103 protein-coding genes, 4 tRNA genes and 2 pseudogenes (1 of these 109 cut by a window edge) are annotated in these 112,387 nt (G+C 69.6%); 63 read left to right on the top strand and 46 right to left on the bottom strand.

The window, feature by feature from the left end:
- Positions 1–589 carry the 3' end of a lipid A export permease/ATP-binding protein MsbA gene (msbA, locus tag SLW56_RS17280; protein ID WP_026143406.1) on the top strand. Its footprint begins 1,184 nt before the window's first position, so only the last 589 of its 1,773 coding nucleotides appear in the window; its start codon lies beyond the left edge, outside the window; the stop codon is at positions 587–589.
- A complete protein-coding gene (lpxK, locus tag SLW56_RS17275; protein ID WP_267106219.1) occupies positions 586–1,620 on the top strand; it encodes a tetraacyldisaccharide 4'-kinase in 1,035 nt (344 codons plus the stop codon). Before msbA ends, lpxK begins: the two co-directional genes overlap by 4 nt.
- Before the next feature lie 241 nt (positions 1,621–1,861).
- Here lpxK and SLW56_RS17270 read toward each other — a convergent pair whose 3' ends face one another.
- Entirely contained in the window at positions 1,862–4,063 is a 2,202-nt protein-coding gene (locus SLW56_RS17270) for a TonB-dependent siderophore receptor (RefSeq protein ID WP_320695226.1), read from the bottom strand.
- 218 nt (positions 4,064–4,281) lie between these two features.
- Here SLW56_RS17270 and kdsB point away from each other — a divergent pair, with 218 nt between their 5' ends.
- The 17 genes from kdsB to SLW56_RS17185 all read left to right on the top strand — a co-directional run bounded on the left by kdsB (position 4,282) and on the right by SLW56_RS17185 (position 21,882).
- Positions 4,282–5,061 carry a 3-deoxy-manno-octulosonate cytidylyltransferase gene (gene kdsB / locus SLW56_RS17265; RefSeq protein ID WP_320695225.1) on the top strand — a complete coding sequence of 260 codons (780 nt, stop codon included), beginning with the start codon at positions 4,282–4,284 and terminating at the stop codon, positions 5,059–5,061.
- A complete protein-coding gene (locus SLW56_RS17260; protein WP_043095836.1) occupies positions 5,058–5,546 on the top strand; it encodes a low molecular weight protein-tyrosine-phosphatase in 489 nt (162 codons plus the stop codon). The genes kdsB and SLW56_RS17260 overlap by 4 nt, the downstream gene beginning before the upstream one ends.
- On the top strand, positions 5,543–6,964 hold the full coding sequence (locus tag SLW56_RS17255; RefSeq protein WP_320695224.1) for a hypothetical protein: 1,422 nt from the start codon (positions 5,543–5,545) through the stop codon (positions 6,962–6,964). Before SLW56_RS17260 ends, SLW56_RS17255 begins: the two co-directional genes overlap by 4 nt.
- A complete protein-coding gene (uvrC, locus tag SLW56_RS17250) occupies positions 6,961–8,820 on the top strand; it encodes an excinuclease ABC subunit UvrC (protein WP_043095834.1) in 1,860 nt (619 codons plus the stop codon). The genes SLW56_RS17255 and uvrC overlap by 4 nt, the downstream gene beginning before the upstream one ends.
- 9 nt (positions 8,821–8,829) lie before the next feature.
- Positions 8,830–9,465, top strand: coding sequence for a CDP-diacylglycerol--glycerol-3-phosphate 3-phosphatidyltransferase (gene pgsA / locus SLW56_RS17245; protein ID WP_153750816.1), 636 nt, complete (start codon positions 8,830–8,832; stop codon positions 9,463–9,465).
- A 36-nt stretch (positions 9,466–9,501) separates the two neighbouring features.
- Positions 9,502–9,577, top strand: a tRNA-Gly gene (locus SLW56_RS17240).
- 524 nt (positions 9,578–10,101) lie between these two features.
- Positions 10,102–11,109: a UDP-glucuronic acid decarboxylase family protein gene (locus tag SLW56_RS17235; protein WP_051067897.1), complete on the top strand. Its 1,008-nt coding sequence runs from the start codon at positions 10,102–10,104 to the stop codon at positions 11,107–11,109.
- Positions 11,096–12,253 carry an NAD-dependent epimerase/dehydratase family protein gene (locus SLW56_RS17230; protein WP_267103570.1) on the top strand — a complete coding sequence of 386 codons (1,158 nt, stop codon included), beginning with the start codon at positions 11,096–11,098 and terminating at the stop codon, positions 12,251–12,253. The genes SLW56_RS17235 and SLW56_RS17230 overlap by 14 nt, the downstream gene beginning before the upstream one ends.
- Positions 12,250–14,370: an NAD-dependent epimerase/dehydratase family protein gene (locus SLW56_RS17225; RefSeq protein WP_150408918.1), complete on the top strand. Its 2,121-nt coding sequence runs from the start codon at positions 12,250–12,252 to the stop codon at positions 14,368–14,370. The genes SLW56_RS17230 and SLW56_RS17225 overlap by 4 nt, the downstream gene beginning before the upstream one ends.
- Positions 14,367–15,329: a zinc-binding dehydrogenase gene (locus SLW56_RS17220; RefSeq protein ID WP_150408919.1), complete on the top strand. Its 963-nt coding sequence runs from the start codon at positions 14,367–14,369 to the stop codon at positions 15,327–15,329. Before SLW56_RS17225 ends, SLW56_RS17220 begins: the two co-directional genes overlap by 4 nt.
- Positions 15,326–16,339, top strand: a complete 1,014-nt coding sequence (locus tag SLW56_RS17215) for a Gfo/Idh/MocA family oxidoreductase (RefSeq protein WP_267103999.1) — start codon at positions 15,326–15,328, stop codon at positions 16,337–16,339. Before SLW56_RS17220 ends, SLW56_RS17215 begins: the two co-directional genes overlap by 4 nt.
- Before the next feature lie 19 nt (positions 16,340–16,358).
- Complete coding sequence (locus SLW56_RS17210) at positions 16,359–17,492, top strand: glycosyltransferase family 4 protein (protein ID WP_320695223.1); 1,134 nt, start codon at positions 16,359–16,361, stop codon at positions 17,490–17,492.
- Complete coding sequence (locus SLW56_RS17205) at positions 17,489–18,613, top strand: glycosyltransferase (protein WP_295909420.1); 1,125 nt, start codon at positions 17,489–17,491, stop codon at positions 18,611–18,613. Before SLW56_RS17210 ends, SLW56_RS17205 begins: the two co-directional genes overlap by 4 nt.
- Positions 18,606–19,697, top strand: coding sequence for a glycosyltransferase (locus tag SLW56_RS17200; RefSeq protein ID WP_295909421.1), 1,092 nt, complete (start codon positions 18,606–18,608; stop codon positions 19,695–19,697). The genes SLW56_RS17205 and SLW56_RS17200 overlap by 8 nt, the downstream gene beginning before the upstream one ends.
- The gene (locus SLW56_RS17195) at positions 19,697–20,812 is read left to right on the top strand and encodes a glycosyltransferase (RefSeq protein WP_148828421.1); all 1,116 of its coding nucleotides are present in this window, start codon (positions 19,697–19,699) and stop codon (positions 20,810–20,812) included. The genes SLW56_RS17200 and SLW56_RS17195 overlap by 1 nt, the downstream gene beginning before the upstream one ends.
- Complete coding sequence (locus SLW56_RS17190; protein ID WP_017917327.1) at positions 20,799–21,071, top strand: hypothetical protein; 273 nt, start codon at positions 20,799–20,801, stop codon at positions 21,069–21,071. Before SLW56_RS17195 ends, SLW56_RS17190 begins: the two co-directional genes overlap by 14 nt.
- Positions 21,072–21,102: 31 nt before the next feature.
- Positions 21,103–21,882 (top strand): TIGR04290 family methyltransferase, encoded by a 780-nt coding sequence (locus SLW56_RS17185; RefSeq protein WP_017912651.1) that lies wholly within the window; start codon positions 21,103–21,105, stop codon positions 21,880–21,882.
- Between the two features lie 77 nt (positions 21,883–21,959).
- Here the strand turns inward: SLW56_RS17185 and SLW56_RS17180 are convergent, their stop codons facing one another.
- The 4 genes from SLW56_RS17180 to SLW56_RS17165 all read right to left on the bottom strand — a co-directional run bounded on the left by SLW56_RS17180 (position 21,960) and on the right by SLW56_RS17165 (position 25,803).
- On the bottom strand, positions 21,960–23,291 hold the full coding sequence (locus SLW56_RS17180; protein WP_295909424.1) for a sigma-54 dependent transcriptional regulator: 1,332 nt from the start codon (positions 23,289–23,291) through the stop codon (positions 21,960–21,962).
- 224 nt (positions 23,292–23,515) lie between these two features.
- A complete protein-coding gene (locus SLW56_RS17175) occupies positions 23,516–24,100 on the bottom strand; it encodes an SOS response-associated peptidase family protein (protein WP_017917329.1) in 585 nt (194 codons plus the stop codon).
- Between the two features lie 147 nt (positions 24,101–24,247).
- Positions 24,248–25,537 carry a divalent metal cation transporter gene (locus tag SLW56_RS17170; protein ID WP_051064800.1) on the bottom strand — a complete coding sequence of 430 codons (1,290 nt, stop codon included), beginning with the start codon at positions 25,535–25,537 and terminating at the stop codon, positions 24,248–24,250.
- 192 nt (positions 25,538–25,729) lie between these two features.
- A tRNA-Cys gene (locus SLW56_RS17165) sits at positions 25,730–25,803 on the bottom strand.
- Between the two features lie 388 nt (positions 25,804–26,191).
- On the opposite strand from SLW56_RS17165, the gene SLW56_RS17160 reads away from it, so the two are divergent.
- Positions 26,192–27,376, top strand: coding sequence for a hypothetical protein (locus tag SLW56_RS17160; protein WP_320695222.1), 1,185 nt, complete (start codon positions 26,192–26,194; stop codon positions 27,374–27,376).
- Positions 27,377–27,529: 153 nt separating this feature from the next.
- Here SLW56_RS17160 and SLW56_RS17155 read toward each other — a convergent pair whose 3' ends face one another.
- Entirely contained in the window at positions 27,530–27,874 is a 345-nt protein-coding gene (locus SLW56_RS17155; RefSeq protein WP_267107409.1) for a TonB-dependent receptor, read from the bottom strand.
- Positions 27,871–28,053: a hypothetical protein gene (locus tag SLW56_RS17150; protein ID WP_192578921.1), complete on the bottom strand. Its 183-nt coding sequence runs from the start codon at positions 28,051–28,053 to the stop codon at positions 27,871–27,873. Before SLW56_RS17150 ends, SLW56_RS17155 begins: the two co-directional genes overlap by 4 nt.
- 235 nt (positions 28,054–28,288) lie before the next feature.
- Here SLW56_RS17150 and SLW56_RS17145 point away from each other — a divergent pair, with 235 nt between their 5' ends.
- Positions 28,289–28,753, top strand: a complete 465-nt coding sequence (locus SLW56_RS17145; RefSeq protein WP_017917332.1) for an STY0301 family protein — start codon at positions 28,289–28,291, stop codon at positions 28,751–28,753.
- 9 nt (positions 28,754–28,762) lie between these two features.
- Complete coding sequence (locus SLW56_RS17140) at positions 28,763–29,068, top strand: hypothetical protein (protein ID WP_017917333.1); 306 nt, start codon at positions 28,763–28,765, stop codon at positions 29,066–29,068.
- Positions 29,069–29,413: 345 nt separating this feature from the next.
- Here the strand turns inward: SLW56_RS17140 and SLW56_RS17135 are convergent, their stop codons facing one another.
- From SLW56_RS17135 to SLW56_RS17120, 4 genes are all read right to left on the bottom strand, one after another.
- A complete protein-coding gene (locus SLW56_RS17135) occupies positions 29,414–31,627 on the bottom strand; it encodes a hypothetical protein (protein WP_320695221.1) in 2,214 nt (737 codons plus the stop codon).
- Positions 31,614–32,810 (bottom strand): DUF3142 domain-containing protein, encoded by a 1,197-nt coding sequence (locus SLW56_RS17130; RefSeq protein ID WP_295911411.1) that lies wholly within the window; start codon positions 32,808–32,810, stop codon positions 31,614–31,616. The genes SLW56_RS17135 and SLW56_RS17130 overlap by 14 nt, the downstream gene beginning before the upstream one ends.
- 98 nt (positions 32,811–32,908) lie before the next feature.
- The gene (locus tag SLW56_RS17125; RefSeq protein WP_295911413.1) at positions 32,909–34,579 is read right to left on the bottom strand and encodes a hypothetical protein; all 1,671 of its coding nucleotides are present in this window, start codon (positions 34,577–34,579) and stop codon (positions 32,909–32,911) included.
- A 151-nt stretch (positions 34,580–34,730) separates the two neighbouring features.
- Entirely contained in the window at positions 34,731–34,874 is a 144-nt protein-coding gene (locus tag SLW56_RS17120; RefSeq protein ID WP_267113786.1) for a hypothetical protein, read from the bottom strand.
- A 63-nt stretch (positions 34,875–34,937) separates the two neighbouring features.
- On the opposite strand from SLW56_RS17120, the gene SLW56_RS17115 reads away from it, so the two are divergent.
- Positions 34,938–35,384 carry a DUF4087 domain-containing protein gene (locus tag SLW56_RS17115; protein WP_320695220.1) on the top strand — a complete coding sequence of 149 codons (447 nt, stop codon included), beginning with the start codon at positions 34,938–34,940 and terminating at the stop codon, positions 35,382–35,384.
- Between the two features lie 153 nt (positions 35,385–35,537).
- Here SLW56_RS17115 and SLW56_RS17110 read toward each other — a convergent pair.
- The 3 genes from SLW56_RS17110 to SLW56_RS17100 form a co-directional block, all read right to left on the bottom strand.
- Positions 35,538–35,613 (bottom strand) — tRNA-Gly (locus SLW56_RS17110).
- Positions 35,614–35,748: 135 nt separating this feature from the next.
- The gene (locus tag SLW56_RS17105) at positions 35,749–36,780 is read right to left on the bottom strand and encodes a 4Fe-4S dicluster domain-containing protein (RefSeq protein ID WP_152239478.1); all 1,032 of its coding nucleotides are present in this window, start codon (positions 36,778–36,780) and stop codon (positions 35,749–35,751) included.
- 101 nt (positions 36,781–36,881) lie between these two features.
- Positions 36,882–37,187: a hypothetical protein gene (locus SLW56_RS17100; RefSeq protein WP_051067605.1), complete on the bottom strand. Its 306-nt coding sequence runs from the start codon at positions 37,185–37,187 to the stop codon at positions 36,882–36,884.
- A 142-nt stretch (positions 37,188–37,329) separates the two neighbouring features.
- On the opposite strand from SLW56_RS17100, the gene SLW56_RS17095 reads away from it, so the two are divergent.
- From SLW56_RS17095 to SLW56_RS17050, 10 genes and pseudogenes are all read left to right on the top strand, one after another.
- Positions 37,330–37,860, top strand: a complete 531-nt coding sequence (locus SLW56_RS17095; RefSeq protein ID WP_017912671.1) for a group III truncated hemoglobin — start codon at positions 37,330–37,332, stop codon at positions 37,858–37,860.
- 44 nt (positions 37,861–37,904) lie between these two features.
- Positions 37,905–39,311, top strand: a complete 1,407-nt coding sequence (gene hemN, locus SLW56_RS17090; RefSeq protein WP_295935477.1) for an oxygen-independent coproporphyrinogen III oxidase — start codon at positions 37,905–37,907, stop codon at positions 39,309–39,311.
- 188 nt (positions 39,312–39,499) lie between these two features.
- A tRNA-Leu gene (locus SLW56_RS17085) sits at positions 39,500–39,586 on the top strand.
- A 523-nt stretch (positions 39,587–40,109) separates the two neighbouring features.
- Positions 40,110–44,126 (top strand): RHS repeat-associated core domain-containing protein, encoded by a 4,017-nt coding sequence (locus SLW56_RS17080; protein ID WP_320695219.1) that lies wholly within the window; start codon positions 40,110–40,112, stop codon positions 44,124–44,126.
- Between the two features lie 235 nt (positions 44,127–44,361).
- On the top strand, positions 44,362–44,868 hold the full coding sequence (locus SLW56_RS17075) for a hypothetical protein (protein WP_320695218.1): 507 nt from the start codon (positions 44,362–44,364) through the stop codon (positions 44,866–44,868).
- 315 nt (positions 44,869–45,183) lie between these two features.
- Positions 45,184–45,648 (top strand): annotated as a pseudogene (locus SLW56_RS17070) (RHS repeat-associated core domain-containing protein); the annotation flags it as partial.
- Positions 45,649–45,975: 327 nt separating this feature from the next.
- Positions 45,976–46,266: a hypothetical protein gene (locus SLW56_RS17065; protein ID WP_320695217.1), complete on the top strand. Its 291-nt coding sequence runs from the start codon at positions 45,976–45,978 to the stop codon at positions 46,264–46,266.
- 54 nt (positions 46,267–46,320) lie between these two features.
- The gene (locus tag SLW56_RS17060) at positions 46,321–46,617 is read left to right on the top strand and encodes a hypothetical protein (protein WP_320695216.1); all 297 of its coding nucleotides are present in this window, start codon (positions 46,321–46,323) and stop codon (positions 46,615–46,617) included.
- Positions 46,618–47,082: 465 nt separating this feature from the next.
- Positions 47,083–47,409, top strand: coding sequence for a hypothetical protein (locus SLW56_RS17055; protein ID WP_320695215.1), 327 nt, complete (start codon positions 47,083–47,085; stop codon positions 47,407–47,409).
- 44 nt (positions 47,410–47,453) lie between these two features.
- A complete protein-coding gene (locus tag SLW56_RS17050) occupies positions 47,454–47,717 on the top strand; it encodes a hypothetical protein (RefSeq protein ID WP_320695214.1) in 264 nt (87 codons plus the stop codon).
- Positions 47,718–48,147: 430 nt separating this feature from the next.
- Here SLW56_RS17050 and SLW56_RS17045 read toward each other — a convergent pair.
- Positions 48,148–48,371 (bottom strand): annotated as a pseudogene (locus SLW56_RS17045) (tyrosine-type recombinase/integrase); the annotation flags it as partial.
- Between the two features lie 229 nt (positions 48,372–48,600).
- Here SLW56_RS17045 and SLW56_RS17040 point away from each other — a divergent pair.
- Both SLW56_RS17040 and SLW56_RS17035 read left to right on the top strand, forming a co-directional pair.
- Positions 48,601–49,293: an MtnX-like HAD-IB family phosphatase gene (locus SLW56_RS17040; protein WP_026143941.1), complete on the top strand. Its 693-nt coding sequence runs from the start codon at positions 48,601–48,603 to the stop codon at positions 49,291–49,293.
- 122 nt (positions 49,294–49,415) lie between these two features.
- On the top strand, positions 49,416–50,771 hold the full coding sequence (locus SLW56_RS17035) for an aminotransferase class III-fold pyridoxal phosphate-dependent enzyme (protein ID WP_198526533.1): 1,356 nt from the start codon (positions 49,416–49,418) through the stop codon (positions 50,769–50,771).
- 65 nt (positions 50,772–50,836) lie between these two features.
- Here the strand turns inward: SLW56_RS17035 and SLW56_RS17030 are convergent, their stop codons facing one another.
- Both SLW56_RS17030 and SLW56_RS17025 read right to left on the bottom strand, forming a co-directional pair.
- Positions 50,837–52,075: a beta-ketoacyl-[acyl-carrier-protein] synthase family protein gene (locus SLW56_RS17030; protein WP_295935473.1), complete on the bottom strand. Its 1,239-nt coding sequence runs from the start codon at positions 52,073–52,075 to the stop codon at positions 50,837–50,839.
- 6 nt (positions 52,076–52,081) lie between these two features.
- The gene (locus SLW56_RS17025) at positions 52,082–52,357 is read right to left on the bottom strand and encodes an acyl carrier protein (RefSeq protein ID WP_010342598.1); all 276 of its coding nucleotides are present in this window, start codon (positions 52,355–52,357) and stop codon (positions 52,082–52,084) included.
- Positions 52,358–52,469: 112 nt separating this feature from the next.
- Here SLW56_RS17025 and SLW56_RS17020 point away from each other — a divergent pair, with 112 nt between their 5' ends.
- Both SLW56_RS17020 and SLW56_RS17015 read left to right on the top strand, forming a co-directional pair.
- Positions 52,470–53,537 carry a GNAT family N-acetyltransferase gene (locus SLW56_RS17020; protein WP_320695213.1) on the top strand — a complete coding sequence of 356 codons (1,068 nt, stop codon included), beginning with the start codon at positions 52,470–52,472 and terminating at the stop codon, positions 53,535–53,537.
- A gap of 1 nt (position 53,538) precedes the next feature.
- Positions 53,539–54,417, top strand: a complete 879-nt coding sequence (locus SLW56_RS17015; RefSeq protein ID WP_320695212.1) for an arginase family protein — start codon at positions 53,539–53,541, stop codon at positions 54,415–54,417.
- Between the two features lie 146 nt (positions 54,418–54,563).
- On the opposite strand, the gene SLW56_RS17010 is transcribed toward SLW56_RS17015, so the two are convergent.
- The 14 genes from SLW56_RS17010 to ptsP all read right to left on the bottom strand — a co-directional run bounded on the left by SLW56_RS17010 (position 54,564) and on the right by ptsP (position 71,025).
- Positions 54,564–55,817 carry a DegT/DnrJ/EryC1/StrS family aminotransferase gene (locus SLW56_RS17010; protein ID WP_320695211.1) on the bottom strand — a complete coding sequence of 418 codons (1,254 nt, stop codon included), beginning with the start codon at positions 55,815–55,817 and terminating at the stop codon, positions 54,564–54,566.
- The gene (locus tag SLW56_RS17005) at positions 55,807–56,205 is read right to left on the bottom strand and encodes an EamA family transporter (protein WP_017914161.1); all 399 of its coding nucleotides are present in this window, start codon (positions 56,203–56,205) and stop codon (positions 55,807–55,809) included. Before SLW56_RS17005 ends, SLW56_RS17010 begins: the two co-directional genes overlap by 11 nt.
- The gene (locus tag SLW56_RS17000; protein ID WP_017914162.1) at positions 56,202–56,564 is read right to left on the bottom strand and encodes an EamA family transporter; all 363 of its coding nucleotides are present in this window, start codon (positions 56,562–56,564) and stop codon (positions 56,202–56,204) included. The genes SLW56_RS17005 and SLW56_RS17000 overlap by 4 nt, the downstream gene beginning before the upstream one ends.
- Entirely contained in the window at positions 56,564–57,391 is an 828-nt protein-coding gene (locus tag SLW56_RS16995) for an alpha/beta fold hydrolase (protein WP_267084262.1), read from the bottom strand. Before SLW56_RS16995 ends, SLW56_RS17000 begins: the two co-directional genes overlap by 1 nt.
- A gap of 92 nt (positions 57,392–57,483) precedes the next feature.
- On the bottom strand, positions 57,484–58,383 hold the full coding sequence (locus tag SLW56_RS16990) for an HlyD family efflux transporter periplasmic adaptor subunit (RefSeq protein ID WP_267084263.1): 900 nt from the start codon (positions 58,381–58,383) through the stop codon (positions 57,484–57,486).
- Complete coding sequence (locus tag SLW56_RS16985) at positions 58,380–59,144, bottom strand: ABC transporter ATP-binding protein (RefSeq protein WP_017910965.1); 765 nt, start codon at positions 59,142–59,144, stop codon at positions 58,380–58,382. The genes SLW56_RS16990 and SLW56_RS16985 overlap by 4 nt, the downstream gene beginning before the upstream one ends.
- Entirely contained in the window at positions 59,141–60,274 is a 1,134-nt protein-coding gene (locus SLW56_RS16980; RefSeq protein WP_267099401.1) for an ABC transporter permease, read from the bottom strand. The genes SLW56_RS16985 and SLW56_RS16980 overlap by 4 nt, the downstream gene beginning before the upstream one ends.
- Complete coding sequence (locus tag SLW56_RS16975; RefSeq protein ID WP_267084264.1) at positions 60,274–61,704, bottom strand: efflux transporter outer membrane subunit; 1,431 nt, start codon at positions 61,702–61,704, stop codon at positions 60,274–60,276. The genes SLW56_RS16980 and SLW56_RS16975 overlap by 1 nt, the downstream gene beginning before the upstream one ends.
- Complete coding sequence (locus SLW56_RS16970) at positions 61,701–63,125, bottom strand: sensor histidine kinase (RefSeq protein WP_152181110.1); 1,425 nt, start codon at positions 63,123–63,125, stop codon at positions 61,701–61,703. The genes SLW56_RS16975 and SLW56_RS16970 overlap by 4 nt, the downstream gene beginning before the upstream one ends.
- Positions 63,122–63,829 (bottom strand): response regulator transcription factor, encoded by a 708-nt coding sequence (locus tag SLW56_RS16965; RefSeq protein WP_017912289.1) that lies wholly within the window; start codon positions 63,827–63,829, stop codon positions 63,122–63,124. Before SLW56_RS16965 ends, SLW56_RS16970 begins: the two co-directional genes overlap by 4 nt.
- 594 nt (positions 63,830–64,423) lie before the next feature.
- Positions 64,424–65,692 carry a carbohydrate porin gene (locus SLW56_RS16960; protein ID WP_043095805.1) on the bottom strand — a complete coding sequence of 423 codons (1,269 nt, stop codon included), beginning with the start codon at positions 65,690–65,692 and terminating at the stop codon, positions 64,424–64,426.
- 92 nt (positions 65,693–65,784) lie between these two features.
- Complete coding sequence (locus SLW56_RS16955) at positions 65,785–67,509, bottom strand: fructose-specific PTS transporter subunit EIIC (RefSeq protein WP_267099404.1); 1,725 nt, start codon at positions 67,507–67,509, stop codon at positions 65,785–65,787.
- Between the two features lie 55 nt (positions 67,510–67,564).
- Positions 67,565–68,518 carry a 1-phosphofructokinase gene (gene pfkB, locus SLW56_RS16950; RefSeq protein ID WP_320695210.1) on the bottom strand — a complete coding sequence of 318 codons (954 nt, stop codon included), beginning with the start codon at positions 68,516–68,518 and terminating at the stop codon, positions 67,565–67,567.
- On the bottom strand, positions 68,515–71,025 hold the full coding sequence (ptsP, locus tag SLW56_RS16945; protein WP_320695209.1) for a phosphoenolpyruvate--protein phosphotransferase: 2,511 nt from the start codon (positions 71,023–71,025) through the stop codon (positions 68,515–68,517). Before ptsP ends, pfkB begins: the two co-directional genes overlap by 4 nt.
- Before the next feature lie 161 nt (positions 71,026–71,186).
- On the opposite strand from ptsP, the gene SLW56_RS16940 reads away from it, so the two are divergent.
- Positions 71,187–72,167 carry a LacI family DNA-binding transcriptional regulator gene (locus tag SLW56_RS16940; protein ID WP_320695208.1) on the top strand — a complete coding sequence of 327 codons (981 nt, stop codon included), beginning with the start codon at positions 71,187–71,189 and terminating at the stop codon, positions 72,165–72,167.
- A gap of 77 nt (positions 72,168–72,244) precedes the next feature.
- On the opposite strand, the gene SLW56_RS16935 is transcribed toward SLW56_RS16940, so the two are convergent.
- On the bottom strand, positions 72,245–72,421 hold the full coding sequence (locus SLW56_RS16935; protein ID WP_193312729.1) for a hypothetical protein: 177 nt from the start codon (positions 72,419–72,421) through the stop codon (positions 72,245–72,247).
- Between the two features lie 15 nt (positions 72,422–72,436).
- On the bottom strand, positions 72,437–72,760 hold the full coding sequence (locus SLW56_RS16930) for a transposase (RefSeq protein WP_320695207.1): 324 nt from the start codon (positions 72,758–72,760) through the stop codon (positions 72,437–72,439).
- 364 nt (positions 72,761–73,124) lie between these two features.
- On the opposite strand from SLW56_RS16930, the gene SLW56_RS16925 reads away from it, so the two are divergent.
- From SLW56_RS16925 to SLW56_RS16910, 4 genes are all read left to right on the top strand, one after another.
- Entirely contained in the window at positions 73,125–74,414 is a 1,290-nt protein-coding gene (locus SLW56_RS16925; protein WP_267113771.1) for a nucleotide sugar dehydrogenase, read from the top strand.
- A 150-nt stretch (positions 74,415–74,564) separates the two neighbouring features.
- Positions 74,565–76,187, top strand: coding sequence for an FMN-binding glutamate synthase family protein (locus SLW56_RS16920; protein WP_320695206.1), 1,623 nt, complete (start codon positions 74,565–74,567; stop codon positions 76,185–76,187).
- A gap of 57 nt (positions 76,188–76,244) precedes the next feature.
- Positions 76,245–76,409: a hypothetical protein gene (locus SLW56_RS16915; protein ID WP_295911447.1), complete on the top strand. Its 165-nt coding sequence runs from the start codon at positions 76,245–76,247 to the stop codon at positions 76,407–76,409.
- A gap of 139 nt (positions 76,410–76,548) precedes the next feature.
- On the top strand, positions 76,549–78,735 hold the full coding sequence (locus SLW56_RS16910; RefSeq protein ID WP_320695205.1) for a diguanylate cyclase: 2,187 nt from the start codon (positions 76,549–76,551) through the stop codon (positions 78,733–78,735).
- Between the two features lie 31 nt (positions 78,736–78,766).
- Here the strand turns inward: SLW56_RS16910 and SLW56_RS16905 are convergent, their stop codons facing one another.
- The 3 genes from SLW56_RS16905 to SLW56_RS16895 all read right to left on the bottom strand — a co-directional run bounded on the left by SLW56_RS16905 (position 78,767) and on the right by SLW56_RS16895 (position 82,081).
- On the bottom strand, positions 78,767–80,224 hold the full coding sequence (locus SLW56_RS16905) for a serine hydrolase domain-containing protein (RefSeq protein WP_320695204.1): 1,458 nt from the start codon (positions 80,222–80,224) through the stop codon (positions 78,767–78,769).
- A gap of 140 nt (positions 80,225–80,364) precedes the next feature.
- Complete coding sequence (locus SLW56_RS16900; RefSeq protein WP_320695230.1) at positions 80,365–81,624, bottom strand: TIGR03862 family flavoprotein; 1,260 nt, start codon at positions 81,622–81,624, stop codon at positions 80,365–80,367.
- A 13-nt stretch (positions 81,625–81,637) separates the two neighbouring features.
- On the bottom strand, positions 81,638–82,081 hold the full coding sequence (locus SLW56_RS16895; RefSeq protein WP_267086843.1) for an FKBP-type peptidyl-prolyl cis-trans isomerase: 444 nt from the start codon (positions 82,079–82,081) through the stop codon (positions 81,638–81,640).
- 67 nt (positions 82,082–82,148) lie between these two features.
- On the opposite strand from SLW56_RS16895, the gene SLW56_RS16890 reads away from it, so the two are divergent.
- Together SLW56_RS16890 and SLW56_RS16885 are read left to right on the top strand one after the other, a co-directional pair.
- Complete coding sequence (locus SLW56_RS16890; protein WP_150408955.1) at positions 82,149–82,514, top strand: DUF6164 family protein; 366 nt, start codon at positions 82,149–82,151, stop codon at positions 82,512–82,514.
- Positions 82,515–82,630: 116 nt separating this feature from the next.
- Positions 82,631–83,368, top strand: coding sequence for a sulfurtransferase (locus SLW56_RS16885; protein ID WP_267099409.1), 738 nt, complete (start codon positions 82,631–82,633; stop codon positions 83,366–83,368).
- Positions 83,369–83,501: 133 nt separating this feature from the next.
- Here SLW56_RS16885 and SLW56_RS16880 read toward each other — a convergent pair whose 3' ends face one another.
- Complete coding sequence (locus SLW56_RS16880; RefSeq protein ID WP_152181119.1) at positions 83,502–84,308, bottom strand: glucose 1-dehydrogenase; 807 nt, start codon at positions 84,306–84,308, stop codon at positions 83,502–83,504.
- A 557-nt stretch (positions 84,309–84,865) separates the two neighbouring features.
- On the opposite strand from SLW56_RS16880, the gene SLW56_RS16875 reads away from it, so the two are divergent.
- Positions 84,866–85,864: an LLM class flavin-dependent oxidoreductase gene (locus tag SLW56_RS16875; RefSeq protein ID WP_267081540.1), complete on the top strand. Its 999-nt coding sequence runs from the start codon at positions 84,866–84,868 to the stop codon at positions 85,862–85,864.
- A gap of 202 nt (positions 85,865–86,066) precedes the next feature.
- Positions 86,067–86,255 (top strand): hypothetical protein, encoded by a 189-nt coding sequence (locus SLW56_RS16870; RefSeq protein WP_148829894.1) that lies wholly within the window; start codon positions 86,067–86,069, stop codon positions 86,253–86,255.
- Positions 86,256–86,287: 32 nt separating this feature from the next.
- On the opposite strand, the gene SLW56_RS16865 is transcribed toward SLW56_RS16870, so the two are convergent.
- Together SLW56_RS16865 and SLW56_RS16860 are read right to left on the bottom strand one after the other, a co-directional pair.
- Positions 86,288–86,950 carry an exopolysaccharide biosynthesis protein gene (locus SLW56_RS16865; RefSeq protein WP_152238038.1) on the bottom strand — a complete coding sequence of 221 codons (663 nt, stop codon included), beginning with the start codon at positions 86,948–86,950 and terminating at the stop codon, positions 86,288–86,290.
- The gene (locus SLW56_RS16860; RefSeq protein ID WP_152238037.1) at positions 86,934–88,277 is read right to left on the bottom strand and encodes a hemolysin family protein; all 1,344 of its coding nucleotides are present in this window, start codon (positions 88,275–88,277) and stop codon (positions 86,934–86,936) included. The genes SLW56_RS16865 and SLW56_RS16860 overlap by 17 nt, the downstream gene beginning before the upstream one ends.
- A gap of 258 nt (positions 88,278–88,535) precedes the next feature.
- Here SLW56_RS16860 and SLW56_RS16855 point away from each other — a divergent pair, with 258 nt between their 5' ends.
- On the top strand, positions 88,536–89,162 hold the full coding sequence (locus SLW56_RS16855; protein WP_017911076.1) for a DUF47 family protein: 627 nt from the start codon (positions 88,536–88,538) through the stop codon (positions 89,160–89,162).
- A gap of 85 nt (positions 89,163–89,247) precedes the next feature.
- On the top strand, positions 89,248–90,369 hold the full coding sequence (locus SLW56_RS16850) for an inorganic phosphate transporter (RefSeq protein WP_267093980.1): 1,122 nt from the start codon (positions 89,248–89,250) through the stop codon (positions 90,367–90,369).
- A 232-nt stretch (positions 90,370–90,601) separates the two neighbouring features.
- On the opposite strand, the gene SLW56_RS16845 is transcribed toward SLW56_RS16850, so the two are convergent.
- Complete coding sequence (locus SLW56_RS16845) at positions 90,602–92,053, bottom strand: S10 family peptidase (RefSeq protein ID WP_320695229.1); 1,452 nt, start codon at positions 92,051–92,053, stop codon at positions 90,602–90,604.
- Positions 92,054–92,528: 475 nt separating this feature from the next.
- Between SLW56_RS16845 and SLW56_RS16840 the strand changes: the two genes are divergently transcribed.
- A complete protein-coding gene (locus tag SLW56_RS16840; RefSeq protein ID WP_295911460.1) occupies positions 92,529–93,347 on the top strand; it encodes a CDP-diacylglycerol diphosphatase in 819 nt (272 codons plus the stop codon).
- A 284-nt stretch (positions 93,348–93,631) separates the two neighbouring features.
- Here SLW56_RS16840 and parE read toward each other — a convergent pair whose 3' ends face one another.
- The gene (parE, locus tag SLW56_RS16835; RefSeq protein WP_017911072.1) at positions 93,632–95,521 is read right to left on the bottom strand and encodes a DNA topoisomerase IV subunit B; all 1,890 of its coding nucleotides are present in this window, start codon (positions 95,519–95,521) and stop codon (positions 93,632–93,634) included.
- A gap of 165 nt (positions 95,522–95,686) precedes the next feature.
- Between parE and SLW56_RS16830 the strand changes: the two genes are divergently transcribed.
- From SLW56_RS16830 to truD, 10 genes are all read left to right on the top strand, one after another.
- Positions 95,687–95,941: a hypothetical protein gene (locus SLW56_RS16830; protein ID WP_010343426.1), complete on the top strand. Its 255-nt coding sequence runs from the start codon at positions 95,687–95,689 to the stop codon at positions 95,939–95,941.
- A gap of 137 nt (positions 95,942–96,078) precedes the next feature.
- On the top strand, positions 96,079–97,743 hold the full coding sequence (locus SLW56_RS16825; RefSeq protein WP_017912623.1) for a CTP synthase: 1,665 nt from the start codon (positions 96,079–96,081) through the stop codon (positions 97,741–97,743).
- Complete coding sequence (locus tag SLW56_RS16820; protein WP_152236370.1) at positions 97,740–98,027, top strand: hypothetical protein; 288 nt, start codon at positions 97,740–97,742, stop codon at positions 98,025–98,027. The genes SLW56_RS16825 and SLW56_RS16820 overlap by 4 nt, the downstream gene beginning before the upstream one ends.
- Positions 98,024–98,854, top strand: a complete 831-nt coding sequence (kdsA, locus tag SLW56_RS16815) for a 3-deoxy-8-phosphooctulonate synthase (RefSeq protein ID WP_017911068.1) — start codon at positions 98,024–98,026, stop codon at positions 98,852–98,854. Before SLW56_RS16820 ends, kdsA begins: the two co-directional genes overlap by 4 nt.
- An 85-nt stretch (positions 98,855–98,939) precedes the next feature.
- A complete protein-coding gene (locus SLW56_RS16810; protein WP_026143441.1) occupies positions 98,940–99,284 on the top strand; it encodes a hypothetical protein in 345 nt (114 codons plus the stop codon).
- Between the two features lie 87 nt (positions 99,285–99,371).
- Entirely contained in the window at positions 99,372–100,664 is a 1,293-nt protein-coding gene (gene eno / locus SLW56_RS16805) for a phosphopyruvate hydratase (protein WP_267094716.1), read from the top strand.
- Between the two features lie 3 nt (positions 100,665–100,667).
- Positions 100,668–101,030, top strand: a complete 363-nt coding sequence (gene ftsB, locus SLW56_RS16800; RefSeq protein WP_043095785.1) for a cell division protein FtsB — start codon at positions 100,668–100,670, stop codon at positions 101,028–101,030.
- The gene (gene ispD, locus SLW56_RS16795; protein ID WP_193313949.1) at positions 101,027–101,731 is read left to right on the top strand and encodes a 2-C-methyl-D-erythritol 4-phosphate cytidylyltransferase; all 705 of its coding nucleotides are present in this window, start codon (positions 101,027–101,029) and stop codon (positions 101,729–101,731) included. The genes ftsB and ispD overlap by 4 nt, the downstream gene beginning before the upstream one ends.
- Positions 101,732–101,812: 81 nt before the next feature.
- A complete protein-coding gene (gene ispF, locus SLW56_RS16790; protein WP_148828199.1) occupies positions 101,813–102,304 on the top strand; it encodes a 2-C-methyl-D-erythritol 2,4-cyclodiphosphate synthase in 492 nt (163 codons plus the stop codon).
- On the top strand, positions 102,301–103,350 hold the full coding sequence (gene truD / locus SLW56_RS16785) for a tRNA pseudouridine(13) synthase TruD (RefSeq protein WP_150409696.1): 1,050 nt from the start codon (positions 102,301–102,303) through the stop codon (positions 103,348–103,350). Before ispF ends, truD begins: the two co-directional genes overlap by 4 nt.
- A 40-nt stretch (positions 103,351–103,390) precedes the next feature.
- On the opposite strand, the gene SLW56_RS16780 is transcribed toward truD, so the two are convergent.
- The 5 genes from SLW56_RS16780 to SLW56_RS16760 form a co-directional block, all read right to left on the bottom strand.
- Positions 103,391–105,703, bottom strand: a complete 2,313-nt coding sequence (locus SLW56_RS16780) for a TonB-dependent receptor (RefSeq protein ID WP_320695203.1) — start codon at positions 105,701–105,703, stop codon at positions 103,391–103,393.
- Between the two features lie 173 nt (positions 105,704–105,876).
- Positions 105,877–106,845: a FecR domain-containing protein gene (locus tag SLW56_RS16775; RefSeq protein ID WP_267103494.1), complete on the bottom strand. Its 969-nt coding sequence runs from the start codon at positions 106,843–106,845 to the stop codon at positions 105,877–105,879.
- Complete coding sequence (locus SLW56_RS16770; RefSeq protein ID WP_017911058.1) at positions 106,845–107,393, bottom strand: RNA polymerase sigma factor; 549 nt, start codon at positions 107,391–107,393, stop codon at positions 106,845–106,847. Before SLW56_RS16770 ends, SLW56_RS16775 begins: the two co-directional genes overlap by 1 nt.
- Positions 107,394–107,441: 48 nt before the next feature.
- Positions 107,442–108,503, bottom strand: a complete 1,062-nt coding sequence (locus tag SLW56_RS16765; protein ID WP_320695202.1) for a DUF535 family protein — start codon at positions 108,501–108,503, stop codon at positions 107,442–107,444.
- A 319-nt stretch (positions 108,504–108,822) separates the two neighbouring features.
- On the bottom strand, positions 108,823–109,356 hold the full coding sequence (locus SLW56_RS16760) for a Smr/MutS family protein (RefSeq protein ID WP_017911056.1): 534 nt from the start codon (positions 109,354–109,356) through the stop codon (positions 108,823–108,825).
- A 204-nt stretch (positions 109,357–109,560) separates the two neighbouring features.
- On the opposite strand from SLW56_RS16760, the gene surE reads away from it, so the two are divergent.
- From surE to SLW56_RS16740, 4 genes are all read left to right on the top strand, one after another.
- Positions 109,561–110,340 carry a 5'/3'-nucleotidase SurE gene (gene surE, locus SLW56_RS16755; protein WP_043091456.1) on the top strand — a complete coding sequence of 260 codons (780 nt, stop codon included), beginning with the start codon at positions 109,561–109,563 and terminating at the stop codon, positions 110,338–110,340.
- On the top strand, positions 110,337–111,014 hold the full coding sequence (locus SLW56_RS16750; RefSeq protein ID WP_017914224.1) for a protein-L-isoaspartate(D-aspartate) O-methyltransferase: 678 nt from the start codon (positions 110,337–110,339) through the stop codon (positions 111,012–111,014). The genes surE and SLW56_RS16750 overlap by 4 nt, the downstream gene beginning before the upstream one ends.
- 19 nt (positions 111,015–111,033) lie before the next feature.
- Positions 111,034–111,648 carry a YqaA family protein gene (locus SLW56_RS16745; RefSeq protein ID WP_295909501.1) on the top strand — a complete coding sequence of 205 codons (615 nt, stop codon included), beginning with the start codon at positions 111,034–111,036 and terminating at the stop codon, positions 111,646–111,648.
- Positions 111,645–112,387 (top strand): peptidoglycan DD-metalloendopeptidase family protein (locus tag SLW56_RS16740; protein WP_320695201.1); only part of this gene is annotated, 743 nt, incomplete at its 3' end. The genes SLW56_RS16745 and SLW56_RS16740, both read left to right, overlap by 4 nt.

Here is a 112,387-nt window from a genome sequence, read left to right as displayed (position 1 = left end):
CTTCTACGACCCGCAGTCCGGGCAGATCCTGCTCGACGGCCATCCGCTGCAGGAGTACCGCCTGGAGGATCTGCGCCGACAGATCGCCCTGGTCGGCCAGCAGGTGATGCTGTTCGACGGCAGCATCGCCGAGAACGTCGCCTACGGCGAGATGCGCGAGGCCGGCCCTGCGCAATTGCAGCAGGCGATCGCCGATGCCAACGCGATGGAGTTCGTGGAGCACCTGCCGGACGGCCTGCAGTCGCAGGTCGGGGCCAAGGGCGGGCGCCTGTCCGGCGGCCAGCGCCAGCGCCTGGCGATCGCCCGCGCCATGCTCAAGGACGCGCCGATCCTGATCCTCGACGAGGCCACCGCCGCCCTGGACAACGAATCCGAGCGGCTGGTGCAGGATGCCTTGCACCGGCTGATGCCCGACCGCACCACGCTGGTCATCGCCCACCGCCTGTCGACCATCGAACACGCCGACCAGGTGCTGGTGATGGACCACGGCCGCATCGTCGAGCGCGGCACCCACCGCGAGCTGCTGGCGCTGGGCGGGGTGTATGCGCACCTGCACAGCATGCAGTTCCGCGAAAGGCAGTTCGGATGAGCGAGCGCGGGCCGCACACCCCCGCCTATTGGTACGGCACGGGTTCGCCGCCGCTGCACGCGCGCGTGCTGACCCCGCTGTACGCGGCGGCGATCGCGTTGCGCCGCGCGCTGTACCGTCGCGGCTGGCGCAAGCGCCACAGCATCGCCGCGCCGGTGGTGGTGGTCGGCAACCTCACCGCCGGCGGCACCGGCAAGACGCCGTTGACCATCGCCCTGGTGCAGCGCCTGCGCGACGCCGGCTGGAGCCCGGGCGTGGCCAGCCGCGGTTACGGCCGCAGCCAGCCGCAGGAGCCGCGCTGGATCGAGCCGGGCACCTCGGCCGAGCAGGGCGGCGACGAGCCGGTACTGATCGCGCGCAAGACCGGCGTGCCGGTGCGGGTGGACCGCGACCGCGTGGCCGCGGCGCGCGCGCTGCTGCAGGCCGGCTGCGACATCGTGGTCTGCGACGACGGCCTGCAGCATTACCGGCTGCAGCGCGACATCGAGATCGAGGTGGTGGACGGCCAGCGCCGCTACGGCAACGGCCGCCTGCTGCCGGCCGGGCCGCTGCGCGAGCCGGTGGCGCGCGGCAACGAATGCGATTTCCGGGTCGTCAACCTGGGCCAGGCCAGCGACAGCGGCGCGCTTGAAGTCGGCTTCGGCGAATGGGCGATGCGCCTGCGCATCGACAGCGCGCAACCGTTGCGCGGCGGCCGTGCGCGGCCATTGCGCAGCTTCGCCGGCCAGCGCGTGCACGCCGTGGCCGGCATCGCCCACCCGCAGCGCTTCTTCGACATGCTGCGCGCGCAGGGCATCGGCGTGGTGCCGCATGCCTTTCCCGACCACCACCAGTACCGCGCCGCGGACCTGGCCTTCGGCAGCGAACTGCCGGTGCTGATGACCGAGAAGGACGCGGTGAAGTGCGCGGCCTTCGTCAACGATTGGTGCTTCAGCGTGCCGCTGGTCGCCGAGCTGCCGGCGGCGTTCTGGATCGGCCTGCTGGATCGGCTGGACAAGCTGCGCGGCCGCGCCGGCGAGTCCGGCGACTAGCGGCGCCGCGCATCGGCTGTTTCCGCCGCAATCGCGCCGGATCCAGCGTCTTCCGTAGGAGCGGCTTCAGCCGCGATGGGGCGTTACCGGTAAGGCCCGTCGCGGCTGAAGCCGCTCCTACAGGACGCTCAGGACGCTTCTGAGAGGTGCTTGGCGGTACGCAGGCAGCGCAGCGCCTGGGGCTGCTGCGCCGCTCGTCGCAGCCCACGCCTTGAGCGCCGCGTTGCGTCGGCGAACCGCATTAGAACCTGTAGTTCAGCGACAGCGCGGTGTTGCGCGGGGCGCCGTAGTATCCCTGCGCCCAGTACAGGCTGTTGATGTACTTGCGGTCGGTGACGTTGTAGACGTTGAGCGTGGCGCTGAACTGCGGGGTGAAGTCGTAGTGCGCCATCAGCCCGAGCAGCGCGTAGCTGTCCTGTCGGGTGAAAATCTCATTGCCGCTGGTGTCCACGGCCTGCTGGTCGCGGGAGATGTCGCTTTGCCAGGTCAGCGTCGCGCCCAGCTTCAGCGCTTCCCACTGCGGCACGGTGTAGGTGCTGGCGAGCTTGAAGGTGCGGCGTGGCACGTAGGTGCGCACGTTGTTGCCGGCGTCGTCCTTGAGGCTCAGCTGGGTGTAGCCGGCATTGAGCTGCCAGTGTTCGCCGAGCCGGCCGGCGATGTCGAACTCGAAGCCGGTAGAGGTGGCGTCCACCGGCTTGTAGGTCTGCAGCGTGCCGACGTAGGCATCGGCTTCGGCGGTGTTGTCCTGCTTGGCGCGGAAAATGGCGAACGAAGCATTGACCCGCTGCTGCAGCCACTGGCCCTTGATGCCCAGTTCGGCGTTGCTGCCGGTGATCGGGTCCAGCACCCGCAGGTTGCGGTCCAGTTCGGTCTGCGGATTGAAGATCTCCGCATAGCTGGTGTACAGCGCGTAGTTCGGATCGAAGGTGTACACCGCGCCGACGAACGGGGTGGTCTTGCTGGCGTCGTAGACGTGCTGCACGCCGTAGTTCTGGCCGCGGCTCTCGATCCTGGTGTGGTTGACGCCGGTGATTAGCTTCAGCGCATCGCTCAGGTTCCAGCGCGCGGTGGCGTAGGCGCTGCGGCGGATCATGTCGAACGCGGCGCCGGTCGGCGCGGTGGTGAACGCCGGCAGGGCGATGTCGCCGCTCCAGTTCTCCAGGCTGGGCAGGGCGAACCAGGCGCTGGTGTCGCTGGAATCGGGGTAGGTGGAGACCTGCGAGACGTCGATGCCGGCCCACTTCACCCCGGCCACCAGTTCGTGCTCGCGTCCGCCCAGCACGAACGGACCAGTGGCGTAGAGGTCGGCGTACTTCTGGGTTTCGTGGCTGACGTAGCGCGAGGGATAGGAGTACAGCCCCAGCCCGGTGGCGCGATCGGGCGTGCCGTAGGCGTAGAACAGGTTGCCGTCCGACTCCAGCTTGCGGTAGTTCAGCGCGGCCTTGAGCTGCCAGCCGCCACCCAGCGCCTGCTGCAGTTCCACGAACGCGCGCTTGTCGGTGCTGTTCCAGTACGACCAGTCGGCCGAGGTGCTGGTCGAGCGCGCATAGTGGGTGGCGCTGCCGTCGCTGTAGTGCAGGGGCAGGGCGCCCCACATGCCGCCGTGGGGTTCGTTCTTCTGGTAGCTGGCGCCCACGCTGAGCAGGGTGCTGTCGCTCAGGTCGGCCTCGACGATGCCGTAGACGCTGCGCTTCTTCAGCGAGTAGCGGTCCAGGTAGCTGTCGCCGTCCTGGCCGGCGGCGACGATGCGCCCGCGCACGCTGCCGCTGTGGTTGAGCTTGCCCGACAGGTCCGCGTCCACCCGCCGCATGTCCCAGCTGCCGGCGGTGACGCCGACGCTTCCCTGCAGGTCCTGGGTCGGGCGCTTGCGCACGAAGTTGATCGTCGCCGACGGGTTGCCGGTCGAGGACAGCAGGCCGTTGGCGCCGCGCAGCACCTCCACGCGCTCGTACATCGCCGTGTCCAGGTCGCCCTCGGCGCCGCCGTTGGTGAACGGCAGGCCCAGCCCGTCGACCTGGAAATTGATGATGTCGAAGCCGCGCGCGGTGTAGTAGGTGCGGTCGGTCTCGATCTTCTCCACGTTGACGCCGGTGGCCAGGGCCAGTACGTCGTTGGCGTTGCGCAGGCCGAAGTCGTCCATCTGCTCGCGGCCGATGCTGCTCACCGATTGCGGCGTCTCCAGCGGACTCAGCACCAGGCCGGTGCCGGTGGCGCTGGGCGGCGGGGTGTAGCCGTCCTTGCGCTGCGCGACCACATCCAGCTTCTCCAACTCGGTGGGTTGCCGGTCGCCGGTCGCCACGGCGTCGGCCGCGCTGGCGTCGGGCTCGGCGGCGCCGGCCGCGGCCGGCAGCAGCAGGGCGGCGATGGCCAGGCACAGTGCGCGGCGCGTGGTGGCGTGGGAGGGCTGCGCAGCGGATCGGACGGAACGAGCGGCAAGGTTCATCGGTGGGGTCTATAGAATGGGCAGGAGGCAACGCCGTCGTCGCGCCGGAAGCTGTCGCAGCGGCACACGTGCTGGGCAGTCCGGCCACGTCGAATGGCGAATGCGAACTATTCTCAATAATTGGCGGAGAAAGATCAATTCATGGCCGGATTCGTCCCGTTCCAGCACGCGCCTGCCGCCGCGGCCATCGCCGCTTCCGCCGCCGGCACGGTGGCGGCATGAGCGCCGCCGTCCCGCCGTTCGTCGTCGCCATCCCGGCCCGCTACGCCGCCTCGCGGCTGCCGGGCAAGCCCTTGCGTGCGCTCGGCGGCGAGCCGCTGGTCCGCCACGTGGCGCGGCGTGCCCTCGCCGCCGGTGCCACGCAGGTGTGGGTAGCCGCCGACGATTCCCGCATCGCCGCCGCCGTGGCCGACCTGGACGGCGTGCATGTGGCCAATACCTCTGCCGACCACGCCTCCGGCACCGACCGCCTGGCCGAGTGCGCCGACATCGCCGGCTGGGACGATGCGACCCTGGTGGTCAATCTGCAGGGCGACGAGCCGTTCGCACCGGTGGCCGGCATCGTCGCGGTGGCCCGGACCCTGGCCGACAGCGGCGCCGAGATGGCGACCCTGGGCACCCCGGTGGACGCGGCCGAGCACCTGTTCGATCCCAACGTGGTCAAGTTGGTGCGCAGCGCCGCCGGCGATGCGCTGTACTTCAGCCGCGCGCCGATCCCCTGGCACCGCGACGCCTTCGCCGCCTCGCAGACGCAGTTGCCGCTGCCCGGCCCGTGGCTGCGGCATATCGGCATCTACGCCTATCGCGCCGGCTTCCTGCGCCGGTTCGCGGCGATGCCGCCGGGCTCGCTGGAGCGGATCGAGTCGCTGGAGCAGTTGCGGGTGCTGGAAGCCGGGTTCCGCATCGCGGTGGCGTTGTCGCCGGCGCCGTTCCCGCCGGGCGTGGACACGCCCGAGGACCTGGCGCGCGCCGAGGCCTACCTGCAGGGGCAGGCATGAAGCTGCTGCTGGTGTGCCTGGGCAACATCTGCCGCTCGCCGATGGCCGAGGGCGCGCTGCGCCACCACCTGCAGCGCTCGCCGCTGGCGAGTGTGGTGGAGGTCGACTCGGCCGGCACCGGCGACTGGCACCGCGGCGAGCCGCCGGACCGGCGCGCGGTCGCCTGCGCCGCCGCCCATGACGTGGACATCGCCGGCCTGCGCGCCCGGCAACTGCGCGACCGCGACTTTGCCGAGTTCGACTGGATCCTGTGCGCCGACGCGGCCAACCTGCGCGACGTGCGCCAGCGCGCCCCGGCGGCGGCGCACGAGCGCGTGGCGCTGTGGCTGCCGTGGGCCGGAGTGCACGGCCACCGCGAGATTCCGGATCCGTACACCGGTGGCAGCGCCCAGTTCGAGCAGGTCTGGCAACTGGTAGACGAAGCCGCCGCCGGCAGCGTGGCGCGACTGTCCGCCGACCTCGGCTCCGGCATAATCGGCCGATGAATTCCATCGCCGCCCTGGAACTCCCCGCGTCCGGCGCCTGGCTCAACGCCGAGCCGATCCGCCTGCGCGATCTGCAGGGGCGGGCGCTGGTGCTGGCCTTCGTCAATGCCGCCTCGGTGTGGTGCGCGCAGCGTCTGGCCGAACTCGGCCAGTGGCAGGCGCGCAATCCCGGACGTCTGCAGGTGATCGTGGTGCAGGTGCCGCGCTTCGACAGCGAGCGCGAGCCGCAGCGGGCGCTGAAGCTGCTGCGCAGCCAGGGCGTGTCCGCGCCGGTCCTGCTCGATGCCGATTGGGCCGCCTGGCAGCGCTTCGACATCCAGGCCTGGCCGACCCTGGTGCTGATCGACGCCGGCGGTGTCGAACGCGAGCGCCTGGTCGGCATCGGCGGCGCCGAACTGGACAAGGCGCTGCACGCGCTCTGCGCCGGACAGCCGTTGCCGCTGGACGAGGACCTGCGCGATGCCCGCGAGACCCAGCCGGAGCCGCGCCTGCCGCTGCGCTTCCCGACCGGCCTGGCGGTGGCCGAGGATCGCCTGTACGTCGCCGACAGCGGCCATCACCGCATCCTCGAATGCAGCACCAGCGGACGCGTGCTGCGCCAGTTCGGCATCGGCACCGCCGACTTCATCGACGGCGCGATCGGCGAGGCGGCGTTCCACCGTCCGCGCGGGCTGGCACTGGAGCGCGGCGTGCTGTACGTGGCCGACACCGGCAACCATGCGCTGCGCCGGATCAACCTGCTCACCGGCCAGGTCGACACGCTGTGCGGCAACGGCCGCGCCGGCGAGCCGGTCGAAGGCCCGGTGGAGCAACCGCTGCTGGCGCCGCTGAACCATCCGCAGGACGTGGTGATCGCCGACAACCAGGTGCACCTGGCGATGGCCGGCGACAACCGCATCTGGAGCTACGACCTGGGCAGCCGCAGCCTGCGCTGGCGCGCCGGTGCCGGCGCGCTGGAGTTGCGCGACGGCAGCGGCCACCTGGCCGCGTTCGCGCAGCCGTGCAGCCTGGCCGCGGTGCAGCAGGTGCTGTACGTGTGCGATGCGCTGGGCTCGGCGGTGCGCTCGATGCAGTTGCGCGGCGACCTGGTGCAGACCCTGCTCGGCGGCCAGGGGCCGTGGGATTTCGGCAACGAGGACGGACCGCGCAGCCGTGCCCGCCTGCAGTTCCCGCAGTCGATCGCGCTGAGCCCGGACGCGCCGCTGCTGTGGATCGCCGACAGCGGCAACGGCAGTCTGCGCAGCTTGCGTCTGGGCGGCGGCGAACTGTCCACCGCGGCCTTGCCGCGGCGCCTGCATGGCCCGGGCGGGTTGGCGGTGAGCGCCGGCACGGTGTGGATCGCCGAGACCGATGCGCATGCGGTGCTGCGCTACGACATCGCCAGCGGCGAACTGCACGACGTCGCGATCGGCGAATGAGCACCCCCGCATTGCCCGCGTTCGATGGCAAGGCCTTTGCCGCCAACCTCAGTACCGCGCCCGGCGTCTACCGCATGTACGCCGCCGACGACACCTTGCTCTACGTCGGCAAGGCCGGCGCGCTGCGCAAGCGCGTGTCCAGCTATTTCAGCGGCTCGCCGAAGAATGCGCGGACCATGGCCATGCTGGCGCAGGTGGCGCGCATGGACGTCACCGTCACCCGCAGCGAGGGCGAGGCGCTGCTGCTGGAAAACCAGCTGATCAAGTCGCTGTCGCCGCGCTACAACGTGTCGCTGCGCGACGACAAGAGCTATCCCTACGTGCTGCTGACCCGCGAGGAGTGGCCGCGGATCACCCTGCACCGTGGCCCGCGCGCGGTGCCCGGCCGCTATTTCGGGCCGTATCCCGGCGTCACCGCGGTGCGCGAGACGCTGAACCTGATGCACAAGCTGTTCAAGCTGCGCAGCTGCGAGGACAGCGTGTTCCGCAATCGTTCGCGGCCGTGCCTGCAGTACCAGATCGGCCGTTGCAGCGCGCCGTGCGTGGCGTTGGTGGCGGCCGACGAGTACGCCGAGGCGGTGCGCCGCTCCACGCTGTTCCTGGAAGGGCGCAGCGACCAGCTCGGCGAGGAATTGGTGCAGGCGATGCAGGCCGCCAGCGAACGTCTGGAGTTCGAACGCGCCGCGCGCCTGCGCGATCTGCTGGGCTCGCTGCGCAGCATGCAGAGCCGGCAATACGTGGACGGCCGTGCCGCCGACCTCGACGTGCTGGCCTGCGCCACCCAGGGCGCCAACGCCTGCGTGCTGTTGCTGGCGTTCCGCGACGGCCGCAACCTCGGCACCCGCGCGTTCTTCCCCAAGACCAACGGCGAGGACAGTGCCGCCGAGGTGCTGGGCGCGTTCGTGTCGCAGTACTACGTCGAGCACGCGCCGCCGCGCGAGGTGCTGCTGGACCGCGAGATTCCCGACGCCGAGCTGATCGAGGCGGCGCTGAGCTCGGCCGCCGAGCGCAAGGTGCAGCTGAAGTGGAACGTGCGCGGCGAGCGCGCCGGCTACCTGGAACTGGCCAGCCGCAACGCCCAGGCCACCCTGGTCACCGAACTGACCAGTCGCAACGCCCAGCACGCGCGCAGCGAGGCGCTGCGCGAGATGCTCGGCCTTGCCGAGCCGGTCAAGCGGGTGGAGTGCTTCGACATCAGCCACACCATGGGCGAGGCCACGGTGGCCTCGTGCGTGGTGTTCGACGCCAGCGGCCCGGTGCGCAGCCAGTACCGGCGCTACAACATCAGCGGCATCGAGCCGGGCGACGACTACGCGGCGATGCGCCAGGCGATCGAGCGCCGCTTCCGTCGCGCCGCCGAAGGCGAGGGCAAGGGCGACGTGGTGCTGCCGGACGTGCTGCTGATCGACGGCGGCGCCGGCCAGCTGGCGCAGGCCACCGGGGCGCTGGCCGACCTGGGCGTGGACGGGGTGCTGCTGATCGGCGTGGCCAAGGGCGCCGAGCGCCGTGCCGGCCACGAGACCCTGGTGATGCCGGACGGGCGCGAACTGCGGCCGGGCGCGGCGTCGCCGGCGCTGCAGTTCATCCAGCAGGTGCGCGACGAGGCGCACCGCTTCGCCATCACCGGTCACCGCGGGCGCCGCCAGAAGGCGCGCATGACCAGCAAGCTGGAGGACATCCCCGGCATCGGCCCGCGCCGCCGCGCCAGCCTGCTCAAGCACTTCGGCGGGCTGGCCGGACTCAAGGCCGCCGGCGAGGCCGAGATCGCGCGGGTGGAAGGCATCAACGACGCACTGGCCGCACGAATCTACGCTAACCTGCACGGGCTGCCGGTGCCCGATCCGGCAGGCGAGTAGAGCAGCGCAATGAAGTTGACCATCCCCACCTGGCTCACGCTGCTGCGGATCGTGATGATCCCCGTGCTGGTGCTGGTGTTCTATCTGCCGTACACCTGGACCAACTTCGCCTCGGCGGCGATCTTCGGCCTGGCCGCGTTCACCGACTGGCTGGACGGCTGGGTGGCGCGGCGCTACCACCAGTACTCCGCGTTCGGCGCGTTCCTGGATCCGGTGGCCGACAAGCTGATGGTGGCGGTGGCGCTGTTCCTGATCGTGCAGGGCCACCCGACGCCGTGGATGGCGTTCTGGGCGGCGGTGATCGTCGGCCGCGAGATCGCGGTGTCGGCGCTGCGCGAATGGATGGCCGAGATCGGCCAGCGCGCCAAGGTGCGCGTGGCGATGATCGGCAAGATCAAGACCACCGCGCAGATGGTGGCGCTGCTGTGCCTGCTGTACTCGGTGATGCCCGACGGCTCGCCGCCGGAGAGCGTGTGGATGGGCTTGTTCATCTTCCACGTCGGCGACTGGACCCTGGCGATCGCCGCGATCCTGACCCTGTTGTCGGGTATCCAGTACCTGCATGCGGCCTGGCCGAGCCTGCGCGACGACGAGCGCGCGGCGGTGGCGGAAAAGAACGCGAAAAAAATCGAAGGCAACGGTTGACAGGCTGCGTGGTCCCGGTAGAATTCGCGGCCTCAAGCGGGAATAGCTCAGTTGGTAGAGCGCAACCTTGCCAAGGTTGAGGTCGCGAGTTCGAGTCTCGTTTCCCGCTCCACATTCAGCAGTACCGACATCCAGTGCAGATGCACAGGATGTCCGAAAAAGGGCTTCGGCCCTTTTTTCATGCCCGCATGCCGGCCGAAGCCACGGCGCTCGCCTGACCCGGGGCATGGCGCATCGCCGGTGCGGATGCGCCGTCCCGATTGTCGTGCCAGCCGCGCGGAGGCGAGAACGTCCCGCCTCCCTCACTGCGGCCCAGTTGGCCGAGCATTCGCGACCGTTGCAGCATGGGCCGCGCCGCTGGCGCAGGTTACGCGCTGACGCGGCCCCAGCCCGGCAATTTTTTCCTTCGCGCCTTGCAGGCGCGCGGCTGACTTCACGTCACGCCCACGCGCGCATGCACGCATTGCGTACGCGTCGGTCACAGAACGGGACAGGCCGTCGCCGAAACGTCCGCGGCATCGCGCGCAGCGACGCCGTCCGCCGCATTGCGCTGCGGTTTCGCCGGTACTTGGCACGCGATTTGCGCTGAGTCTCCCACGCCAGGCGATGACGCCCGGCCTCTGCGAGGAGTCGATGATGGATGGCGCAATTCCTTCCCCTACCACCCAAGCGCCACCGCGCGCGTTGGTCGCCGGCGGTGCCGGCTTCGTCGGCGCGCATCTGTGCGAGCGTCTGCTGGACGACGGTTACGACGTCACCGTGCTGGACAACCTGCTGACCGGTTCGCTGGACAACATCGCGCACCTGCTGGCGCGTCCGCGTTTCCGCTTCGTCGCCCACGACGTAGTGCAGCCGTATCAGGCCAAGGTCGACTGGGTGTTCAACCTGGCCTGCTGCGCTTCGCCGGTGCATTACCAAGCGCGTCCGCTGCATACCCTGCAGACCTGCCTGGAAGGTGCGATCAACCTGTTGGAGGTGGCGCGCAGCAATGGCGCGACCATCTTCCAGGCCTCCACCAGCGAGGTCTACGGCGAGCCGGAAGTGCATCCGCAGCGCGAGGACTATCGCGGCGCGGTCAGCCCGATCGGCCCGCGCGCCTGCTACGACGAGGGCAAGCGCTGCGCCGAAGCGGCGTTCTTTGACTATCACCGCCTGTATGCCACCGACATCAAGGTCGGGCGCATCTTCAACACCTACGGGCCGCGCATGCGCAACGACGACGGCCGGGTGGTGTCCAACCTGATCGTGCAGGCGCTGCGCGGGCAACCGCTGACCCTGTACGGCGACGGCAGCCAGACCCGCTCGTTCTGCTACGTCTCCGATCTGGTCGAGGGCATCGTGCAACTGATGCGCAGCCCGCGTGGCTGGACCGGTCCGGTCAACCTCGGCAACCCGCACGAGATCACCGTGGCCGAACTGGCGCAGCGCATCCTCGCGCTGACCGGCTCGTCCTCGCGCATCGTGCGCCGGCCCATCCCCAAGGACGATCCGACCCGGCGTTGTCCGGACATCGGCCTGGCGCGGCGCGAGCTCGGCTGGGAACCGCGGGTGGCGCTGGACGAGGGCCTGCGCAGCACCATCGCCTGGTTCCAGGCGCATCTGCACGACATCCCGGACCTGGAGGTGGAACGTGACTGTGCATGAACTCAGGAGCAGCGCCAGCCGCGCGCAGGCCGGCAAGCGCGTGCTGATCACCGGTGGCGCCGGCTTCGTCGGCTCGCATCTGGCCGACGAACTGCTTGCCCACGGCTACCGGGTGCGGGTGCTGGACAACCTGTGCGCGCAGGTGCACGGCATGCAGGCCGCGCGACCGGCGTATCTCGCGGAGGACGTGGAGCTGATGGTCGGCGACGTCTGCGATCCGGTGGCGGTACGGCTTGCGCTGCGCGATGTGGACGGGGTGTTTCACCTCGCCGCGGCAGTCGGCGTCGGCCAGAGCATGTACCAGATCGCGCACTACACCCATACCAACAATCTCGGCACCGCGGTGCTGCTGGAAGCGCTGGTGGAGCGGCCGGTGCAGCGGCTGGTGGTGGCGTCGAGCATGAGCATCTACGGCGAGGGCGCCTACGTCGATGCCGACGGCACGCCGGTGCCGGTGCGCGAGCGCCCGCTGGCGCAACTGCGCCGCGCGCAGTGGGAGCCGAGCGTGGACGGGCGCCCGCTGCAGCCGGTGCCGACCGACGAACGCAAGCCGGCCGAACCTTCCTCGGTGTACGCGCTGTCCAAGCTGGACCAGGAACGCCTGTGCCTGATCGTCGGCCAGGCGTATGCGATCCCGACCACCGCGTTGCGCTTCTTCAACATCTACGGCACGCGCCAGGCGCTGTCCAATCCCTACACCGGTGTGCTGGCGATCTTCGCGGCGCGGTTGCTCAACCGCAAACCGCCGGTGATCTTCGAGGACGGTGCGCAACGCCGCGATTTCGTCCATGTCAGCGACGTCGCGCGCGCCTGCCGCCTGGCCTACGAATGCGAAAGCGCCGCCGGCCTGGCGCTCAACGTCGGCAGCGGCCAGGCGGTCAGCATCAACGAAGTGGGGCAGCGCATCGCCGCGGCGATGGGCATCGGCGATCTGCCGCCGCAGGTCTCCGGCAACTACCGGGTCGGCGACATCCGCCACTGCTTCGCCGATATCGCGCTGGCCCGCGAACGCATCGGCTATGCGCCGCAGGTGGACCTGCAGCAGGGCCTGGAAGAACTGGTGGAGTGGCTGCGCGAGCAGACCGCCGCCGACGGCGTGGAGGCGGCCAATGCCGAGCTGGCGCGGCGGGGGTTGCAGGGATGAGCGCACAGGCACGCGAACGGCTGGCCGAGATCGGCCTGATCGAATGGTTGCGCATCGGCGACGAGGATGCGGTGCATGCGCTGTTGCGCGACATGCGCGAGCTCGGCGTGCGCCGGCTGCGCACCCAGTTCTCCTGGGCCGACTGGCACACCGCCGAAGGCGAGCGCTGGTACGCCTGGCTGATGCCGCTGCTGAGCGCCCACTGCGAGGTGCTGCCGTGCTTCTGCTACACCCCGCCATCGCTGGGGCTGGAGCCGCGCACGGCGTCGCCGCCGCGCGACAGCAAGGCCTTCGCCGATTTCATCGACCAGGTGGTGGGTCGCTTCGGCGCCGGCTTCGAGTGGATCGAACTGTGGAACGAGCCGAACAACCTCAACGACTGGGACTGGCACCTGGACCACGACTGGCAGCGCTTCGCCGAGATGATCGGCCAGGCCGCGCACTGGGCGCACCAGTTGGGCAAGAAGACCCTGCTCGGCGGCATGTGCCCGACCGATCCGAACTGGCTGGCGCTGATGGCGCAGCGTGGGGCGCTGGCGCACATCGACGCGGTCGGCGTGCACGGCTTTCCCGGCACCTGGGATTTCCGCCGCCGGCCGTGGGCGGAGGTGCTCGGCGACGTCCGCGCGGTGCTGGCCGCGCACGGTCTGCAGCCGCAGGTCTGGCTCAGCGAGACCGGGTATTCGACCTGGCGGCATGACGAGATCGAGCAGGTACGGCAGTTGCGCGAGACCCTGGATGCGCCGGTGGAGCGGCTGTACTGGTATGCCGCGCGCGACCTGCACGGCAGCATCAGCCACCAGGACGGTTTCCACGAGGACGAGCGCCACTATCACTTCGGCCTGCGCGACGAGCGCGGCCGCGCCAAGCTGCTGTACCGGCTGTGGGCCGAGCAGGGCTACGACGGCATCCAGGCGCTGGCGTCGCTGCACCACGAGCACGGCGCCAACCTGTCGCGCGCGCCGCGCCCGGACCTCGCGCCGGCGCCGACGGTCGCGCCACGCGCCGACGCGCACGCGCCGATCCACACCCTGCCGCGGTCGCGTGGGCAGGATGCGGTGCTGATCACCGGCGGCGCCGGCTTCATCGGCACCAATCTGGCCGCGCGCCTGCTCGACAGCGGACGCCGGGTCATCGTCTACGACAACCTGTCGCGCCCGGGCGTGGAGCACAACCTGCAGTGGCTGCGTCGCCACTATCCCGGCGAGCGTCTGCAGGTGGAAGTGGGCGACGTGCGCGATCGGCATCTGCTCGGCGATGCAGTGGCGCAGGCGGCGCAGGTGTTCCACCTGGCCGCGCAGGTGGCGGTGACCTCCAGCCTGGAGGATCCGTCGCACGACTTCGAGGTCAACCTGCGCGGCACCTTCAACGTGCTCGAGGCGATCCGCGGCGCGCGGCGCCCGCCGCCGCTGCTGTTCACCTCCACCAACAAGGTCTATGGCGCGCTGGACGACGTCGCTCTGGAAGCCGACGCGCAGCGCTACCAGCCGAGCGATCCGCTGCTGCGCGCGCGCGGCATCGACGAGCGCCGCGCGCTGGATTTCCACAGCCCCTACGGCTGCTCCAAGGGCGGTGCCGACCAGTACGTGCTGGACTATGCGCGCAGCTTCGGCCTGCAGGCGGTGGTGCTGCGGATGAGCTGCATCTACGGCCCGCACCAATGCGGCAACGAAGACCAGGGCTGGGTCGCGCATTTCCTGATCCGCGCGCTGCAGGGGCAGCCGATCACCGTATACGGCGATGGCCGCCAGGTCCGCGATCTGTTGTTCGTGGACGACCTGGTCGAGGCGTTCCTGCAATGCCAGGCGCAGATGCCGCGGCTGTCCGGGCGGGCGTTCAACATGGGCGGCGGCCCGGCCAATGCCGCCAGCCTGCGCGAGGTGCTGCGGCGGATCGAGGTCCTGGTCGGCCATCGCCTGGAGCTGGCGCACGCCGCGCCGCGGGTCGGCGACCAGCGCTACTACGTCTCCGACACACGCGCCTTCGCCGCGGCCACCGGCTGGTCGCCTCGCGTCGGCGCCGATGCCGGCATCGCGCGCCTGCACCGTTGGCTGCACACGCAGGCCGAGCGCGCCGTACCTGTTTCCCCACCGCAACGGAGGATCCACGCCGCATGAACAGCATGCATGCCGCCGTCTTCGAAGGCCCAGGCCGCATCGTCACCCAGCGCCAGCCACGCCCCGAACCTGCGCCGCAGCAGGTGCGGGTGCGCCTGCACGGCTGCGGCGTGTGCGCGTCCAATCTGCCGGTGTGGGCCGGCCGGCCGTGGTTCGCCTATCCGTTCGAACCAGGTGCGCCCGGCCACGAAGGCTGGGGCGAGGTCGACGCGGTCGGCGCCGAGGTCCGCGACTGGGCGCCGGGCGATCGCGTCGCGCTGCTGTCCGGCCGCGCCTATGCCGAGTACGACATCGCCGAACCCGACGCGCTGGTGCGCTTGCCACCGGCGCTGTCCGGTCTCGACCTGCCGGGCGAGCCGCTGGCCTGCGCGATGAACATCCTGCGCCGCAGCGACATCCGCCCCGGGCAGACCGTAGCGGTGGTCGGCGTCGGCTTCATCGGCGCGCTGCTGATCCAACTGGCCACCGGGCTGGGTGCGCAGATGATCGCGCTGTCGCGGCGCGAGTACGCCCTGCAGGTCGCACGCGAGTGCGGCGCTAGCGCAACCCTCGCCACAGAGGATCGGTACGCGGCGATCGGCGCGGTGCACGAACTCACCGGCGGCAGCGGCTGCCTGCGGGTGATCGAGGCCGCCGGCGAGCAGGTCACCCTCGACATCGCCAGTGCGCTGTGCAGTGAAGGCGGGCGCCTGGTCATCGCCGGCTACCACCAGGACGGCCCGCGCCAGGTCGACATGCAGCAGTGGAACTGGCGCGGCCTGGACGTGGTCAACGCGCACGAGCGCGATCCGCGGGTGGCGTTGCGCGGCCTGCAGGAGGCGGTGGAGGCGGTCGCCGACGGGCGCCTGGATCCGTTTCCGCTGTTGACCCACCGCTATGCGCTGGACCGGTTGCCGCAGGCATTCGCGGACATGGAGGCGCGCCCCGAGGGCTTCCTCAAAGGCGTGGTGCTGGCATGAACGCGTGGGCGCAACCGCGGTGGCGTGCACCGCGACTCGGCTTTCTTGGCGTCGGCTGGATCGGACGCGCGCGCATGCGCGCCCTGGCCGACAGCGGGCTCGGCGAGGTGGTGGCGATCGCCGATGCCAGCGCGACGGCGCTGCACGACGCACGCCAGGACGCACCGGCCGCGGACCTGCTGCCCGACCTGGAGGCGCTGCTAGCGCGTGAGGACCTGGACGGTGTGGTCATCGCCACGCCCAGCGGTGCGCACGCCGCGCAGGCCGCTGCGGCGTTGCAGCGCGGCCTGGCGGTGTTCTGCCAGAAGCCGTTGACCCGCACAGCGGCCGAAGCCGAGCAGCTGCTGGCGCTGGCGCAACGCCACGACCGTCTGCTCGCGGTGGATTTCAGCTATCGCTTCGCCAAGGGCATGGCGACGCTGCGCGAGCAGATCGCGCAGGGCGCACTGGGCGAGGTGTTCGCGATCGACCTGCTGTTCCACAACGCCTACGGCCCGGACAAGGACTGGTTCTACGACATCGCCCGTTCCGGCGGCGGCTGCGTGATCGACCTGGGCATCCACCTGTTGGACCTGGCGATGTGGCTCACCGGCAGCGGCGGCCACCACGACCTGCAGGCGGCGCTGTACGCGCAGGGCCGGCCGCTGACCCGGCCGGTGCGGCAGGTGGAGGACTACGCCAGCGCGCAGTGGCGCATGGACAACGGCGCCAGCGTGCGCATGGCCTGCTCGTGGCGGCTGCCGGCCGGTTGCGACGCGGTGATCCAGGCCAACGTGTACGGCACCGGTGGCGGCGCGGCGCTGCGCAATGTCGACGGCTCGTTCTTCGACTTCGCCGTGGACCGTTTCGACGGCACGCGCTGCGAGCGCCTGGCCTCGCCACCGGATGCCTGGGGCGGGCGCGCTTTGCTGGACTGGGCCGAGCGCTTGGGCGCCGACCCCGGGTTCGACCCGGCGGCGCTGCAGTTGCTCGAGGTCGCCCGCACTGTGGATGCGCTCTATGGACGCTGAGCGGCCGCTGCGGATCCTGATGACCGCCGACACCGTCGGCGGCGTGTGGCAGTACGCGCTGAGCCTGTGCCGCGTGCTGACCGCGCAGGGCGATCGCGTGGAACTGGCGACGATGGGCGCGACCCCGACGCCGGCGCAGTGGCGCGAGGCCGCGGCGATCCCGGGGCTGCGTCTGCACGCCAGTGGCTACCGGCTGTTGTGGATGGCCGATCCCTGGGCCGATGTCGCCGCCGCCGGGCGCTGGCTGCAGGCGCTGGCCGCGCAGGTGCGGCCGGACGTGGTGCATCTGAACGACTATGCGCATGGGACGCTGGCGTGGCCGGCGCCGGTGCTGATGACCGCGCATTCCTGCGTCGGTTCCTGGTGGCAGGCGGTGTGCGGCGAGGCATTGCCGCCCGAGTGGGATCACTACCGCGCCGCGGTCGCCGCGGGCCTGGCGGCGGCCGATCACGTGGTCGCGCCGACCCAGGCAATGCTTTCGGCGTTGCGTGCGCAGTATCCGCTGGACACGCCATGCAGCGTGATCGCCAACGGCGCCGTGCCGCTGTCGCGGCCGGTGCCGGCCAGCGCCAAGCGACCGCTGGTGCTGGCGGCGGGGCGGCTGTGGGACGAAGCGAAAAATCTGCGGACGCTGGCGGCGGTCGCACCGCGATTGCCGTGGGCGCTACGCATCGCCGGCGAGGCGGCGCATCCGGACGGCGGCAGCGCGGCGATCGCGCAGGCGCTGCTGCTGGGCCAGCTGCCGCCGTCGCGCCTGCGCCGCTGGATGGCACGCGCCAGCGTGTATGCGTTGCCGGCGCGCTACGAACCGTTCGGGTTGTCGGCGCTGGAAGCCGCGCAGGCCGGCTGCGCGCTGCTGCTGGGGGACATCCCCAGCCTGCGCGAGGTCTGGGGCGAGGCGGCGCTGTACGTCGCGCCGGACGACGCGCAGGCGCTGACGGCGCAGTTGCAGCGCCTGATCGGCGATCCGCTGCTGCGTCAGCGCATGGCCCGGCGCGCGGTCGCGCAGGCGCGCCGCTACACCGCCACTGCCATGGCCGCGGCCTATCGCCAGCGCTATCGGGCGCTGATCGCGCATCGCGGCACGCCGCGCGTGACCGGACGGGCCGGCCCGCCGGTCCCCATGTTCTCCTCGATCGGAGTCGGTGCATGAACTTCGTGCTGTTCTATCACTCGCTGGTGTCGGACTGGAACCACGGCAATGCGCATTTCCTGCGCGGCATCGTCGCCGAACTGCAGGCGCGCGGGCACGCGGTGGCGGTGTACGAGCCGCACGACAGCTGGAGCCGTGCGCAACTGCAGGCGGAGGAGGGCGAAGCGCCTTTGCAGGCCTTCGCCGATGCCTTTCCGCAGCTGCGCAGCACGCGCTACGACCTGGCCACGCTGGATCTGGCGCAGGTGCTGGACGGTGCCGACGTGGTGCTGGTACACGAATGGAACGCGCCGGCGCTGATCGCGCGGATCTGCCGCGAGGCGCCTGCCGGATGTCGCGTGTTGTTCCATGACACCCACCACCGCTCGGTCAGCGCCCCCGACGAGATGGCGCAGTTCGACCTGTCCGACTACGACGGCGTGCTCGCCTTTGGCGAAGCGGTGCGCCAGCAGTATCTGCGCCATGGCTGGAGCGCGCGCGTGTGGACCTGGCACGAGGCGGCGGATCTGCGCGTGTTCCAGCCGCAGCTCGGGCAGGCGCAGCAGGGCGACCTGCTGTGGATCGGCAACTGGGGCGACGACGAGCGCGCGCAGGAACTGGACACCTTCCTGATCCAGCCGGTGCGGCGCCTGCGCCTGCGCGCGCGCATCCATGGCGTGCGCTATCCGCCGCAGGCCTTGCAGGCGCTGGCCGCGGCCGGCATCGATTATGCGGGCTGGCTGCCCAACCATCGCGCGCCGCAGGCGTTCGCGCATTTCCGCGTCACCGTGCACGTGCCGCGGCGGCCCTACGTGCGCGCCTTGCCCGGCATTCCCACGATCCGCGTGTTCGAGGCGCTGGCCTGCGGCATTCCGCTGGTGTGCGCGCCGTGGGAGGACGCCGAACAGTTGTTCGCGCCCGGCCGCGACTACCTGGTGGCGCGCGACGGTGAGCAGATGCAGCGCCACCTGCACGACGTGCTGCACGACGCCGAGCTGGCCGCGGCGCTGCGCATGCAAGGTCTGCACACCATCCGCACCCGCCACAGTTGCGCGCACCGCGTCGACGAACTGCTGGCGGTCCTCGCCGAACTCGACGCGCCCGCCGCGCACCACGACCACCGGAGCCTCAGTCATGCCTAGCCCGTTGCAGATCGCCTTCTTCGGTTCCAGCCTGGTGTCCTCGTATTGGAACGGGGCGGCCACCTACTACCGGGGCCTGTTGCATGCATTGGCGCAGCGCGGCCACCGCATCCACTTCTTCGAGCCCGATGCGTTCGGGCGCCAGCAGCACCGCGACATCGACGATCCGGAGTGGGCGCAGGTCACCGTGTATCCCGGGGCCGCCGAGGCCGATGCGGCGCGCGCGCTGGAGCAGGCGCGCGGCGCCGACGTGGTGGTCAAGGCCAGCGGCGTCGGCGTGTTCGATGCGTTCCTGGAGCGCGAAGTGCTGGGCCTGCGCTCGCCGCGCACCCAGGTGCTGTTCTGGGACGTGGACGCGCCGGCGACGCTGGAGCGGGTGCAGGCCGATGCGGGCGATCCGTTCCGCGCGCAGATCCCGCGCTACGACCTGGTGCTGACCTACGGCGGCGGGCCGCGCGTGGTCTCCGCCTATCGCGCACTGGGCGCGGCCGAATGCGTGCCGATCTACAACGCGCTGGACCCCTCGAGCCACCATCCGTCGCCGGCGCAGCGGGATTTTGCCGCCGACCTGGGCTTCCTCGGCAACCGCCTGCCGGACCGCGAGGCGCGGGTGCGGCAGTTCTTCCTGGAACCGGCGCGGCGCCTGCCTGACGCGAGATTCCTGCTCGGCGGCAGCGGTTGGGACGCAGACCTGCCGGACAACGTGCGCACGCTCGGCCACGTGTCCACGCGCGACCACAACGCCTTCAACTGCAGCGTGCGCATGGTGCTCAACGTCAACCGCGACAGCATGGCGCGCTTCGGCTGGTCGCCGCCGACGCGGGTGTTCGAGGCGGCCGGCGCCGGCGCCTGCATGATCGTCGATGCCTGGGAAGGGATCGAGGCGTTCCTCGAACCGCAGCGCGAGGTGCTGGTCGCGCACGACAGCGAGCAGGTGGCGCATTACCTGCAACGCATCGACGCCGCGCAGGCGCAGGCGATTGGCGCGCGGGCACGGCAACGCCTGTTGCGCGACCACACCTACACGCACCGTGCGCGCGAGGTGGAAGCCTTGCTGGACGCGCGGCAGCGGGAGGCGGCGTGATGGCCGCGCGCGATATCGTCATCCTCGGCCTGAGCCTGCGCTCGTCCTGGGGCAACGGCCATGCCACCACCTACCGCGGACTGATCGCCGCGCTGCAGGCGCGCGGCGACCGCGTGCTGTTCCTGGAGCGCGACGTGCCTTGGTACGCCGAGCACCAGGATCCGCCGGCGCAGTTGCCGTGCGCGCCGGTGCTGTATGCCAGCCTCGAGGAACTGCAGGATCGGCACGCCGCCGCGATCGCCGCGGCGGACCTGGTGATCGTGGGTTCCTACGTGCCCAACGGCATCGCCGTGGGCACGTGGGTGCAGCAGACCGCGCGCGGCGTGGTCGCGTTCTACGACATCGACACCCCGGTGACCCTGACGGCGCTGCAGCGCGGCGACTGCGCCTACCTGTCGCCGGCGCTGATTCCGCACTATGACCTGTATCTGTCCTTCACCGGCGGCCCGACCCTGCAACGCTTGGAACGCGTCTACGGCGCGCCGCGCGCGGTGCCGCTGTACTGCGCGTTCGATCCGGAGCAATACCGGCCGCAGCCGCAGGCGCATCGTTACGACCTGGGCTACATGGGCACCTACAGCGACGACCGCCAGCCGCCGCTGGAGCGGCTGTTGCTGCAGCCGGCGCTGGCCTGGCCGCAGGGCCGCTTCGTGATCGCCGGTCCGCTGTATCCGCCGCACATCGTCTGGCCGGACAACGTGCAGCGCTGCGCGCACCTGCCGCCGGCGCAGCATATGGACTTCTACAACCAGCAGCGCTTCACCCTCAATCTGACCCGTGCCGACATGGTGCTGGCCGGCTGGTCGCCCAGCGTGCGCCTGTTCGAAGCGGCGGCCTGCGCCACGCCGATCATCTCCGATCCCTGGGAAGGCCTGGAAACGCTGTTCGCGCCTGGCAGGGAAATCCTGATCGCACGGCGTGCGGCCGACGTACTGGGCTGGCTCCGCGAGCTGCCGGAAGCGCAGCGCATGGCGATCGGCGAGGCGGGGCGCCGCCGCGTGCTCGCCGAACACACCGCCGCGCATCGCGCGCAGGCCCTGCACGATGCCCTCGACCGCGTCGCCGACGCGGCGCCATCCACCTCCGCCAGGAGATCCTCGCATGCCCTCGCATGACGCCAAGACCACCACCGATCACGACGAGATCCGCCGCTGGGCCGAGGCGCGCGGCGGCCGTCCGGCCAGCGTGCGCGGCACCGAAGCCGACGAGGATGCCGGCGTGCTGCGCATCCTGTTCCGCGACGATGCGGCGCTGGAAGAAATCAGCTGGGACGACTTCTTCGACAAGTTCGAAGAAGAAGAGCTGGCCTTCCTGTATCAGGAGAAGACCAGCGACGGCAGCCAGAGCCGCTTCTTCAAGTTCGTCAACCGCTGAGCCGCGCTCGGCGCCTTCCCGGGAGACCGCCATGCAATCCGCCGTTCCGTCCCTCGACCCGGTCGATCCGATGCAGGCGCTGGGGCCGTGGTTCCACAACCTGCACCTGCCCGATGGCCGGCAGACCCTGCCGACGCATCCGTACGGCGATTTCCCGGCCTGCAAGTGGCGGCAGATCGCGCCGCATGTCCCGGCCGATCTTCGCGGTTGGCGGGTGCTGGACATCGGCTGCAACGCCGGCTTCTACAGCTTCGAGCTGGCCAGGCGCGGCGCCGAGGTGGTGGCGATCGACATGAATCCGCACTACCTGCGGCAGGCGCAATGGGCAGCGGCGCAGTTCGGGCTGGAGCGCCACGTGCGTTTCCGGCAGATGCAGCTGTATGCGCTGGCGCGCGAAGCCGAGCAGTACGACCTGGTGTGGATGATGGGCGTGCTGTACCACCTGCGGCATCCGCTGCTGGCCCTGGACATCGTGCGTCGCCTGTGTCGCCGCATGCTGGTGTTGCAGACCATGACCATGCCCGGCGAGGAGGTCTATCCGGCGCCGCGCGACATCGGCATGCTAGAGCGCGGGCGCATGTGCGAGCCCGGCTGGCCGAAGATGGCCTTCATCGAGCATCGCCTGGCCGACGATCCCACCAACTGGTGGGCACCGAACCATGCCGGCGTGGAAGCCATGCTGCGCAGCGCGGGGTTCGCGGTGGACGCGCGCATCGCCGAGGAAACCTACCTATGCCGGCCGCAGCAGCGGCCGCCCGGCCAGGTCGCACCGATCGAAGAGGAACTGCGCGCGGCCTGCGGCCTGGACTGATCCGCCCGGCCGCGCACTGACCGCCGTGGCTGCAGATCGCCCGGCAGGGCGCGCCGCGACGGCGCGCCCTGCCGCGCTCAGTTGACGTCACGGTCGCCGCGCGACATCAGGTTGTAGATGGTACGCACGCTGATGCCCAGGCTGCGCGCCGCCGCGGACTTGTCGCCGCCGGTGATGCGCAGGGTGCGCACCAGCATCTCCTGTTCGATCTGCTTCAGCGGCGTGCCCACGCGGAACGTCACCGCGTCGCCGGTGTTGCCGCAGTGGCAAGGCACGTCTTGCGCCATGGGCACCTCGCCGTGCAGCAGCGGCTCGATGGTCACCACCTCGCCGTCGGTACGGTAATAGCCGCGCGTCACTGCGCTGGAGAGTTCGCGCACGTTGCCCGGCCAACGGTGCCGTCCCAGCACGGTCCGCGAGAACGTGTCGAACTGCTTGCTGGTCCCATAGCGACGATTGAGCGTGTCCAGCAGCGTGTCGGCGATCAGGTGCACGTCGTCGCCGCGCTCGCGCAGCGGCGGCAACTCGATGACGTACTGCGACAGCCGGTAATACAGGTCGCGGCGCAAGGTGCTGGCCTCGCCCAGCAGGTCGCGGTGGGTGGCGGCGACGATGCGCACGTCGAGGCGGACTTCCGCGTCGCTGCCGACGCGGGTGATCGCGCCGGTTTCCAGGCAACGCAGCAGGTACACCTGCAGTTCCGGCGCCATCTCGCCGATCTCGTCCAGGAACAGCGTGCCGCCCTGCGCCTGTTCGAAATAGCCGGCGTGGCGCTGGTTGGCGCCGGTGAAGCTGCCGCGCTCGTGGCCGAACAGCTGGCTGGCGAGCAGTTCCGGCGGAATCGCGCCGCAGTTCACCGCGACCAGGCGCCCGCTGCGGCCGCTGGCCTCGTGGATGGCCTTGGCCAGCAGTTCCTTGCCGGTGCCGGTTTCGCCGGCGACCAACACCGAGATGTCCAACGGCGCGACGCGGGCGATGTCGCGCTGCACGCGCGCGATCGCCGCGCATTCGCCGACCAGGCCGAAGCGTGCCATCCCGCGCCGCGGCGGCAGGCGGCACAGGATCTGATCGAGCAGACCGTCGAACTGCGTCCACGGCAGCGGCCGCTGCAGCAGCTCCACGCTGTCGCCGGCCAGCCCGCGCCATTTCGGCATCTGCGCCTCGGTGGCCAGCAGCACCACGCGCGCGTCCGAGCGGCCGGCCAGGCCGTTGATCAGGTCCATCGCCGCGCCGCGCTCGGCGTCGCCGTCGAGCAGCAGCAGGTCGGCGCGTTGTTGCTGCAGCCAGTGCCGCGCGTGTTCGAGCGAGGGCAGGCGGGTCAGCGCCAGGCCGCGGCGCTGAGAGAAGGTGGACACATGGTCCGACAACGAACTGTTGCCATCCACGATCGCAAGCAGGGGTTTGGTCATGCGGGTTGTACTCCGCGAATCAGGTCATTCCATCGTCCTCCGCATGTGTGAGCGCAAGGCGAAAACGTCCTGATTCGAGCCCTCATCATGCTGAAGCGGATTCGGGTCGCTTCAGCAATGTGTGCAACGCGCGCGTCCATGGAGCAGCTCTGCAGCACCGCCTGTGCGCGACGCCGCATCCTGCCTGCGGCATCCGGCACATTCCCGACCGCGCGCGGCTGCGCTCAATGCATGCGCTCGGGTGGCAACGGACCGCGCAGCAGGGCATCGACGCTGACGAAGCGCCGCTGCTGCGCGACATCCAGTCGCCGCAATGCGTCCTGCCCATCCAGGTACAGCCATTCGATGACGTCGTCGGCGCCGATCAGGACCGGCACTTCGTCCGGCAGTGCGGGCACTGCAGGTGCCTCGGTGAGCAGTGAGAAGCAGGAGAGATGAAAGCCCTCCTGGGTCTGCATGCTGCTGCGCAACCCGGCGGCGAACAGCGGACCCGGGTCTTCGCAGATCCAGGGGCCGCCACGCGCGGCGTCGGCGCTGCGGAAGCCGGCGATCGGCACCAGGCAGCGCTGCGTTTCCCACACCGCGGTCTGCGCGCCCTGCCAGGCGCGTTCGCGACGTTCGCTGGTGATCAGCGGATCCTGCGGCGCATCGCGGCGCCCGAACAGGGCGCGCTCGTTGCGCACTTCGCCGCCCCACAGCACCAGGATCTGCGCTTGCTGGCCGGCAGCGATCTCGCTGGTACGTCCGGCGGTGACGGGATCCTGCACCGGCCAGGCGGGCAGGCGGGATTGCAGAAAGCTGAGGATCATCGCGGTGCGGCCGAAAGCGGATGCCTTGGGAACGCAGGACGCGTGCCAGCATCTTCTTCTTCCCTCCCAGTGCGTCGTTGCGCCCTGCGCCGCGCAGCCAGCGGCGCGCGCCAGCGAAAGTTTTTCAGTCGCGCAGCTTTTGCGCGCCTACCGCAGCAGCGTGACCAGCAGGCAGGCGCCGGCGGCGAAGGTCACCGTCACGGTGATCCAGCCGAGCGCGTTGGTGAGGCGGCTGTTGACGCGGCCGCGCATCAGCGTGCGGTCGTTGCTCATCCGCATCATCAGCAACAGCAACGGCGGGACCGTCATGCCTTGCACGATGCCCGACAGCACCAGCGCCTTCATCGGGTTGACGCCGAGGAAGTTCAGCCCCACCGCGATCGCCGTGACCAGCGCGATGGTGGCGTAGAACAGCTTCGCCTCGCGCGGCTGTGCGTGCAGGCTGCCCTTGTGGCCGATGCCCTGCACCAGGTCGTAGGCAGCGCCGGTGGTCATCACCGGGACCGCCAGGAAGCCCACCCCGACCACGCCCAGCGCGAACAGCCACTTGGCCGCGGGCCCGGCCAACGGCTCCAGCGCGGCCGCGGCCTGTGCCGCCGTGGCGATCTCGGTCTGGCCGGAGCGGTGCAGGGTGGCGGCGGTGGAGAGCAGGATGAAGTACAGGATGATGTTGGAGAACAGCATGCCCACCAGGACGTCGCGACGGGTGCGGCGCAGTTCGCCGGCGCTGGCGCCCTGGCGCGCGGCCACGCTGCGCCGTCCGGCGGCGATCTGTTCTTCCACTTCCTGGTTGGACTGCCAGGTGAAGATATAGGCCGACAACGAGGTGCCGATGCAGGCGACGATCATCGACAGATACTCCCGGCTGAACTCGGCGTACGGCACGAAGGTGCCGCGCAACACCTGGCGCAGGTCGGGGCGCGCCAGCAGCGCAGCGGCCACGTAGGCGAACAGCGCCAGCGCCAGCCAGCGGAAGATCCGTTTCAGCAGGCGGTAGGACCCGAAGAATTGCAGCAGGAAGATCGCCAGCGCCGCTGCGACCACGATCGCCGGCACCGGCAGCGGGATCAGCAGGTTCAGCGCCGCGCCGATGCCGCCGAGATTGGCCGCCGCTTCGATCACGTTGCCGGCGAAGGCGAACCCGACGGCCGGGTACAGCACCCAGCGCGGATAGCGGTCGCGGATGATCGCGAACAGCCCCTTGCCGGTCACCCGCCCCAGCTTCGCCGACAGGTAGACCACCAGGTACATCATCGGCAACAGCACCGGCGCGATCCACAGGAACGCGAAGCCGTAGCGCGCGCCGGCGCTGGCGTAGGTGCCGATGGCGGACGGATCGTCGTCGGCGGCGCCGGTGACCACGCCGGACCCCAGCAGACGGAACAGCACGCGCCGCCGGGTAGGCGCGGGCTCGGCATGCGCGGCGGGTGGGGTCATCGCGATCGGCAGGTCGGGCGGAACATCGACCCTATGCAGGCCGGTCTAAATGCGGCGTCGGCGGTACTGCGTACGCGAAGTGAAGGCGGGCAGGTGCAGCGCGATCGCGGCGCCTGCGTGGGGCAGGCGATCGCACCGCAAGCCACCAACGCAAACGGGCCGCAGCAAGCGGCCCGTGGCGTCGAAACAAGATGGAGGCCTGGGTCGGAATTGAACCGGCGTACGCGGATTTGCAGTCCGCTGCATAACCACTCTGCCACCAGGCCGGTGGACTGACGTCTTGCCGCAACGCCCTGGGCGCCCGACAAAAACAAAGCCCCGCTGCCGGGGCCCTGGCGCGGGAATCGGACGCTGCCTTGCGGCTCTCGTCCAACGCGTTGATTCAAAAGATGTTTTTGAATCAGCCCGGCGCGCAACGGACTGCATTGTGTACCAAGCACCACGGCTTGGCAACCCTGCACTGCGCGGGGCGCAGGCATTGCCGAGCCGCTGGATGCAGGGCCTTGCATGCGCACGTCGCGCCGCGCCGCGACTGGAATGCCGACCACAGCGCCATGCCGGTGGCAGTAGACAAGCGCCGCCTCGCGCCGATTCGCGCACGATCGCCGTGCTGCCGCGCTCTAGCATGACGCCACACCCAACCGAGACATCGCCATGAACCGATGGACACGCTGGAGCGGCACCGTGCTTTGCCTGGCCGCGAGCGCCACCGCCGCCGCGCAGACCTGCGCGCTGCAGACGCAGACGGTGGACCTGCCGTTGGCCTCCAAGGCCACGCCCAAGTTCGCTTACCAGGTGCGGGTGCAGCTCGGCAGCGATGCCGACGGCCGCAGCAAGGGGAGTCAGGTGCTGGAGGTGGATACCGGTTCCACCGGCGTTGTGGTGCCGCTGAGCGACGCGTTGCGCAGTGCCTGGGACGCGTCCAGCACGCCCGGCCACATCTTTTACTCGAGCGACAGCAAATATCACCCCGGCAAGTACGTGGACGTGCCGATGCAACTCGGTGTCTCGCCCGACGGCAAACGCGCCGCCGCGCGGGTGGACCGCATCACCGTGCTGGCCGCGCAGTGCACCTGCGATGTCGCCAGCGTGGCCAGGCAACCCAAGCCGCTGGCACAGGTGCCCGCCACCTGCGCCGGTTACGATGGCAGCCCTGCGCTGAGCAGCAGCACGCAGGTGCTGCGCAACTGCAGCACCATCTCGCCGACCTTCGGCATGATGGGCGTGGGCTACGACCGCGGCGTCGATGCCGCGCGCAATCCGTTCCTCAACCTGGCGCAGATGCGCGCGCAGCGCATGAGCCCCGGCTACATCGTCAGTGCCAAGGGCATCACCCTGGGCGTCAGCCAGGCGGCGCTGAAAGGATTCGCACTGGTATCGCTGCAGCGCGGCGCCGCCACCGCCGATGCGCCGGGCGACTGGCAGGCGCCCAGTGCCTGCGCCAGCTTTCCCGGCAGCGGCAGCGACTACCGCGTCTGCGGCAAGCTGCTGCCCGATACCGGCGTGTCCTACATGATGCTCAACCCGGTGGTGCCGCCGGCCACGCCCGCGAGCCTGCAACAGACCGTGGAGATGTCAGGCCATCCGACGCGCGTGGTGCCGGATGCCACCCAGCTGCGGCTCGACGTCGTCGACGCGAAGGGGCAATCGGTGTTCGGTTACAGCTTTGCGGTCGGCGATGGCAAGGCGGCGACCCCGGACAGCGCGCAGTGGCGCGGTCCGCTGAAGACGCCACCTGCGCACATCAACAGCGGCCGTCACCTGCTCGCCGCGGGCGACTACGCCTACGACGCGGCCTGCGGGCATGCGGGTTTCAGGGCGACGCAACCGGGCGATTGAGGGGCTGCGTCGCGCCCGCAGTCGCCGGTTGCCGGTGGCAGACCTGTCTGCCTGGCATGCAATGCCGCCAGCGGCACCCGAGGCGCAGCCTGCGCATCGACCTGCAGCAGACGCGGGCGCGATGGCACAGGCTGCCATCGCGCCCGCGCTGCCTCACCAGCGATACGTGGCCGTGGCCATGACGCGTCGCTGCTCGCCGTAGTAACAGTTGTCGTAGGCGTCGCAGTTGCTGAGGTAGGTCTTGTCGGCGAGATTGTGCACGTTCAAGGCCAGGCTCCAGCGGTCGCGGTCGTAGCCGAGCAGCGCGTCGAACAGGGTGAACGCCGGCACTTCGGCGCGTGCGGCGTCCAGGTCGCCACGGTTGGCGCCGGTATAGCGCGCGCCCAGGCCGAGCCGGATGCCGCTGTCGAAGCGGTAGTCGGCCCACAGTGCCGCGGCGTGGCGCGACACCGCCGACAGCGGCTTGCCCAGCTCGCGCGGGTTGCTGCTGGCGGTCACTTCCACGGTCGGTGTGCAGCTAACGTGGGTGACATCAGGCGACTCCTTCGCTGCGGCGGCGGACCGATGCGCATGCAAAACGATGTGGGCGGGATCGGTTGCCAGCGGATGCCTTCGAACGGGTTCCAGCTGGTGCTGCCCTTCACCTCGTCCAGGTAGTAGGCGTAGTTGGCGGTCATGCCGACCGGCATTTGCGGGTGATGAGGCGGGGGGGGACGCAGAGAATGGCGCCAGCGCGCGCGATGACGTCGGCTGCGCGTCGTGTCGTCGCGTTGACCTTTGGCGATGTCGGAGGCACCGTATGCGCGGCCTGGCGATGTGGCCTGCAGCAGTGGTCGGCTGTGCCGCCGGGCGTGCGAGGCGAAGGCCGAGGTCTTTGCCGGTCTCGATCCTGCAGTCGACAGGGAGCGTGTGATGGTGTCGAAGGGAATGTCTGCCACGGCGCGCTGCGCGCTGCCGCTGCTCATCGCCGTGTCCGCTGCGCCCGCCGCGGCCAGGGAGATGCTGCAGTGCCCCGAACGCCTGCGCATCGCCGAGGCACAGCTGCAGAGTCCCGACGTGCCAGCCGATGTCCGCGTCGATCTCGCCGCCGCGCCGCCGATGCGGCTGTTCTCCAGCAATGTCTATTCCGGGCCGCCGCGCGAGATGGCTGCGCTGGTGCCGAGCAACGAGGACGCGCGCCGCCCCGGCGATGCGGGCGTGTCGGTCTGGCGCTTCGATGCGCCCGATCCGCATGGCCTCTATCTGGTGTGCGGATACGGGCCTGACGGCAGGGTGCAGGTCTCGCGGCGTGTCGGCGACGTCGCGCGCTGCGAAGCGAAGCCGCTGCGTCCGAGCAGTGCCGATCCGGTTGCCGGCACCTTGTTCGTCTGCGAGTGAGGCCGCGCGATGGCAGCTGCGCGCAAGGCCGTGGCGATCGCCGCGCAGGTGCTGTCCTGGAGCGGTTATGCGTTGGGCATGCTGCTGTACGCCGTGTCCGGTCGCCCGTACGCATGGGTGGACGGTGCCGATCCGCAGTTGTCCTCCGCCAATTTCCAGGACAGCGGCAACGGGCGGCTGGTCGGCCTGTGCGTGCTGGCGGTGCTGGTGCTGTTGCAGGGCGTGCACGCGCTGCTGAGCCGCCGCCGCAGCGTGCGCCTGTGCTGCCTGGTTGCGCTGGCGATCGCCTGCCTGGCTTGGTACTGCAGGAACTGAGCGCAGTCTCAAGGCCGCGTGTCTGCGCGACTGACGCAGGCACGTGAACGCCACGCGGCGCATGCCGCGAGCGGTGACGTCCTTGTCGCGCGTGCTGCGGTGCTGCATCGGGAGAACGGTCGTCCAGGACGGCAGAGCGGCCGGCGCCGCGTGCGTCGACGCGATTCCAGCGGTAAACAGGAAAGTCCTGTTGAAGAGACGAGCGGGGGCGGCGATCCCTACCTTCGGGATTGGGGAGTCGGGATTGGGAATTGGTCGGAGCGGCGCAGTGCAGGCCTGACGATTTCGCCGGTGGTGGCAAGCAGTGCGCTCGTGCGCGGAGCGCGGCCGACCCGCGCCGCAGGCTCAGTCCTGCGGCGTTTGCGCTGCGACTGTCCGCGCCTTGCGCTGCATGCGCCGGCGCACCAGCCAGCCTGCCGCGGCCAGCAGCGCCAGGCCGGCCGCGCCCAGGGCGAGCCGTTGCGTGTGCACGAACTGGCGTACGGCCTGGCCGCGCTCGATCCACAGGCGCCGCCGCGCGCCCTCGAAATCCGGCGTCTCGCAGGCGCCCACGCCGAACACATAGGCCTTGCCAGGCACCGGATTGAGTGCGCCGTGCGCGACATAGCGCTGGTAGGACCGACGCGCCTGCGCGGGGTCGAGGGTGATCAGCCAGTCGGTCGCCTGGCACAGCGCGGCGGCGTAGGCCTGGCTGCGTGCGGGCAGGTCGTCGGCGGCGCGATCGGCCAGGGCGGCGGCGATCCAGCGGTAGTGGTAGCGGCGGTAAGGCTGCGCGGCGGTGGCGTTCCAGCGCTGTGCTTCGGCCGCGGCGATCAGGCCGCCGGGGCGCAGCTGCGCATGCGCCGTGGCTTCGGCATAGTTGCCGGCGTAGACCCGGTTGTCCGGCCCAAGTTCGTAGCCCAGCAGTTCCATGCCCTGGCGGCGCGCGATCAGGGCAGCCCGGTAATTGCCCTCGGCGCGGCCGATGCCGGTCCAGGCCGATGTGCCTTGCCGCCGCGCATCGCGATAACGGCGCGCCGCCTCGCGCAATTCGGGCTGGGCGAAGTAGGGCAGCGCATCGTCGTAGCGGCCGTCGCGCATCAGCCGGCGCGCCAGCAGTTCACGCAGTTTCAGGGCCGGCGTCCGTTCCCAATACTCCGGCGCCGCGTTCGCGGCGGCCGGCGGCGTGGCGGGCACGTGGCGATCCACGTAGTCCTGCAGTTCCGGCACGGTGAGGACGCGCTCGGCGACCGCGGCGGCGTCTTCCCAGTAGAGGTCGCCGCTGCGGTACAGCTGTGCGAACGCCTCCACGTAGCTGCCGCGTTGCAGTGCCAGGATCGCCGCTTCGCCCTCGATGCGGCACTGCGGTTTGAGCGTCTCGTTGCTCCAGTCGCCATTGCGGCGCGTGCCCCAGTCCTCGTTCGGCGGAAAGCGCCGGGATGCCTGCGCGTAGGCCTGTGCGGCACGCGCGGCGTCGCCGTCGCGCAGTGCCATCTTGGCGCGCAGCCACCACGCCAGGCCGCTGTCGCCGGCATGCGCGAGCAGGCGCGCGGTGCCGGGGTAATCGCCCTGGCGATAGGCCAGCGCGGCCAGGCGGTCGGCGTCTTCCATCGGATCGCCCGCGGCGTCCTGCAACAGGCTCAGGAAGCGCGTCGAGGTCAGCACGCTGCCGGAGTCGGCATCGAAGGCGTGGCTGTCGCTGAGCAGCCGGGCGATCAACAGCCGCCGCACCGCCTGCTGTCGCAGCAGCGGCGCCAGTTCGGCATCGCTGCGGCGGGCGAGATCGGCGGCCACCTGCTTGAGCGAACTCAGGCCAGTGTCCGAGCCCTGTGCCGCCTGCACCGCGTACAGGCCGATCGCGCCGTTCCAGTCGCCGCCGGCGAGCAGCAGACGCGCCTCCTCGCCGAGGCTGGCGATGCCCAGCTCCAGCGGATCGTCGAATCCGGCCAGGCGCAACGCGCGGGTCTGCTGGAAGGCCTGCCGCGCCTGCTGCCGGTACGACTGCCGCTGCGCCACGGCATCGCCGGCCAGCGCGCCGTCGGCGGCCAGCGCCAGGCTGCGTCCCAGCGAATAGGCGGCCCACGTGCTGCGCGCCCGGCGCTGTGCCTCGGGCAGGGCCAGCACCTGGCGAAAGTAGTCCGCGGCCGACGGATAGCGGCCCTGCGCGAACGCCACCGCGCCGGCGGTGTACAGGCGCAGTTCCGGCGGCAGGTCGGCGCCGTCGCGCTCGGCCTGCTGCGCGTCGTCCAGCGCGCGCAGTTGTTCGATCCGGGCGAACCGCGCGGTGCCCACTTGCCTGCGTTCGACGTCGTCGCGCTGCTGCGGGAACTGCGCGCTGGCGTCCCAGTAGCGCGGCAGGGTCGCCGTGCCGGCGCGGCCGAGGCCGTCGATCGGTGCGCCCAGGCGCTGCACTTCGCGAGCGAAGCTGCCTTCGGGCAATTTCGCGAGCGCGCCGGCACGATCGTCGAGCAGGCGGTACGGGAACTCCGGGCCGCAGGCGCGGGCGCCGCCCAGCGGCAGCAGGAGCAGCATCAGCGCGGCGGCAGGCGTGGCCGCGGGTCGGGGATCACGGCAGGACATCGATGGCACCTGTGTGCAGGCGGCGGCAGCGGACCCAGCCGAGCGCACGGCGTTCTCCGGCGGCCAGGGGTTGGGATGCGCGAGTGCGTTCGAAGCGGGGCGACGGTGCCGGCCATTGCAGCCGGTAATCGCCGAGTGCGTCGCCGGCTTCGCAGGCGCTGCCGCGCAGAACCACGCGCTGCGGCGGCGTGGCCGCGGTCGTGCCATCGTTCGCGAGCGTCAGGTCGTAGACCGGGCCGGTGCCGCTGGCCTGCACCTGCACGGCCGCCTGCAGCGGACGTCCGTGCACCACCGCCTGCAGCGTCGCCAGCGGCCAGGCGCGGCGGTCGCCCGGCAGCGGCAGGCGGAACCAGACGATGCCGGCCAGGTGCGGCGGGCGACGGGCGCGCAGCGCATCGACGAAGGCGGCGAGCTGCTGTGGCGACACCTGCAGTTCGCGGCGTGCGCCGCTCGCCGCCAGCGGCACCTCGCTTTCGATCAGCGGTGCGGCGTCGGCGTCGGTGCCGTCGATCAGGGCCACGCCGTAGGCGGGCAGGGCCAGCCAGAACGGCGTGGCGCTGCGCTGGGCGTAACGGTCGGTCCAGCGTCGCGCCTGCGCCGGATCGAACAGCCCGGCCGCGGGTGCGTTCACTGCATGCACCTGCAGCACCGAGCTGTCGACCGTGCGCAGCAGTGGGGCCAGTGCCGGACTGTCCAGCCAGGCGGGCAGGGCGGTGATGCTCAGCGCCAGGTCCGCCGGCAGCGCGCCGCGCAGTTGCCGCAGCAGCGCCGCATAGGCGGGCAGGCGCGCGGTGGCGCAGTCGTGGTCGATCTCCACGCCGCGCAGTGCCACGCCGGCGGTGCGCCAAGTGCGCACCACGTGCAGCACCTCGGCGTCGATGCGGGTCGCGTCCAGTTGCGGCAATTGCCCGTCCAGCCGCACCACCGCGATCACCGGGCGGCCATCGGCGGCGAGCTGCCGCAGATCCACCGCGGCGGGACCCCAGCCGGCGCGCGGATGCGCCTGCAGCGCGAGTACGCGCAACGTCGAGAAGTCCGCGCGGGTCTGTGCCAGCGCCACCGCGTGCGCGCCACTCCATTGCCGCTGCCAGACGTAGACCTGGTGTTGCAGCGGCGTCGGGGCCGATGCCGCACAGCCACCAAGCAGCAGACTCAGCCCGAGCAGCGCGCAGCGCAGCGACACGACGGCCGGGTCAGGACACGCGCGGCCACACGCGGCCGCAGCGTTGCCACTGCACCTTCGCGCGAGCAGTGTGCGAAGCGTGGCTCATGCGCTGGCGATCACGAGAACAGCCCAAACAGCCGCTTCTTCGGCTTGGCGGCCAGTTGCCGGGCCAGCTCGTAGCTCTCGCGCACGTCCGCACGTTCGTGCAGCGCCAGCGAGCGCTCGAAGGCGGCGACCGACGCGGGATAGGCACCGAGGTTCATGTGGCAATTGGCTTCCATCATGTACAGCTGCGCCGCCGAGCCGGGATCCGCCTGCACCACGGCGTCGTCGAGCAGGGCGCGTGCCGCGTCGCAGGCCGGCAATGCGCTGCGGTAGTCCTTGAGCACGTAATGGCAGTTGGCCTGGTAGTAGTGCGTGTAGAAGTCGTCCATGCCGTCGCGCTGCACGGCGAGGAAGTCCTGCAGTGCGGCCTTGGCGTCGGGCAGATGGTACAGCAGCAGGTAGCCGCGTCCGTGCCGTGCGCGCGTGAGCGCCTGCAGGTCCTGCTGCTGCGTGGCCTCGGCGATCAGAGAGGCGTAGGCATCGACCGCGGCCGGGTAGTCGCGCGCCTCGCCGAGTGCACTGGCGTGCACAAACAGCGTGTCCAGGTCGTGCGGATTCGCCTCCGCTGCCGCCTGCGACAGGGCGGTATCCACATGCTCCGGCTGCAGCCGGCCCAGCGCACGCGCCGCGGTGAGACGGTGGTGCGCCTGTACCAGCGCATACATCCGCAGCAGTTCCGGATCGGCCTGGGCGTCGTCGGGCAGCGCTTCGAACTCTTCCTGCGCCGTATCGGCGATCTCCAGCACGTCGGCATGGCGGCCAACATGGTTGAGATGGCTGCATGCCGCCTGCGCGCAATCCAGGAACAGCGGCGTGTCCAGTTCGTAGTCCATCATCAGGGTCAGCGCCAGATCCGCAGCCTCGGCGCGCATGCCCTGCTGGCGATAGGCCTCGCGCAGGTTCTGGTACAGGAACTGGAACTGGCTGTGGCGCAGCCCTTCTTCGAGGATGGCCTGCGCCTGCGCGTACAGGCCCCGGTCCAGGTACAGCAGGCCGAGATTGTTGCAGCACATCGCGAAGGTATGCGTGTCGGTGTTGCAGGTGGCGGCCTCGCCCTGTTCCAGGGCTTGCCGGAACAGCGTGGTGCCGTGCTCGTAGAGGGCGAACTGCACCGCGTCGACGTAGCCGGCATCGGCCGGCTCCATCCCGGCGTGTTTCCATTTGCCGATGGAGACGCCGGCGCTGTAGTAGTGGCAGGCGTTGCCGTCGCGGAAGTCCAGCTGCAGCAGCTGCGGCGACTGCCCGGCAGGCAGCGATTCCATCTCGAACAGGCGGACCTGCAGGTCCACCTGCGGCTGCAGCGCGTGGGCGTTGCGGTAGGCGCTGATCGCCGATGCGGGTTCGTCCAGCCAGTAGTGCGCGCTGCCGAGCAGGCGGTGCGCCTCGGCGTCGTGCGGGGCCAGGCCGATCGCACGTCCGGCCCACTCGGCGACGGTGCGCAGCGCCTGCCGGCGGTCGCTGGTGAAGTGCGCGCTGCGGTCGAGGTAGATCAGGCACTTCAGCCGCCATGGCGCCGCGTCGCCCGGCACGGCCTGGATCCGGGCGTCGCAGCGCTGCATCAGCACATCGAGGTCGGCCTCCTGCAGATGGTTGAGCACGGTCGTGCCGGACCACAGCCTGTACAGGCCGTCGACGTCGTTCTGGCGAAGGGCGGCCATGCCGCGTTGGATCAGGGTCTGCATGCAGCGGATGCTCTGGAAAGACGGTGCGGGACCCGGCAGCAGCGCGCGGCAGCGTCTCCCGCAGGGCGACGTTGCGGTAGATAGACGAGCCAGTTGCGGTTTTCCCTACCGCGACCGCGGTGCGCCCGGCGCCGGCGACGCTGCGTCGCCGCTACGGCGCCGCCGCCCAGAAGCGCTGCTTGTACTGCACGAACCGCTGGCGGCCGACGGTGTCGAACCAGGACAGGTCGTAGAACGGACACACGACGGCACTGCGATCGCGCGGCGGCAGCGCATCGAACAGGAGAGGCGGCATCGGCGCTGTGCCTCGCCGCCTGCAGGGCCTCCCGGCAGCGCCGGCGGGCGCCGATTTGCGATGATGCCGGTCTCGTCCCTCGATCCTGATGTCATGAATCCATCGCGACCTGTTTTGCGTTTCGCCAGCGTGTTCGGTGCGGCCCTGGCTGCCATGACCGGCCTGTGCGCTGTCGCCGATGCCACGCCGCCTGCCGGTGCCGTCACGCGTTGCGGCTGGTTCGACAATCCCTCGCCAGGCAACGCCACGCTCGTGGACAAGGACGGCGAGTGGACGGTCGGCCAGCAGGGCGGGCACCAGGCCGAGGGCACATGGCCGACGTTCTCCCAGGCGCGCTGGGTGGCGACCGGGACGGGCAGCGCCGGCTACGGCTGCGCCTGCCTGAAGGTGCATGCGCGTGACGACACCCGCGAGGTGGCCGCGATCGAGTCGGCGACGGCCCAGCCGTTGAAGACCTGCCGGCAGGACAAGGCACTGCGGGGCAGGGAGCCGGAGAATCCGCTGAAGTAAGAGGTTCGCTGCGCGGCGGATTGGCGGATTGGCGGATCGGCGCTGATTCGGGCAGCGTCGCTGTCGAGTCCGCAGACCGCGAAAACGAAAAAAGGAGCCTGGGCTCCTTTTTTCGGTGGTTCACTTGCATCGTAGAAAGCAAGTGACGCTATTTGGAGCGGGAAACGAGACTCGAACTCGCGACCTCAACCTTGGCAAGGTTGCGCTCTACCAACTGAGCTATTCCCGCTTGGGAGCCGCGCATTCTACACGCCTGCCAGCAGGTGCGCTAGCCCTTCGTTGCAAAAAAATGTCCGTCGCTGCCCCAGGGGGCGGCAGCGGTTCCGCCGCGCCCAACGAGTCGCCACGGTCGACTCGGCCCGGCTCACGCCGCCAGCCACCACCACGCCAGCAACGCCGCCAGCAGCGTGGCGGCGCCGCCCAGCAGCCGCGGCCGGCGCCACCAGTGCCGCGGCTGGCGATCGATGGCATTGGCACCGGCAAGACGCAACAGGCCGCGGGCGAAACCGTGGCGATCCATGCTGCGGTCGCAGGCCTCGACGCACGCGCCGCAGGCGGTGCAGGCGTAATGCGCACCATTGCGCGGATCGATGCCGGCCGGGCAGGCCTGCACGCAGGCGTCGCAGGCCACGCAGTCGCCGAGTTGTTCGGCGCTGAACTTGGGCAGGGTGCCGGCATACGCGGCCAGGGCCTCGCCGCGGCTGCCGCCCTGGCCGGCGAGCTGGGCGATGCTGGCGCGCACGGCATAGTCGCGGGCGGTGACGGGGTCGAGCAGGCGCCGCCCGCGCTGGGCGATGCTGCCAGTGCCGCATGCGCGGGCGCCACGCGGTTCGCCGCGCATCGCGTCGTAGCCGACCAGCGGCGTGTCGCGGTCGCACAGCAGCGGTTGCAGGCGCGCGTACGGGCACAGGTAGCGGCAGACCTGACTGCGCAGGAAGCCGGCGTTGCCCCAGGTGGCCAGTGCATAGAACAGTACCCAGAACGTCTCCCCACCGCTCCAGGCGAACGGATGCAGGCGCGCGACCAGGTCGGCGATCGGCACGAAGTAGCCGACGAAGCTGACCCCGGTCCACAGCGCCACGGTCGCCCACAGCAGGTGCCGTGCCGCGGCCGGCCAGTCGGCGAAGCGCCGTTCGATCCAGGCGAAGGCATGGCTCCACACCGTCTGCGGACAGGCGAAACCGCACCACGGGCGCCCGGCCAGGGTGGTGAGCACCGCCAGCGAGGCCGCGGCGGCGCCCAGCGCCAGCAGCAGCCAGCCGACGTCGTGCGGCCACAGGGTCCAGCCGAACACGTCGAAGCGCCGCGCCGGCAGGTCCAGCAGCAGCGCCTGCCGGCCCTGCCAGCGCAGCCACGGCAGCAGGTAGAAGGCGGCGAACAGCAGCCACAGCACCACGCGTCGGAACTGCGTGTACCGATGTGGCGGCGCCGGTCCTGCCGTGGTTGCGGCGGAGGTGACGACATGCAAGTGGATCGGGCGAGGCATCGGCAGCCGGCTCAGGACAGCGGCGCGGCGTCGCCGTGCGGCGCCGGACGCAACAGGAAGCCGGTCAGCAGGCTCGAGGCCAGCGTCGCCAGCCAGAACATGAAGAAGCCCACCGTATAGCCCAGCTCGCGGCTCAGCTGGCGGCCGGGGAAGGTGATGTCGCGCAGCGCCAGCGGATCGACCAGGGCGAAGAACAGCACGCTCATCGCGCCGGCCACCAGGAAGCTCGGCCACAGGATCACCCCCAGCCGCTGCACCAGCGGGCGTGGCGTACCGGGATCGAGCGGGTCGAGCAGCGGATCGTCGGGAGAGGCCATGACGGTGGATTCCATCGCGAAAGGAGGATGCGGCATGCGCCAAGGGGGCAGCGCCACACACGTCGCCGCGCCTGCCAGCCGCCTGGCCGCCGATCCCCCGTCGACACCGGCGTCGGCGCATGCCGCAGCGGCAGACTAGGCAGTGCCGGCCGTGCCGACATTGATCCTGATCAAGGCCGCCGCGGTGGCGGCGTGGAGACTGTCGGCGTCGAGCGACGTGGAGCGGACCATGCAGGACCAGATCGAGGGCATGCCCTTGCCGGGGCCGGACCTGTGCAGCGAGGCCGAGGTGCAGGCGCTGGTGGAGACGTTCTACCGCCGCGTGCGCGCCGACGCCGATCTGTCGGCGGTGTTCGCCGCGCACATCGAGGACTGGGACGCGCACCAGCAGCAGCTGTGCGATTTCTGGTCGGCGATGCTGCGCGGCACCCGCCGCTTCCGCGGCGCGCCGATGCCGCGGCACATGGCCATGCGCGAACTCAGCGCACTGTTGTTCCAGCGCTGGCTGGGCCTGTTCCGCGCCACCACCGCCGAGCTGCCCAACACGCCGATGCGGCTGCTGGCCGACGACATCGCCCAGCGCATCGCCGAGACGTTCTGGCGCCGCCACCAGATGAGCTGGCGCCCGTTCGAGCCGGCATCGCCGCTGCCGCCGGCTGCGTGCGCGGATTGATCCAGGTCAAGGCGGCCGTGCCGGGCGCCGCGCATGCTCGGGGCATGGACATCCTGACCGCGCCCGATCCCTCCGCCGCCTGGACCTTCGACGCCGACCTGCTGCGCCGCTACGACCGTCCCGGCCCGCGCTACACCTCGTACCCGACCGCGCCGCATTTCCAGACCGGTTTCGGCCCGGCGCAGTTGTTCGCCGCGGTCCAGGCCAGCGATCCGCGGCGGCCGCTGTCGCTGTACGTGCACGTGCCGTTCTGCCGCAATCCCTGCTTCTATTGCGGCTGCCATCGGGTGATCACCCGCGACCCGCAGCGCGGCCGCACCTACGTGCAGCGGCTGCTGCGCGAGGCCGCGATGATGGCCGCGTGTTTCGAGGGCGAGCGCGAGGTGGTGCAACTGCACCTGGGCGGGGGTACCCCCAACTTCCTCGCTCCCGAGTTGCTGGGCGAACTGGTGCAGGGCCTGCGCGGGCTGTTCCGCTTCAGCCAGGCGCCGGACCGCGAGATGTCCATCGAACTGGACCCACGCACGGTGACGCCGCAGGACATCGCCGCATTGGCCGAACTGGGCTTCAATCGCGCCAGCCTGGGCATCCAGGATTTCGACCCGCTGGTGCAGCAGGCGATCAACCGCCGCCAGGGCGTGCACGAGACGCTGGACATCCTGCGCGCCTGCCGCCTGCACGGCATGCGCTCGGTCAACGTCGACCTGATCTACGGCCTGCCGCGGCAGACCCTGGCCGGGTTCGAACAGACCCTGGAGACGGTGATCGCGGCGCGCCCGGACCGCCTGGCGGTCTACGGCTACGCGCACATGCCGCAGCTGTTCAAGGCGCAGCGGCGCATCGCAGACGCCGATCTGCCCGATGCCGAGCAGAAGCTGGCCCTGCTCGGCCTCGCGGTCAGCAGGCTCTCTGCAGCGGGCTACCAGTACATCGGCATGGACCACTTCGCGCTGCCGCAGGAAGACCTGGCGCGCGCGCAGCGGCAGGGCAGCCTGCACCGCAACTTCATGGGCTACACCACCCACGCCGACACCGACCTGCTGGGCCTGGGGGTCAGCGCGATCAGCCGCATCGGCGCCAGCTACAGCCAGAACCAGCGCGACCTGCCGGCCTGGGAAGCGGCCGTGGACGCCGGCGACAGCCCGGTGCTGCGCGGCCTGCAGCTCAGTGCCGACGACGCCCTGCGCGCCGAACTGATCCAGCAGCTGATGTGCCAGGGGCGGGTGGACGCGGCAGCGGTGGCGCAGCGCCACGGTATCGACTTCGCCAGCTATTTCCGCGAGGAACTGCGCGCACTGGCGCCGCTGTGCGCGGACGGCCTGGCCGATTATCGCGACGGCGTGGTCCAGGCCACCCCGCGCGGCCGCCCGCTGCTGCGCCTGATCGCCATGTGCTTCGACCGCTACCTGCGCCAGCCCGACCAGCCGGCGCGCTACTCGCGCGCGATCTGAGTGCCGCGAATCACGCTTGCCGTTGGCATCCCCGGTGCCGCCGTGGCGGCGGTGCCGGGGACTTTTCGGTGGCGGTACTTAGGGCTGCCGATGCTGGCATGTGGCCTCTCGTTCTCGAGCGCATGGCGGATCGGCATGGCCCCGCGGTTCACAAGCGCCGCGCGATCAGGCACGCTACGCGCCACCAGGCCCGGATGGCGAAACTGGTAGACGCATCGGACTTAAAATCCGCCGGGGGCGACCCCATGCCGGTTCGATTCCGGCTCCGGGCACCATTGGTGCGTAAGAGTTTCAGTGCTTCATGCGGCTCCGATCGGCTTGGCCGCTGTGCAGTTTTTGTGCAGCCGACTAAATCGCTAGCGCTTCGGTGATGTGCTGTGGTGTCAACTGGCGCGAGGAAGCCGGAGCAGCTGCAGGGTCTTCAGTGGCCTGTAGCCACTTTCACCGCGTAATCGGTCACGATCAGAAAGAGGCTTTCTAGGAGTACGGAACGCTGAATGTCCGGAATTCCTGAAAGTTGAAGATACCTGCACTGCTGCATCAGGTCATGCAGGATCGGTGGACGTGGCGGAATGCGTAAGCCGAGACCGAAGATTGGCTGAGACCAAAGCGCCGCCCCCGGAATTGGGCTTGGATCTCGACTCCCACGCAATAGACCCCAGTCGTCTTAACACTTTGGAAAGAGAAGCTGGCTAGAGTCGGCGGCGCTCGCTTGCCGCTCGTGCGGCAGCGACCGACGCCGGAAGGATGCCGCGTTGCCGCATTCGACCGCCCGCAGGACGAACGGGAGACGACAGGATGAGTCGATTTGCATGGATGTGGGGGGTGCTCTGCTGCGTGGCGCTCGTGCCGGCCAGGGCTGAGGTGCCATCGGAGTGCGCGGCGTTGTATCAGGATGCCGGCGCGGTTCCAGGCACACAGAATTGCCGTAGCGACGCAGGCAATGCCGACTTCGGTCTCGGCACGTACTACTGCAATAATCCCGACATCATCGCCGAGTATTGCGGCGGTGCGGCGACGAAGCCCTGGGATGTAGGGAAGAACAACCAATGCAGCGTGACCTCCGGGTCCATCCAGGTGGGCAATCCAATCAACGCGGCGCTCGGTATCAAGCTCCAGACCGAGGTCGATGTGCGCGATGCACCCGGTCACCTGTCGCTGCAGCGCCACTACAGCAGCGTAGCCATCGATGCCAATCCGGGAAGCGTCTTGGGGCCGCGCTGGAGACACAGCTTCCAGATTGCGCTGACGTCCGCTGACGAGGGCAGCACGCCGGTGCGCCGTCTCAACCTGCCCAGCGGCGACAGCTATCGCTTCGTCAACCAGGGGCAGGACGTGTGGCAAACCGACGCGGACGTGCAGGAACGCCTGCTGCCGGTGATGCAAGGCGGGGCGCAGACCGGCTGGGACGTCGTGGGTGCCGACGAAACCCGCTACCGCTTCGATATGAATGGGAAGCTGGCGCGCATCGCTTACCTCGATGGCGACATCCTGACTCTCCGCTACACCAGCGGCGGCGCGCTACAGGACGTCACCGACGTACGTGGCCGCCGGCTGCAGTTCACTTATTCCAATGAACGATTGGCCTCAGTCAAGCGGCCGGATGGGCGGCAGGTGAAGTATGCCTATGTCCAGCAGAACCTGAGCAAAGTCCAGTACCAGACCACGGATGCCACGACGCCGGCGTTCTCCACCCTGAGCTACGTCTATGGCGACAGCAACGATCCGCTGCTGCTGACCGGCATCGTGGATGAATCCGGCCAGGCCTATGCAAACTGGGAGTACGACAGTCAGGGCCGCGCCGTGGCAAGTCGCCACGGCGGCGCGGACAGCGACATCGACCATGTGGCGATCAGCTTCGGCTCCCAGCAATCGCAGGTGACCGACGCGCTGGGCAATGTCGTCACCTATTCGTACGAGTTCGCCCTTGGCCGTGCCAAGCAGACGGCGGTTGACCAGCTGTGCAGCCAATGCGGAGCTTCGCAGGTCAGCCAGCGCAGCTACGACGCCAACGGATACCCGGATCTGCTCACCGACTTCAAGGGTGTCACGACCGATGATGACTACGACAGCCGCGGCCTGCTGACCCAGAGGATCAGCGCGGCCAACGATACGGACGGGCAGAAACGTACGGAGCAGACCGACTGGCATGCCGATTTCAGGATGCCATCCGAGCGCCGCATCTACGATGCGTCGAATGCATTGGTGTCGAGGTGGAGCTGGACCTACAACACGCGCGGTCAGGCGCTCACGGCTTCGCGTACCGACCCCGCCACTGGTACGACCCGTACCTCTACGACGACCTACTGCGAGCAGGCCGACGTCGATGCGGGCCGCTGCCCATTGGTGGGCCAGGTGACTTCGGTGGATGGCCCGCGCAGTGACGTCACCGACAAGGTGACGTACGCCTACTACGCCACAGACGACAGCACTTGCGCCACGTCCCCGACCACCTGCCCGCACCGCAAGGGCGATCTGTGGAAGGTGACCAATGCGGTCGGCCAGGTCACGGAGTACCTGGCCTACAACGGCGCCGGCCGCGTGCTGTCGGCGAGAAACACCAATGGCGTGGTCACCGACTACACCTATCACCCGCGCGGCTGGCTGACCGCCAGCAAGGTGCGTGGGGCCGACGACAGCAGCGAGAACGACGATCGCATCACCGCGATCGACTACTGGCCGACTGGCCTGGTCAAGCAGGTGACGCAGCCCGATGGCGCGTTCACCCGCTTCACCTACGACGCGGCGCACAGGCTGACCGATATCGCCGACAACGCAGGCAATACCATCCACTACACCTTGGACAATGCCGGCAACCGGCTCAAGGAAGACACCAAGGACGCGTCTGGCACGCTCAAGCGCACCTTGTCGCGCATCTACAACCAGCTTGGCCAACTGGCCACGCAGGCCACCGCGCAGGGCGATCCGACCGACTTCGGTTACGACGCCAACGGCAACACCAAGACCGTCACCGACGCGCTCGGTCACGTGACCCAGAACGATTACGACCCGCTGAACCGGCTGGCGCGCACCCTGCAGGACGTGGGCGGCATCGCCGCCGAGACCACCTTCGGCTACGACGCACTGGACAACCTGACCAAGGTCACCGATCCCAAGGGCCTGGACACCACCTACGCCTACAACGGCCTGGGCGACCTGACCAAGCTCACCAGCCCGGACACCGGCAGCACCACCTACACCTACGACAGCGCCGGCAACCGCGCCACCCAGACCGATGCGCGCAACATCAAGACCAGCTACGGCTACGACGCGCTGAACCGGCTGACCCAGGTCACCTATCCGACCACCAGCCTCAACGTCAGCTATACCTACGACGTCAGTCAGACGACCTGCGCCAGCGGCGAGACCTATGGCGTGGGCCGCCTGACCCGGATGCAGGACGGCAGCGGCAGCACCGACTACTGCTACGACCGCTTCGGCGATCTGGTGCGCAAGGTGCAGACCACCAACGGCAAGGTGTTCGTGGTCCGCTACGCCTACACCAAGGCCGGGCAGCTGAGCCGCCTGACCTACCCGGATGGGGCGGTGGTGGACTACGTGCGCAACGCCCAGGGCCAGACCACCGAGGTCGGGGTGACCCCACCCGGCGGCACCCGCCAGGTGCTGCTGAATCAGGCCACCTACTATCCGTTCGGCCCGGTGGCCGGGTGGACCTACGGCAACGGCCGTCCGATGCAGCGCGTGCTGGACCAGGACTATCGCCCGTTGGCGGTCAACGACACCCGCAGCGATGGCCTGGCGGTGGGCTTTGCCTTCGACCCGGTCGGCAACCTCAGCGCGCTGACCGCACCGGGCAACACCGCTCCGGTCATCAAGCTGGACTACGACCCGCTGGGCCGGCTGACTGCGTTCAAGGATGGTCCGACCGACACGGTGATCGACGGCTACACCTATGACGCCACCGGCAACCGCCTCAGCGCCAAGGTCAATACCAGCACGCAGACCTACAGCTATCCGACCACCAGCCATCGCTTGAGCAGCGTGGCCGGTACCGCACGCAGCTATGACGCAGCCGGCAACACCACCGCGATCGGTGGCACCGCCGTGCAGTACGTATATGGAGCAAATGGCCGACTGACCCAGGTCAAGCGCAGCGGCACCACCGTCGCGAACTATGCCTACAACGGCCGTGGCGAGCAGGTGCGGCGTGTGGGCAGTACCAACACCTATACGTTGTACGACGAGAACGGCCACTGGCTGGGCGACTACGACAACAACGGTGCTGTTGTGCAACAGGCGATCTGGCTGGATGATCTGCCGGTGGGCGTGCTCGCCAAGACCACGCTGCGGTACGTTCAGCCGGATCACCTGGGCACCCCGCGCGCGGTGATCGATCCGGCGCGCGATGTCGCCATCTGGCGCTGGGATATCAAGGGCGAAGCATTTGGCACCACCACCCCTGATCAGGACCCGGACAAGGACGGCGCAGCCTTTGTATTCAACCTGCGCTTTCTAGGCCAGCGCTACGACGCCGCGAGCGGACTCAACCAGAATTACTACCGCGACTATGAACCTGGGACGGGGCGTTACGCGCAAAGCGATCCCACGGGCCTTCCGGCGAGTATTTCCACGTTTTCTTATGTAGATTCGAATCCTATCGGTGCATCCGATATTTTTGGGTTGCAGGCATCTAGGGCGATTGGATTCAGATACGTCCCCCCAGTGTACGCAGGTGACCGAGACAGAGAGCTGGAATTCAACGAGCCAAAGGTTGAGCTTCCCTCCCCTCTTGAGGTGATGATGCCCGCGTTCAATCAGATGACCATCATCCCGGCAATGTGCCCTATGCCATAAAGATGGTCCAAGCATGCACGGACGCCCATGATGAAAGTGACTGCGACACGCAATGGCAAAATGCCTATAAGAGATGCCGCGACCTTATCTATGAACAAATGCTGCAGCGGGCCGGCAGGAAGAAGAAACGGAGTGTCACCGGGGTTACCGGCGGGTATACTGATCTGTACCGCTGCGCAGCAGGACTGGTGAGCGAGCGTTGTGGCGGAAATTCTGTGGACTATGGGAGATGAGAGTGGACATACCGAAGGAATTGAGGGAAATCAGAAGACATGTGGAGAAGCGCGATTATCAAATCGCACTTGACATGTGCGACGATATTCTTTCTTCGGATCCATTTAATGATGAGGCTTTGCGTGAGAAATCATCTGCTCTTGTAGGGTTGGGGGATTTGAAAAAGGCGACACAAATTCTGTCAGATTTATCTGACAGAACAAACGAGCCGGCAGATTACTTTGACTTGGCGGGAGTGCACATTAGGTCATCAAATTATCCCGGGGCAATTAGTTCCTTGGATGCCCTCATGGAAGTTAGTGAGCGAGAAGAATACGATTATTATGTTAGCTCTGCACTGTTCTTGAGGGCTTTTGCATTAATCGAAATTGGCGAAGTGGGGCGCGCCCGAAGCGATGTAGTTCGAATTCCTGATGGCATGAGGTTTTGGGTGCCTGGACGGGGTTTGGTAGACGTAGAAAGCCTGAGGTCTAGGTCTGATAAAAGACCAAGCTTTAAACCGTCATGATGAGCTTGAGCGGGGCTGTACCTCAGGTCCCGGCTCATCGGCCAAAACGTCTGCGTACGTAGACGTTGACTGCGATGCGAAGTGCAAGACTCCAATCATTCGACGAATCAAGCAGATCACCAACCTCGCCATCCCCTCCATCAAGAACGGCACTTAACCGACAAGGTGACGTACGCCTACTACGCCACAGACGACAGCACTTGCGCCACGTCCCCGACCACCTGCCCGCACCGCAAGGGCGATCTGTGGAAGGTGACCAATGCGGTCGGCCAGGTCACGGAGTACCTGGCCTACGACGGCGCCGGCCGCGTGCTGTCGAACACCTACACGCTGTATGACGAGAACGGCCAATGGCTGGGCGACTACGACAACAACGGTGCGGTCGTGCAGCAGGCTATCTGGCTGGACGATCTGCCGGTCGGCGTGCTAGCCAAGACCACCCTGCGCTACGTGCAGCCGGACCACCTGGGCACGCCGCGCGCGGTGATCGACCCGGTCCGCGACGTGGCGATCTGGCGCTGGGATCTGAAAGGCGAGGCCTTCGGCACTACCGCTCCGGACCAGGATCCGGACAAGGACGGCACTGTGTTCGTGTTCGATATGCGCTTCCCGGGCCAACGTTACGACGCGCTGAGTGGGCTCAATCAGAACTACTTCCGCGATTACGAGCCGAGTAAGGGACGATATGTGCAGAGTGATCCCATCGGGTTGAGCGGCGGCATTGCTTCTTACGCGTACGTGTCGAGTAGTCCACTTTCCGCTTCTGATCCGAGTGGGCTCGCTCCGATGGTGCTGCCGCGTCTCAATCCGGTATTGCCCAGGCTGATCCCGAGAACTGCGCCGCTTCCTGTGGATCCGGTGATGCCGGTTCCCTCGGAGTCTCTGCCCTACAGTGAGAGCAGGGGGTTGCCGCGCACGGATTCCTGCAAACCAGCCGAAATGGACATTTGCAGGGCTCGGTGCCCAACACGGGTCGAGGGCTGCTATGTGTCTATCAGTTGGAAGACAAAGGGAGCTCAGAACGGTAGACCGATCAAGTCGGAACAGCGCACGGTCAATTGCAATTGCGCTGACGAAGAATTCTTTGCCTGCCAATGAGGTGGCTGCATGAAAGTTGACGAAATTTATTACCGGCTTACCTACTTGGATCCGGCAATGCGCTTGCCCGTCATAAGAGCTTACGTTTGTCTGGGGGTGAATCTTTCCGATGAAGACGTGGAGGGAGACACCTGGTACTTTCAAGACGTCTTTAGTTACCATGAATCTGGTTCAGCTCTGACCGCAACAGAACCCGACATTCCAGTGGTATGCCTGACAGAGGACGAGTTGAAGGGCGACATGCTGGATGCAGATCGGCTCCATGATTTGTTGGAAGAGATCAGGGTCAAGCGCTACTAACGTGAACTCCCCTGATTCACCGTGATGTGGTTGAGTTGCGAGTGAGGCGGTTGGATGAAGAATGTCGGTTCAATTTATTACAGAGTCACATATCTTGACCCGAAGATGCGCTTCCCAGAAATAAGAGCTTATGTGTTCCTCGGAGTGAATCTTTCTGACGAAGATGTGGATGGTGATACCTGGTATTTTCAAGACGTCTATAGCTATTACGAAACTGGTTCAGCATTGACGGCGACGGAACCGGGCACTCCTGTGGAATGCCTCACTACGGAGCAGTTGAAAGGGGATATGTTTGATGTCGATCAACTCCGTGCTTCATTGATAGAGGTCAAAGCTAGGTACGGATGGTGAAATGGCCCACGTGTGGCGCTAGCTGCTGCTGGCGTCACCAGACCTTTAGAGCGGCTAACACGACCCAGCGAAGCGGTTCTGGCTATGCGCCGCATCGCAGGCAGTACGAGTGCTACGACAAGATGCGTCAACGACGCAAGAAGGGGCGTGTTAGCCGCCGCTCTAAGGAACCGACTTTGGCGAGGCGGCTTCAGGCTGGTTCCGGTCGTTCACGGTCTAACCCGGAGCTACTGCTCTCGCCGAAAGCTGTCGTACGAGCAAGAACGCTTTGGCCGGCAGCTTCAGTCCTGGAGGCAGTCGTTATAACGTGAGTGCTGAATGCGATGCAGATGAAAAGCTGCGACGAAACTGTCAAGCCTTGAAGGATAGTATACTCAACACCTGCTATCGCCTGCCTCCAAGAAAAAGAATGGCATGTTATGAGGCAGCAAATACAAGCTATCGTCAATGCATGGGATACGAATAATGGCAAGTGATCGCGGAAGCGTTGTGGCTGAAAGAGTTCTTCTTTTCTCTGAATCCAGCAACAAGGAATTGAAGGAATTTAGAGTGAGAATTTTCTCGCCAACTAAAGTTGAGCCAGGTGATTCAAATGCTCGGATTGATGATGGAGCCGCAAAATGCTTAGTGGAATTTCTGGGAATTTCCGTGCCAGGCATTTATATTTATGGCATAGATCATGTCCATGCGCTCAAACAGGCCGCGGATGTGGACTTGCTTTTAAAGGGAATAGCCAACAAGTATGGATATAATTTCTTTTGGGGCTCTGGCGAGCCTTATTTCGAAGACTGAGCACATTCGCTGCTTCAAAGACATGATTTTCGCATTTTTCCTTGATGGCGGAAGAAATGAAGGTTGAAGCATTTCTTAAGCGAGATGGAGTTTGTGAGCCTTTTTTAATTGCGATATCGGAGCCAATTAATTCGGTTGATTCTGACGATTTTTACTGTGTTGTCCATATGTCTTGCATCTTAAAGAAAGACGTCAAAATTTTAGGCGTTGATGCAGGTCAAGCAACTGAATTGGCGATCGAATTTGCCAAATCCATGGTGGGCGATGTGAAAATTGTTGATGAGGATGGAGTTGCCATTAACCTTTGATGCAAGAATTAATTGGGAAAATCCGCCAGCATTTAGCTGGCGGATTCTCGTTATCGGCGATCCAAGTGGGCCTCCTCGGTAATTATTCATCGAATGGTTTAGTGCTGACGTACTATCTCGCTTGTAATGCCGCTACGGCCTGCTCAAGATGGATTCATTAATTTCAACATGCTTATTCATAAAACCAGAGTAGTCATGAAATGAAGCGACTGATCGCATGCTTACTGAAGCCGCGGAGCAAAGGGGGACGGTCGTACGTCAAATAGATGGCATGAAGAAGTTGGGAATGTCTTGTGAATCTATGAAGGATATTTTAATTAAGCCCGGTATCAATGAGGCTGTCTTCCCTAATCATTGGCAGGTAGGCATGTACCAGGCCTTCTTCAACGCAATCAATTGATAGTGATCCAGTCGGCGCAGCTGTGCCGGGTCATGAAGGTATCTCATTCGCTTCCGAGGGGGCGCCAACGACCGACTTGCGCCGATTGGCCACCAACTCCGCGGCTTGCCGCACCGGATCGTCCTCGGTATGTACGTAGCGCATGAACATCGCCACAGTCTTGTGTGCGGTCAGTGCCATGCCGACCTTGACTGGCACCCCGAATTGGCGATGTCCGTGGCTGAACGATGGCGAATGCCGTGCGTGCCGACATTCGCCGCACTCGCGCAGGGGTGAACGCTTTTCGGGCGGAGAACGGGCTGTCACTTCGGCTGAGACCACGCTTCGCTTGCATGCACCGCATCCCAGACTTAGGCGTGTTGGGGACGAGCCGGGGCCCGGCCTACCACGCCCAATGTGAACGCTCCGCTTTCTTTCACTTCGCCGAAAGGAGTGCGAAAGACAGCGTGCCTAGGCTCTGCCCCCATCAGCCGGAGAGCCACCTTGCGCGCCCAATGGAACATCCTTTGCGATTTTGACGGTACCGTGTCCCTGCAGGACGTGACCGACAGCCTGCTCGAGCACCTCGGACGCCCCGGTTGGCAGGAACTGGAGGACGACTGGGTCGCCGGTCGGATCGGCGCCCGCGAGTGCATGAGCAAGCAGGTCGCGCTGCTCGACGGCGACGTCGATGCGCTGCACCGGGTGCTGGATGCGGTGCGGATCGACCCGGCCTTCGTGCGCTTCGTGGCGCTGGCCGAACGCCTGGGCATCCCGCTGAGCATCGTCAGCGACGGCCTGGACTACGGCATCGCCCGGATCCTGGCCCGCCACGGCCTGCACCACCTGCCGATCATCGCCAACCGCCTGCTGCGCACCGACGCGGGCGAATGGCGCATGGCCTCGCCGCATGCGCGCCCGGACTGCCCCAGCGGCACCTGCAAGTGCGCGGTCATGGCGCAGCAGCCGCCAGAGCGCGCCACCTTGCTGATCGGCGACGGCCGTTCCGATTTCTGCCTGGCCGGCAAGGCCGACCTGGTGTTCGCCAAGGACGGGCTGCTGCGCCATTGCCGCGCCAACGGGATCGCCCATTGCGCGATCACCGGTTTCGACGACGCCATCGCCCTGCTGCCCGACCTGGCGGTGCCGGCGACCACCACCGTGTCCTTCCCGCTTCCCGTCACCCAACGAGCCTGATCCCGATGAACCGGAATGTTTCGCTTTCCTCGCTCGCACCGCTGCATGGCGATGCCGCGCCCGATCCGGAGGCGCTGCTGCGCACCGGTGCCGACCACCAGCGCGCGCTGAGCGATGCGCAGATGCTGGCCGACGAGTCCCAGTACTGCTCCTACGGCGACACCGTGCACTACAGCGAGCCGCCGCGCATCTTCGGCCGCTGCGACGGCAGCTACCTGTACGACACCGAAGAGGTGCCGTACCTGGACCTGCAGATGTGGTACTCGGCGGTCAACTTCGGCTACGCCAATCCGCGCCTGAACCAGGCGCTGACCCGCCAGATCGAGACCCTGCCGCAGGTCGCCAGCCAGTACCTGCACCCGACCAAGATCGAGCTGGCCAAGACCATCGCGGTCGACGCCGAGCGCAAGTGGGGCCGCAAGGGCCGCGTGCACTTCAACGTCGGCGGCGCGCAGTCGGTGGAAGACTCGCTGAAGCTGGTGCGCAACGCCAGCGCCGGCAAGAGCCTGGTGTTCGCCTTCGAAGGCGGCTACCACGGCCGTACCCTCGGTGCCTCGGCGATCACCTCGTCGTACCGCTACCGCCGCCGCTTCGGTCATTTCGACCGCGCCCAGTTCATCGAATTCCCGTACCACTTCCGCGGCCCCAAGGGCATGTCCAAGGAAGAGTACGGCGAGCAGTGCGTGGCCAAGTTCGAGCGCCTGTTCGAGACCGAGTACAACGGCGTGTGGGATCCCAAGGCCGGGCAGTGCGAGTACGCGGCGTTCTACGTCGAGCCGATCCAGGGCACCGGCGGCTACGTGATCCCGCCGCCGAACTTCTTCACCGGCCTGAAGCGGGTGCTGGACAAGTACGGCATCCTGATGGTGGTGGACGAAATCCAGATGGGCTTCTTCCGCACCGGCAAGCTGTGGGCGATCGAGCATTTCGGCGTGACCCCGGACGTGCTGGTGTTCGGCAAGGCGCTGACCAACGGCCTGAACCCGCTGGCCGGCATCTGGGCGCGCGAGGAGCTGATCAACCCGACCGTGTTCCCGCCGGGTTCGACCCACTCCACCTTCGCTTCCAACCCGCTGGGCACCGCGGTCGGCCTGGAAACCATGCGCATGCTGGCCGAGACCGACTACGAGTCGATGGTGATGGCCAAGGGCGCGCACTTCCTGGACGGCCTGCGCGACCTGCAGAAGCGCCACCCGGAAATCGGCGACGTCGACGGCCTGGGCCTGGCCCTGCGTGCGGAAATCTGCCAGGCGGACGGCTTCACGCCGAACCGCAAGCTGCTCGACACCATGGTCGACATGGGCCTGGAAGGCGAGTTGCGCCACAACGGCAAGCGCATCGGCCTGATCCTGGACGTGGGCGGTTACTACAAGAACGTGATCACGCTGGCGCCGTCGCTGCACATCAGCCACGAAGAGATCGACCTGGGCCTGTCCTTGCTGGACCAGTTGCTGACCCGCGCCAAGCAGGTCGCATGAGCCGGGCGGGAGACGACGCGCGCGGTTCGCGTTGCCTCCCGCCGTTGTTTGCGGCGGCGGGCGCTTCAGCCCGCCGCGCGCAGCGCGATCACCGCATTGAGTCCGCCGAAGGCGAAGGAATTGCTCAGCACCGCCTGCACCTGGCGGGCGCGCGCCTGGTTGGGCACGTAGTCCAGATCGCATTCGGGATCGGCATCGAAGAAGTTGGCCGTGGGCGGCACCACCTGCTCGCGCAGCGCGCCGATCGCCGCCACCAGTTCCAGCGCGCCGGCCGCGCCGAGCGCATGGCCGTGCACCGCCTTGGTCGAGCTGACCGCCAGCGCCTCGGCGTGCGCACCGAACACCTGACGCAGTGCCTGGGTTTCGCAGCGATCGTTGGCCTGCGTGCCGGTGCCGTGGGCGTTGACGTAATCGATCTGTTCCGGCGCCAGGCCGGCGTCCTGCAGCGCCAGGCGCATCGCCGTGGCGGCGCCGTCGACGCTGGGCGCGACGATGTCGCCGGCATCGGAACTCATGCCGAACCCCGCCAGTTCCGCCAGCGGCAGCGCGCCGCGGGCGGCCGCGTGCTCGGCGCTTTCCAGCACGAACATGCCGGCGCCTTCGCCCAGCACCAGGCCGCTGCGCTGCGCGCAGAACGGCCGGCAGGTGTCGTCGCTGACCACCCGCATCGCTTCCCAGGCGCGGATCAGCGGCAGGCTCAGGCAGGCTTCGCTGCCGCCAGCGATGGCCACGTCGGCCAAGCCATGGCGGACCATCAGCGCGGCCTGGGCGAAGGCGTGATTGGCCGAGGCGCAGGCGCTGGAGACGGCGAAGGCCGGGCCGCGCAGGCCGAAGGCGATGCTGATCTGGCTGGCCGGCGCATTGGCCATGCTGCGCACGATGGTCAGCGGATGCAGGCGTTCGGCCTGGTCGCGGTACAGCCGGCGCGATTGTTCGTCGCGGCTGAGTTCGGCGCCGACGCCGGTGCCGACCACCACCGCGCAGCGCGCGCCGAGCGCGGCATCGCCGTGCGGCAGGCCGGCCTGGGCGATCGCCTCGCGGGCGGCGACCAGCGCCATCTGGGTCATGCGATCGAGTTGGCCGGGGGCAATGCCGCCGGTCTGCGTGGCATCCGGAGCGAACCCTTGCAGGGTCGCGGCCACGCGCATCTTCAACGTGCTGAGCGGATCGGGCGAGGGCAGGGCGGCGATGCCGCTGCGGCCCTCGCGCATCGCGCTCCACAGCGCCTCGGCGCCCAGGCCGAGCGCGCTGACCGCGCCCATGCCGGTGACCACGACGCGCCGCGCGTGCGGGGAGGCGCCCATGGCGCGTCAGTGCGCCGGTTGCGCCGCGCCGGCCGCCGCCTTGGCCGCCAGCGCGTCCTCGACCGCCTGCACCAGCTTGCCGAGCGAACCGTCGTCCAGGTTCGGGTCGCGCTGCGGGAAGGTGATGTCGAAGTGTTCTTCGATGTCGAACAGGATTTCGATGGCCTCGAGCGAATCCACGCCCAGGTCCTGCAGCTTGGCATCGGGGGTCAGGCGCGCCGGGTCGATCTCGCCATGCTTGGCGACGATGCTGTGGATTTGCGACTCGATGGACGGGGTCATGGCAGTGCTCCGCGAAATGAAGGGCCACCGTGCGGCGCCCGCCGCCGGTGGATCGCACGCTGCGGCCTGGGCCGCAGCATCCATTCTCCACGCTAGACGATCAATCTTGCAGATGCCTTTCGTCAACCAACTCGAGCCGCAGGCCTTGCAGCGGCAGTTCCTGCAGCACCCGCCAGCCGGTTTCCTGATCCAGCCCCTGGAGCACGGGGTGCCGGCCTTCGAGGCCGATTTCGACCTACTCACCACCGCCGAACCCGCGCTGCGCGCGAAGGTGGCGCGGCTGCCGCTACAGCGGCTGTGGCAGCGCCTGCTGCGGCCGCGCACCAGCTTCGTCGGCAGCACCGTGAGCGAGTACGCCTGGCTGCCGCGCGCGGCCGACCCGGTGCAGTTGCCGCGGCAGTGGCGTACGCAACTGGGCCGGCGCCGCGCACTGATGATCGTCAAGGACGTGCCGCAGCGCTCGCCGCTGCTGGATGAGGCCGACAACGCCTGGGCGCAGGCGTTCCTGGACGCCTGCGAGCGCAACGGCTACGTGCTGCTGCGCGGGCAGGCGCTGGCCTGGGTGCCGATCGACTTCGCCTCCACTGACGAGTACCTGGCGCGGCTCTCACGCGGGCGCCGGCGCAACATCCGCCGCAAGCTGCGCTCGCGCGCCGATCTGGAGATCGAGGTGCTGCCGACCGGCCCGGCCTTCGCCGATCCGGCGCTGCGCGCGCACTGCTATGCGCTGTACCAGGAGGTGTACGCGCAGAGCGAGATCCATTTCGACCTGCTGACCGAGCCGTTCTTCGACGCGCTGCTGACCGACGCCGACTCGGGCGGGCAGGTATTCGTGTATCGGCACCAGGGCCGCATCATCGGCTGGAACCTGTGCTACGTGCACGAGGGCCGGCTGCTCGACAAGTACATCGGCCTGCACTACCCGGATGCACGCGACCACAACCTGTACGCGCTGAGCTGGATCGAGAACCTCGACTATGCCTGCCGCCATGGCCTCATCGCCTACGTCGCCGGCTGGACCGATCCGGAGGTGAAGGCCCAGCTCGGCGCCAGCTTCACCTACACCTGGCATGCGGTGTACCTGCGCAATCCGTTGCTGCGCGCCGTGCTGCGGCGGCTGCGGCCGCTGTTCGAATCCGACGACGTCGGGTCGGCCGCCGATACCGCCGAGGAGGACTGAGATGCGCACCCCGGTCCTGCTCGATCTCGATGATTCGCTGGGCGCCGTGCCCGATGCCGTGCGCCTGCCGTTGCGCGACTGGTGCGATGGTCTGCGCTTCGCCTGCTCGATGGCGCGGCTGCGCCGCTTCGGCGCGGCGCTGGAGCAGGCGCTGCCGGCGCAGTACGGCACCGTGCTGCTGGGCAGCGGCGATTTCCATCACCTGAGCCTGCCGTTGATCGTACGCCTGGCGCAGCGCGCGCAGGCGCCGTTGCGGGTGGTGGTGTTCGACAACCATCCGGACAACATGCGCTTCCCGTTCGGCGTGCACTGCGGCTCGTGGGTGCGCCGCATCGCCGCGCTGCCGCAGGTGGCGCAGGTCGAGGTGGCCGGCATCACCTCCGGCGACGTCGGCCCTGGCCATGCCTGGGAAAACCACCTGTTGCCGCTGTACCGCGGCAAGCTGCGCTACTGGTGCAGCGGCGTGGACGTGGGCTGGGCGCGGCGGCTGGGCCTGGGCCAGGCGGTGCGCGGCTTCGACAGCGTGAGCGAACTGAGCGACGCCTTCGTCGAGCACTTGCGGCGCACGCCGATGCCGACCTATCTGTCGTTGGACAAGGACGTGCTGGATCCGCAGGACGTGCGCACCAACTGGGACCAGGGCCAACTGCGCGTGCCGCAGTTGCTGCAGGCGATCGAGGCGCTGCGCGGGCAGGTGTGCGGCAGCGACATCACCGGCGAAGTCTCGCTGGCCCATTACCCGCAATGGTGGAAGCGAAAACTGGCGGCGCTGGATGCGCAACCCGAACCGTCGCCGACGGATCTGGCGGCGTGGCAGGCGCAGCAGCACGCGTTGAACCTGCGGCTGCTCGCGGCGCTGGACGCGGCCAGCGTCGGCTAGCGCGGCCCGTTTCTGTGGGCGCGGCTTCAACCGCGAGGGCATGACCGGTATCGCTTCTCGCGGATGAAGCCGCGCCTGCAGGATTTTGTCGTCGTTACGACCGGCGCGTTGTCATCGCGACGCTGGCGAAGTCGCATGTCGCCCGATCAAGCGCTCGGCGCAGCGGCGTGCACCAGGTCGACATCCAGCGGCGCCGGCCCGACCGCGCCGGCGCAGGCCGCCTGCAGCGTGGCCACGATGGTCTCGAAGCGCGCCTCGTCCAGCCAGGGGCTGTTGCTGATGCTCAGGCAGCGTGCGGCGAAGTCGCTGGCGTTGGGCATCGGCGTGCTTTCGACGATGCCGTCCAGGTAGTCGTAGTCGGGCAGGGCATGCACGAACGGCACCGCCACGCCGAGTCCGCGCGGCCACAGCGCACCCAGCACCGATTCGCGTGCGGCCGCATCGGGCAGCAGCACCATCAGGATCGGCCAGCTGCCCTGGGCGCCGGGGGTATCGGCGATCACGCTCAGGCCGGGGATGCCGGCCAGGCGTGCGCTGCGGCGCCGGCCCTGTTCGCGGATCTGCGCAAGAAATGCCGGCCAGCGGGCGCTGGCGCGCACGCCCACGCCTTCGCGCCAGGCGCCGACCGCGTGCTGGGCGATGGCCGTGCCGAAGCGGTCGCCGGCCGCGCCGATGCGGTCGCCGCGGCGCAGCGCGCGGCGCACCGGTGCGCCGTACGCCCAGCGCAGCGGCTGCGGCCGGTACAGCGCGGCGTAGCCGAGCAGTTCCAGGCTGCGCCGCAGTTCCCAGCGCCAGTCGCGCTGGCCCAGGCGCGCGGCGGTGTCGGCCAGACTGCGCTGCAGCGGCGCATGCCGCGACATCAGCAGCCCGCCTTCGTACAGCGTGAGTCCCTTGCCGGCGGCCAGGCTGCAGAAGCCGATGTCGCCGCCGAGGCCGGCCGGGCGGCCGTCGGGATGCACGCCGCCCAGCGCCTGCGCCGCGTCCTCGATCAGCAGCGCGCCGCAGCCTTCGGCGGCGCGGCGCAGCGGTGCCAGGTCGATCAGACGCCCGCCCAGATGGGTGGCGATGATGGCCAGGGTGTCGCTGCCGCAGCGCTGCGCCAGCTGCACCGGGTCCAGTTCCAGCGAGCCGGGCAGCAGATCGCACAGCACCAGTTGCAGGCCGCAGTGCGCCACCGCCAGCGCCACCAGCGGGCAGGTATAGGCCGACACCAGCACCTGCCGGCGCCGGTTGGCCGCGGTCAGGGTGCGCAGGGCCACGATCAGCGCGGCGGTGCCCGAGCAGGTCAGCAGGGCCTGCGGCAGGCCGAGCGCGCTGGCCAGGCGTTCGCGCGGCCGGCCTGGCCACAGGTCGCCCCACTGCAGCGGCAGGCCGGCGGTCGGTGGGATTTCAGTGCGCATCGGCGGGATCCGCGCGCTCGCCGATCGCCAGGCAGACGATGCCGCCGACGATCAGCGCCGCGCCCAGCGCCTGCAACAGGCCGATGTGTTCGTTGAACCACCAGGCCGACAGCAGCATCACGCTGACCACTTCCAGGTGCGAGGCGGCGAACGCCGGGCCGATCGGCGCGTGCTCGAGCAGCTTCATCCAGGTGAAGAAGGCGCCGATGTAGCCGAGCAGCGCCGCGTACAGCCATGGGCTGCCGAGCAGGCGCAGCACCCAGGCCAGTTCGGCCTGCGGCGGGAACGCGTGCGTGCCGGCCAGCTTGAAGCCGATCTGCGCCAGGGTGTCGAAGCTCAGCAGCAGGGCGAAGCCCACCGCATAGCGATGCAGCGGCGGCCGGCTCATGAGCCCAGCCCCACCACGGCCACGCCGGCGCTGACCAGGCAGATGCCGGCCACCTGCATGCGCCCCAGGCGTTCGCCGAACAGCCAGCGCCCGGCCAGCATGATCGCCACGATGTTGATCGAGCCCAGCAGCACGCCGCGGCCCAGCGGCACCAGCGACAGGAACGCGGTCCAGGCGAGGAATTCGAGCACGTAGCAGGCCACGCCGAACCACAGCTGCGGCTGCCGCGCCATGCGCTGCCAGCGCGCCATGCCGGTGCCCTGCGGGTGGCTGGCCACGTACTTGAAGGCCAATTGGCCGGCGGTGTCGAGCGCCACCGTCGCCAGCCAGATGCCCACTACCGAGCCGGTCATCGCCATCAGGCGGCGGCCTGCTGCGGCGCGCACAGGGCGGCGAAGAATTGCGCCAGGCGCGCGCCGAGCACGCGGCGTTCGCGGTCCAGGGTGATCATGTGATAGCTGTCGTGCAGCAGCAGCAGCTCCGTCGGCCCGGACACGTTGGCGATCACCAGCCGCGCATTGCGCAGGTCGGCGATGTCGTCCTCGGTCGCGTGCGCGACCAGGCATGGCGCGACGACCTTGGGCAGGTCGCGGCGCACCTCGCGCGCGAGCAGGTACATCTCGGCCAGGGCGTGCCAGGGGTTGCCGGGCAGGCCTGCGGCGCTGCTGTCGCCGCCGAGCATCGCGCTGCTGATTTGGGCGCGGATGCGCTCGTCGCGCAGGCCGTACGGCGGCTCTTCCAGGAACATGCGGCGCTTGCCGATGCCCAGGCGCTTGAACCACGGCAGCAGGAACGCCAGCCGCGCGCGCTTGGGGATGTTCCAGCCGTCGTAGCGGAAGGTGGCGCCGAGCACGCCGACCCCGTCCACCCATTGCGGACGCTCCTGCGCCAGGCGCAGCGCCAGTACCGCGCCCATCGACAGCCCGGCCACGAACAGCCGGTCGACCTGTGGGCGCATGCGCGCGGCCGCCGCCTCGACGCTGGCGTACCAGTCGCGCCAGTTGGTGGCGAGCAGGTCGTCCTCGTCGCCGCAGTGGCCGGCCAGCTGCACGCCATGGACGCTGAAGCCTTCGCGGTTCAGGCTCTTGCCGAGCAGGCGCATTTCGCTGGGCGTGCCGGTCAGGCCATGGATCAGCAGCACGCCATTGCGGCCGCCTTCGAAGTGGAACTCGGCAGATTGGATCATGTGAATGGGCGCGGCTGCGCAGTCTCGGCAATCCGTGCAGGGTCGCCGCTGCGCGTTTCAGCAGCCTTTCGCCGCTGCGGCGGCGTGCAAGCTCAATGCTTGGCCGCGGCCTGGTTGCGGAAGCGCACCAGCACGCGCTGGCCCAGGCGCAGGGTCGAGGGCTGGGTGAAGGCCAGCACGCAGGCCACGCTGCGGTCGTTGCCGGCGGGCGTGGCGTCGTCGTGCAACTGGGTCGGGCCGTAGGCCGGCGCCAGCCAACGCACCACCGCCTGGCCGAGCACGGTCTGGCGTCCGTCGTCGCTGATGACCTCGGCGGCCATGCCCGGGGTGACGCTGCCGGCATAGCTTTCGTTCAATTCGGCGCGGACCAGGCGCGGCGCGTCCGGCAGCAGGGTCAGCAGCGGCGCGTTGGCCTCGCTGCGCGCGCCGACCGCGGCCGACAGCTGCAGGACGCGGCCGGCGACCGGCGCCTGCAGCCGGTACTGCGCGCGCTGCAGTTCGGCCGCGCGCACCTGCGCGTCGGCCAGCGCCGCGTCGCTGCGTGCGGTGTCCAGCGCGTCGGCCAGGCTCTGTACCGCGTCGCTGGCATCGTCTGCGGTCTGCCCGTCGCCGGCGCCCAGGCGCGCGGCCTCGGCCAGCCGCCGCTGCTTCTGCTGGGCGCTTTGCAGGCGCTGCTGCAGTTGTTTCAGGTGGGTCGCAGCGGCCTGCGCGCGGGTACGGGCGATGTCCAGCTCGACCGCGGCGGCGCGGTCGTCGCCGGCGACCAGCACGGCGCCTTTCTGCACCGCGTCGCCCTCGTGTACCGGTACCTCGCGCAGGGTCGCGGCGACCGGCAGGCCGAGCTTGAGCACGCCGCCTTCCACATCGATGCGGCCGCGCGCCACCGCCAGGTAGGCAGGGGGGGCGGCCGGCGCCGGGGCCGGCGTGCGGTCCGAGGGCGCGCATGCGGCCAGCAGCAGGCTCAGCAGGGGCGCGGCGGCGAACGCTTTCATGGTGCGGGATTCCGTGAGGGCAGGGGCGAGGGCGGCGCGTTGACGCGGCGGTCGTCGAGGATGCGGCCGTCCTCCATCGACAGCACGCGGTCGGCATGGCGGATCAGGCGCGGGTCGTGGCTCACGCACAGCACCATGGTGTTGTGGCGGCGCGCAATGCGGTGCAGCAGGTCGATCACGATCTGGCCGTTGCCGGCGTCCAGCGCGCTGGTGGGTTCGTCGGCGAACAGCAGCGCCGGGTGCTTGGCCAGCGCGCGGGCGATCGCCACGCGCTGCTTCTCGCCGCCGGACAGTTCGGCCGGGCGCAGGTGCTGGCGGTGGGCGATGCCGACCTCGGCCAGCGCTTCCTCTGCACGGCTGCGCACTTCGGCCGGGGCCAGGCCCATGTACTGCAGCGGCAGCCGCACCTGGTCCAGCGCGCACAGCGCCGGGAACAGGTTGAAGCCCTGGAAGATGAAGCCGGTGTGGCGCAGGCGGAACTGCTCCAGCGCGGTGGCGCCGAGCGCGCCCAGTTCCTCGCCCAGCGCCAGCACCCGGCCGGCGTCGGCGCGCTGCAGGCCGCTGAGGATCGACAGCAGGGTGCTCTTGCCGCAGCCCGACGGGCCGGAGATCAGGGTCAGCTCGCCCGGCCACACCTGCAGTTCCACGTCGCGCAGCACCGGCGTGCGCAGGCTGCCGGAGACGAAGCTCTTGCACAGTCCGCTGCCGCTGAGGGTGGCGGCGGCCGGATGCAGCGCGGCGGGGGCGACGATGCGGCTCATCTCAGCAGCAACGCCGGATCGGCGCGGCGCAGCCCGCGCAGCGCGGCGAGGGCCGAGACCACGGTCAGCAGCATCACCGCACACACGCACAGGCCCCAGCCGCTGGCGTTGAACGCCACCGGCACGTCGTGCGCGCGGGCCAGCGCGACCAGCGCCGCGCCCAGCGCGCTGGCGCCGATCAGGCCCAGCGCACCGACCCAGGCGGCCTGTTCCAGCACCACCCAGCGCAGGTTGCGCATGCTCACGCCCAGCGCGTTGAGCGTGGCGTACTCGCGCGCGGCGCCGAGCACGGTGCCGAGCAGGGTCTGACTGGTGATGGCCACGCCGACCAGCAGCACGATGCCGCCGAGGAACAGCACGCCGGAGCCGGCGCCGGTGTCGAACATCCAGAACAGGATGCTGCGCCGGGCGAAATCGTCGGCGCTCCAGGCTTCCACGCGCGGTCGCGTGACCGCGCTGTCGATCGCCTGCGCCACCGCCTGCGGGTCGGCGCCGGGGCGCAGCCTGGCCACCATGTAGGTCGGCCAGTCCGGATGCGCGGTGTCGCTGTTGAGCGCGCGCGCGGTGTCCAGCGAGGCCACCACGTTGACCCCGCCCAGCGCGCGCAGGCCGCGGCCGACTCCGATCACCCGCACGCGATGACCATTGATGCGCGCGCTGCTGCCGACGCCGACGCCGAGCTTGTCCAGTTCCGCGCGGTCCACCACCACGGTGTCCGGTTCGCGCAGCGCCGCGCGCAGGGCGGGGCTGAGCAGACGGGAGAACATCAGCCCGCCGTCGCGGGTGTCGATGCCGGAGATGTAGACCGACACCGCGCCGGTGTCGCCGGGGCCGCGCCAGTCGCCGTCGAACCAGATGAACGGCTCGACCTGCGCCACCCGCGGGTCCAGGTACAGCGGCGCGGCCGCGTCCGGATCGATGGCGCGGCCCTGGTCCACGCTCTGCGTGCCGGGATAGCCCAGCCACAGGTCGGCATCGGAGCCGGACACATAGACGCTGGCGCTGCCGAAGATGCCCAGCACCAGTGCGGTCTGCAGCAGCAGCAACAGGCTGGCGAAGCCCACCGACACCACCACCGGCAGGAAGCGGCGCCACTCGTAGCGCAGGGTCTGGCGGGCCAGCGCGACCATCAGGGCTGCGCGCCTTCGTGGTTGCTGACGGCGCCGGTGCCGGGGATCGGCGCAGTGGCGCTGCCCAGTGCGGTGTGCAGGGCGACGTAGGCCAGGTCGCGCTGGCGCTGCGCTTCCAGCAGTTCCAGGGCGGCCTGGTCGCGCGCGGCCTGTTGCGTGGCCACGTCCAGGTCGCTGCCCAGGCCCAGCCGCCGGCGCTGCTGCGCGACCTCGCTGGCCTGCTGCTGTGCCTGCAGCACCTGCTGCTGGGTCTCGACGTTGCGCCGCTGCTGTTCCAGTGCGGTCAGCGCGTCCTCGACCTCGTTGACTGCCTCCAGCACGGTCTGCCGGTAGGCCAGGGTGGCCGCTTCCAGCAGGTCGCCGCGCGCCTTGGCCTTGGCATGGCGGATGCCCCAGTCGAACAGCGGAATGTCGATCACCGGGCCGAACGAGGCGATGCCGTGGGTGGCGGTGCGGCGATGGCTCAGCAGGGTGGTCGACCAGCGGATCGAACCGCCCAGGCCGATGCTGCCGTACTGATCGGCGCGGGCCAGATCCAGCGCGCCGGCCGCGCTCAGCACCTCGGCTTCGCGCGTGGCGATGTCCGGGCGCCGGCGCAGCAGGTCGGCCGGGACGCTGTCGACCGCGGCGATCTGCAACGCCGTCGGCGCGGCGCTGGCCGCGGCCGTGCTCCATGCCGGGTCGGGCGTGTCGCGGCCCAGCAGCACCGCCAGGCGCCGCGCGGCTGCGGCGGCGGCATCGCGCGGCTCGTCCAGGGCGGTTTGCGCCTGCAGTGCGGCAGCCTGCGCCTGCGCCGCGGAAGCCGGCGTGGCCAGATGCAGGTCGACCAGCGTCGCCTGCAGGGTCGCCTGGCGCTGGCGGGCGGCGACGACATCCTGCTGCAGCCGCTCCGCCTGCTGCGCGTGGCGCAGGTCGATCCAGTTGCGGGTCACCTCGGCGATGGTCGCCGCGCGTACCTGCGCCAGGTCGGCCTGGGCATTGTCCAGATCGCCGCGGGCCATGCGCCGGGTCGCCTCGCCGCGGCCGAACAGCGGCAACTCCCATTCCGAGTCGAGCCCGACCACCAGGAACGAGGCGCTGGCGTCGGGATCGATCGGGTCGAGGGTGCGCGCACGCAGCTGCGGGCGTTGCGATGCGCCGGCCACGGTATCCAGGCGCCGCGCCGCGCGCAGCTTGGCCAGTGCCTGGCCGACGTTGAGGTCGTCGCGCAGCGCCTGCGCGACCAGCGCATCGAGCTGCGGGTCGTGGAAGTCCTGCCACCAGGCCGTGCCGGGTGGGCGCGGGACCGCGGCCTGCGGCGTCGGGCTGCTCCATCGCGCGGGCAGCGACTGTTGCGGCAGGTCCGGCAACGGCGTGCTGGCGCAGCCGGCCAGGGCCAGCGCGGCGGCCAGCGTCAGCACGCTGGCCGGGCGGATCCGGATCCGGCTCATGCCTGCGGCTCCGCGCCGGCCGGCAGGTCCAGCTCCGCACGCAGGCCACCCAGCGCCGAGCGCCGGTAGCGCAGCGTGGCGTGGTGGCGGGCGGCGATGTTGGCGACGATCGCCAGGCCCAGGCCGGTGCCGCCTTCGGGCGCGTCCGGGGCGCGGAAGAAGCGCTCGCCCAGGCGCGGCAGCAGGGCCTCGTCGATGCCGCTGCCGGCGTCGTCCACGGCCAGGCGCACGGACAGCGGATCGCGCCGCAGGCTGACCGTGACCACACGGCCGGCGGCGTGGCGGAACGCGTTGTCCAGCAGGTTGTCGAGCAGTTCGCGCAGCGCATAGGCGTCGGCGGCGACCCAGGCCGCAGCCGCGTCGTCGTCGCCGCCGTCGTAGCCCAGGTCCACGCCGGCGTGCAGGGCGTCGGGGATGCGCTCGGCCAGCGCCTGCGGCAGCCATTGCGCCAGATCCAGCGGCAGCAGCGGGCGGATGCTCTCGCGCGGGGCCTGGGTGCGGGTCAGCGCCAGCAGCTGGGTGGAGGTGCGGGTGGCGCGGTCGGTCAGCTGGCGGATGTGCTGCAGCGCCTGCGCGGTGTCTTCCGGGCGCTGGCTGGCCTGGGCGCGCTGCACGTGCATGCTCAGCCCGGCCAGCGGCGTGCGCAGTTGATGCGCGGCGTCGGCGAGGAAGCGTTCCTGCAGCGCCATCATGTGCTTGAGGCGGCCGAGCAGGCCGTCGATGGCCTGGGTCAGCGGCACGATCTCCACCGGGATGTCGGGACCGGACACCGGGCTGAGGTCGCGCTGGCTGTCGTCGAGCCGCCGCACCGCCGGCTCCAGCATGCGCAGGCCGACCCGCACGCCGTGCCAGACCAGCACCAGCAGCGAGCAGGTGAGCAGCAGTTCGGTCGGCAGCATCAATACCAGGATCTCGCGGGCGCGGCGGTGACGGTCGTCCAGGGTCTCGGCCACCGACACGGTGAGCCAGTCGCCCGGTTCCAGCGCCGAGGGCAGCAACAGGCTGGCCACACGCACCGGCACGCCGTTGTCCATGCGGTCGTCGTACAGCATCACCCGGCCGACTTCGGCCGGATCCGGATGCGCCGGAATCGGCTGGGTGCTGCCGCTGATCACCCCGTGGCGGCGGCTGTCGAGCTTGAAGAACACCCGGCCGTCGCTGCTGTACTCCAGCAGTTGCCGCGCCTGCAGGGTCAGCGGCATGCGCTCGCCGGGGTCGTTGACCGCATTGGCCAGGCCCTGCGTGTCCTCCTTCAGGTCCATGTCGTGGACGTGATTGGTGTACTTGAGCATCAGCAGGTAGAACAGCGCCGACACCACCAGCATCAGCAGCATGGTCGGAATCAGCAGGAACGCCAGCAGTCGCTGGCGCAGGCTGGGGTGGCGGTATGCCGGCGACTGCGCGGCCGCGGTCGCGCTCACTGCGGCAGCTGTGCGTGGTCGGCGGCCGGTGAGGCGGCGCGCGACTCCTCCAGCAGATAGCCCAGGCCGCGGATGGTCCGGATGCCGACGCCGGCGCCGTGCAGTTTGCGCCGCAGGCGGTGCATGGAGATGTCCAGGCCGTTGTCGGTGATTTCGTGCTGCCAGTCGCACAGCGCTTCGGTCAGCTGGCTGCGGCTGACCACGCGACCGCTGCGCAGCAGCAGGGTCTCCAGCAGCGCGAACTCGCGCGCGGTCAGGTCCAGCGGCTGGTCCTGCAGCCACACCCGGCGCCCGGCCAGGTTGATGCGCAGTTGCCCCAGCACCAGTTCCGGCACGCCGCCGCTGCTGCTGCGACGCAGGAGCGCGCGGGTGCGGGCGAGGAACTCGGACAGTTCGAAGGGCTTGATCAGGTAGTCGTCGGCGCCCTGGTCGAGCGCGTGGATGCGGTCTTCCACGGCATCGCGCGCCGTCACCACCAGCACCGGGATCTCGTCGCGGCGCGCGCGCAGGCGCTGCAGTACCTGTAGACCGTCGCGGCGCGGCAGGCCCAGGTCCAGTACCAGCAGTTGATAGCTTTCGCTACCGAGCGCGCGCTCGGCGGCGGCACCGTCGCCGACATGGTCCACTACGTGGCCGCACTCGGCGAGCGAGTCGCGCAATGCAACGGCAATGGACGTATCGTCTTCGGCGACCAGGATGCGCATGATGCGAAATGCTTGCAACGGGGATGTGGGAAAACCGTCGTAATCGGCGGCGGCGAAGTCACTACGTTCACATACGTCGATGTAGCTTCGATGGAGTGTGTATCCAGATTCTGCGATGCGGTGATGACCATTATCATCCATGACATCGCTGCGCGCTCGCCGGTCCTGACCCCGCCGGGTAGGAAAAACCCTATAGCCGGCCGCGGCATCCGCCGATCCTCACGCCCCCGGGTCCGCGGCATCATGAACGGGTCGGCAACGTCACCGCTCCCGCGCCAGGGAGACGGCTCGCACGGAATCGAACGGATCTCGATTCGCCGGCCACGTTTCGCTCCCGCAGGCGCCGACGGATCGGCGCAGCGCCACTGCGATCGGAATCGAAGGGAAGAAAACGCACGAGGCCCCGGCATGCCGGGGCCTCGTGCGTTCAACGTGCCGCTATCGAGAGTGAATCATGTCGGCATCTGCGCGGATGGGTCGGTCTGCACTGATGCTGTCAGCGTCAGACCGCGCGCCGCGTCTGCACGCAAACTTTCAGGCCGCAGTCCGCCCGCCTTTGCGAATCCCCAATCCCGACTCCCGAATCCCGGCCCCTCAGAGCGCCCAGTCCAGCCGCAACCCGGCCACCAAGGCATTGGGCAGGTCGCGGGTACGGGCCGGCTCGTTGAACTGGTCCGGGTGCACGATGTAGTGCAGGTTCGGGGCGATGCGCAGTTGCGGGGTCACCTGGATGCCGTAGCTCAGCTCCATCATGGTCTGGGACCGGTGCGGGGTGCCGCTGCCGCCGGCCGCGGCGCGGGCCAGGCGCAGGTCTTCCAGGGCGTCGTCGCTGTAGTGCTGCTGGGTGACGACGAAGGCGATGTTGTCCTGCGGGCGGCTGGCGAAGGTGCCGCGCTGGACCAGGCCCAACTCCAGGAAATGGTCTTCGATCAACTGCCCGGAGGTGCCCTTGAGCACCGAGCCGAACAGCACCAGCCCGCGATTGCTGTCCGGATCGGGGCGGGTGACCTGCTGTTCGAAGCGGAAGAACGCGCCGGAACGGCCGCTGCGGGTGGCGTAGTCCAGCCCGCTCAGCCGCGCCGGGTTGCCGTTGCGGTCGTTGAGCGGATCGCGGTAGTCCGAATTGTCCTGCCAGCCGCCGAGTTCGTACATCGCCGGCAGGCGCGCGCCGCTGGCCTGGGTGCTGTAGCCGATCGCATAGGGCACGATCACGCCGGTGCGGTCGTTGGTGCTCCAGTTGAGGCCGTGCTGGCCGCGTTCGGCCTGGATCGGGTTGACCTCGTAGGCGCCGACGTGGACGTAGACGTTCGGGGTCACCCAGGCTTTGGCATGCGCGGCCCAGCTGGACACCGGCCAGTAGGTGAAGTTGCTGGTGCGGAACACGAAGGTCGGGTTGCCGCAGGCCGAGTTGCCCTGGAAGTAGCCGCACAGCTCCGAGCCAAGGAAGTGGATGTTGGCCACGCTGCGGCCGGCCTCCAGTTCCAGGCGGTCGTTGAACAGCTTCTGGTCGATGGTGAAATTGGCCAGGCGCGTGCCCTGGCCGCCGTAGATTTCCTGCACCGAGGTGCTGTTGCCGATGTTGCCGTTGGCCAGGTTGGTGCCGTGGCGGTTGATGCCGTAGACCTTCAGCGTGGCGCCGTTCCAGCCCATCAGCCGTTGCAGGTCCACGTCGGTGCCGAACATCAGCTGCCCGGCGTAGGCGCTGCCCTCATGCTTGCCGCCGTCCAGCGACACCGCGCCTTCGCCGGTGTAGGCGAGCTTGAGCTTGAAGGCGTCGCTGGCGTCCTGGGCATGGGCCAGCGGTGCGGCGAGCGCCAGCGCCAGGGTGGCCAGGGGCAGGGACGAGACGAGGGGACGGGACATGGCAGAACTCCTCAGCAGGGAAAGGCCGGCGCGCCGCCAGCGGCGACGGGGGGAGGGGCATCGCGTGGCGACGCGCCGGCGCATGGACGGGATCAGGCGAGAACCGGCTTCTTCAGCACCCGCAGCGCCACCGCGGTGACCACGGTGCCGGCGAGCAGCGCCACCAGGTACATGCCCAGGTGGCTGACCGCGTTGGGGATCGGCAGCACGAACACACCGCCGTGCGGCACCTTCAGCTCGGCGCCGGCGGCCATCGAGATGGCGCCGGCCAGCGCCGAGCCGAGCATCAGCGCGGGGATGGTGCGCAGCGGATCGCGTGCGGCGTACGGGATCGCGCCTTCGGTGACGAAGGCCAGGCCGAGCACGCCGGTGGCGGCGCTGCTGCCGCGCTCGTCCTGGGTGAAGCGGCTGCGGAACACCCAGGTGGCCAGGGCGATGCCCAGCGGCGGGGTCATGCCGGCGACCATCGCCGCGGCCATCGGCGTGTACACCTGGCTGGCGATCAGGCCGGTGGAGAAGGCATAGGCGGCCTTGTTGACCGGCCCGCCCATGTCGAAGGCCATCATCGCGCCCAGCAGCAGGCCCAGCAGCACCGCGCTGCTGCCCTGCATGCCGCGCAGCCATTCGGTGAGCCAGGCCAGCAGCTCGGCCACCGGCTGGCCGACCACGTAGAGCATGGCCAGGCCGACCAGCAGGGTGCCCAGCACCGGCAGGATCAGCACCGGCTTCAGGCCCTCGAGCGTGCGCGGCAGCTTGATCGCCCGGTTCAGCGCGGCCACGCCGTAGCCGGCGATGAACCCGGCCAGGATGCCGCCGATGAAGCCGGCGCCGAGGTTGGCCGCGACCATGCCGCCGATCATGCCGGGTGCGATGCCGGGGCGGTCGGCGATGGAGTAGGCGATGTAGCCGGCCAGGGCGGGCACCATCAGGGTGAAGCCGGCCTTGGCGCCGATCTGGAACAGCGACCAGGCCAGGGTGCCCTTGTGCGCGTCGTCGAAGGCGTAGATGCCGCCGAGCGCGAACGCCAGCGCGATCAGCAGGCCGCCGGCGGTGACGAACGGCAGCATGAACGACACGCCGGTCATCAGGTGCTTGTACGGGCCGGCGGAGCGGCCGCCCTGGGCCTTGGCCGGGGCGCTGCCGCCATTGCCGGCGGCGTGCACGCTGGCCTCGGCCAGGGCCTTGCGGATCAGTGCCGGGCCGTCGTTGATCGCCGGCTTGGTGCCGCTCTTGAACAGGCGCTTGCCGCCGAAGCGGCCGAGGTCGACCTCGCGGTCGGCGGCGATCAGCACCAGGTCGGCGGCGGCGATCTCCTCGGCGCTGAGCGCGTCCTGCGCGCCGACCGAGCCCTGGGTTTCCACCCGGATCTGGTGGCCCAGCGCCTTGGCCGCCTGCTGCAGGCCCTCGGCGGCCATGAAGGTGTGGGCGATGCCGGTGGGGCAGGAGGTGATGGCGACAATGCGCTTGCCGGCGCCCTCGGTGCCGCCGACAGCGGCCGCGCCGGCGGTGGCGGTGGCCGCGGTCAGCAGCGGCGCCAGCACCGCGCCGGCATCGGCCAGCACCGCGTCCAGGCTGCTGCGCTGCGCGCTGCGGCCGGCGAAGCGGGCGGCATCGACGTCGCCGTCGCCGACCAGCAGCAGCGGCGCGGCGGTGGGAGCGGCGGCCAGGTCCAGCGGGGCGATCACGCCCTGCGGCGTGCGCACCTCGGCCTGCAGCGTCGCACCCCGCAGCGTGGCGGCATGGCGCAGCGCTTCGGCGGCGAGGACGGCTTCGGTACTGCGATCGCCGGCGGCGATCACCACGAGGATCGGATTCATGCGGGCTCCCGATGAGCGCAAGAGGACGCGGCGCACAGCAGCGACGCGGCGGAAGTCATGCCAGGGTCTCCACGCGGACCGCGGCGGCCAGGTCGGCCAGGCGCTCGCGCGGCAGCCGGCGGGCGACGCCGCTGCCCAGGGTGGCCACGGCGAAGGCGGTGGCCTGGCGCGCGCAGGTGGCCAGGTCGGCGTCGGCACGCAAGGCCGCGACCAGGCCGGCGACCATCGCGTCGCCGGCGCCGACGCTGCTGCCGCCGGTCAGCTGCGGCGGCTGCGCCAGCAGCGCCTGCTCGCCGCGCACGAACAGCGCGCCATCGCTGCCCAGCGACACCACGACCAGGCCGATGCCGCGCGCCAGCAGCGCGCGCGCTGCGCCGAGCAGCTCGGCGGTGCTCGCCAGCGGCGCGCCGGCCCATTCCTCCAGCTCGTGGCGGTTGGGCTTGATCGCGAACGGCAGTTGCGCGCGCGGCGCATCCAGGGCGGCGTGCAGCGGCGCACCGCTGGTGTCCAGCAGCACCCGTGCGCCGGCGGCGGCAGCCTGCGCCTGCAGTTGCCGCCAGGTGTCCTCGGCCAGGCCCGCCGGCAGGCTGCCGCTGAGCACCACCGGCAGGCCGGGACGCAGCAGCTCGGCCAGGCGCGCGCCGACGGTATCGAGCTGGGCCTGGTCCAGGGCCAGGCCGGGCAGGTTGATATCGGTGGTGGCGCCGCTGTCGTCGGCGACCAGCTTGAGATTGCTGCGGGTGTCGCCGGGCACGCGCAGGCAGCGGTCGTCGATGCCGCGCTCGGCGAACAGCGCCTCGAACACCGGCGCATTGCCGGCGCCGAGCACGCCGAGCGCGGCGCAGCGCAGGCCGGCATCGGCCAGGCAGGCGGCGACGTTGATGCCCTTGCCGCCGGCGATGGCGTGGGCGCTGCGCGCACGGTGCACCTGGCCGGGCTGCAGCCGGTCGATCGCCACGGTCAGGTCGATCGCCGGGTTCAGAGTGACGGTGACGGCATCGACGCTCATGCGTCGGCTCCGTCGAGCGCCCGCACCTCGGCCGCGCTCGCGCAGTCCAGCGCGCGCTGCGCCAGCGCCTGCAGCGCATCCAGACGGCTGCCGCGCAGGCGCGCCTTCACCGCGGGGATGTCGTTGGGCGTCATCGACAGCTCGTGCACGCCCAGGCCGGCCAGCAGGGCCGCGCCGAACGCATCGCCGGCCAGGCCGCCGCACACGCCGACCCAGCGGCCGTGGCGCGCGGCGCCCTCGACGGTGGTGCGGATCAGGCGCAGCACCGCCGGGTGCAGGCTGTCGGCCTCGGCGGCCAGGTCCGGGTTCTGCCGGTCGATGGCCAGGGTGTACTGGGTCAGGTCGTTGGTGCCGATCGAGAAGAAGTCCGCGTGTTTCGCCAGCGCATCGGCCTGGATCGCCGCGGCCGGCACTTCGATCATGATGCCCAGCGGCACCTCCGGCGCCTGCAGTTCCGCGCGCAGGCGCTCGCATTCGGCGCGCAGCGTCAGCAGTTCCGCCGCCGAGGTGATCATCGGGAACATGATCGCCAGGCGCGCGCCGTCCTTGGCCGCGCGGTACAGCGCGCGCAGCTGAGGTTGCAGCAGGTCGGCGCGGCGCAGCAGCAGGCGCGCGCCGCGCACGCCCAGGAACGGGTTGTCCTCGCGCGGCAGGTTCAGGTGCGCCACCTGCTTGTCGCCGCCGATGTCCAGGGCGCGCACGATCAGCGCGCGGCCGTCCAGCGCCTGCGCCATCGCCGTGTAGGTGGCGTACTGCTCGTCCTCGCTGGGCGTGCTGCCGCGCTCCAGGAACAGGAATTCGGTGCGCATCAGGCCCACGCTCTCGGCGCCCTGCGCCAGTGCCGCGGCGACCTGCTCGGGCAGGTTGACGTTGGCGCCGATCTCCAGGCGATGGCCGTCTTCGGTCTGTGCCGGCTGGTTGCGCTGCTCGGCCTCGCGCGCGCGCAGTTGCTGCTGTTCCTCGATGTAGGCGCGGGCCGAGGCCAGGTCGGCCTCCGACGGCGCCAGGTACAGGCGGCCGCTGCTGCCGTCGACGATGACGGTGGCGCCGTCCTCCAGGTCCAGCAGGTCGGCGCCGCCAGCGACCAGCGCCGGCAGGCCGAGGGTGCGCGAGAGGATCGCGGTGTGCGAGGTCGGTCCGCCCACCGCGGTGGCCAGGCCGAGCACGCGGCCGGTGTCGAGGTTGGCGGTGTCCGACGGCGACAGGTCGTGGGCGAGCAGGATGCACGGCGCGGCCGGCAATTGCGCCAGGCTGCCGCCGGCCAGGCTTGGATCCAGGTGCGCCAGCACCCGGCGGCCGACGTCGCGCAGGTCGCTGGCGCGTCCGGCCAGCACCGCATTGCCCAGCGCCGAAAGCTTGTTGGCCAGGCGCTCCACCGACTGCTGCCAGGACCAGGCGACGCCGTGGCCCTCGACCATCAGTTGGCAGGCCAGGGTGATCAGGTCGGTGTCGTTGAGCAGTTCGGCCTGGGCGCGGAAGATCGCCGCATCGCCGGCGCCGAGGCGGCGCCGGGTGTCCTCCTCGATGGCCTGCAGTTGCGTGCGGGTGCGCTGCAGGGCGTCGTGCAGCAGGGCGCCGCCGTCGCTCAGCGGCACGGGCGTGTCCGCCACCGCGACGTCGTGGCCGGCCAGCTTGTGCACCACGCCGATCGCCAGGCCGGGGCTGGCGCCGATGCCGACGATGGCCGGCTGCGCCTGCGGCGAGGTCCAGCCGGCGACCGGCGCGGCGCGACGTTGCGCCGCGGCGTCGGCATCGGCCTGCTCCTGCGCGGTCAGGCCGTCGATCACGCTGCGCAGCCGTGCCAGCGCCGCGGCGGCGTCCTGGCCTTCGGCGGAAATGGTCACGGTGTCGCCGGCGTGCAGGCCCAGTTGCAGCAGCGACACCAGGTTCTTGGCGTCGCCGACCTGGTCGCCGGCGCGCACCTGGATGCGGGCGGCGAAGCCGCGCGCGGTTTCCACCCAGCGCGTGGCCGGGCGCGCGTGCAGCCCGGTGGGGTAGCGCACGGTCCAGTCGAAGCGCTCGGCCAGGTCGCTGGCCGCGGCGGCGGGCGCGGGGGCGGCCGCATCCTCGCTCAGGGCGGCGACGATCGCCTGCGGGTCGTCGCTGGCGAACAGCGCCTCCAGCTTGGGCGGATCCTGGATCAGCCTGGTCAGGCGCCGCAGCACGGTGATGTGGGTGTCGGACTGGGCGGCGATGGCGACCACCAGGTGGGTGGTCTGGCCCGGGTTCCACTCCACGCCGTCGCGCAGCTGCAGCACCGCGATGCCGTCGCGGCGCACCAGGTGGCGGTCCTCGCCGGTGCAGTGCGGGATCGCCACGCCATGGCCCAGGAAGGTGTTGGCCAGCGCTTCGCGGCGCAGCATGCTGGCCTCGTAGGCCGGCGGCACGCAGCCGGCGGCGACCAGCAACTGCGCCGCCTTGGCGATTGCGTCGGCCTTGTCGCGGGCCTGGACATCGACCCGGACCAGGTCGCTGGAAACCAGGGGAGAGGCGGGCGTCTGGGACACGCGGAATCCTTGAGGGTGGGCGGCAAGTGGGCGCAGTGTGGGAACGTTCCCAGTCTATCGTCAATGTGCAGTGCACAATTCTTTCGGAAAAGCTTGGTGCTACTATCCGGTAGCGCCACACGACAGGGGGTCGACATGGAAAAGAAGCGGGAACGTTGCCAGTGAGCGTCAGCATCCACGACGTGGCGCGCGTCGCCGGCGTCTCGACCTCGACCGTGTCGCGGGCACTGGGCCACGGCCCCGTCAGCGAGGAGGTGCGCGCACGGGTGGAAGCGGCGGTGCGCGAGACCGGCTACCGCCCCAACCTGATGGCACGGCGGCTACGCTCGCAGCACTCCGGGGTGGTGGGGCTGATCGTCGCCGACATCCGCAATCCGTTCTTCACCGCGGCCATTCGCGCAGTCGAGGACGTGGCCTACCGCGCCGGGATGCGCGTGATCCTGTGCAATACCGACGAGGATCCGCAGCGCGAGGCGCTGTATCTGCAACTGATCCAGGAAGAGCGGGTCAGCGGGCTGATCTTCGCCCCCACCCGCACCACCCAGAGCCAACTGGGCAAGTTGAGCTTCGATCATCCGGTGGTGCTGCTGGACCGCGCCGGCAAGAGCGGTACGCACGACAGCGTGGTGCTGGATAACGCCGCGGCGATGGCGGCGCTGGTCGATCACCTGGTCGGCCGCGGCGTGCGCCGCATCGGCGGCCTGTTCGGCAAGACCAGCAGCACTGCCGCCGAGCGTCGCGACGGCTATCTGGAGGCGATGCGCGGGCACGGCCTGACGCCGGACTACCGCGAGGTGGCACCGAGCGCGGAGGCGGCGATCGCCGAGGTCCAGGCCTGGCTGGCGCAGACGCCGCGACCGGACGCGCTGGTGGCCAGCAACAGCCTGCTGCTGATGGGCGCGCTGAAGGCCGCGCGCGCGGCCGGCCTGGGCATTCCGCAGGATCTGGCGCTGGCCGGCTTCGACAACGAAAGCTGGACCGACCTGGTCGAGCCCGGGATCACCGTGATCGAACAGCCGGTGGAAGAGATGGGCCGCACCGCGATGTCGCTGCTGCTGGAGCGGATGAACGCGCCGACGCAGCCGACCCGCAAGGTGGTGCTCAGTGGCCGCTGCATCGTTCGCGGATCGAGCTTACGCTGACCTTCGACATTCGGTGCGGTTGGGGAGGGGTGCCGCTGCGGCGACCGTGGTGTGCCGCAGCGGGAGTCGTGGCGTCCTTACTCGCTGCCGTCCGGTCGCGGGTAGTCGTGCTCGGGATCGGCGTGGTCGCGCTTGGGGTCGGTATCGGGTTGGTCGCGATCCTTCCACTGCGCGTCTTCGTTGTGGATCTTGTCCGGCGTGTGGCTGCGTTGCTGGGAGTCGTGGGCGTTGTCGCGGTTGGCGGGCGGGGACATGACGAACCTCCTGGATCAGGTGGGGGTGGGCGCCGGATCCGGATGGCGGTCGTGCTGCTCGGAGCCGTCGAGGCGCGCCCAGCAGGCGACGACCAGGGTTTCGGCATCGCTCCAGGCGATGCGCGGCCAGGGGTGTTCGGCGTCGTAGCGCTGACGCAGGCGCTGCAATCGCACGTCGTTGGATTCGCGCGGCAACTGCAGGAACACATCGCAGGCCATCTTGATCAGGCGCGCATGTTCGCTGAACGACTGCGACCCCAGTTTGCCCGCCGCGTGCAGCGCCTTCCAGTGCGCCAATTCGGCTTCGACATCCACGAGCAGGCTCGGAGCGTGACTCACGCGAGTTCTCCTTGAGTGAGAGGAAAGAGGGAGGCGGAGGGTGCCCCCCTGGCAGCCACCGCTCCATCACCCTAGGCCGCGGCGCGTAAAGGTGAGGTGGTGCTCATGTGGTGTGCATGACAAGACGCGCACCTGCGCGGCGACAAAGCGTGATCTCGGGCGCCGACTTTCACACGCAGCGTTGTGAAGGAGGCCGACGCGGCGTGTGAATGCGAGGCGCGCATCTGCGACCCTGGCGTTCCGCCGAGCAATCTGGTCCGCGCCGCTGCAGCGGCTTACCATGCACGAGGTCCGCGTCCGCGGGCACCCCGTTTCCCCCTCACGCGCCGACGGCCGCCGCCGCTGGTGCCCGCAAAGGACTGGCATGCCCGTTGCTCCCGTGCTCGACTCCGCGCCGCCGCGCATCGCCGTCATCGGCCTCGGTTATGTGGGCCTGCCGCTGGCGGTGGCGTTCGGCGCCCGCCACGACACGCTCGGCTACGACATCGATGCGCAGCGCGTGGCGCAACTGCGCGACGGGCACGACCAGACCCTGGAACTGGAGGCCGAGGAACTGCGCGCCGGCGTGCACCTGCGCTACAGCGACGACGCGGCGGCGCTGCGCGACCGCAACGTGTACATCGTCACCGTGCCGACCCCGATCGACGCGCACGAGCAGCCCGACCTGCAGCCGCTGCGCCAGGCCAGCGAGTTGCTGGCCGGCGTGCTCAAGCGCGGCGACCTGGTGATCTACGAGTCCACCGTCTACCCGGGCACCACCGAGGAAGTCTGCGTGCCGCTGCTGGAGCAGGGCTCGGGATTGCGCTGCGACGTCGACTTCCATTGCGGCTACAGCCCGGAGCGGGTCAATCCCGGCGACCGCCAGCGGCGCCTGGCCGACATCCGCAAGATCACCTCGGGCTCGAACCCGGCCGCCGCCGATGCGGTGGACGCGCTGTATGCCGGCATCATCGCCGCCGGTACCTGGCGCGCGCCGTCGATCCGCGTGGCCGAGGCGGCCAAGGTGGTGGAGAACATCCAGCGCGACGTCAACATCGCCCTGGTCAACGAACTCGCCCTCATCTTCGACCGCCTCGGCATCGATACCCAGGACGTGCTGGACGCGGCCGGCACCAAGTGGAACTTCCTGCCGTTCCGGCCGGGCCTGGTCGGCGGCCACTGCATCGGCGTGGATCCGTACTACCTGCTGCACAAGTCCGAGAGCGTGGGCTACCACCCGGATCTGATCCACACCGCGCGCCAGGTCAACAACCGGGTCGGCGCGCACGTCGCTGCGCGGGTGCAGGCGCTGCTGGCCGGCAAGGGCGTGGCGATGGCCGATGCGTCCGTGCTGGTGCTCGGCGTCACCTTCAAGGAGAACTGCCCGGACCTGCGCAACAGCCGCGCGCTGGAGCTGGTGCAGGCGCTGGCCGCGGCCGGCGCCCGCGTCGATGCCTGCGATCCCTGGGCCGATCCGCAGGAGGCGCAGGCGCACGGCGTCGAGCTGCTGCCAGAACCGGTGCTCGGCCGCTACGACGCGGTGGTGCTGGCGGTGGCGCACGCGGCCTACCGCGACCTGGACGCAGCGCAGATCCGCGCGCTCGGCACGCCCGATCTGGTGGTCTACGACGTCAAGTCGGTGTGGCCGCGCGCGGCGGTGGACGACCGGCTGTAGCGCAGTTCTCGGGCGCGCGTACCGTCTGGTGTCACCGGCGCATTGGCATGCGCTGGCTGTACCTGCGCCAAGCGGCCCCGATGGCGGTTGCAACGCCATGACCGCGACACCCTCTACACTCGCCGGCTTACGACGCCTGCGAGGACCGCAATGCACCGCTACCTAGCCTATATCGCCAGCTGCGTGCTGCTGGCGCTGTCCATCGCCCTGTGCGCGATCTGGCCGCTGTGGGGCTGGGGCGTGGCGGCCTTCGCGGTGCTGGCGGTGCTGGGCACCGTGGACCTGCTGCAGACCCGCAGCACCCTGCGCCGCAATTATCCGATCCTGGCGCATTTCCGCTACGGCCTGGAATCGGTCGGCCCGGAGATGCGACAGTACTTCCTGCAGAGCGACATCGAGGAGGCGCCGTTCTCGCGGCAGCAGCGCGCCCTGGTCTACCAGCGCGCCAAGAACGTGATGGACGTGGTGCCGTTCGGCACCCAGCGCAGCACCTACGCGCCGGACTACGAATGGATCAACCATTCGCTGGCCACCAGCGAGATCGCCGACCACGACTTCCGCGTGACCATCGGCGCCGGCTGCGCGCAGCCGTACGCGGCCAGCGTGTTCAACATCTCGGCGATGAGCTTCGGCGCGCTGTCGGCCAACGCCATCCGCGCGCTCAACGCCGGCGCGCGCCAGGGCGGCTTCTACCACGACACCGGCGAGGGCTCGATCTCGCCCTACCACCGCGAGTGCGGCGGCGACCTGGTGTGGGAGATCGGCTCGGGCTACTTCGGCTGCCGCGACGAGGAGGGGCGCTTCGACCCGCAGCGCTTCGTCGCCAACGCCACGCTGGAGCAGGTCAAGATGATCGAGATCAAGCTCTCGCAGGGCGCCAAGCCGGGCCACGGCGGCGTGCTGCCGGCGGCCAAGGTCAGTGCCGAGATCGCCGCCACCCGCGGCGTCGCCATTGGCCAGGACTGCGTGTCGCCGTCGCGGCATTCGGCGTTCACCACGCCGCTGGAACTGCTGCAGTTCGTGGCGCGTCTGCGCGAACTGTCCGGCGGCAAGCCGACCGGTTTCAAGCTGGCCATCGGCCACCCCTGGGAGTGGTTCGCCATCGCCAAGGCGATGCAGGAAAGCGGCCTGTATCCGGATTTCATCGTCGTCGACGGTGCCGAGGGCGGTACCGGCGCGGCGCCGGCCGAGTTCATCGATCACGTCGGCGTGCCGATGCACGAAGCCCTGCTGCTGGTCCACAACACCCTGGTCGGGCTGGACATCCGCGAGCGCATCAAGCTCGGCGCCGCCGGCAAGATCACCAGCGCCTTCGACATCGCGCGCACCCTGGCGCTGGGCGCGGACTGGTGCAATGCCGGGCGCGGCTTCATGTTCGCGCTGGGCTGCATCCAGTCGCTGAGCTGCCATAGCGACCGCTGCCCGACCGGCATCGCCACCCAGGACCGGCGCCGCTGGCAGCACCTGGACCCCACCGACAAGGCCACCCGGGTCGCGCACTACCACGCCAACACGCTCAAGGCCCTGCGCGAACTGCTCAGCGCCGCCGGGCTGACGCATCCGTCGCAACTGGGGCCGGAGCACATCCTGCGCCGCATCTCGCAGGTGGAGATCCGCTCGCTGGCCTCGCTGTACCGCTACCTGGAGCCGGGCGAACTGCTGCGCACGGTCCCCGACCATGCGGTCTTCCACGATTACTGGGGCGACGCGCGCAGCGATTCGTTCCAGCCGCCGGAACGCATCCGCCGCCTGCGCGACAGCAAGTCGCAATGAGCAAGGCGCCGTCGGCGCGGTTGCGGCCGGCGCCTGCTGCAGGCGCTGGAGCAGCGCTTGGCGCCGTGTCCGCGCATCCATCTCGCCGCGGCGCTGAATGCGGTGGCGTTCTACCTTGCGCAGGGCTATGCCGTGCTGCGCGAGGGAGCCTACCCCCATCCCAGCGGGATCGCCCTCGATTGTGTGTTCATGGAGAAGCGCGCCGCGCTGGCGGTGCCGTGAGGTAGGCATCCCACAACCGGTGCGTTGTGACGGCGGCGGGGCGGGGCGTTCGCTTTTTTGCATCGCCGCATCGGTCACGCATGCTCGCCGTCGCTGCCGCCGTCCGTTATCGTGCCGTTTCCTTCTCAGCGTGCCGCGCATGAATCAGCTCTCGGTCCCCGACGTCGTTCCCGCGCCGCTGCCCGTCGACGAAGCCGAGCGCCTGCGCGCGCTGGCCGAGCTAGGGATGCTGGACACTGCACCGGAACCGGCGTTCGACGACCTGATCTGGCTGACCAGCCAGTTGTGCGAGGCGCCGATCGCGCTGATTTCGCTGATCGACGAGCGCCGGCAATGGCTCAAGGCCAGTTGCGGCCTGCCCGCCGGCACCACCGGGTATCCGCGCGAGATGGCGTTCTGCACCTATGCCTTGCTGGAGCCGCAGTTGCTGGAGGTGCCGGACGCCACGCTGGATCCGCGTTTCGCCGGCAACCCGCTGGTGTGCGGCGCGCCGCACCTGCGTTTCTATGCCGGTATGCCGCTGGTCGGCGACCAGGGCTACAGCTACGGCACCCTGTGCGTGATCGACACCCGTCCGCGGCAACTGGACGCTCGCCAGCGCGAAGCTCTGCAGCGCCTGGCCAGGCAGGTCACCGCGCATCTGGAGGCGCGCCGCGACGCACGCATCGCCCACGACCAGGCCAAGACGCTGAGCCTGCTGCTGGAAACCATGCCCGACGGTGTGGTGTCGTGCCTGGCCGATGGCACGCTGGGCGAGTTCAACCAGGTGGCGCGGCAGTGGCATGGCGCCGATCCGCGCGCCTTGCCGCCCGAACAGTGGGCGGAATATTTCGACCTGTTCGACGCCAGCGGCCGGCGCCCGCTGACCAGCGAGGAAGTGCCGCTGGTCCGTGCCTGGCGCGGCGAATCGGTGCGCGATGCGGAGATCGTGATCGCCGCCAAGGGGCAGGCGCCGCGCAGCGTGCTGTGCAATGCGGAACGGCTGGAGGGCGGCGATGGGCGCAGCCTGGGCGCGGTGTGCGTGATGCGCGACGTCAGCGTCGAACGCGCGGCGTCGCATGCGGCGCTGCTGGCGGGGCAGCGTTTCTCCGGCGCCTTCTCGGCGGCCGCGCACGGCATGGCGCTGGTGTCGCTGGAAGGGCACTGGCTGGACGTCAACGACGCCTTGTGCGCGATGCTCGGCTACAGCCGCGCGGAGCTGCTGGAACTGCGCTTCCAGGATTTGACCCATCCCGAAGATCTGGCCGAGGACATGAAACAGGTGGCCGCGTTGATCGCCGGCCGCCGCAGCGACTACCGCAGCGAAAAGCGCTACCGCCATCGCGACGGCCACACCGTGCGTGCGCGCCTTTCGGTATCGCTGGTGCGCGACGAACAGCAGCGTCCGCTGCACTTCGTCACCCATATCCAGGACATCACCGAGCAGCATCTGGCCGAACACCGCCTGCGCGACAGCGAAGCGCAGCTGCGCACCATCGCCGACAACGCGCCAGCGCTGATCGCCTACCTCGACCACGACCTGTGCTACCAGTTCGTCAACCGGCCGTATGCGGCATGGTTCGGGCTGGCGCCGGAGCGCATCATCGGCCGCCGCCTGCACGAGGTGCTGGACCCGCAGCAACTGGCCTTGCTGCAACCGCATCTGCCGGCGGCATTGCAGGGCGTGCCGGCGCAGTTCGATGCGGAGTTGTGCGATGCCGCCGATGCCCTGCGCATCATGCATTTCAGCCTCATTCCGGATGTGGCGCTGGCGCCGCAGCGGGTCGGCCTGCACCTGATGATCAGCGACATCACCGGGCAGACCCGGTTGGCGCGGCTGCTGGAAGAGCGCGCGCTGCGCGACGAATTGACCGGGCTGCCGAACCGGATGGCCTGGAACCAGACGCTGCGGCGACGCATGAGCGAGCGCCGCAGCCAGGGCCAGGTGGCGGTGATGTTCCTGGATCTGAACGACTTCAAGAGCGTCAACGACCGTTTCGGCCATCACGTCGGCGATGCGCTGCTGGTGCACTTCGCGCGGCTGCTGCAGCGTTGCCTGCGCGGGCAGGACAGCATCGCACGGTTGGGCGGCGACGAGTTCGTGGTGCTGCTGGAAGGCCTGGCCGACGCCAGGCGCGAAGTGCTGGCGGCCGCGGCGCGGATCATGGAGGCGTGCGCGGACGGCTGCGAGGTCAGTGGTCGGCACCTGCCCTTGCAGCCGAGCATCGGCATCGCCGTGCAGGCCGGGCCCGGTTTCGATCCGGTGCTGCTGACGCAGCGCGCCGACGAGGCCATGTACGTGGCCAAGCGCGATCCGCAGGCGCGGGTGCAGATCGCAACCCTCTGAGCGCGGTCCGCCGGCGCGATGCCGGCGCTGGCTACGGTGCGCTGTCCGCGGCCACGCGCCGGAACGGATAGTGACCGCCATCGGCGTCGAGCGTGCCCTGGTCGGCATCGCCGGGCGTATCGAAGCGGATGACGATGTCCTGTGCGCTCAGGAAGAACGCGTGATCCGACGCGGGAATCAGTGGGTAGGCCTGATCCTTGCGCAGTTCCACCAGCAGGCGGCTCTGCGCTTCGCGGATCCGGAACGTGCCCAGCTCGGGGATGGCGAAGCTGCCGACGAAGCGTCGTTGCGCGGCGATGTCCAGCGCGACGGCGGTGCGCCGGATCGGCTGGAAGTCCGGCCAGGCATAGGCCGCGGCGACGGCGCGCACGATCTCCAGGCCCAACTGGTAGCCCTGGTCGCCGTTGCTCAGCACCACGGCGCCATCGCATCCTTGCGGATACACCACCAGCGTGGCCTTGTAGCCGGCGTTGGAACCGTCGTGATAGGCGTACTTGCGCGCGCTGGCGCCGCCAATGTTCAGGCCCAGGCCGTAGCCGTCCCGCACCGGGGTCATCATGGCGCGGGCGCTGGCGGCGGACAGCACGCGGCCGCGGCCGGCCTGCGCAGCGCACAGTTCGATCGCATAGCGCGCCAGGTCCTGCGCGTTGGTCCACAGGCCGGCGGCGGCCAGTTCCGGGTAGGTGTGCGGGCCGCCTGCCACCGGCGCGCCATTGGCATCGTGCGGTTGCGCCGCGTGCGCCAGATCGCCTGCGGGCAACGGTTGGCGGAAACTGCTGGCGCGCATGCGCAGCGGCGCCAGCACGCGCTGCTGCAGCAGCGTTGGAAAGTCCTGCCCGCCGACGTCGATCAGCAACTGCTGCATCACCGTGTAGCCGCCGCCCGAATAGCGGTAGCGCACCCCGACCGGCGCCTCCACCCGCACCGGCGCCGAGTTCGCGGGCGCCTGGCCGTCGAGCACCTGCTGCAGGGTGGGGACGGCGGCGCCGCGGGCGTAGCCATCGAAACCGTGCACGCTGGTGCCGGCGGTGTGCGACAGCAGTTGGCGCAGGGTCACCGGATGGTCGTGGCTGTCGGCGGAATCGGGCAGGGTCCACGAGGTCAGGCGCGCATTGACCGGGGCGTCCAGCGCCACGCGTCCGTCCTGGACCAGGGACAAGGCCGCCATCGCCGCCACCGGCTTGCTCACCGAGCCGGCCTGGAACAGGGTCCTGGCATCGACCGCGGTCCCACCGGTGGCGGTGACGCCATAGCCCTTGGCCCAGGCGACGCGGCCGCGATGGATCACCGCGATCGCCACGCCCGGCACGTGCAGCGCGTCCATCTGGCCACGCAGCGACAGCTGCGCGCCTGCCTGGTCCTGGGTGACCACGGCCGGCAACAGGCCATGCTCGACCTGCCGGATCTTCGGGCTGGCGCTGGGTGCGGCGCTCGCGGCCACGACGTTGCCGGCCAGGCCAAGTGCGCAGAACAGGATCGATGGACGCATGCGTCGCTCCAGGCGGGAGGTGAGCTGGAACCGCGAGACAGCCGCGGTCGCCACGTCCGTGCAGGAATACGTCGTGCGGCCACGACGACGACAGGCCCGAAGGTCACTGGCCATTCCGGCCAGTCGCGTGCCGGCGCCGCTCAGCGCGTGGCGCGTTGCAGCCAGGCCACCGCGCCGCGCCCGGCGCGCACGCCGCTGGCGAAGCAGGCGGTGAGCAGGTAGCCGCCGGTCGGCGCTTCCCAGTCGAGCATTTCGCCGGCGCAGAAGGTGCCGGGCAGCGCCCGCAGCATCAGCTGCGCATCCAGCGCCTCCAGGCGTACGCCGCCGGCGCTGCTGATCGCCTCGGCCAGCGGGCGCGGGCGCAGCAGGGTCAGCGGCAGGCGCTTGAGCGTGGCCGCGGCCAGCGCCGGATCCTGGCCGGCCTGCTTGCCGAGGATCTCGAACAGCAGCGCCGCCTTGACCCCGTCGATGCCGGCCTGGCGGCGCAGATGCTCGCCGAAGCTGCGGCCGCTGCGCGGCTTGCCCAGTTCGGCCTGCAGCCGCGGCAGGTCGCGGCCCGGTGCCAGGTCCAGCCACAGCGTGGCCGGGCCGTGTGCGGCGATGGAATCGCGCAGATCCGCGGCCAGCGCATAGATCAGGCTGCCTTCGATGCCGTGCTCGCCGACCACGCACTCGCCCTGCAGCGACTGTGCCTGGCCCTGCGCATCGTGCCAGTGCGCGACCACCGGCTTCAGCGGGGCTCCCGCGTGGCGTTCGCGGAAATAGGCGCTCCAGTCCACGTCGAAGCCGCAGTTGGCCGGCTGCAGCGGCGCGACCTCCACACCGCGCGTGCGCAGCGTGTCCTGCCAGGCGCCGTCGGAACCGAGTTGCGGCCAGCTGCCGCCACCGAGCGCCAGCACGCAGGCATCGGCCTGCACGCGCTGCTCGCCGTCGGCACCGGCGAAACGCAGCGCGCCGTCCGCGTCCCAGCCCAGCCAGCGCTGCTGCACGTGGAAGCGCACGCCGGCGTCCTTCAACCGCCGCACCCAGCCGCGCAGCAGCGGCGCCGCCTTGCGGTCCAGCGGGAACACCCGGCCGGAGCTGCCGACGTAGGTCTCCACGCCCTGCGCCTGCGCCCAGGCGCGCAGCGCGTCGGCATCGAAGTCGGCCAGCCACTCGCCGACCGCCGTCGCGCGCTCGCGATAGCGGGCGACGAAGCGCTCGAACGGATCGGAGTGGGTCAGGTTGAGGCCGCCCTTGCCGGCGATCAGGAACTTGCGTCCCACCGAGCCCTTGGCCTCGTACAGGTCGACCTCGGCGCCGGCGGCGCGCGCGGTCTCGGCGGCGATCAGCCCCGCCGGGCCGCCGCCGACGATGGCGAGACGGCCGCGCACCGGCGCGGCGTGCTTGCTGGCGGGCATCGGCGCAGTCGGCTCAACGCGGCTGGACATCGAGCAGTTCGACCTCGAACACCAGCGAGGCGCCCGGCGGGATCACCCCGCCGGCGCCACTGGCGCCGTAGCCGTAGTCCGACGGCAGCATCAGCAGGCGCTTGCCGCCCACGCGCATGCCGGCCACGCCCTCGTCCCAGCCGCGGATCACCTGGCCGGCGCCGAGCACGAAGCTGAAGGGCTGGCCGTGGTCGGCGGAGGCGTCGAACTTCTCGCCGCGCTTGTCCTTGGCGTGCTCGTCGTACAGCCAGCCGGTGTAGTGCACGGTGACCCGGCTGCCGGGGCGGGCCTCGGCGCCGTCGCCGACGCGCTCGTCGGTGGCCTGGAACGCGGCGATGCTGCCGCCGGGCGGCGGACCCGGCGGGGTGCAGCCAATCAGCAGCCACGCCGGCAACGACAGGCTCAACAGCAGCAGGATTCGGCGCATGCGGGACGTCCACGGCGGGCAGGGCGTGCAAGGGTAGCGCATCGCCGCAGCGGCTATCATGCGGCGCATGGCCAAACTGCTGCTCAACCTGCGCCACGTGCCCGACGACGAACGCGCCGAGGTCTGCGCGCTGCTCGACGCCGCCGGCATCGGCTACTACGAAACCCGCGCCGGCACCTTCGGCATCTCCGCCGGTGGCATCTGGTTGCGCGAGGACGCCGAGCAGGCGCGGGCCAAGACGCTGCTGGCCGAGTACCAGGCCCAGCGCGGCGAACGCGCCCGCGCCGAGCGTGCCGCGGCGCTGCGCGACGGCAGCGCGGAGACCTTCGCCAGCCTGCTGCGGCGGCGCCCGCTGTTCGTGCTGGCGACGCTGCTGGGCATGCTGCTGGTCGCCTCGCTGGTGCTGCTGCCGTTCCTGTTGCTGCGCGGCTAGCGGCGACGCTGGCGCTTGGGGGCATGCCTCGACGCGCTTCGCCGAAGCGCCGGTGCGCGGGAGGCGCGGACCGTGCTGCTGCAGCGGTCGTGCGTCGCAGGCTCTAAAATGCGCCGATGATCGCCAACACCGCCGCCTACCACTTCGTCGCCATCGCCGACCCCGACGCGCTCGCCGCGCAATTGCACGCCTGGGCGCAGGACGGCGACCTGCGCGGCACGGTGCTGGTGGCGGGCGAGGGCATCAACCTGTTCCTGGCCGGCACGCCGGCGGCGATCGACGGCTTCTACGCGCAGCTGCGCGCCGACCCGCGCTTCGCCGATCTGCGCATCAAGACCAGCCCCAGTGCGCAGCAGCCGTTCGCGCGGCTGAAGGTCAAGGTCAAGCCGGAGATCATCAGCTTCCGCCGCGACGCCGCCTCGCCGCTGGAGGCGGCGCGCGCGCCGGCGGTGGCGCCGGCCACGCTGCAACGCTGGTTGCGCCAGGGCCACGACGATGCCGGCCGGCGCGTGGTGCTGCTGGATACGCGCAATGCGCAGGAAGTGGCCTACGGCACCTTCGCCGGCGCGCTGACCCTGCCGATCGTCAAGTTCACCGACCTGCCGGAAGCGCTGGCCCCGCATCGCGCGGCGCTGGCCGACGCCACCGTGGTCAGCTTCTGCACCGGTGGCATCCGCTGCGAGAAGGCCGCGCTGTGGATGCGCGCCGACGGCATGGACAACGTGCTGCAACTGGACGGCGGCATCCTCGGCTACTTCGAGGAAGTGGGGGGCGAAGGCTACGACGGCCGCTGCTTCGTCTTCGACGAGCGCGTGGCGCTGGATCCGCAGTTGCGGCCGATGGTGGGCGGCTGATTGCCGCGGGATTGGGGATTCGGAATTGGGGATTGGCAAAGGCGGGTTGCTGCCAGCTATGCACGTGGTCCGTCAGGTAAGGCAACACCCGCTTTAACGAATCCCCAATCCCGACTCCCCAATCCCCACGCCCTCAGGCGTACTGCATCTTGCGCGTCATCCCGCCATCGACCACGAATTCCTGGCCGGTGATGAAGCCCGCCTGCGCCGACAGCAGATAGACCGCCAGCGCGCCGATGTCCGGTGGCGTACCGACACGACCTACCGGATGCTGTGCATGGTCCTGTCGCGACAGCTTGGGCGTGCGTCGCGCGTTCGGCTTGCGCCAGGCGTCGGTGGCGATCCAGCCGGGGCTGATGCAGTTGACCCGCACCGCCGGCCCGGCGCTGATCGCCAGCGCATGAGTGAAGGCCACCAGTCCGCCCTTGGACGCGGCGTACGCCTCGGTGTCCGGTTCGGACTGCTGCGCGCGGGTGGAGGCGATGTTGACGATGGCGCCGCCGCCGCGGCTGTCGCGCAACGCCGGCAGGGCATGTTTGCTGCACAGGAACGCACCGCCCAGGCTCGCCCCCAGCCGCCGGTTCCATTCGCGCAGCGACAATTGCGCCAGCGGGCCGGTATGCGGATCGGCGATCCCGGCGTTGTTGACCAGTCCATCGATGCGGCCGAACCGGGTCAGCGCGGCATCGACGAAGCGGCGCACGCTCGCTTCGGCGGCCACGTCGACGCGACGGAACAGCAGGCGTTCGCCGACGTCCAGCTCGGCCACGCAGGCACGCCCGGCATCGGCATCGAGATCGCCGAACACGACATTGCCGCCAGCCCCGAGCACTGCCTGCACCACGCCGCGGCCGATGCCCTGCGCGCCGCCGGTGACCAGCACCACACGGTCGCGTAAGGGCAGGGCTGGGACGGGGGCGGGCGATGGAATCAGCGGCATGGCGGCGACCAGGAGAAAGCAGGGGGCGCCAGCGTAGCCGGCGCACCGTGCAACCGGCGTGGTAGCGCCGTAGTGCAGTTCGCCAAAGCCCCTCTCCCCTCGGGAGAGGGATTGGGGTGAGGGTACGGCGCGCAGCGCTCGCGCGGATTTGGCGACACGAGGCTTCGCCCGTACCCTCATCCGCCCCTTCGGGGCACCTTCTCCCGGCGGGAGAAGGGAGAAGCCAAAGCCCCTCTCCCACCAGGAGAGGGGGTGGGGTGAGGGTACGGAGCGCGCAGCGCCCGCCTGGATCTGACAATGCGAGGGCTTCGCCCGTACCCTCATCCGCCCCTGCGGGGCACCTTCTCCCGAGGGGAGAAGGGATAAGCCAAAGCCCCTCTCCCACCGGGAGAGGGGTTGGGGTGAGGGTACGACCGCCAGCCAAGCATCCTCCTACCCACACCCACACCCACACCCACACCCACACCCAGCGCAAATCAGCGTTCCGGTTGCGCGCCCTGCAAGCGGCGCCGCGCGCCCCCATCTCGTCGGCATCGCCTGCAGGAACCCGCCTCACCATGATGCCGATCTCCATTCTCGACCTCGCCCCGGTCTGCGAAGGCAGCGACACCAGCGCCGCCTTCGCCAACATGCTGGACTTGGCCCAGCACGCCGAACGCTGGGGCTACCACCGCTACTGGCTGGCCGAGCATCACAACATGCCCGGCATCGCCAGCGCCGCCACCGCGGTGTTGATCGGGCACGTGGCCGGCGGCACCAGGCGCATCCGTGTCGGCGCCGGCGGCATCATGCTGCCCAACCATGCGCCGCTGCAGGTGGCCGAGCAGTTCGGCACGCTGGCCTCGCTGTATCCCGGTCGCATCGACCTGGGGCTGGGGCGCGCACCCGGCACCGACCAGGCCACGGCACGCGCGTTGCGCCGTTACTTCGACAGTGCCGACCAGTTCCCGCACGACGTGGCTGAACTATTGCGCTATTTCGAGCCGGCCGTGGAAGGACAACTGGTGCGCGCCGTGCCCGGTGCCGGCATCGAGGTGCCGGTGTGGCTGCTCGGCTCCAGCCTGTTCAGCGCGCGCCTGGCTGCGGCGATGGGCCTGCCGTTCGCCTTTGCCTCGCATTTCGCCCCGGATGCGATGGACGAGGCGCTGGCGGTGTATCGCCGCGAGTTCCGCGCTTCCACGCGCCTGCAGGCGCCATATGCGGTGCTGGCCCTGAACGTGGTGGCCGCCGCGTCCACGGCCGAGGCGCGGCGTCTGTTCACCACCCAACAGCAGAGCTTCGTCAACCTGCGCCGCGGCCGTCCCGGGCTGATTCCGCCGCCGATCGACGACATCGAGGCGTTCTGGGCGCCGCACGAGAAGCTGGGTGTGGAACGCGCACTGGCCTGCACGGTGCTGGGCGATGCCGACGCGGTCGCACAGGGGCTGTCCGACTTCGTCGCGCGGCACCGCCCGGACGAGTTGCTGCTGACTGCCAACATCCACGATCACGCGGCGCGCTTGCGCTCGTTCCAACTGGCGTCGGAGGCCTGGACGCAGGTCGCCGCGGCCGCGTGATGCGCGTATCTGCGCGGGTGTCTACACGCGCAGACGCGCGCGGGCGCTCATTGCCATATTTGCGTTGATGGGCATCACACCGCGCACCGCTTTCACGATGTCTTGATTTTCCCGGGTATGTCATCGTTTCGCGTCGCGCATCAGCGTGGCGTTCGGCCTCGGGACACGGCCGTACAACTGACGCGAACAGGGGGGATCGGCAATGAACGCACAGCATCCGATGGCGCCGGTGCACGAATGTGGACTGGAGGCGGCCTTGCAACAGATGAGCAAATGCCTGGAGCGCCTGCGCGCCCAGACGCCGGAACGCCCCGCCAAGGGTGCGTCCGTGCGGCCGTCGCACATGCGCAACGTGTTCGCCAGCGAGACGGAACTGTACCTGGTGAAGTAAGCGGGCAGCGGGCGCTCCACTGCCGCGTGCGCTCAGCGCAGCTTGTGCATCCACTCCCGGCCCAGGTCGACCACCTGGTCCGAGGCCAATCCCAGGCTCAGCGCCACGGCGATGCTGCCCAGCCACGACAGCAGCATCAATCCGCCGTCCCGTTCCAGCAGCGCCAGCGCGAACAGCAACAGCATCGCGCCGAAGGCGTAGTTGGTGAACGGAATCGGCAGCGACAGCAGGATCCCCAGCACGATCAGCAGCAGCCCACTGAAGGCGCGCGCCGGCAGGGTATCGACCAGCATCGGCAGGCGCGGCTTGAGCAGTCGGTCCAGGCGCCGCAGCCACGGCGCGATGCGGCCGACGAAGCGCTGCATGGTGCGGCGGCGCGGCCCGCGCTCGCCGATGAAGCGCGGCAGCCACGGCTTGCGCAGGCCGATCAGCATCTGCAGGCCGATCAGCGTCACCAGCGGCCCGCTGATGCCGCCGGCCAGGCCCGGCACCGGCAGGAACGCCGGCAGGATCGCCACGAACAGGAACACGCCGAACGCGCTCTGCTGCAGGTCGGCGAGGATCAGCCGTAGCCGCAGGTGTTCGTCCGGGTCGCCGAGGACGAAGGTGTCGAGCAGGGTGCGGATGCCCTCGGCGCTGTAGCCGTGGTCGCCCTCGTGCGGCGCACCGCCGGGTGCGTCACCCGGTGATGTCATCGCTGTTCTCGTCCTGCAGCCTGCGCAGCAGCAGCTTGTCCACGCGCGCGCCGTCCAGGTCCACGATCTCGATGCGCCAGCCGGCCCAGTCGAAGAACTCGCCGGCGTGCGGGATGCGGCCGAAGTAGTAGATGCACAGGCCGGCCAGGGTGTTGTAGTCGCCTTCCTCGGCGCTGGGCAGCTCGGCGCCGCCCAGCAGTTCGCGCAGGTCCTCGATCGCCAGCGAGCCGTCGATCAGCAGCGAGCCGTCGGCGCGGGTCACCACCAGCGCGTCCTCGTCGGCGTTGTCGGCCGACTGCAGGCGCCCGACCACCGCGCCCATCAAGTCGCTGATCGTCACCAGGCCCTGGATCTCGCCGTACTCGTCCACCACCAGCGCCATCGATTGCTGCTCTTCGCGGAAGATCTCCAGCAGCTTCATCGCGTGGGTGGACTCGGACACGAACAAGGTGTCGCGCAGGCTCTGGAACAACTGGGTGGCGTCGCCGTCCATGCGCGTGACCAGCGATTTCACCTCCAGCACGCCGGCGATGTCCTGGTCGCTGCCGCGGTACACCGGGTAGCGCGAGAACTCGTGTTCGCGCATCACCTGCAGGTTGCGCTGCGGCTCGGCGTTGGCATCGAGCCAGGCGATGCGGTTGCGCGGGGTCATCAGGCTGTCGGCGGTGCGGTCGCCCAGGCGCATGACCCGGTTCATCATGTCGCGCTCGTGCGCGTCGATCACGCCGGCCTCGTGGCTCTCGGCCACCAGCATGCGGATTTCCTCTTCGGTCACCGAGGCCGACTCCTCTTTGCCCAGGCCGAGCAGGCGCAGCACCAGCCGGGTCGAGCGCGACAGCACCCAGACGAACGGCGCGGCGGCCTTGGCCAGCCAGCCCATGGGGATGGCGACGACGCCGGCGATGACCTCCGAACGGGTCAGGGCCAGGCGCTTGGGCACCAGTTCGCCGAAGATCAGCGTCAGGAAGGTGATCAGCACGATCGCCAGGGTCTTGCCGATCAGCGCCGACCACGGCTGCGGATCGCCGAACAGGGTGAAGTTGGCCGCCAGCGCCGGGAACAGCGCCTGCAGCTTGGCCGCGATCGCCACGCCCATGGCCTCGCCGCCGAAGGTACCGGTGAGGATGCCGATGGCGGTGATGCCGATCTGCACGGTGGACAGGAAGTGCTCGGGGTTCTCGGCCAGCGCCAGCGCCTTGGCCGCGCGCGTGCTGGACTGGGCCATCTGCTTCAGCCGGCTCTTGCGCGAGGTCATCAGCGACATCTCGGACATCGCGAAGAAACCGTTGAGCAGGATGAGGGCTGCAACGATCAACAGTTCAAGCATGCGCGCGCTCCTTGGCGCCAAGGAAAGCGGGGACATGGGCGCCATTGCGGCGCGGGGGAGGGGGTGTGGGGTGGTCGTCCATAGGGTGCGCCCGCGAAGGGCGCGGCGGCGATGGTAACAAACCCGGGCGGGGGCCGCGTCCACGCCGCGCCGACGTCGCCAGGGCCGGCCCGGGGCCGCGACTACCCGCAGGTGTCAGCAAACAGTCATAATTCCGCCCCAGTGCCGTCCTCCCCGCGACGGCGGGAAGCGCGTTGCATGTTTTCGTTGCAGACCATCTTCGGTTCCGGCAAGCAGTTCTACACCCTGCTCGACGAGGCGGCACAGGCCGCCTACGACAGCACCAAGGCCCTGCACGCGATGATGCGCGAGTCCGACCGGCAGCCGGCGCTGGACGGCTTCAAGCTGGCGCGCCTGCGCGAGCGCGCCGCGTCCGACAAGATCGGCCAGGCGCTGGTGGACAGCTTCATGACCCCGATCGAGCGCGAGGACATCGAGGCCCTGGGCTCGGCCCTGTACAAGATCCCCAAGCAGGTGGAGAAGTTCGCCGATCGCTATTCGCTGGCGATCCAGCACCTGGAGCACATCGATTTCGCGCCGCGCTCGGCGATGCTGGAGCAGGCCGCGGCGGTGGTCGTGGAGATGGTCCACGACCTGCGCCACATGAACCTGGACCGGATGAGCGCGCTCAACGACAAGCTGCGCTCGCTGGAGAACGAGGCCGACCGGCTGATGCTGGAGCTGTACCGCGACATCTACTCCGGGCGCCTGGACAACCTGCAGATGTTCCTGCTCAAGGAGTTCTTCGAAATCCTGGAGAAGGCCATCGACCGTTGCCGCGAGGCCGGCGTGGTGGTCTACCAGATCGTGCTGAAGAACTCCTGATGGACGCGCTGCGGAGTTGCTGCCTGCGCGGCCGTGGCGCCCTGCGCGCGCCGGCCGCCGCCGCCGCGTGCGTGGAGGCGCGCCGATGCTGACCCTGGTCCTGATCGTGATCCTGGCGGCGCTGGTGTTCGAGTTCATCAACGGCTTCCACGACACCGCCAATTCGATCGCCACGGTGGTCGCCACCAAGGTGCTCAGCCCCGGCTGGGCGGTGATGCTGGCCGCGGCGATGAACCTGGTCGGCGCGCTGACCGGCACCGCCGTGGCGATGACCATCGCCTCCGGCCTGCTCAACACCGACGTGATCGCGGTGACCCCGCAGGTGGTGCTGTGCGCGCTGCTCGGCGGCATCGTCTGGAACCTGATCACCTGGTGGAAGGGCCTGCCGTCCTCGTCCTCGCATGCGTTGATCGGCGGCCTGTGCGGCGCCGGCCTGGCCGCCGCGCACAACAACTGGGGCGCGCTGATCTGGTCGCAGAACCTCGGCGACTGGGCCAAGAACAAGGGCCTGCTGTGGAAGGTGTTCGTGCCGATGGTCACCTCGCCGATCGCCGGCTTCCTGCTCGGCATCGCGGTGATGCTGCTGCTGTGGGCGGCGATCGCCGGCCTGGCCAGGCTGGGCGGTCCGCTCGGGCGGCTGGCGCGGCCGCGCTGGGTCAATGCCTTCTTCGGCAAGGCGCAGATCGCCTCGGCCGCGTACATGGGCTATGCGCACGGCCACAACGACGCGCAGAAGACCATGGGCATCATCGCCATGACCCTGATCGGCGCGCAGAGCACCGGCGCCCTGGACGACCTGCCGTCGTGGCTGGCGTTCCTGCATCCCGACGCCAGCCAGGGGCAGGGCATCGCCACCTGGATCGTGCTGACCTGCGCGGTGGTGATGGCTGCCGGCACCGCCTCGGGCGGCTGGAAGATCATCAAGACCCTGGGCCACAAGATGGTCAAGCTGCATCCGATCCACGGCTTCGCCGCGGAGACCAGCTCGGCCACGATCCTGACCCTGGCCGCGCACTTCGGCATGCCGGTGTCCACCACCCACAGCATCTCCACCGCGATCATGGGAGTGGGCTTCGCCAAGAATCCGCGCTCGCTGCGCTTCGGCGTCATCGAACGCATCGTCTGGGCCTGGATCCTGACGATCCCGGCCGCTGCCGGCGTGGCGTATCTGATTTTCCGCGGATTCGCCTTGGCTGGGTGGGTGTGAGGAAGAGCCGGGAATCGGGAATAGGGAAACGGGAATCGTAAAAGCGTGGACGCCCCGCGCTTGGTGACGATGTTGCCGTCTTGATGCGCCCATGTTCCTCCTGCTGCAACGAGTGCCGCAGGCAATTGCATAGGTCTATCGCGAAACACCCCCGAACCGCGCAGATCGAGGAACTGTCTCGACTAATGGGGAACCGCTTTTGCGATTCCCCATTCCCAATTCCCCATTCCCATCAATTCGCCCGATACATCGCCATCACGTCCTGACGCAACGCGCGCTGGCTGTCGGCGCGGTTGTAGAACATGTGGCCGCCGGGGTAGTTCTTGACCTGCACGCGGGTCGGGTCGTTGCCCATCACCGGCATCTGGTCCACGGTCAGCACCGAGCCCATGAACGGGCACGACAGGTCGTTCCAGCCGTGCACGATCAGCACGCGCAGCTTCGGGTCGATCGCCACCGACTGGCGCAGTTGCGTCACCGAACCCTTGCGCAGTTCGTCGTCCCAGTCCCACAGCCGGTTCACGTCGTAGTTCAGCGCCTCGTAGCGGGCGTCGACCTTCCAGCCGACCACGCGGGTCACGAAATCGACCATCGCGGTGGTGGTGGGGGCGATGATGCTGTCCAGCAGCGGGTCGTTGGCGCGCTGCTCGGGGGCGTTGGGGAATGGGTCGAAGGCGGTGACGTTGGAGTCGTAGCGGCTGCCCAGTTCGCCCTTGTCGCGGAACACCTCGCGCAGGTAGGCCTGGGTCTCCAGGCGGCCGCCGGCGCGGCGCACGAAGGCCGGGTCCAGGCCGGTCATCGCGGTCACCTGCTGGATCATGCGGGTGGTGCCGGCCGGGTCGGAGCGGCCGCGCAGCAGCGCGGTGACGTAGTCGCCGCGGGTGTAGTCGATCACCTGGCGCATCGCTTCCGGGGTCAGCTTGCCCTCGCGTTCCAGGCGTGCGGCGGCGATCGACGGCAGGGTCAGCATCCACGGCAGCGGCGAGACGTCGCCGTTGTCGTCCAGGGTCGGGTTCAGATACGGCGAGACCAGGACCACGCCGTTCATCGCCACGCCGAGCTTGGTCTGCAGGTAGTGGGTGATGCGCGGGCCGCGGAAGCCGCCGTAGCTCTCGCCGACCAGGTACTTGCGCGACTGCAGGCGCTGGTTCTTCAGCAGCCAGTCGTAGATGGTGCGCGAGAGGTACTCGATGTCGGCCTGCGGGTTGTAGAACTGCTTCTTGGCCTGCTCGTCGGGGATACGCGAGCGGCTGAAGCCGGTACCGACCGGGTCGATGAACACCAGGTCGGTGAAGTCCAGCCAGGTGCCGGGGTTGTCGCGCAGCTGCGCCGGCGCCGAGGCGCTGTCGCCCTCGCTGCCGAACGCCACCACCTTCGGCCCGATCGCGCCCAGGTTGAGGTACACCGAGGCCGCGCCGGGGCCGCCGTTGAGCGCGAAGGTGACCGGACGGTCCTTGCCGTCCATGGTGTAGGCGGTATAGACCACGTCGGCGACGACCTTGCCCTGCTTGTCCTTCACCGGCAGCGTGCCGACCTTGACCGTGTAGCGCAGGGTGCGGCCGTCGAGCTGGGTGGATTGGCTGGTCTGCGCGTCGGCCGGCAGCGGCGCCGGTTCGGCGGCGGCGGGCTTGTCGCCCTTGTCGGCATTGCCCGCATCGGCATCGGCGGCCAGCGCCGCGGTCATCGGCATCGCCGCCAGCAGCACGGCCAGCAGCACGGAAGGGAAGGTCGGCACGGACGGTCGCTCGCAGGAAGGGAGCCGGCATGCTAGGCCGCGGCGTCGGCGCGGCGGATGTGCACAAAGCCATGGTCGGTGGCGGCGCGGCCTAGGGCGTGTCACCCATCCCCGAGTATGCCGCGTTGGGTCTGGCAGGCGCGTTGCCGGCGTTGCGTGGCGCAGCGCCTGACTGGCCGTCAGGTCAAGCCGCGCGGCGCCGGCAGCGCGCCTGCCAGGCCCAACCCGAAGGGCCGCGGTTGCGCGCGCCCGTGGCCGCGTCATCGCTCGGGCGTGGACGGACGTCCACTTCCTCGCTCTTCCTTGCCACAGGCACGCGCAATCGCGGCGCGGCATGCTCGGGGATGGGTGACACGCCCTAGTCATGCCGGTTCATCGGCGCTGGCTACAATCGCCGGTCCGTCCCGTGTCCGGTCCGTTGCGCATGCCCGTCCTTCGTTTTCGCCTGCCGCTAAGCCTGTTCCTGGCGGTGTTGCTGGCCGGCTGCGCCAGCGTGCCAGCGCCGCCGTCCGTGGCCGAGTCGCCGGCGGCGCACGATCCGCATGCCCACGATCGCCAGCGCCTGTGGCGGCTGTTGAGCACGCGCTGCCTGCCGCAGGCGCGCGCCGGCGCCGATCCGGCCCCTTGCAGCGAAGTGCATGCCGAGCCAGGCCAACGCTATGCCTTGATGAAGGACCTGCGCGGCGACTACCAGTACCTGCTGATTCCGACGGTGCCGGTGAGCGGGATCGAAGATCCGCGCGCGCGTGCCGCCGGCGCGCCGAACTGGCTGGGCCTGGCCTGGCAGGCGCGCACCCGGGTCGAGCGGCTGTTGAACCGGCCGCTGCCGCGCGAACTGACCAGCCTGACAATCAACCCGCCCTCGGCGCGTTCGCAGGACCAGTTGCATGTCCATATCGATTGCCTGGCGCCGCAGGTGCGCGACCAGTTGCAGGCGATGCAGGCGTCGATCGGCCCTACCTGGGCGCCGTTGCCGCAGCCGCTGCACGGTCACGCCTATCGGGCGATGCGCGTGGAGGGCGAAGAACTGGATGCGAATCCGCTGACGCTGCTGGCGCGCAGCCTGCCGCCGCAGCAGAGCATGGTGCACCAGACCCTGGCGGTGGTCGGCGCGGAGTTCGATGGCCGTCCCGGCTTCGTGGTGCTGGCCGCCACCGCGCTTCCCGGCGATGGGGTCGGTGCGGAGGAACTGCAGGATCACGACTGTACCGGCGTGGTGCCGGCGGCGCCTGCGCGTGGCTGAGGGCCCAGGCGGCGTCAATGTCGCGCAGGCAACTGACGGCATCCGCCGGTCGTGCGGCGCGCAGGCAGGGATGTTGTGGGAGGGACTTCAGTCCCGACGGCATGATGCCCCGGCATCTGCCTGCTTCGCGCGTCGCGACTGAGGTCGCTCCCGCACGATGCTTTCGGGAGCAGTCACAACCCGCTAGTGCAAACCCGACACGGCTCTCGCCGAGCCGGCCAGGGAAGCGGCATCTGCACCACCGCGCACGCGCTGACTGGAAGCGCCAGCGCGCGCACCCGGCCTCAGACCTCCAGCGACGCCAGGTCGCCCTTGGTCTCCAGCCACTGCTTGCGATCGCCGGCGCGCTTCTTGGCCAGCAGCATGTCCATCAGCGAGCGGGTCTGGTCGCCGTCGTCCACGGTCAGTTGCACCAGGCGCCGGGTGTCCGGGTGGATGGTGGATTCGCGCAGCTGCTGCGGATTCATCTCGCCCAGGCCCTTGAAGCGGGTGACGCTGACCTGGCCCTTGATCTTCTCGCGTTCGATCTTGTCCAGCAGCGAGCGCTTCTCTTCCTCGTCCAGCGCGTAGAACACCTGCTTGCCCACGTCCACGCGGAACAGCGGCGGCATCGCCACGAACACGTGGCCGGCGCGCACCAGGGCGGGGAAGTGGCGCAGGAACAGCGCGGTCAGCAGGGTCGCGATGTGCAGGCCGTCGGAGTCGGCGTCGGCCAGGATCACCACCTTGCCGTAGCGCAGGCCGTCGATCTCCTCCTTGCCGGGATCGCAGCCGATCGCGATCGCCAGGTTGTGCACTTCCTCCGAGGCCAGCACGCTGCCGGAGGCCACTTCCCAGGTGTTGAGGATCTTGCCGCGCAGCGGCAGGATCGCCTGGAAATCCTTGTCGCGGGCCTGCTTGGCGCTGCCGCCCGCCGAGTCGCCCTCGACCAGGAACAGTTCGGTGCGCGAGAGGTCCTGGCTGATGCAGTCGGCCAGCTTGCCCGGCAGCGCCGGACCCTGGGTGACCTTCTTGCGCACGATCTGCTTCTCGGTCTTCAGCCGCGCGCTGGCGCGGTCGATGGCGATCTGCGCGATGCGCGTGCCGGTCTCCACGTTCTGGTTCAGCCACAGGCTGAAGGCATCGTGCGCGGCGCCTTCGATGAAGCCGGCGGCCTGGCGCGAGGACAGGCGTTCCTTGGTCTGGCCGCTGAACTGCGGGTCGGTCATCTTCAGCGAGAGCACGAACGCCACGCGGTCCCACACGTCTTCCGGCGCCAGCTTCACGCCGCGCGGCAGCAGGTTGCGGAAATCGCAGAACTCGCGCAGCGCGTCGGTGAGGCCGCTGCGCAGGCCGTTGACGTGGGTGCCGTGCTGCGCGGTGGGGATCAGGTTGACGTAGCTTTCCTGCACCAGCTCGCCTTCCACCACCCAGGCCACCGCCCAGTCGACGATCTCGCGGTCCTTCTTCAGGCTGCCGACGAACAGCTCCGCCGGCAGCAGCTCGCGCTCGGCCAGCTCGCCGCGCAGGTAGTCGCGCAGGCCGTCCTCGAAGTACCAGGTGTCCTGCTCGCCGGTGGCCTCGTCGTGCAGCTTGACGGTCAGGCCGGGGCACAGCACCGCCTTGGCGCGCAGCAGGTGGCGCAGTGCGCGCACCGCGAACTTCGGCGTGTCGAAGTACTTCGGATCCGGCCAGAAGCGAAGCCGCGTGCCGGTGTTCTTCTTGCCGACGCTGCCGACGATCTCCAGCTTGGAGGCGGCGTGGCCGTCGGCGAAGGCCATGCGGTACTCGTTGCCTTCGCGCTTGATGAACAGTTCCACCCGATTGGACAGCGCATTGACCACGCTGACGCCGACGCCGTGCAGGCCGCCGCTGAAGGTGTAGTTGCGGTCGCTGAACTTGCCGCCGGCATGCAGCCGGGTGAGGATCAGTTCGACGCCGGAGATCTTCTCTTCCGGATGGATGTCCACCGGCATGCCGCGGCCGTCGTCGGACACCTCGCAACTGCCGTCCTTGTACAGCGTCACCTCGATGTGCCGGGCGTGGCCGGCCAGCGCCTCGTCGACGGCGTTGTCGATCACTTCCTGGGCCAGGTGGTTGGGGCGTGCGGTGTCGGTGTACATGCCGGGCCGGCGCTTGACCGGGTCCAGGCCAGAGAGAACTTCGATGTCGGCGGCGTTGTAGCGGGTATTCATGCGTCTCAGCAGGTGGCGCGAAGCAGATCCGGAAGTGTGCGGTCTGCGGCGGTTTTTTGCACGTCGCCGGTGTTCAGGGCGGGTGCGGGGGCTCCACGCTACGCTGGCCCTGGAAAAACCGCGACGTCGCCCACATCTTCGTCGCACGTCCCAAAGGAGTCCGCCATGAACGTTCGCAAGCTGTTGACCCTGGCCGCCCTGGTCGCCGCCGCGGTGGCCGTGCCGGTCGCGATGGCCCAGGCGCAGAGCGCCGATCCGGCCGCCTCCGGTGCCGCCGCCTATGAGGCGCAGGTCGCCAAGGAAAAGGCCGAGGCCGATGCCAAGGCCAAGCGCCGCGCCGCCGCGGCCGCCGAGCACAAGGCCGGCAAGGATGCGGCCGCGCCGAAGAAGGAAGAGGAAGAGGAAGCGCGCAAGCCCTGAGCCTGCGCACGGTTTCCTGCACACGACGCCCCGGTCGCCCGGGGCGTCGCTTTTTTGTGGGGCGGCTGTTGCGCAAAAGCGCTTGGGCAAATCCGCTTCACCCGTTAAACTATGGCTTTCCGGGAGGCCTTTGAGCCATGACCCCCCTGATCTTCGTTACCGGCGGCGTAGTGTCCTCGCTTGGCAAGGGCATCGCGGCCGCTTCGCTTGCGTCCATTCTCGAAGCACGTGGCCTGTCGGTCACGATGATGAAGCTGGACCCCTACATCAACGTCGACCCGGGCACGATGAGCCCGTTCCAGCACGGCGAGGTGTACGTCACCGACGACGGCGCCGAGACCGACCTGGACCTGGGGCACTACGAGCGCTTCGTGCGCACGCGCCTGTCGCGCAAGAATTCGGTCACCACCGGGCGCATCTACGAGAACGTGATCCGCAAGGAGCGCCGCGGCGACTACCTCGGCGCCACCGTGCAGGTGATTCCGCACATCACCGACGAGATCCGTCGCTGCGTGGATGAAGCCACCGCCGGCTACGACGTGGCCCTGGTCGAGATCGGCGGCACCGTCGGCGACATCGAGTCGCTGCCGTTCCTGGAGGCGATCCGTCAGGTGCGCACCGAGCGCGGCGCCGAGAAGGCCATGTTCATGCACCTCACCCTGGTGCCGTACATCGCCGCGGCCGGCGAACTGAAGACCAAGCCGACCCAGCATTCGGTCAAGGAACTGCGCTCGATCGGCATCCAGCCGGACGTGCTGCTGTGCCGCTCGGAGCAGGCGATCCCGGATTCGGAGCGGCGCAAGATCGCGCTGTTCACCAACGTCTCCGAGCGCGCGGTGATCAGCGCCGCCGACATCGACGTGCTCTATGGCATGCCGCTGGAGTTGCACCGGCAGGGCCTGGACGAGATCGTCATCGACCAGTTCAAGCTGCGCGACAAGGTCGGCGCGGCCAACCTGTCGGAGTGGGAAGCCGTGGTCGACGCGATCAAGCATCCGCTCGACGAGGTCACCATCGCCGTGGTCGGCAAGTACGTCGACCATCAGGACGCGTACAAGTCGGTCGGCGAGGCGCTCAAGCACGGCGGCCTGCGCCAGCGCACCAAGGTCAACCTGAAGTGGCTGGAAGCGCAGGACCTGGAAGGCAGCGACATGGCGGCCCTGGCCGACGTGGACGGCATCCTGGTGCCGGGCGGCTTCGGCGACCGCGGTTTCGAAGGCAAGGTGCTGACCTCGCGCTACGCCCGCCAACACGGCGTGCCGTACTTCGGCATCTGCTACGGCATGCAGGCTGCGGTGGTCGACTATGCGCGGCATGTCGCCGGGCTGGACGCGGCCAACAGCACCGAGAACGACCGGCAGTCGCCGTACCCGGTGATCGGCCTGATCACCGAATGGCGCACCGCCACTGGCGATGTCGAGAAGCGCGACGAGAAGTCCGATCTCGGCGGCACCATGCGCCTGGGCCTGCAGGAGCAGCGGCTCAAGCCGGGCACGCTGGCGCGCGAGCTGTACGGCAAGGACGTGGTGGCCGAGCGCCATCGCCACCGTTACGAGTTCAACAACCGCTATCGCACCCAGCTCGAGGACGCCGGCCTGGTGATTGCCGCCAAGTCGATGGACGACACCCTGGTGGAGATGGTGGAGTTGCCGCGCGAGACGCATCCGTGGTTCCTGGCCTGCCAGGCGCACCCGGAATTCCTGTCCACGCCGCGCGACGGCCACCCGTTGTTCATCGGCTTCGTGCGCGCCGCGCGCGAGCGCAAGGCCGGCGGCAAGCTGCTCAAGGAAGCCAGGGCGTGACTGCGACCGGGCGCAGCAGCGAGAGCAGGGTCGCGCGCTGGTTCTTTGCGGCGGCTGTGCTGGTGTTTCCTGCGGCCTTGCTGGTCTATTTCTCCTGGCGCAGCAGCACCGGCTTGGCCGATAGCTATGGGATGGGGCTGATGTATTGCCTGATCGCGGCGGTGGGGCTATCTGCGCCGCTGGCGCTGATCGGCGCACTCATCTGGGCTGCCGGCAGGTTCGGCGGCGGCTCCGTCCCTGCGCCCCTCCCGCGCCCCTCTGAACCTCCGGAAGGTAATCAATGAAGCTCTGTGGATTCGACGTCGGCCTGGACCGGCCGCTGTTCCTGATCGCCGGCCCGTGCGTGATCGAGTCGATGCAACTGCAGCTCGACGTGGCCGGCAGGCTCAAGGAGATCACCGGCCGGCTGGGCATCAACTTCATCTTCAAGTCCAGCTTCGACAAGGCCAACCGCACCTCCGGCACCAGCTTCCGCGGCCCCGGCCTGGAAGAAGGGCTGAAGGTGCTGGAGGCGGTGAAGACCCAGATCGGTGTGCCGGTGCTGACCGACGTGCACGAATACACGCCGATGCATGAGGTGGCTGCGGTGGTGGACGTACTGCAGACCCCGGCGTTCCTGGTGCGGCAGACCGATTTCATCAAGAACGTGTGCGCCGCCGGCAAGCCGGTCAACATCAAGAAGGGCCAGTTCCTGTCGCCGTGGGACATGAAGCCGGTGGTGGAGAAGGCCAAGTCCACCGGCAACGAGCAGATCATGGTCTGCGAGCGCGGCGCCAGCTTCGGCTACAACAACCTGGTCAGCGACATGCGCTCGCTGAGCGTGATGCGCGAGACCGGCTGCCCGGTGGTGTTCGACGCCACCCACTCGGTGCAGTTGCCGGGCGGGCAGGGCGGCAGTTCCGGCGGCCAGCGCGAGTTCGTGCCGGTGCTGGCGCGCGCGGCGGTGGCCGTGGGCGTGGCCGGCGTGTTCGCCGAGACCCATCCGGACCCGTCCAAGGCACTGTCCGACGGCCCCAATGCGTGGCCGCTGGATCAGATGGAAGCGTTGCTGGAAACGCTGATGGAACTGGACGCGGTGACCAAGAAACACGGGTTCTCGCGCTTCGCGTGAGGCGCGCGCCGCCGCCGCTGCGGCTGTGCCGATCCTGGCCGGGTGCGGGCTGCAGGGTGTTCGTCGCCTTCTCGGAGCCGCGGCGATGACCGCACCCGAGCGGGCCGGCGCCTGGCCTTGGGGGCTGTGTGCCTTGTTGTTGTCGTTGCTGGCGTGGGCGGCGCTGGTCGTGGCGCTGTTCGCCTTCTCCAGTGGGATTGGCACGCCCAGCCACGGCGATCATTTCCTGGCCATGCTGTTCTGGATGGTGATCGCCCTGCTGGTAGTGGCAGTGGCTGCGGTGGGCGCGACGATCGCCGCCGCGCTGAGTTGGACGCAGCGCCGCGGCCGCCTCCTGGCCGGCATCGCCGGCGGCCTGCTGCTGGCGATGCTGGTCTTGATCCTGCTCTTCCTCAGCGGAATCCCGCTGGGCCTGATGGGCGCCGGCTGAGGCGGCATTTGGCAAGGAACCGGCGGCCGGGGATAATCAGCCGGCATTCGTTTCCGCCCCCTCTTCCTACAGGTAACCGGCCCGCCCATGAGTACGATCCGCAGCATCCACGCCCGTGAAATCCTCGACAGCCGCGGCAATCCCACGCTGGAAGCCGATGTCATCCTGGAGGACGGTTCGTTCGGTCGTGCCGCGGTGCCTTCGGGCGCGTCCACCGGCACCAAGGAAGCGGTCGAGCTGCGCGACGGCGACAAGACCCGCTACCTGGGCAAGGGCGTGCGCAAGGCGGTGGAGAACGTCAACACCACCATCGCCGGCGCGCTGAAGGGCTTCGACGCCGCCGACCAGCAGGGCCTGGACCGCCGCCTGATCGACCTGGACGGCACCGAGAACAAGGGCCGCCTGGGCGCCAACGCGCTGCTCGGCGTCTCGCTGGCCAACGCGCATGCCATTGCCGCCTCGCGCAAGCAGCCGCTGTGGCAGTCGCTGGCCGCGGGCAACACCGCCAACCTGGCGCTGCCGGTGCCGATGATGAACATCATCAACGGCGGCGCGCATGCCGACAACAACGTCGATTTCCAGGAATTCATGGTGCTCCCGGTCGGCGCCGCCTCGTTCTCCGAGGCGCTGCGCGCCGGCACCGAGATCTTCCACGCGCTGAAGTCGGTGTTGAAGGGCCACGGCCTGTCCACCGCGGTCGGCGACGAGGGCGGCTTCGCCCCGGACTTCCGCAGCAACGTGGAAGCGCTGGACACCATCCTGGAAGCGATCGGCAAGGCCGGCTACACCGCTGGCGAGGACGTGCTGCTGGGCCTGGACGTGGCCTCCAGCGAGTTCTACGACAACGGCAAGTACCACCTGGTGGGCGAGGGCAAGCGCCTGACCAGCGAGCAGTTCGTCGACTTCCTCGCCGACTGGGCCGCGCAGTATCCGATCGTCAGCATCGAGGACGGCCTGGCCGAGGACGACTGGGCCGGCTGGAAGCTGCTCACCGACCGCATCGGCAGCAAGGTGCAACTGGTCGGCGACGACCTGTTCGTGACCAACCCGAAGATCTTCAAGCAGGGCATCGAGTCCGGCACCGCCAACGCGATCCTGATCAAGGTCAACCAGATCGGCACCCTGACCGAGACCCTGGAAGCCATTGCCATGGCCGACAAGGCCGGCTATGCGGCGATCGTCTCGCACCGTTCCGGCGAGACCGAGGACACCACCATCGCCGACATCGCCGTGGCCACCACCGCCACCCAGATCAAGACCGGCTCGCTGTGCCGCAGCGATCGCGTGGCCAAGTACAACCAGCTGCTGCGCATCGAGGAAGCGCTCGGCAGCGCCGCGCGCTACGCCGGGCGCGACGCGTTCGTCTCGCTCAAGCGATAAGCCGTGCGCAACTGGCGCTGGCTGCTGCTGGTGCTGGCGGGACTGCTGGCGTGGCTGCAGTACCGTTTCTGGCTCGGCCCGGGCAATTCCGGCGAAGTGCTGGTGCTCGAAAGTCAGGTCGAGCACCAGAAGCGCGACAACGAAGGACTGCAGCAACGCAACGCCGCGCTCGCCGCCGAGGTCAAGGACCTCAAGGACGGCGAGGCGGCGATCGAGGAGCGCGCGCGTAGCGAACTGGGCATGATCAAACCGGGCGAAAAGTTCTACCGCGTGGTCGAGAACGCGCCGGTGTCGACCGCGCCGGCCGGTACGGCAGCCGGCGCGCAGCCGGCGCCTGTGACGCCGGCGCCGGGCGAGCAGCCCTGATGGCCACCGTCTGGGCCGTGGTCCCGGCGGCTGGCCGCGGCACCCGTTTCGGCGGCGCCACGCCCAAGCAGTACCTGCAGGCGGGCGGGCGCCCGTTGCTGGCGCATGCCTTGGAAGCGCTGCTGGCGCATCCGGCGGTGGCCGGGGCGATGGTGGCGCTTGGCGTGGACGATGCACAGTGGCCGGGTTGGACCGAACTGGCTGGCAAGCCGGTCCTGACCTGCCTGGGCGCCGGCAGCCGTGCCGGCTCGGTGCTGGCCGCGTTGCATGCCTTGCCGGAGTCGGTGAAGGCGGACGACTTCGTGCTGGTGCACGATGCGGCGCGGCCGAACCTGGCGCTGGCCGACCTGGACCGGCTGCTGGAGGCGGGGCGCGGCGATCCGGTCGGCGCGATCCTGGCCGCGCCGGTGCGCGACACGCTCAAGCGCGCTGGCGACGACGGCGGCATCGATGGCACCGAACCGCGCGAGCGCCTGTGGCGCGCGCTGACCCCGCAACTGTTCCGGCGCATGCAACTGAGCCGGGCCCTGGAACAGGCCGCCGCGGCCGGCGTCGAGGTCACCGACGACGCGATGGCGATGGAGTTGCTGGGGCTGCGGCCGCTGTTGGTCGAGGGCGCCGAAGACAATTTCAAGGTCACCACACCGGCCGACCTGGCGCGTTTCGAGTTCGAACTGTTCCAGCGCGCGCGGCAGTCGTGATGCGCCTGGCGTCGGATGCGGCCGCCGTGGCGCGGCGCGTGCTCCGTCCTTTTTCATTTTTCGTGGGATGTCTCCATGCCAATGTCTGAACTTCCCCGCATCCGCATCGGCCAGGGCTACGACGTCCACGCCTTCGGCGAGGGCGACCACATCATGCTCGGCGGCGTGCGCGTGGCGCATGAGCGCGGCGTACTCGCCCACAGCGACGGCGACGTGGCGATCCACGCCCTGTGCGACGCCTTGCTCGGCGCGCTGGCGCTGGGCGACATCGGCCAGCATTTCCCCCCGTCCGATCCGCGCTGGAAGGGCGCCGACAGTGCGCAGTTTCTCGATCACTGCGTCGGCCTGCTGCACGCGCGCGGCTGGCGCCTGGGCAATGCCGACATCACCGTGATCTGCGAACGGCCCAAGGTCGGCCCGCATGCGCAGGCGATGCGCGAGCGCCTTGCGGCACTGTTGCAGGTCGAACTGGACTGCGTGAGCGTCAAGGCCACCACCAGCGAGAAGCTCGGCTTCACCGGCCGTGGCGAAGGCATCGCGGCGCAGGCCGTGGCCCTGCTGGTGGCGCTGTGAGCGAGTTGCCGCGTGCGTTCGGCGCCGCGCCGTTGCAGGCGCGCATGCGCAGCACCGCCGAGGATTTCCAGGTCGACGAGCTGCCCGCGTTCGCGCCCAGCGGCGAGGGCGAGCACCTGCTGCTGACCGTGCGCAAGCGCGGCATGAACACCGCCTTCGCCGCGCGCCGCCTGGCGCAGTGGGCCGGGGTGGCGGAACTGGCGATCGGCTACGCCGGCATGAAGGACCGCCATGCGGTCACCACCCAGCGCTTCTCGGTGCATCTGCCCAAGCGTGTGGCGCCGGCGCTGGACAGCCTGCAGGACGCCGATCTGCAAGTGCTGGAAGCGCACTGGCACAACCGCAAGCTGCCGCGTGGCGCGCTGGCCGGCAACGGCTTCGTGCTGGTGTTGCGCGAGGTGCGCGGCGAGCGCGGCGCGATCGAGGCGCGGCTGGCGCAGATCGCCGCGCGCGGCATTCCCAACTGGTTCGGCGAACAGCGCTTCGGCCGCGATGGCGGCAACGTCGGCGCCGCGCTGGCGATGTTCGGCGGCCGCCGCGTGCGCCGCGAGCAGCGCTCGCTGCTGCTGTCGGCGGCCCGTTCGGAGCTGTTCAACCGGGTGCTGGCCGCCCGCGTGGCTGCCGGCAACTGGGACAGCGCGCTGGACGGCGAAGTGTGGATGCTCGACGGCAGCCGCAGCGTGTTCGGTCCGGAGCCGTGGTCGGAGGCGCTGGCCGAGCGCTTGCAGCGCTTCGACATCCATCCGTCCGCGCCGCTGTGGGGCGCCGGCGAGCTGCGCAGCGCCGAGGCGGCGCGTGCGCTGGAACTGGCGGTGCTGGACGAGGCGGTCGCGCAGCGTCTGCGCGACGGCCTGGAGCGCGAGGGCCTGAAGCAGGAGCGGCGGGCGACCCGCCTGCGCGTGGCCGACCTGCAATGGCGCTGGCTGGACGGGCAGGACGACGCGCTGGAACTGCGCTTCGCATTGCCGCCGGGCAGCTACGCCACGGCACTGCTGCACGAACTCGGCCAGGTCGAAGAGGCGCCGCAGGCCTCCACCGAGGCCTGAGCGCGGCCGACGCCTGCCGCGTCGGTCGCGACGACGCGCGCTAGAACCGATAGGTGCCGGTCAGCAGCAGGCTGCGGCCGTCCGGCAGCGGCACGAAGGTTTCGTCGAACTCGTCGGCGTACAGTCGCCGATCGAAGACGTTGCGCATACCCACGGTCACGCCCCAGGTTTCGGTGCGATAGGACACGTTCGCGTCCACGCTGGCCTGCCCGGGAATCCTGAAATAGCCGCCGGCCAGGCGGCGGCCGAGGGTGTGATCGCGCGCCAGGATGCCGCCGGCCACGCCCCAGCCGCTCCAGCGGCTATCCTGGAACTGGTAGCTGCTCCACAGGGTGAAACGGGTGCGCGGCACGCCGAGGGTCGGCGTACCGTCGCGCCGGCCGATGCGGGCCAGCGCCAGGCTGCTGCTCAGTTCCAGGCCGGGGGCGAGGGCGCCGACGAAGTCGAGATCCAGCCCGTGGTTGCTCTGGCTGTCGATCGGTCTGGCGAAGTACGACGGATGCGCCAGCACCAGGTCGAAGCTGCGGTCGACGGTGATCTGGTAGTAGGCGGCGCTGAGCCGCGCCCGGTGCTCGAACAGATCGATCTTCGCCCCCACCTCCACTTGCCGCGACAACGCGGGCGGCAATGGCCGGCCGTTCTTGCCGAGCACGGCGCTCGGCGCAAAGCCGTTCATGGTGCTGGCGTACAGCGACGCCTCCGGGGTCAGCTTGTAGACCACGCCGACGTTGGGCACCCAGCGGCGCCGGCGCAACTGGCGCAGTTTGCCCTTGGCGTCGTAGCTGGAAATCTCGTACGCCGAGCGGCGCAGCGCCAGCAGCACGTCCCAGCGTTCGCCCATGCTGATCTGGTCCTGCAGCAGGATGCCGCTCCGGCTCGACCATGGGCTGCCGGGGTAATGCAGAATCCCGCGCCGCGAATGCGGCCAGTGCACCGGACCCAGCCGCTCGTCGCCGAACACGTCGTAGCGGTTGCGGTGCATGCGGATGAAGTAATCGCTGCTGCCCAGCCGCGCGCGCGTGTAATCCAGGCCCAGGGTCACGGTCTGCCGCAGCGGCCCGGCGCCGAAGCTGCCGACCAGGTCGTTCTGGATGGTGTAGTACGCCGTCGTATTGCGGTACGCCTCGGCATAGGCGCGCACGGCGCCCTTCGGCGAAGGCGACAGCATGCCCCAGTTGCGCGCGTCGATCGCCTGGGTCACGTACTGGCCGCGGCTGCGCAGTTGCCAGCGGTCGCTGAGCCGCTGATCGAACAGGTAATAGGCGCGCTGGGTGCGGTAGGCGGTGTGGTCCTGTGCGTTGCCCAGCCGCAAGCTCCTGGGCGTCATCGCCGACACGCGGTTGCGCAGCAGCAGGGCATGGTCGGCGGCCGGCTGCCGATCGGTCACGCGCTGCACGCCGAGCACCAGGCGGTTGTCGTCTCCCTGCCAGGCGATGGACGGCGCCAGGTAGGCGGCATTGCGCGGGCCGTAGCCTTGCGCTGTGGAATCGGCATGCTGGCCGGAGACGACGAGCCGATAGCTCAGCGGCGTGGCGCCGATCGGTCCGGTCGCATCGAGCCCGGCCTGCACGTCGCCGCGCTCGCCGAGGACGTAGCTCAGTTCGCGCTTCGGTGTGCGCGGCGGTTGCTTGGTGACGACGTTGATCAGTCCGCTCATGTCGCCGCCGTTGCTGTCGCCGAGGATCGATTCCGGGCCCTTGAGCACTTCGACCCGCTCCACGCCGATCATCGGCGGGTAGCTGCCGAGGCCGACGAAGCTGTTCGGCATCCCGTCGGTCATGCCGTTGCCGGTGTAGATGCCGCGGATCTTGAACAGCGGCGCGCGCAACGGATTTTCGATCTGCTGCACGCTGGCCACGTTGCGCAGGGCGTCGGCGACGGTGCGCACCTGTTGCGAGGCCAGCAGATGCGGGGCGACCACATTCACCGACTGCGGCACGGCGATGGAATCGGCGGCGTAACGCAGCGCGTCGCTGGCATAGGCTGGCACGTCGCCCATGGCGTGATCGGTCAGCGCCGCGGCGTCGACCTGTTCCAGCAGCTTGGCTGGCGCGCCGGCGCGGTGCGCATCGGCGGCATCCGCAGGATCGACCGGCGCCGTGGCGGCGGGGGTGACCGCCACCGTGTTCGCATCGAGCATGCGGTACGCGAGCCCACTCGATTGCAGCAGGCGCTGCAGCGCCGCGTCCGGGGTGAACATGCCTTGCAGCCCGTCGCTGCGCATCCCGGCCAGGGTCGGGCTGGCGGTCAGCACCTGCACGTTGGCCTGCTTGCCGTACGCGATCAGCGCCGTGGACAGCGCCTGCGGGGGGATCGAGAACCCGATCTGCCGTGCGTCGGGTGCGAGTGGCACGGCGAGGGCAGTGGGGCAGGGTGCGAGCTGCAATGCCAGGCTGCCGCAAATGATCAGTCGCCTCAGCCCACGCACTGCCCGTCGCCCCCCAGCGGAAGCGCGAATTATGCCACGCGCGGTGATGCCGACGCGGGCCGCCGCCGCCCCTAAGCCCGGGCGGCGCGCGGTATCGCCTAACGGCGGCTCAGCACGATCTCGTCCTTGCCTTGGCGCACCCGCAGCGGGAACACCTGCGGCAAGGCCTCGATCCACTGCGCGGTCGCCTGGGTGTCGACGGTTCCGGTGAAGCTCAGTCGTCCAAGCTCCGGGTCGTCCAGGCGCAGTGGCCGGTCGCTGTAGCGGTTGACCCGCGCGATCACCGTGTCCAGTGGCGTATCGACGAACTCCAGCCGGTGATCGCGCCAGGCGGTGGCCTGCGCCACGTCGATCTGGCTGACCTGCAGCGCGGGCTTGGCCGGATCGTAGGACACGCGCTGTCCGGCCACCGCTTCCAGCCCGCCGCTGCCGTCGGCCGGCACCTGGCCGGCGCCGTAGATGCGGACCCGGCCTTCGGTGACCGCGACTTCGACGCGTTCGCCGTCGCGGCTGACGTCGAAGGCGGTGCCCAAGTCCAGGATCGACACGCCGCCGGCGTCGACCACGAACGGGCGCCCGGCGTGATGCGCCACGTCGAAGAAGGCCTCGCCGGCGATCAGCTCCACGTGGCGCTGCGCGGCGCTGAAGCTGGTGCTCAACTTCGATGCACCGCCGAGCGCGATTTTCGAGCCGTCCGCCAGCACGATGTCCTGGTGGCGGCTGGTCGCGCTGCTGTAGACCTGGGTGAGCGGCGGCGGGTGCAGCTGCCGCCAGGCCAGGGCGCCGCCGAGCGCCAGCACGCCCACGCAGGCCGCTACCTGCAGCGGCCGCCAGCGCGAACGCGGCGGCGCGAACCTGCGCACCACCTCGTCCCGCGCTGCCGCATCGAGCGTCGCCAGGTCGCCGCCGAGCGCATTGATGCGTTCGAACGCCTGCAGGTGCCGCGGGTCGGCCTCCGTCCAGTCCAGCCAGCGCGCCACGGTGTCCTCGTTGCTGTCGGGTTCGCGCAGCAGGGCCCACCAGCGCGCGGCGTCGTCGAGGATGTGTTGGTCGATGCCGCTGTCCATTACGGGATCTCCGCTTCGTCGAAGCGTTTGCGGCAATGCGCGAGCGCGTTGGCCACATGGTAGCGGACCATCCGTTCGCTCACGTTCATCGCCTTGGCGATCATGCCGAAGTCCTTGCCTTCGATCACGTGCAGCACGAAGGCGCGGCTGGTCTTTGCGGGAAGTTCCTTCAACGCCCGGGTCAACGCGCGCAGCTGCTCGCTGGCCGTGGCGTGCCGCTCCGGAACCGGCGGGAGCGGCAGATCGTGTTCCGGCAGCTCCACTGCGGCGTTTTCGCGGACCTTGCGCATGCGCAGCCGGTCCACCGCCAGGTTCGAGGCGACATGGAACAGGTAGGCGCGCGGCGATGCCAGCGCGTCGGGACGCTCAAGCGTCACGATGCGCATGTACGCCTCCTGCGCCACGTCCTGCGCGTCCGCCATCGAGCCGAGCTTGCAGTGCAGGAACGCGAGCAGGGCGCGGTGATGTTCCTTGAACAGCGCGTCGACCTGGTGCGCAGGCGCCTGCTCCGGCGACGGCGCGCCCTCGGTGTGCTCGGCCCGGCTCACGACTGCTGATGCTCCTGGAGGGAAGCGGCCGCGGCAGTATAGCCAGGCTCACTGGCCGCCACGCGACGCAGCACCGCAAGCGGCCGGCAGCGCCGCGGCCAGCAAGCCTTCCGCATGCGTCCGCAACGCCTCGCGGCGGCGAAACGCCGCGCGGTGCTGGCTGGGTACGTCGGCTGCGGTCTTGCGTGCCGGGGTCAGCGGCAGCGCGAACCAGCCATCGACGATGGGCGTACCGCCCTGCTCGATCCAGAACGCGTCGTAGTCGGACAGGAACACGTCTCGCTTGCGCTGCAGCGGATGCGCGCCATTGCAGACGGCGCGGATCGCGTGCGCGCCGAGGCGCTCGGCGAAGGTGCAGGCCAGGGACAGCATCAGTTGCTTGGGCCGCAGCCCGTGCATCTGCTTGGTCAGCGCGCGCACCACGTCGCGGGCGTCGGCACCCTTGGGGCCCTGCAGGCAACCGATCAGTACCGTCGGATGGGCGTCGTCGCCGGTCACGGTCAGCACCAGGCGATACAGTTCGCGTCCCGCCGCGTCGCTGAGCTGCAACCAGAGCTCGCCTTCGCAGCTCATCGGCGCCGGCGGCAGCAGCGACAGCGTCAGCAGGCTGCCATCGTGCAGCGGCAGCGTCCCCAGGTCCGCCTGGCCTTGCCGGTAGATGGCGTCGAACAACGCGGCCGGCAGGCGCTCGAGCATCAGGCGATAGTGCTGCCGGAGGTGACGCAGCCGCGCCTTGCTACTCCAGCGGGTGTTCACGAAACGATGCAGGTGGCGCTCGAGCAGGCGCGGATCGCGCTCGGCGTAGCCACGCATGCGCGGATCGCGGCGCACTGCGTCGAGGAACCGCCCGTGCTCGGTCGGCATGCTCAACGCGCGCAGCAGGTACTTGGCCGCCTTGATCCCGCGCTGCAGGCGGTTGCCGTGCCAGTCGGTACGCCCCTGGAACGAGCTCAGGAACAGCGGCCACCAGCGAACCGGGGCGGCGCTGCCGCTCGGCCGGGGCGGCGGCGCCGGCCGGGCCGGGCGCGCCGACTCGAACGCTGCGGCGCTCGCGGAAACGTCCACCAGATCAGTGGGTTGCAGGAAGAATTCGGTGGTCGCTTCGGTCACGTTCGGCTCGCAGAGGGACGGTGCTCTCTGACAAGACGTTTCAAGAAGCGAAAATTGAAATGGGTCCGCACGCGCGGTGCTCGGCCGCATCCGCGGCGTCCCGGCCTGGCCGGATCTGCGTCGGGCAGGCGACGGGGGGCGTGCGACGGGCGTTCCCGTTCACGCCGGTCGCGGTGAAGCCGCTCTTGCACGCGAATGACAGATCAGTGGACGAATGCCGGATTCGGCGGCGCCACGATCCGGCACCCTCCACCTCGGCCATGCACAGGTTCCCGATGGGGCCCGCGAGCCGCGGTGCCCGCAGCAGTTGCGGCGCCGCTCAGCGCCGCGCCAGCAGCACCAGCATCGCGCCGGTGCCGCCTTGCGCGGTCGGCGCCGAATGGAAGGCCAGCACGTCGTTGCGCTGGCGCAGCAGGCGGTCCACCAGGTTCTTCAGCAGCGGCACGCCGCCCGATTGCAGGCCCTTGCCGTGCACGATCCGAACGCAGCCGAACTCGTGCGCGTGCGCCTCGGCCAGGAACTGGCGCAGCAGCGTCTCGGCCTGCGCCGCGGTGGCACCGTGCAGGTCCAGTTCGTCCTGGGCCGAGAACTGCCCCTTGCGCAGGCGCTGGAACACCCGCGCCGGCAGATGCTCGCGGCGGTAGCTGGCCACGTCGCCGGCTTCCAGTGGCGTGCTCTGGCGCAGCAATTGCTGGAACTCTCCCTGCGCCTCGGCGTCGTCGCGTTCGGCCATGCGCGCGCGCGGCTTGGGGCGCGGCTTGGCATTGGCCGGCGGCGTCGCGTTGAGCGGGGCCACCTTGCCGATGGCCGCGCGGAACAGCGCGGCGGGATCTTCGTCGTCGGAATGCGCCATGCGCACAGCTTAGAGCGTGCGGCGCGGTTTGAGGTGAGCGCGGCGTTGCCGGCAGCGTCTGGCGTGCGGACCACTGCGCTGCGGTCGCACGGCGCGAGGCCACTCCAGTGCGCGGCGCGATGGCCGTCACCGCGGTCGTCGTCGCGCTGTCAGCGACCTGGCAGGGCGCATCCGGTATCATGCCCCCGGTTTTCGAGGAGCACCATGCGCGTATTAGTGAGCAACGACGACGGCGTCGACGCCCCCGGCATCCGCATGCTGGCCGAGCAGTTGCGCGGCGCCGGCCACGAGGTGACGGTGGTCGCGCCCGACCGCGACCGGTCCGGCGCCAGCAATTCGCTGACCCTGGATCTGCCGATCCGGCTCAAGCGCATCGACCACTACACCTGCAGCGTCGCCGGCACGCCCACCGACTGCGTGCATCTGGCGCTCACCGGCATGCTGGAGTTCGACCCGGACATCGTGGTCTCCGGCATCAACAATTCCGCCAATCTCGGCGACGACGTGATCTATTCCGGTACCGTCTCGGCGGCGATGGAAGGCCGCTTCCTCGGCCTGCCCGCGGTGGCGGTGTCGCTGGTCAGCCACAACCACGACCCCAGGCATTTCCAGACCGCCGCACGCGCCGCAGTGGAGATCGTGGCCCAGCTCAAGGCCGATCCGCTGCCGGCCGACACCATCCTCAACGTCAACGTGCCCGACCTGCCGTGGCAGGAGATCAAGGGCTTCGAGGTCACCCGGCTCGGCAACCGCCACCGCTCCGAACCATGCCTGCCGCAGACCGACCCGCGCGGCGGCACCGTGTACTGGATCGGCCCGGCCGGGCGCGAGCAGGACGCCGGTCCCGGTACCGACTTCCACGCGGTACGCACCGGCTTCATCTCGATCACCCCGATCCAGGTCGATCTGACCCGCTACCAGGCACTGGAAAAAGTCGCCAGCTGGGTCGGCGGCCTGACCGCTGCGCTGGGCCGCCCGGCATGACCCCGCGGTTGCGCCTGCAGCCGGAAGCGATCGGCATCGGCATGACCTCGCAGCGCGTGCGCGACCGCCTGGTCGAGCGCCTGCGCGAGGCCGGCATCCGCGACGAGAGCGTGCTCAACGCGGTGCGCACCGTGCCGCGGCATCTGTTCATCGACGAGGCGCTGGCCTCGCGCGCCTACGAGGACACCGCGCTGCCGATCGGCCACGGCCAGACCATCTCGCAACCGTGGGTGGTGGCACGCATGACCGAGACGGTGCTGGAAGCGGCGCCGAAGAGGGTGCTGGAAGTCGGTACCGGCTCCGGCTACCAGGCGGCCATCCTGGCCGCGCTGGGCCTGGAAGTGCATACCGTCGAGCGCATCGGCGATCTGCTGCGGCAGGCGCGCAAGCGCTTCCGCCAGCTCGGCATGAACGTGCGCAGCAAGCACGACGACGGCCGCATCGGCTGGCCCGAGCATGGCCCGTTCGATGCGATCGTGGTCACGGCGGCGGCGCCGGCGCTGGTCGACGCACTGATCGAACAACTGGCCCCGGGCGGCTGCCTGGTGGCGCCGGTCGGTGGTCCGTCCGCGCAATCGCTGATCCGCCTGCGCCGCGCCGCCGACGGCCAGATCGAACAAGACGTCCTGGCGCCGGTGACCTTCGTCCCGTTGCTGTCGGGCATGCTGGATTGACTTCCCGGAGCCGCACTGGATGAAGATTTTCGGGCCGTTGTACGAACGCGCCATCGGCTGGTCGCGGCATCGCCGCGCGCCGGCCCTGCTGACCGGTCTCAGTTTCGCCGAGGCCATCGTGTTCCCGGTGCCGCCGGAGGTGATGCTGGCGCCGATGTCGCTGGCACAGCCGCGGCGCGCGCTGTGGTTCGCCACGTTGAGCCTGCTCGGCTCCCTGGCTGGCGCGGTGATCGGTTACCTGCTCGGCCATTTCGCCTTCGCCGCGGTGCAGCCGCTGATCGAATGGCTGGGCTGGACGCAGAAGATCGACGCCCAGGTCAGCCATCTGCGCGAGGTCATCGCCGAGTCGCCGTGGCGCGCGTTCTGGCTGTTGGTGCTGGCCGGTTTCACCCCGATCCCGCTGAAGATATTCACCTGGGCCTCAGGCATCGTCGGGGTGCCGCTGCTACCGTTCCTGGCGAGCATGCTGGTGGGGCGCGGCAAGCGCGTGTACCTGGTGGCCGGGGCGATCCGCCTCGGCGGGCCGCGTGCGGAAGCCGCGTTGCGCCGCTGGATCGAGCCGCTCGGCTGGGTCGCCTCGGCGATCCTGGCGCTGCTGGTGGTGTGGGTCATATGGAGAGCGAAGGTCGGATGAGCGTGGATCGGGTGGTGCGGAACGGCCTGCGTTGCGGCCTGGGGGTGCTGGTGGCGGTGGCGCTCGGCGCCTGCAGCAGCGCCACGGTGGTGCGCACGCCGGGCGGCGCGCCGGTGCGCGGCACCGCTGCTGCCTCGGCGCCTCGCGTGTCCGTGCCCAAGCCCGGAGTCAGCGCCACCGTTCGGCGCGGCGACACGCTGTACGCGATCGCCCGCGCCAACAACATCACCCCGCAGGACCTGGCCGGCTGGAACGGCCTGCAGCCGCCGTACACCATCTATCCGGGGCAGTCGCTGAAGCTGTATCCGCCGGGTGGGGCAGTCGCCGCGCGGCCGGGTAGCGGCCCGGTGACGCCGCCGCCGGCCTCCGGCGCCGCCGCTCGGCCGCCGTCCGTTCCGGTGCCGGCGCCGGTCAGCAGCGGTTTCCCCTGGCGCTGGCCGGCCGATGGCGTGGTGGTCAGCCGCTTCGTCGGCGGCGAGGCGACCAAGCAGGGCATCGACATCGGCGGCAGCAACGGCGAGGCCGTGCGCGCCGCGGCGGACGGCGTGGTGGTCTATTCCGGCGCCGGCCTGGTCGGCTATGGCGAACTGATCATCGTCAAGCACAACGAACAGTGGCTGTCGGCCTACGGCCACAACCGCAAGCGCCTGGTCAACGAGGGCCAGAACGTCAAGGCCGGCCAGCAGATCGCCGAAATGGGCCACAGTGGCGCGGCGCGCGACATGCTGCACTTCGAGAT

The sequence above is a fragment of the Xanthomonas sp. LF07-6 genome (assembly GCF_034105445.1).
In the GTDB taxonomy this organism is placed as follows: Bacteria; Pseudomonadota; Gammaproteobacteria; order Xanthomonadales; family Xanthomonadaceae; genus Xanthomonas_A; species Xanthomonas_A sontii.
The sequence above is the reverse complement of the archived record's forward strand: the minus strand, read 5'-3'. Positions and strand labels throughout refer to the sequence as shown.

Bases quoted from the DNA above. Each gene is read 5' to 3' on its own strand.
- lpxK (WP_267106219.1), top strand. From the start codon at position 586: ATGAGCGAGCGCGGGCCGCACACCCCCGCCTATTGGTACGGCACGGGT.
- SLW56_RS17270 (WP_320695226.1), bottom strand. From the start codon at position 4,063: ATGAACCTTGCCGCTCGTTCCGTCCGATCCGCTGCGCAGCCCTCCCAC.
- kdsB (WP_320695225.1), top strand. From the start codon at position 4,282: ATGAGCGCCGCCGTCCCGCCGTTCGTCGTCGCCATCCCGGCCCGCTAC.
- SLW56_RS17260 (WP_043095836.1), top strand. From the start codon at position 5,058: ATGAAGCTGCTGCTGGTGTGCCTGGGCAACATCTGCCGCTCGCCGATG.
- SLW56_RS17255 (WP_320695224.1), top strand. From the start codon at position 5,543: ATGAATTCCATCGCCGCCCTGGAACTCCCCGCGTCCGGCGCCTGGCTC.
- uvrC (WP_043095834.1), top strand. From the start codon at position 6,961: ATGAGCACCCCCGCATTGCCCGCGTTCGATGGCAAGGCCTTTGCCGCC.
- pgsA (WP_153750816.1), top strand. From the start codon at position 8,830: ATGAAGTTGACCATCCCCACCTGGCTCACGCTGCTGCGGATCGTGATG.
- SLW56_RS17235 (WP_051067897.1), top strand. From the start codon at position 10,102: ATGGATGGCGCAATTCCTTCCCCTACCACCCAAGCGCCACCGCGCGCG.
- SLW56_RS17225 (WP_150408918.1), top strand. From the start codon at position 12,250: ATGAGCGCACAGGCACGCGAACGGCTGGCCGAGATCGGCCTGATCGAA.
- SLW56_RS17220 (WP_150408919.1), top strand. From the start codon at position 14,367: ATGAACAGCATGCATGCCGCCGTCTTCGAAGGCCCAGGCCGCATCGTC.
- SLW56_RS17215 (WP_267103999.1), top strand. From the start codon at position 15,326: ATGAACGCGTGGGCGCAACCGCGGTGGCGTGCACCGCGACTCGGCTTT.
- SLW56_RS17210 (WP_320695223.1), top strand. From the start codon at position 16,359: ATGACCGCCGACACCGTCGGCGGCGTGTGGCAGTACGCGCTGAGCCTG.
- SLW56_RS17205 (WP_295909420.1), top strand. From the start codon at position 17,489: ATGAACTTCGTGCTGTTCTATCACTCGCTGGTGTCGGACTGGAACCAC.
- SLW56_RS17200 (WP_295909421.1), top strand. From the start codon at position 18,606: ATGCCTAGCCCGTTGCAGATCGCCTTCTTCGGTTCCAGCCTGGTGTCC.
- SLW56_RS17195 (WP_148828421.1), top strand. From the start codon at position 19,697: ATGGCCGCGCGCGATATCGTCATCCTCGGCCTGAGCCTGCGCTCGTCC.
- SLW56_RS17190 (WP_017917327.1), top strand. From the start codon at position 20,799: ATGCCCTCGCATGACGCCAAGACCACCACCGATCACGACGAGATCCGC.
- SLW56_RS17185 (WP_017912651.1), top strand. From the start codon at position 21,103: ATGCAATCCGCCGTTCCGTCCCTCGACCCGGTCGATCCGATGCAGGCG.
- SLW56_RS17180 (WP_295909424.1), bottom strand. From the start codon at position 23,291: ATGACCAAACCCCTGCTTGCGATCGTGGATGGCAACAGTTCGTTGTCG.
- SLW56_RS17175 (WP_017917329.1), bottom strand. From the start codon at position 24,100: ATGATCCTCAGCTTTCTGCAATCCCGCCTGCCCGCCTGGCCGGTGCAG.
- SLW56_RS17170 (WP_051064800.1), bottom strand. From the start codon at position 25,537: ATGACCCCACCCGCCGCGCATGCCGAGCCCGCGCCTACCCGGCGGCGC.
- SLW56_RS17160 (WP_320695222.1), top strand. From the start codon at position 26,192: ATGAACCGATGGACACGCTGGAGCGGCACCGTGCTTTGCCTGGCCGCG.
- SLW56_RS17150 (WP_192578921.1), bottom strand. From the start codon at position 28,053: ATGACCGCCAACTACGCCTACTACCTGGACGAGGTGAAGGGCAGCACC.
- SLW56_RS17145 (WP_017917332.1), top strand. From the start codon at position 28,289: ATGGTGTCGAAGGGAATGTCTGCCACGGCGCGCTGCGCGCTGCCGCTG.
- SLW56_RS17140 (WP_017917333.1), top strand. From the start codon at position 28,763: ATGGCAGCTGCGCGCAAGGCCGTGGCGATCGCCGCGCAGGTGCTGTCC.
- SLW56_RS17135 (WP_320695221.1), bottom strand. From the start codon at position 31,627: ATGTCCTGCCGTGATCCCCGACCCGCGGCCACGCCTGCCGCCGCGCTG.
- SLW56_RS17125 (WP_295911413.1), bottom strand. From the start codon at position 34,579: ATGCAGACCCTGATCCAACGCGGCATGGCCGCCCTTCGCCAGAACGAC.
- SLW56_RS17120 (WP_267113786.1), bottom strand. From the start codon at position 34,874: ATGCCGCCTCTCCTGTTCGATGCGCTGCCGCCGCGCGATCGCAGTGCC.
- SLW56_RS17115 (WP_320695220.1), top strand. From the start codon at position 34,938: ATGCCGGTCTCGTCCCTCGATCCTGATGTCATGAATCCATCGCGACCT.
- SLW56_RS17100 (WP_051067605.1), bottom strand. From the start codon at position 37,187: ATGGCCTCTCCCGACGATCCGCTGCTCGACCCGCTCGATCCCGGTACG.
- hemN (WP_295935477.1), top strand. From the start codon at position 37,905: ATGGACATCCTGACCGCGCCCGATCCCTCCGCCGCCTGGACCTTCGAC.
- SLW56_RS17080 (WP_320695219.1), top strand. From the start codon at position 40,110: ATGAGTCGATTTGCATGGATGTGGGGGGTGCTCTGCTGCGTGGCGCTC.
- SLW56_RS17065 (WP_320695217.1), top strand. From the start codon at position 45,976: ATGAAAGTTGACGAAATTTATTACCGGCTTACCTACTTGGATCCGGCA.
- SLW56_RS17060 (WP_320695216.1), top strand. From the start codon at position 46,321: ATGAAGAATGTCGGTTCAATTTATTACAGAGTCACATATCTTGACCCG.
- SLW56_RS17055 (WP_320695215.1), top strand. From the start codon at position 47,083: ATGGCAAGTGATCGCGGAAGCGTTGTGGCTGAAAGAGTTCTTCTTTTC.
- SLW56_RS17050 (WP_320695214.1), top strand. From the start codon at position 47,454: ATGGCGGAAGAAATGAAGGTTGAAGCATTTCTTAAGCGAGATGGAGTT.
- SLW56_RS17035 (WP_198526533.1), top strand. From the start codon at position 49,416: ATGCTGGCCGACGAGTCCCAGTACTGCTCCTACGGCGACACCGTGCAC.
- SLW56_RS17030 (WP_295935473.1), bottom strand. From the start codon at position 52,075: ATGGGCGCCTCCCCGCACGCGCGGCGCGTCGTGGTCACCGGCATGGGC.
- SLW56_RS17025 (WP_010342598.1), bottom strand. From the start codon at position 52,357: ATGACCCCGTCCATCGAGTCGCAAATCCACAGCATCGTCGCCAAGCAT.
- SLW56_RS17020 (WP_320695213.1), top strand. From the start codon at position 52,470: ATGCCTTTCGTCAACCAACTCGAGCCGCAGGCCTTGCAGCGGCAGTTC.
- SLW56_RS17015 (WP_320695212.1), top strand. From the start codon at position 53,539: ATGCGCACCCCGGTCCTGCTCGATCTCGATGATTCGCTGGGCGCCGTG.
- SLW56_RS17010 (WP_320695211.1), bottom strand. From the start codon at position 55,817: ATGCGCACTGAAATCCCACCGACCGCCGGCCTGCCGCTGCAGTGGGGC.
- SLW56_RS17005 (WP_017914161.1), bottom strand. From the start codon at position 56,205: ATGAGCCGGCCGCCGCTGCATCGCTATGCGGTGGGCTTCGCCCTGCTG.
- SLW56_RS17000 (WP_017914162.1), bottom strand. From the start codon at position 56,564: ATGGCGATGACCGGCTCGGTAGTGGGCATCTGGCTGGCGACGGTGGCG.
- SLW56_RS16995 (WP_267084262.1), bottom strand. From the start codon at position 57,391: ATGATCCAATCTGCCGAGTTCCACTTCGAAGGCGGCCGCAATGGCGTG.
- SLW56_RS16990 (WP_267084263.1), bottom strand. From the start codon at position 58,383: ATGAAAGCGTTCGCCGCCGCGCCCCTGCTGAGCCTGCTGCTGGCCGCA.
- SLW56_RS16985 (WP_017910965.1), bottom strand. From the start codon at position 59,144: ATGAGCCGCATCGTCGCCCCCGCCGCGCTGCATCCGGCCGCCGCCACC.
- SLW56_RS16980 (WP_267099401.1), bottom strand. From the start codon at position 60,274: ATGGTCGCGCTGGCCCGCCAGACCCTGCGCTACGAGTGGCGCCGCTTC.
- SLW56_RS16975 (WP_267084264.1), bottom strand. From the start codon at position 61,704: ATGAGCCGGATCCGGATCCGCCCGGCCAGCGTGCTGACGCTGGCCGCC.
- SLW56_RS16965 (WP_017912289.1), bottom strand. From the start codon at position 63,829: ATGCGCATCCTGGTCGCCGAAGACGATACGTCCATTGCCGTTGCATTG.
- SLW56_RS16960 (WP_043095805.1), bottom strand. From the start codon at position 65,692: ATGTCCCGTCCCCTCGTCTCGTCCCTGCCCCTGGCCACCCTGGCGCTG.
- SLW56_RS16955 (WP_267099404.1), bottom strand. From the start codon at position 67,509: ATGAATCCGATCCTCGTGGTGATCGCCGCCGGCGATCGCAGTACCGAA.
- pfkB (WP_320695210.1), bottom strand. From the start codon at position 68,518: ATGAGCGTCGATGCCGTCACCGTCACTCTGAACCCGGCGATCGACCTG.
- SLW56_RS16935 (WP_193312729.1), bottom strand. From the start codon at position 72,421: ATGTCCCCGCCCGCCAACCGCGACAACGCCCACGACTCCCAGCAACGC.
- SLW56_RS16925 (WP_267113771.1), top strand. From the start codon at position 73,125: ATGCCCGTTGCTCCCGTGCTCGACTCCGCGCCGCCGCGCATCGCCGTC.
- SLW56_RS16920 (WP_320695206.1), top strand. From the start codon at position 74,565: ATGCACCGCTACCTAGCCTATATCGCCAGCTGCGTGCTGCTGGCGCTG.
- SLW56_RS16910 (WP_320695205.1), top strand. From the start codon at position 76,549: ATGAATCAGCTCTCGGTCCCCGACGTCGTTCCCGCGCCGCTGCCCGTC.
- SLW56_RS16905 (WP_320695204.1), bottom strand. From the start codon at position 80,224: ATGCGTCCATCGATCCTGTTCTGCGCACTTGGCCTGGCCGGCAACGTC.
- SLW56_RS16900 (WP_320695230.1), bottom strand. From the start codon at position 81,624: ATGCCCGCCAGCAAGCACGCCGCGCCGGTGCGCGGCCGTCTCGCCATC.
- SLW56_RS16895 (WP_267086843.1), bottom strand. From the start codon at position 82,081: ATGCGCCGAATCCTGCTGCTGTTGAGCCTGTCGTTGCCGGCGTGGCTG.
- SLW56_RS16890 (WP_150408955.1), top strand. From the start codon at position 82,149: ATGGCCAAACTGCTGCTCAACCTGCGCCACGTGCCCGACGACGAACGC.
- SLW56_RS16885 (WP_267099409.1), top strand. From the start codon at position 82,631: ATGATCGCCAACACCGCCGCCTACCACTTCGTCGCCATCGCCGACCCC.
- SLW56_RS16880 (WP_152181119.1), bottom strand. From the start codon at position 84,308: ATGCCGCTGATTCCATCGCCCGCCCCCGTCCCAGCCCTGCCCTTACGC.
- SLW56_RS16875 (WP_267081540.1), top strand. From the start codon at position 84,866: ATGATGCCGATCTCCATTCTCGACCTCGCCCCGGTCTGCGAAGGCAGC.
- SLW56_RS16870 (WP_148829894.1), top strand. From the start codon at position 86,067: ATGAACGCACAGCATCCGATGGCGCCGGTGCACGAATGTGGACTGGAG.
- SLW56_RS16865 (WP_152238038.1), bottom strand. From the start codon at position 86,950: ATGACATCACCGGGTGACGCACCCGGCGGTGCGCCGCACGAGGGCGAC.
- SLW56_RS16860 (WP_152238037.1), bottom strand. From the start codon at position 88,277: ATGCTTGAACTGTTGATCGTTGCAGCCCTCATCCTGCTCAACGGTTTC.
- SLW56_RS16855 (WP_017911076.1), top strand. From the start codon at position 88,536: ATGTTTTCGTTGCAGACCATCTTCGGTTCCGGCAAGCAGTTCTACACC.
- SLW56_RS16850 (WP_267093980.1), top strand. From the start codon at position 89,248: ATGCTGACCCTGGTCCTGATCGTGATCCTGGCGGCGCTGGTGTTCGAG.
- SLW56_RS16845 (WP_320695229.1), bottom strand. From the start codon at position 92,053: ATGACCGCGGCGCTGGCCGCCGATGCCGATGCGGGCAATGCCGACAAG.
- SLW56_RS16840 (WP_295911460.1), top strand. From the start codon at position 92,529: ATGCCCGTCCTTCGTTTTCGCCTGCCGCTAAGCCTGTTCCTGGCGGTG.
- parE (WP_017911072.1), bottom strand. From the start codon at position 95,521: ATGAATACCCGCTACAACGCCGCCGACATCGAAGTTCTCTCTGGCCTG.
- SLW56_RS16830 (WP_010343426.1), top strand. From the start codon at position 95,687: ATGAACGTTCGCAAGCTGTTGACCCTGGCCGCCCTGGTCGCCGCCGCG.
- SLW56_RS16825 (WP_017912623.1), top strand. From the start codon at position 96,079: ATGACCCCCCTGATCTTCGTTACCGGCGGCGTAGTGTCCTCGCTTGGC.
- kdsA (WP_017911068.1), top strand. From the start codon at position 98,024: ATGAAGCTCTGTGGATTCGACGTCGGCCTGGACCGGCCGCTGTTCCTG.
- SLW56_RS16810 (WP_026143441.1), top strand. From the start codon at position 98,940: ATGACCGCACCCGAGCGGGCCGGCGCCTGGCCTTGGGGGCTGTGTGCC.
- eno (WP_267094716.1), top strand. From the start codon at position 99,372: ATGAGTACGATCCGCAGCATCCACGCCCGTGAAATCCTCGACAGCCGC.
- ispF (WP_148828199.1), top strand. From the start codon at position 101,813: ATGTCTGAACTTCCCCGCATCCGCATCGGCCAGGGCTACGACGTCCAC.
- SLW56_RS16775 (WP_267103494.1), bottom strand. From the start codon at position 106,845: ATGGACAGCGGCATCGACCAACACATCCTCGACGACGCCGCGCGCTGG.
- SLW56_RS16760 (WP_017911056.1), bottom strand. From the start codon at position 109,356: ATGGCGCATTCCGACGACGAAGATCCCGCCGCGCTGTTCCGCGCGGCC.
- surE (WP_043091456.1), top strand. From the start codon at position 109,561: ATGCGCGTATTAGTGAGCAACGACGACGGCGTCGACGCCCCCGGCATC.
- SLW56_RS16750 (WP_017914224.1), top strand. From the start codon at position 110,337: ATGACCCCGCGGTTGCGCCTGCAGCCGGAAGCGATCGGCATCGGCATG.
- SLW56_RS16745 (WP_295909501.1), top strand. From the start codon at position 111,034: ATGAAGATTTTCGGGCCGTTGTACGAACGCGCCATCGGCTGGTCGCGG.